Origin of the sequence: Maledivibacter halophilus (genome assembly GCF_900167445.1) — a bacterium.
GTDB classification, from domain to species: Bacteria; Bacillota; Clostridia; order Peptostreptococcales; family Caminicellaceae; genus Maledivibacter; species Maledivibacter halophilus.
Genome location: NZ_FUZT01000010.1, coordinates 1 through 115,343 on the forward strand (window position 1 = coordinate 1; position 115,343 = coordinate 115,343).

Sequence of the window (115,343 nt, forward strand, 5' to 3'; positions counted from 1 at the left end):
CTAATTTTTCAAAAAAGGCTTTACTAAAGTATCCAAGGTCTGTAATAAGCAATTCATTTTTATCAATTAATGTAAGTAGTTTATCTGTATAAGTTGTATCAGGCCCAGGAGCTTTTGTTAATTCTATGCTCCCAAATAAACTGGATACTAAACTATATACACCTTGAATTTTTAAAGCAGATTTAGCATTGCTTCCACCTAGACCAGGCCATATATTTGATAATTTATCGGGCAAAGTAATTTTTGTGCTATCACATATTTTTACATCTTTAAACTGTGAAAAGATTTTAGTTGTTTTTGCTGTAAGCATGTTATTTATTGTAAGATGCATAGTCTCTTTAAATACTTCTTCCAAAAGTTTAGATGTTTTCTTTAATCTTTTATGGATTGCTACTTTACTAATTTGCAAACCAGGTTGTAGTGCTTCACACTTTGATGCAATTTCATTTAACGAAGGATTTGCTATATTTATTAAACCAAAAGTAAAAACTTTAACAAGAGTTTCTGGCATAAGCATTGTTCTACGCTTTGTAAAACCAATATTTTTAGCAATTTCCATTATTTTTATATGGTTTAAAAATCGAATTACGTTTATAATAAGTGATGAAGATATCTTCATGGGAATCTCTCCTTTGTGATTTGGTCGTCACTTAGAGATTCCCATTTTTGTTGTCTTTTTGCAAATGTAATTTTTACCTTGGTATAACTTGGCTTAAGTTAACGCCTATGATATAGTAGTTAGTTTTTTAAGAAGGTAATTATGCAATTTGCTCGATTGAAAGATTTTGGTCTAATCTTTTGGGACTTTTTAAAAGCCACTAGGAACTAGCTTCTAATGTTACGGTGGTGGCCACTGAGAATCCTTTTGGCTCATGTAAAAATAAGTTTTAGATTAAATAACCAAAAAGGATAAACAGGTTTATAAAAATCGCTCAAAAGGAAACCTCAGAGGCCACTTCCTTTCTTAAGTCTTATTGCCGTACATCTCATAGAAAAGAACAATTTAAAACCTTTTTAAAATAGGAAAATTCTTTCAGATTGCTAGAAAATATATATTTATTAATTTCTATTTATTAATTTCTTCCAGTGTATTTAATCTGCTTTCTAATTCATTTATTTTATCGGTGATACTATTCTTGTCTTCTAATCCATTATTTCCATAGGCAATATAATTGGTATCAGCGTCTATCATTGTAGGGGTTATAAGGTTTGGAGTAAAATCATTCCCTATTATAATTAATTCACTAACGCTATATGTTTCTAGTCCATAGGTTTGGGTCTTAGAATCAAGATCTATATCTACTGACTGGTTTCCAGATACTATTACTTTACTGGTATATGCCACCAAGATACCACTTTCAAAGTATCCATTATCTAATCTGCCATTACTATGAAATACGTTGTTTGTAATGTTATACTGTTTTCCGCCAATACATTTTATGCCATTTTCACCATTAAGACAAACTTGATTTGCATTTATATTAAGTCTTGATGAATTTTGGGCATGTATTCCTATCTTGTCATTAGAAACTATTATAGAGTCAAGTATATTAAGACAACTACAGTCAGTTAAGTGTATACCATGGCCCTCATTAAACTCAATATTACATGCAGATACACTATGGTCATGGGTATCATTTATTTCTAATCCACTACCATCATTTTGATGAATGTAACAATTGTCAATATTTATTTCATCTGTTCCTTCCCAAGTTTCATTGGTTACTCCTGTAAGTCTAAGGCCATAATTCTTGCAAAAGCATATTTCTGCCTTTGAAATAATAGAAAACTCACTTCTTTCAATATATACACCGCCATGGGGGTTAGTTTGATTATCTCTGTTTCCGTTAATGCTTATGTTTTCAAGTATAAATCTTGGGCTGTTGATTATATTTAAAACATTTGAATCTGAACCATCCATCAATTTAAGCTGACTACCCCATCCATCACCAAACATACGAAATTTTTCTACATCCTGTATCGTAAGACCTCTAACTAAATATATGCCCTTTGGGAAATATATAGATTCACCATTTTCCAATGTGTCTAATAAATTTTGAATTGCATCTGTGTCATCGGTTATTCCATCGCCCTTAGCACCATATTGTTTTACTCCTAGTATTTTTTCTGTTTTTGTATTTAAATCAATAATTTGAGATTCAACTGTCTCCGTTCTTATCCCAATATTTTGTGTAACTTTATCAAGCTCTTCTATCTCTTTTGTATTTTGATACAAAGAGGCTGTTAACTCAGTCATTCCTTCAGATAAATTTTCTATATCCTCAGCATTTTTCTTAACAGTTTCTGCAGTTCTTCCTACTCCTGCCAAGGAATCAATATCTATTTGTTCTGCTTTTTTATTTATTTCAGCATCAATAATGTCCATATTTTCATTAATATCCTGTATATTTATTTTATCTGTAGGCTTTGGCTTCTTTAGATTATAATTAGGAGTATTTTCCATGATATCACCTCACTTAAATATTTTCCAGCTGCTGCCATGTATGATTAGATGCCTTTTCCCAGGTAAGCTGAGTCACATCATCCCAGGTATTATGGGTATTTTTAGTATCAAGGGTCAATAAATTTACATCATGGTTAAAGTTATTTCCGCCTACTAGATTTACCTTGAAGGATATTTTTAAATCTGGATTCTTGCCTTCTATTTTCCAATTGGATAGTGACTGAATCATTGGATGACTTGTTAGGGCCTGAGATATTTCCCTTTTAACCTCTGCTTCTACAAAGGTATGGGGAAAATTATTTCCTATTATCAGGTCTTCTAAAATCACACCATATTCGTTTTTATCTTCTCTTTCATATACCTTGTATCTGTATTTTTCAGTTCTCAATGTTTTTTCTATCCATACCATTAAAGCTTGGATGCCAGTTACTTCTATCAGTCTTCCATCCTTTAAAGGAAAATCCCCTTTTTTAAAGTCAAATAGAAAGGATTTACCTATCCTTGGTAAATCCTTTTTATCATCGGTTTTAAATTGTAGTTTTGTTATTTTAGGAAGCATTTTAGCTTCACCACCTTTTGATATTTTGTTTACTTTTAATGTTAATTTCTTTTCATTGTATTTGTTTATAGATGTACGCCCTTAAAAGTTTAATTTCCGGTCGTGGCCACTGAGAATCCTTTTGGCTCATGTAATAAACCTGTTTTAAATTAAATAATCAAAAGGATAAACAGGTTTATAAAAATCGCTCAAAAGGAAACCTCAGAGGCCACTTCCTTTCTTAAGTTTTATTGGTGTATATCTATATAGATTTCTAATAATAAAGATTAATAAAAAGAAAAGAAAATGACTTCAATAATTTAGTAAGAAAACTATCTGAAAGATTTTGATTAATTCTTGTCGGATTGCACGTTCTTTTTATTAATTTTTATACTTCGATACCTACATACAACCAAATGTTATAATATAAATACAATCATTTGGTTGTACATGACTATTTATATATGTCATTCTTTTAAGCTTTAGGGGGAGTTTCAATGAAAAATTACAATGACATCATAAGAAAGTTAAGGGAAGATAATGACTTAACTCAAGTTCAAGTTGCCAAGGTCTTAGGTACTTCTCAGCAAATATATTCACGTTATGAATTAGGTATTAGAGAATTACCTATCAAGCATCTTATTAAGCTTTGTAAATATTATGGTGTTAGTGCTGATTATGTTTTGGGGTTGAAAGATAAAAAGGAATAAGTATTGTTCCTTTCCCTTTGTTCCCATCATCATATTCTTTTGTATTTATTATTTATTTTTAAGTAAGGGGCTACTTTTTCATACATACAACTTTGCTTTAAATAAAAATGAATTTTCTTATATTCATTATTTATTTTTAAATATGTTTTTGAATCTTCTTCGTACTCTATTGTGATATTGTAAGCATAATAGTAATCGTAGCCTCCTTTGTATACGGTTCCTTTGTAGCGGTATACTCTGGTGTCGCTTGCTGGTCGGGTTACTGTGCCAGTGTAAGTACCGGAACATGCTAAAGATACTGTAAATATTTCCCCTATTTCTTTAGTTGGTAATATTGCATCAATCTTATCTAACAGTCTAAACATTATATCAGAAGTAACTTCAATTGTTGCTGTCAATGTTCCAATATATCCATTTCTATCATACTTCTTAGTATTTGTTAAGTTATAAGAGACTTGAACACTTTTATCTTCAGCTACTTTTTTTTCTTTAGCTGTTATATATACAATCCCATCTTCACTTACTGACTTACTATGCCCCGGCGTATAACTTCCACTATACAAATACCTACTCAATGTCCCAGTATATCCATCTTTATTATAATTGGAAGAGGTTTGTCCTGATACATACTTACTGTACTTCTTTGAATCATATACCCGTCTTACATAATTACCGCCAGAAGCATTTATTTTTACTTGCTGATTGTCAATCAACTCATATGTTACATTTCCAGTATCTGCGGTAATATTTTTAATCTTTCCTAGATTTGGAATCGTTATTGTTTTGCTTTGGGATGAGCTTGAGGAATCTCCACTTGCTGGTAGTCTAATGCTTAATATTTGCATTAATTATCACTCTCCTATATAGATTACTAAAGTTCCATTGGGCTCACCATCTTCGTTGTTAATTTCAGTTGATTGTATTTTAACTTTAGCAATTCCACCTTGGGATGTTAACTCAAACATTTTTAAATCCAGGTTTGAAATATCATCGGCATTTTTCTTCACTGTTTCGGTTGTTCTTCCTTCTCCAGCCAAGGAATCAATAGCTCCTTCTTGGATACCATCTAGTTTTTCCTTATCCTCTTTAGACATTCTACCATCTTGTGTACTACTGGCTTTTTTAACTATTTCTGTATCAATTATATCCATATTTCTATTTTGGATATCTATATTAAAGTATTCATTTGCTAATGGTTTTTCTAAATTAATATTAGTTGTATAATCTGGCATTATCTCACCTCTCTCAGTTCAGTATATCTATACTTGTTCAACTTATTATCAGTATGGATAGATAACTTTTCTTTTCATTAATAAATAGGTAAAACTTAAATAAAGGTTAAACATTCTTGTTTTACCTTTTTCAAAAGAATGACAGAAAACTGCTTTTCTGTCATTTTATACTCTGTTAACTATATCTTAAGTCTACATAATATACTTTTGTCGTTACATATTTTTTATTATTTTTATCTTTTTTTGATTTATATAGCCAATAGATTTTATTATACTATGGTAAATAACCGCATATGCTAAAACATTTTTGTTTTTATATAAATGCCTTGGTTAGTAACTGTTAAATAATTTCTTGTACTGCATTTTGATACTCAGCAACTTTTATATCTTCAACCTTAAAAGCTTCGCCAGTATTAGGATTTATTTCTTGATTTTTTATTTTTCTGACCAACATATCAACAATGATTTGCTTAATCACCTATATTACCCCCTCTGAAGAAAGTATGTAGTTTTCAAGTTGTGATACTTTTTCTTCTAATAATTCTTCTTTAGTTTTTGGAATATCTACATATTTATAATATAAACCATTAACTTTATCATAATATAATACTGCTTTTTTACCTTCTTGTTGCTGTGGCTGGGGAATGTCTAGAACCTCTATTCCTCGACTTCTTCTTTCTTTACTTAATTTTTCAGGCTTTTTATGAATTAAACCTACTTTTCCTTTTTCATCATAAAATACTATAGCCATTTTATTACCTCCTATTATTTAATTACCATTTTTCAGAAAAAACACCATATAAACCTGGTGTTGTCTTTACACAATTTATTCTATTATTCCTTGGTAAACTAGATATTAAAATTTTGTTTTTATCTAATTCATATAAAATATTATCATCTCCTCCAAAATATATACTACCAGATGAATTTACTGAAACACCTCTATTTCCACCAGATGTTGAATAAGTCCATATTTCATTCCCATCTTTATTAATTTTTTTAAGACCATAAGGACCATTTACAATACAAGCATAAATATTTTCATTATTATCAATATCAATTCTATATGGACTATTATCAAGAGGTACTTCCCATTCTTCTACTCCATCAGTATTTATTTTAGATAATGAACCAATTTGACTAGCACTGTATATCGTTCCTGTAGGTGTTACTGCTAAATCATAAATACTATCTGATTGTTTCCTAACTCTCCATATTAAATTTCCATTATTATCAAATTTTGTAATGTAATCATCATTGTCACCGACATAAATATACCCTTTATTATCAATAGAAACACATGAAAGTTGTGTTGAACCTCCTATAAAATATCTCCATATTTCACTACCATCATCTTTATTAACTTTATAAAGTATCCCATCTCTATCTGCAGCATAAATTTGGCTTTCGCTATCTATAGCTACCCCTCTAATATAATCAATATCTACAATAGGAGAAGTCCAGATCGCATTTCCATTTGTATCATATTTTATTAATTTTTGATACCCACCTACAACAATAAATTCATTAGGGTCTGTAATTATAGTATGAATATTAGCACCTGATAAAGCCCATTCTTCTGTGTAATCTGGATATAATTTTCTAATCTTATCATCAAGTAAATAAACAATAAAATCTGATTTTGAAAAATTAACCCACTCAATACCATTCCAGTAATGAGCAACTTCAAACACCCACTTACTTTTTATAGTATCCCAATATTTAAAGCTTCCTAATTTAGAATAAATTTTTAACCAAGCATTTTCCCATATTTTTAAGTAGTCTGTGGAAATAGTATCTAATTTTTTAATATCATGATATACTATTAACATCTCTGTTTCACTTCTACCTATAAACTGCATACCTTCTGTAACATCTACTTTTAATTCTATCTTAGGGTTTATACTCACCCACCCATACAAATCATTTTCAGCAGGTGGATTATCTGGTTCTCTGAAAAATATTTCTCCTATACTTTTGTCAGTTTCTATCCATATATCACCTACATTTTCAGCAGTGGGGTTTTCTAATTGTGTAAATACTTTAATTACCTTTTTACCTTTAGGTATGCAATCAATGCCAATACCCAAATCTTTAAATATATCTATATTTTTTTCTATACTCATTAACTCACCACCCAGTTTCTAGTAGTAACCAAACCATCTTCATTATAAGTAAGTGTCCATATTACTGTTTTTAAAAGTGTTGTACCATCATCCTCATAATATTTTTCTTCTATTCTTTGATAAAAACCATTAGCATCTGGGTTACTTGCATCTACTTGTAAATATAAGGAGGCATCTTGTTTTGTGTATTGAGTTTGGATTGGTCTCCCTTCTGTATCTGTACAAGTAACATTAAAGTTATAATTCGCCGTTAACTCAGCCAACCCTGTATTAACTTCCTTCTCCAACTCACCTATTCCCACATCAATCCTTCTAAGCTCCCCATCCAAAATATCCATATTCTCATTCTGATCATTTACGCTATATTTTTCCTTTATATTTGGTTTCTTAAGATTATAGTTGTCTGTATAATCTGCCATTTGTTATCACCTCACTATTTTTTCATTATCTATACTAATGAGCATGTAGAATAACCTCTAATCTTTCATGGCTAAAATTAGCCATTCTTTCATGGAAAATTCCTTCGTCTTCATTGGGCAGCTTGACTGTTCTTAGTTCTTTGTTGGTAAAGGCACTGAGCCATCCAAGATGATAGCTATGCAAATAACTATTAGTATTGTAGGTGAACTCAAGGTCAAATGCTAGATGAGCTGGTTTTATCTCCTCTATTGTTGCTTTTAAATCCTCTAGGTTTGGGGGGAGTCCCTTTGTTCCTACAAATTTTATTTTGAAGCTGTAGTCTGGATTATTCTCTATTACTTCAACTTCTCCATTGGAGTAGCTTTCTGCTGTGTTTTTAATTAAATTTACTGTAACTGTTCCATGGCCCCTTAGCTTAGATTTTATTATGCTTCGCCTGTGTTCCTTCAGTTTGCTGTTATTTATAGGCAAGCCCAATTCCTTTTCCCATCTTTCCAGTGTGAAATCCGATTTGTCTATAAAAAACTCGTTTAGAGTCTTTACTATTTGATCACTGAATTCTTTAAGCTCTAGGTCTTGGGTATTTGTTACGTCGGTAATTACCTTACTCGTGGCATAATAATTGGGTAGATAGCTCATCAGTTTATTCGACATTTGTTATCACCCCTAATACTGGTACATCAGTATTACTTAATACTATGTTTGAGTTTCCATCATTTAAAGTTAAATTAGAATAATCCATTACTCCCTTGCTTTGAAAAATCAAGCTTCCTATTTGGGCATAGCTAACATAATCTTCTACAAAGGCTATTTCTTTTAAATATTTTCTTATGCTCTCTTCTATATTTTCTAATACCTGGTCCATGGTGTAGTTGTTTGTGTCAATGGTTAATCTTACTTTAATATCTATAGACAATTCTGAGGCACTTTCCACTGTTACATCGGCTCCTATTGGTCTATTTTCTTCTATATGTTTTTTCACCTCGGCTACAAGCTCCGGCTCTGCACCTGTTTTTTCTGAATCTATTATTACTACCTTTACTGTTCCATTATTTCCATCCCAAAGGGGAAGGACTCTAGCATCACCTACACCGGGGACTTCTAATGCCCAGTTTTTGTAATGGTTCTTATTCCCCGAGGTTGCCGGTGTTCTTACTTTGTTATAGTATCTACTTCTAAGCTTCTCATCGCTTTCTCCATTGTATCCATTTGTCACTGGATTTGGATTTGTTACGCTAGTTAGTCCTGATATTGTAACGGGAAAATATTTAATAGCTCCCACCGGTACATTTCCTATTGCTCCAGCTTCTTCACATTCTACTGGAACATTGGCTTCCTTTGAAGAATCTATTGTTTTACTTTCTGTTATTATATAGCTTGCAGCATCACTTGCCACTTTAGTTCCCTTTTCAATAGTTACTCCCTCTAAGCCGTGTATTGTTACTATTGTCTTTGCCTTTGTAGGAGGATTTCTACTTATCCCCTGCTCTGCTGCCTTTCTATCAAGGTTTTCTCCTGTGGCGGTTTCTACAAAGCCCTGATCCAGTATCTTATTTTGATTCATATATGCCTTTTCCAACTCTATTGCCAGGGCATTTATTACATCATGAAAAAAGCTGCCCTGGGATTTGTCGTATTCATCACTTATCTGGGACAGCATTCGATTTTTTATTTCTTCCCTTGTCACAGTCTCACCACCTTGTCTATAACATAATATTGCTGTTCATTGGTTGTTGGTATGAGCAGCACTTCATCTTCTACTTTTAAGGAATCTATCCATTTTATTTTTCCTGTGGTTTTTTGCTGGGTATTAATATTTAAGCTTGCCAAGCTATGGTCGTGGGAGCCGTGGTCTCCAACGGAAGCACTATTAGTTTGACCTGCATTACTCTGGGAAAGCTGTATTTGACCTTCCAGAGAAAATTCCCTCTCATAATCCTTTAAAATATGGCTTGCAAATATCAGATGGTCTTTTCCAAGTATTATCTTTTCCCCTAGGGCAATTTTGATTTCAGGTAATGGACTTATTACCTTCCCTATCTGGGGCCCTAGGTAATATTTATTGTCTCTTTCCTTAAAGAGCATTGCCAATTCACTTATGCCACTCATTATTTCACCTCCAAGGTCAGCTGCATACGATGTATGCCGTTTTTCAATGTATGGTTTGCACTTTTAATTAGATATTGTCCCGTGATACCGGTTATTGGCTCCTCTATCTCAATAATTCTCTCTGCTCTTACATTGTCATTCCCTATCATTTCCAAGGAGTTGTCCTCAAATATTTTTCCTAATTCCTCAAGCTTTTTCTTTGCTATATTTTTTGCCTGGGCTTTATCCTTTTTATCTACAGTTTTGACCTCCTGTAATAGTCCATATTTATCTATCAAGTCATTTTTCTTTTCCTGGGCTATTACCTTATTATCAAATACCAGCTTGATACTGTTTTTCATATTCTCTATGGTTCTTTTTCTACTTGGGTTTGATATAGAGCTTAAGATATCATAGGGCTGAATATTGTCGGCCAGCTTGAAGGCTGCCTTTATTATTAAATCTTCCTGCTTTGATATATATAGTTTCCCTTGTTTCATTTCCAATCTGTATTTGATTCCCTGTTCGTCCTCTGCGATGGTAATGATCTCTTTTATAATGTCGCTGATTAATCTTTCATTGAATATCTTATTTATTATTGTTGGAATCTCTGTAATACTACCAATGGGAACTTCAAAGTCCTTTAGTATTGTTTCTATTGCCTTTTTTGCCGGTACCCTATTGAATTGATAAATTCCACTGCTTTTGTTTAGATAAAAGGCATAATCGAAGGAGGTATAGCTTACTGCTCCCCTGCCATTTCTCTGCTCCGACACTACTATGCCTCTAAAGATTTCTTCTTCATTTGTAAGGGATATTATATTTCCTATATCTACGGGATTCATGGGAAAGTATCTGTCATCATTAAATGCTATATTAAAGTCCAACTGCTCTCCCAGCTCATTTATATCACTTCTCCACTGTATATCTCCAAGCATGGGGGTAATATTTGTTTGCAGATTGTTAGATATATTAAAAAGTTGATGCATATTATATCCCCCTTTGGTCAAGCTCTATAAATTTGAACTCACTTAGTGTAATAGTATAATATATATCTCCTGTTCCATCCTGCAGTCCATATTCAAAGGATTCTATACTGCAGGGCATATTGATAATATCCCTTGAAGCTTCGGATATGATTAGTCTTATGGGAACCCTTTCTTCCTTCCACTTTTCTATTGCTTCAACATACTCCCATCCCTTGTATTCCTTATTTCTTAAGAAGGAATAGTCCCTATTGGGGAAAAAGGATTGAAGGGATATTGATTTTAATGTAGGCATTCCTATTAGTTTTATTTCCCCCTGACTTATTACATCATAGGTTTCATTCTTCATTCCCGATTGTATTTTGAACTCTGCTGGAAGGACGGGAAGCTTTATTACCTGCTGCCTATTGTTTATTGATAAAAATATATCCATTTTCCAGCCCTCCTTTATGCCACACTTATATTTTTCATTCTAAGCTTTATTTGTGGAACTAGTTCGTCCATGATTTCTTCTGTTGTTTTATTCATTCCACTTATGTTTATTGTGAAGTTATTTTTTGTTGAGTTGTCTATTGGGCTGCCCTGTAGTTTTGTTTGAACTACTTCGCCGTTATGCTGTATTTGGGCCTGCATATCCTTTGAAGGTAAAGGGGTTTTTCTGTATATATCTTTTGTGTTTTTGTGGCTTGGCTTTTTAAATATGTTTTTGATTGTGTCTCCTAATAATTTTCCTGCTTCCTTTGCTCTTTGTATTGGTTTTTTATAGATATCTGTATAGCTTTTCAGTGCTTTTTTTATTGGAGCTGGTGTTTTTTCCTTAGCTAGATTCATGCCGGATTTTATTCCTTTTTTCATGAATCCCCATGTATTCTTTCCTGCCTTTGATACTGAGCTGCCTATAAATCCAGCTGCTTCACCTACCCAGTCAGCTCCTTTACCTACCAATTCAATTCCTTTGCCTGCTCCTTTATCCAGCCCATCTGTAAAAGGTTTACCCCAGCTCTTATCCTTTAAGAAATCATAGGCAGCTCCTCCTACAAAGCTTATGGCCGATGTAACTGGTGCAATGGGAGTAAAATCACCTGCAAAATCCAATGCAGCCATGGTTTTTTTAAAATCACTTTCATCGGTCATCATGGTATGGACATTCATTGCTGCACCTACTGGAGAAAATGCTTTGGTAAGGCCCTTGACAAATTTGTTGCCACCTATATTCTTTATTTTCCCAAGGATTTTACTGTCAGATATTTTATCCATAATTCCAGCAGCCTTTGGATTATTAATTTTTTTCATACCCTTACCCATCAGTTCACTGCCCTTTTTAGTTATATCATCTAAGGAGTATTTATCTATATTTTTTGTTACTTTTTTTGTTGTATCTTTAAATTTAACAGCCTTGTTATACATGGCTTGAGCCAGTGGATTACTACTTAACTTTTTCATTTGTTTGGGACCAGCTTTTCCTAAAAATAGATTTTTGGTTCCAGTCTCTACCACATGTTTTGTGGCATTTGCATATTTCGTTAAATCCTTTTTTACTGCCTTTCCAGCAAAATTAACCATATTTTCAACCACTTTTCCTGCTTTAGGGGCAAATTTATTGTTAATAAGATTTGAAGCCTTGGTAGATTTTTTTAATGTAGGACTTATATATTTTTGCATATCATCAACATATCCCAATGTATTTTCTACAGTCTTTTTTGTCTTTTTAAGTTTTCCAATGAAATTTAAAAATAGATTTTCACTTTCATTGGCTTCCTTTTTGTTATCATTATTTTTTAATTTTTTTCCTTGTATTATATCGGTCATAGATTTTGCTAAATCTAGCTTTCTCTTTGCTCCAGAATCCCAATCCTTCATCTTTGTATTTATTTCTTCTAATTTATTCATAGATTCCTTAAATCTATTGGATTTAAATATACCTGTTAGTACTGTCATCTTTTCACCACCTTTTGAATGAAAATAAAAATTACCACGGGAACGCCTGAGTGGTTCCCATGGTTTGTATATTGGGGTTATTGGCTAAACTTCATCATCTTTTCTCTTTCTTTTATTTCTTCCTCATAAAAAGCCATTATTGTTAATAGCTCGCCCTTTGGCATATTGTATAGAACAGAGGGTCTTATTCCCTTTTCCTTCCAGTAGTAGTACATCATTTGGGTAAGTCCATCTGTTCTTATGAGTTTTTTATTTCTTCAACGGCTCCTCCATCAAATCCGCTTAAGTCTCCTATTATGTTGTATAGGGTTATTATTTCACCGGGAAGGAGTATTTTTCTAATTAAATCCTTTGGAGTATATACCTTGAATTTATCCATTAGCTCCTTGGATTTAAACTTTGGATCTTTAACTCCTTCTAAAATCGTCATGAGCTGAAGCTCAGAAATATTTATATTGTCCATATCTTCATCCATGGACATTTCCTGGATTTCTTCCATTTTATCCGGGGATAATGCCTCCACCTTGAAAATCACCTTTTCTCCTGTCAGCCCTGATAATCTCTTCATTTCAACTTCCTTTGAAGGCTTTTTAAGCTTGCTTTCATCTAGCTGAAGGAGCAAATCTAATGTACTCATTTATATTCCTCCTATTCCGGTTGAATTAAATCCATAAAATCATAGTCTGTAAATGTAAAGGGGCATTCTACCTTTCCCAATGCCTTTGTTTCAAAGTTCATCAGTGTTAAATCGTCAAAGCTTACATCCTTTAATACTATTCTTTCAGCCTGGGCATCTACCGTATCGGGATCGGCCAATTTGGCAAGGACAGTAAATCTTACGTCCTTACCCTTTTTGATGCTTTCTCCAAGCTTTATCATCATTCTTGAATTTACCTTATGGATTTTTAGGGTTCCCTTTCCTTCCCAGCCAGTTACCTTTGTATCCTTGGCCAGTACACCACACATATTTACATCTTCTTTTTTTAGGGTAATCTTGGCTTCAAGTCCTGTTAATTCACTGATTTTATCTCCATCAAGCCAGATTTCTCCCCATGTACCGTTTACCACTCTATTTCCAGATATTTTATTTACCATATTTCTCTACCTCCTACATATATATTTCCATTTGTAAATCTTCCATAGCGTCTAAAAACTTCACCTTAGCAGTTGCAAACACTTTGCTTCCAGTGTTGTATTCCTTAATTTCCTGGGGCTTTAATGAATCTACGTCTACGCCCCTAGACAATAGATATGTTCTTTGTGTCTGTATATCTATTTGGGCCTTGTTGTCATAGGCACTATCTAATACTTCTAATCTTTCTAACTCTTCAAAATATGCATTCACAGCAGATAAAAATAATACCTTGTGGTCATAGGAGTTGGTGATTTTACCAACATAGGAGCCATCAAAGGTATTTCTAATATCATCCCTCATTAAATCTACTGCATCTACAATCTTGATCTTCTTAAATTCTTCTCCCTTTGCTCCATCTAGACTAGTAAGGGAGTTAACACCTCTACCTATTTTGATTTTTGTTCCATCATTTACGAGGATCAATTTACCACCATCTATATCAGCATCGGGGTCTGTAGATGCGGTTACAGCTTCTACTTCACTTAATTGGTAATAGGTAGCACTTCTTGTAAAGGGGAGCCCTGCTAATATACCTGCTATTCTACCGGTATACTGGCCTGCACTATAAATTTTATCTTTAACCTTTATACTCTCTGTTGTAAAGTTAATAATTCCTTCATGATCCCCGGCAGCATTTGGAAGTACAGCCTTGTATGTCTTCTTGTTTGTATCTCTCTCTGTTTTAATCCAAGATACAATATTTTCTGTATTTCCTTCTTCAATTCCTGGGACTGCTAGATAGTTCCACTTCTTATTTTTTAGTCTAGCTAAAGCCTTTGAGTAATCGGTGTCGGCCTTTGCTATTCTCTCTACGATCACCTCTCTAGGTGTTCCCATAAAGGTTTTTTCAATATAGTCCTTGTTTTCTTCTGTCCAGTCTTCAGAGTCCACTTCCTGTACTGATTTGTATAGCTTTGTGTCAAAATCCTTTGTATCGTCCTTTAAAATCAATGCCACAATACCCCTTGCACTACGGTCAATAGCAGTTGTTCCCTGTGTTTTAAAGTTTATAAGTATCTCTGGTAATCCCATTAAAATTCCTCCTTCATTTGTAATTCTTCCATTAACTGATAATCTTCATAATCATATGCCTCTGTTTCATCTATGCTGTCTGTGAAATCAATGTTAAAGCAGAATGTTAAAATTCCATCTATTATCATGGTTTGAATAATCCCCACTGTAAGCTTTCTATTGTTCACAATCATAACTGAATCAAATATTTCATAGATTTTATCTGCACATTCAAGCTCCTCTTGATTCGTTCCCTTTAAGGAATAGAAGCTTATTTCTACATTGATAGATTTTCTTCTATGGTATTTATTTTCCATGGACATAGAAGTAGGATATACCTTGACTAATAAAGCAGGCTTTGAAAATCCTGATTCATCTTTTTCACCATAGATGTTGTAGCTCAAAAAGCCATTTGTCAGCTTTTGAATAATTGTATCCTTTATTTCTACCAGCTTAACTTTCACCACTTCCTTCCAATATAAAAAGCACCCGATTATCGAGTGCTTTTCATATATCTTAGTATTCAATTGAATGCTTCTATAATTAGCTAAATTTAAAACTAAGCGCCTAGTTTGAGAAGCTTCTTAAACAATTTGTTCAATTTATGAATATTCATGTGCAAGTTATATAACTTTACAATACAATATTACCACAGTTATATAGTAAAAAAAAGGAACAAAACGGGAAGTAAATCGGAGGTTAAAAATATTAAGTCATATTTTTTTAAGGAAACTGCATAGTAAAATTTAGAAAAAATAATAGTATGAGACTAGATAGACTGGTACAAAACGTACTGGTCTATTTTTGCAGTTCTCTAACATAAGTATAATCCCATGAGTAGATTACTAAATCATCATACAATTCAGTAAAATTAAAGATATGTTACAAATTACATTTTTGTCATATTATGACAAATAAATTATATTTGATATGATATAATTCATAATAATTAATTAAGAAAGGAGAGATTTAGCATTGAATAAAATAAGACCTCCAAATGAAAAAATCACTTTCTATTAAAAAACCTAAATATGTTTTTCAATAGAAAATGACAAACTATTAGTAATTTAATTATACCATAAAAACAAAAAATATCTAACTTTGTACATAATAGTTTAGATAAAAATAATCATGAACTATATCAGATTATAAAAATAAATTTATAGGAGGAATATAGAATGTTAAAATCTAAAAAAATAGTTTCAATGGTTTTAGTAGTAGCTATGATAATGGCTATAAGTATAAGTGCATTTGCAAATGAATCATCAGTAAAGGTGAATAGTAGCAAAATATTTGCTTTCAATGACTCAGATGTTGAAAGTTATGATGAAAAAATACCACAAGTAAATTATCGAAATGACATTAATGGATATGACAAATTTGTTTTTAAAAAGGGTTTAAGTACAAGAACTACTGAAGAACCATCATCAGAGTGGGATTGGTCTGAAGGTGCCTATTCAGTTAATGGTAGTTCAAACTCAGCAACATTATACACAAATTACTATTTTACAGGCGTAGTTGGAAGAACTTTTGATTTCACAGCAGGTTCATCCAACAGAATTACAGTTGATTTAGTTCATAAAGGATGGATTTTCCAAACAGTTGTTAGCACATGGACTATTGATGCAGGTGAAAGTAAAAGTGTAGAAATTAAAGAGTCAGACCTTGATGGGGAATCAAAAGATGGAAAGTATTATTTTAGATTTAACTCCAACCCTCTTGGTAATTCTTATTCAGTAACAGGAACATTTGAATAATAGCATAATTGACCATATATATAATAATATTTAAAAATAATTATTTAGAACTACTGCCTGTTTTCCTAATAGGCAGTAGTATTATCTTTTATGATTGGAGTTTAATATGAAAAGTGAGATTAGTTCAAAAAGAGCGATTAATAGCTTTCAGTTAAAAATTTTAGGCCTCCTTTTTATGACATTTGACCATATTGCAGCATACACATTTAATCTTTCAATTGGTTATAATAAAATTAGAATAATAGGACGTGTTGCTGCTCCACTTTTTTTATATGTAATTATAAATAGTTTCCACAATACTAGAAATAAGTTGAAATATGCATTTCGCTTGTATATTGCTCATGTATCAATTTGTTTAACAACTTTACTCTTAACTACTAAAGGCAAGAAATGGTTTGGAATTCATGATCAATTTAGTATTCTTTCTACTTTTGTATACACTGTATTGTTTATTTGGCTGATAGAAAATATCATTGAAGCTATAAAGGAAAATAAAAAAAGAACAGTTCTTTCTTATTCTTTATTAGGAGTTGGAATTGTCGTATTACCAGTTATACTATTGATTTTGTTTTCACAATATGAGGAGCTATTAACTATTATATTTCCAAATGTTTTAACAGTGCCATATTCGCCTATTTTTGTAATAATGGGTATTTGCTGGTATTTTATTAAAAATAGAAAGTGGCAAGGAATTACATTGATTATTTTTTCATGCTTTGCTGCAATAGGGGGACACATAATTAGTAGAGTGGGAATTTGGATGTTTATGAATTTTTTCAATTCTAATCAATTTTGGATGATTCTTTTTCTTCCATTCATGTTTTTGTATAATGGTGAAAAAGGAAAGTCTTTTAAATATTTTTTCTATATCTATTATCCACTCCATGTTTTTTTACTAATGTTTATTGGACAACAATTGAATTTTTAAAAGAATGTTTTATTAAATTTTTTTCGATTAATATTATTATAAAACCATTCAGATTATAGATCAGAATTTTATATCATATATTACTGGTCTATTTTCTATTTGACAAACATTGGGACGATTCTAATGTTAGGCTGCCGTCCACTTGCTTTATGAATTACATAAACACTAATACCTGTAATTCTTGATATTTCTCTTACCTTTTATCATGCCCTTCCTGGCATTTTATTTTACTCTTTCTTTTTTTATTCCATTTTAAAAAAATGTTCATTTATTAACACATCCCTAGGGGTTAAAAGAGAACAAAAGCGATAAAAATTATTAATGCTATTATTTGAGCAAATTGCATAATTACCTTCCCAAAAGATTATCTACTACATATAGTTTTGAAATCTTCAAAGCCATACCACCGAAATATATTTAATTCTAAATAATTAACTTAAGGATAATATTCGCATATGCAACCCAGCCAAATTAGAGTTATGCAATTTCCTCATTTAATAACTATTATAGTAACTTATAGAAGAATTAAAATCATAAAAAATTTCAATTGGTAAAGGTTTGTCAATGTATATATAATAAGAATGGCGTAGAAAACCACAAGGAGACATGCAGTCAATCTGAAAAATGGATAGTATTAGGGTATACCGTTATATATAGCTTAAGTAGAATAGTTAGAACATTTACAAAACCAAATGACAAAATAGTAATACAAATACCAGTGTATCCCCCCTTTTATAATATTATGAAAAAAGTAACCGTAAAGCCATATATAATCTATTAAAATTTTATGGAAAAATTTTCTACGCCTAAGCTTTGCATGTGCTAGCTATGTTAAACTGTAATGAAATTTAAGGAGGAAATGATAATGAAATTTAAAAATAGTTTATTAACTATATTAATTATGGTCTTAGTAGCATCAATGATATTTAGCGGATGTCAAAATCAATCAGCAGCAAAAAAGTCAGATGAAAAAAGAACCATTATTGTTGGAACTTCCGCTTCATACTATCCATGGGCATTTAAAAAAGATGACGTAGTACAAGGCTTTGAAGTAGATGTATGGAATGAAATAGCTAAAAGAAATGGATATAATTTAGAGTTTAAACTAGCTAAATTTAGTGGTTTAGTTGGTATGTTGGACGCTAAGAAAATCGATACAATAGCCCATCAAATGTCAATTACAAAAGAAAGATTAGAAAAATATGACTTTACCGAGCCATATGCATATAGTTATTATGATTTTGCAGTAAAAACAAATAGCGAATTTAAAACTTTGGAAGATTTAGAGGGTAAAAAAGTTGGATGTTGGCTTGGTGGAAATGGAGAAAAGTCTTTAAGAGAGCTTAATGAAAAAAATAATCTAAACTTAAAAATCGAAACATATGATGGTGCTCCCATTGAAAAAGAGGTTGAATTAGGAAGAATAGATGCAAGCTGGCAAGGTGAAATTAAAACACTATCAACTATAAAACAGGCAAATATGGATTTAAGAATGATAGGTGCTAGACCTTTTTATGAAATTAATGCCTATCCATTCTTAAAAAGTGAAAAAAATAAAGCTTTAACACAAGAAATAACTGACACAATCAAGGAAATGCGTGAAGATGGAACCTTAACAGAACTTTCTCAGAAATGGTTTGAACTAGATACCACAGTTAAACCACAAGAATAAATAATATACGGTGGTGACACTATGGATTTTTTTGATGTAGAATTTGCACTACATATCTTACCAGTGATTCTTAAATATGTAAAAGTAACTCTTTCTTTATCCCTGTTATCCATGCTCTTTGGTTTAACACTTGCATTTATTATTTCACTCATAATAGATGCAAAGATCCCTATTATTTATAGAATATTAAAAACTTATGTTTCTTTTTTTAGGGGAACACCATTATTGGTGCAATTATTTTTAGTTTATTTTGGTCTTGCCCATGTTTTTACTAGCATGGCAAGCCTCTCTTCCTTTGGAGCAGCATGTATTGTCATGAGCCTTAACTCATCTGCATATATGTCTGAATCTATAAGAGGAGCTATTTTAGCTATTGACAAAGGACAAATGGAAGCTTCTCTATCGGTGGGAATGACATATTTTCAAGCTATGAGAAGAATTATTCTTCCACAAGCGTTTAAAGTAGCTATTCCTGCTTTATCTAACACCTTTATAAATTTAATTAAAAATTCATCTTTGGCATTCACTATAGGTGTGGTAGAAATAACTGCTTCGGCACAGCTAGAAGCAACTTCAAGCTATAAGTATTTAGAAGCATATTTTGATATACTTATTATATATTGGATAATAACAAGTGCACTAACATATTTACAAAAAAAATTAGAAGAAAGACTTAGTCACAGTTAAAGGTGGTATAATGATTAAATTAGAAAATATACATAAAAAATTTGGAGATTTAGAAGTCTTAAAGGGTATAGATATTGAAGTAAAACAAGGAGAAGTTGTAGCTATAATAGGTCCTTCTGGAACGGGTAAATCAACATTACTGAGATGTATAAACTTTTTAGAAAAGGCCGATGAAGGAAATATTGAAATAGACGATTTAAAAATAAACGTTAAAAATGCCTCAAATAGCGATATATTGAAAATGAGAAAATCTACTGCAATGGTCTTTCAAAGCTTTAACTTGTTTAAAAATAAAACAGTTTTACAAAATATAACAGAGTCTCTTATTGTAGTAAAAAAAATAGATATAGATGAAGCTAAAAAAACAGGTATGGAAGTCCTCAAGCAAGTAGGCCTAGAAGATAAATGGAATAATTACCCATCAACTCTTTCTGGTGGACAGCAGCAAAGAGTTGCAATAGGTAGAGCTATGGCATTGAATCCAAAGGTAATCCTTTTCGATGAGCCCACTTCAGCCCTTGATCCGGAATTAGTTGGTGAAGTCCTTGACCTTATTAAACAGCTTGCTAAAAAACATATGACAATGATGATAGTAACCCACGAAATGAACTTTGCAAGGGAAGTGGCCGATAAAATTATATTTATGACTGATGGAAAAATATGCGAAAGCGGAAAACCTAAGGAGCTATTTAGAAATCCACAAAAATATGAAACTAGTAAATTCCTTAAAAGATTTAGGGTGAGTTAGGTCTATAAAAATATGGAATCATTAGAAATCACAGTATTCTTTCAAAATTATTAAGGGTATAAACAGTCATATTTGAATATACAACTGTTTACACCCTTTTTTAATATACTATTTACAATCTTATTCATATTCTAGAAATATTAACTAATTTCCACTTCCATAATTGTAGAGTTTATATCCACTTCTTCTTTATAGCACTGCATAGACTTCACTTTTTCCATATTAGTTATAACCACTGGAATAATAGAAGACTGAGCTTTTTCTTCTATGAGATCTATATCAAAGGTCATAAGAAGATCCCCAGCATTAACTTTTTGATTTTCCTCTATATGAGAAGTAAAACCTTCTCCTTTCATGCCTACGGTATCTATTCCTATATGGATTAATATTTCTATTCCCCCTTGGGTTTCCATACCAATAGCATGCTTAGTTGGAAATACATTAACTATTTTTCCATCAACGGGAGAATATAATTTCCCTTCACTAGGAATTAGTGCAATTCCGTCTCCAACCATTTTTGTTGAAAAAACTTCATCGGGTACTTCTGTAATATCAATACTTTTCCCTACAACAGGTGATTTTAATACAAGCTTTTTTTTCTTTTTAAAAAATCCTAGCATCTTTATACCTCCAATAAATTCTAATTTTAGTTAGTCTTATGGATAACGAACTCCAAAACATGATAAATTCCAGAGAGAAATATATATGTATAGATTTCCCATAGCAAAACTTAATTTATACATATCAAAATATCTGATATCTCTCGGGGGTTTTAGACATGTATAAGCTAAAGTCTTTACTTAAATCCCTACACATATAGACTGCTATTAATGTTGTCTGAAAATTGAAAATTATTCGGAACAAAAAAGAGCTGGAAGAAATTCCTTCAGCTCTTGCCCTCCTTGGTCACACGCTAATACGATATTTGAATCATTATATTTAAGTTGATTTTACTATATGTTTCTTTAAAAGTCAATATATTATACATTATCATATACTCATTTTAAGTGATGAAACTAAATAATTAAATTAACAAGTTAATAATTAGATTTGGTATAAGCAAAGCAACTGCCATTGCATAAAAAAGGTCCAACCAAGCGACAGAGCCCAATGCCCCCAGATATATAAGTCCTACTATAGGAGTTCCAATAATTTTAGCAAAAATATTAGTTTCTTTACTTTTAATGGCTTCCCAAATACTTTTTGCATCACCTGTACTTGGAAATGAATGCATAGCTATAGATACTCCAAGCCATATAAATATATAATCTAATGGACCACCAGTATGAAATCTAAATACTGGAAAGGAGGCTGACATTGCTATGAGGGCACCAATCAATGTATTTAGGATAAATGGTCCAATTCCAATCAAAATATGTTGAGATATCTTTCTTGGTTTTTCATGTATAACATATCCCGATGGATTACCTACTCTAAAATAACATACATCTAATACTGCTACATTGGCCAGCCTGCAAAATAACTGATGGGCAACTTCATGTATAATAACCCCGGGAAAAGTTGCAATTGTAATCAATTGACCAGGTATAATCATTTTTTATCTCCCCTATCTCTACTGAATTTCTCCACTGATTAGTTCATTTAAAAACTGCAATTGACTATCTTGATGCTTAGGATGCTGCTTAATTTTTTCTAATGCCCAGTCTCTTTTCTCTTCTATTCCATTATAGTGATACACTATTACCATTGTATCAAGTACATTGATATCTTCTTCATCTAGCTCATAAGCCTTTTCAACATATTCAAGGGCTTTCTCATAATTAGATTGATTGAGCTCAATCATAGACATAGCATTATATGCCAATGGATTTTCTATATTTTTATTTAAAGCATATTTACAATAAGTAAGTGCATTGTCATAATTTCCTTGATCTCTTTCGATGGCTGCCATATATAAATCGAGGGATACACTATCTGGATATATTTGTCTTAAATAATTAATCATTGTTTTACTTTCATTAAATTGTCCTAATTCGTAAAATATATCGGCCAAATAATATTTTGCAGCTATGTCCTCAGGATTTTCTGTCATATATTCCGTTAACATTTGTTTCACTGCTTCAAGATCATTATCTTTACTTTTATTTAAAACTTCAATTAATTTTTCACTGGGATAATATAATAATAGTTCATCATTGATTTTGCTTAATTCTTCATATAAATCTTCATTTTTTATGTCTATGTCATAAATTTTATCAAACAAATCATATAGTTCTGCTATTTTTCCATTTCTATATTTTGAAATAATTAATTTTCCTATAAGGTCTTGTGAGTCGGGATAGTTTTTGTAGGCTATTTCATATTGCTCCATAGCTGTTATATATTTTCTTTCAGCTTCGGCTCTTTTACCTCTTTCATAGGCTATTCCTCCCTTTAGGGTATGGGGAAACCTTATTAAAGAAAAAATTACAATCCCAACAATAAGAATAAAAAAGATTTTTATTCCAATAGGAAAAGGTCTTTTTACTAATTTGTGTCTACATTCTTCGCACAGGGGATAATCATACTCCTTTTCTACAACAGATACCCCACAATTCTGGCACACATTTCTATCATAGGCTGTGCCATTGGAATTACTTGCTTCTTGGTTCAACTTTAATCCTCTCCTTCAATGTCTATCCATTTTTTGTCTATATTATCAACCAATGCTATATTTTATACTAAGCTCTAATAAATTACAATAAGCTTGTTTAAAGCTCTATTTGAATCATGAAATATAATACTATTTAACTATTTTTTCACTTGGAAATACGGGACTAATTAACTAATATAGAAAGGTTTTGTTAATACCTGAGGAAATTCCATAGTTCTAACTTGGACAGACTACATATGTTAATATTATCTTAATTTAATTGAGGAAATTGCATAACTCTAATTTTTTGGCTGAGATGTGTAATACATATGGTGTAGCTTTAGACATTTTAAAACAATATGCAGTAGTTGGATTTTTGAAAAAAGGTAATTATTAAATTTGCTCATTTATTTAAAAAGGTAAAAAAGCATTATTAAATGCCTTTTTACCTTTTTGTTACAATTTAAGCATATGTTGTTATATTTTGAGCATTTTTATTTTTTATTAAGAGGTTTTAGCTTTTAAAGCAGTATATTTTAGCAAATGATATCCTAAAAAAATATAAACAGCTGCACCTATTATTGTTGATAAGTAAAAGCTTGTAAATGGAAATAGCAAAATAAAGACCTTGCAAAACAAACCATAGGGGGCCCATTTTATATCCTTAGATATTAACACCATAAAAAAACCTAAGAAAAATCCATAGTAACCAATTGTACTTAGGATATTGAAAATTGAAAAATAATCAAATAGAAATATCAATTCATACAATAAAGAACAACCTAAGGCTCCAAGCATAATATATAGTCTATATGGCATAAGCTTATTGATTACCGAAAAAGACATTAACCATATTCTTAATTCTTCTAGAACATTATCAAATTGCTCCATGAATTTTCCTCCTCTATTTATCTATTGACTCACCACAATTACAGCAAAATTTTGCATTTTCTTCATTTTCCGTCTGGCATTTATTACACTTTACTGTAATTTCCGATGGCTTTTCTTGGGATTCTAAATTATTTTCTTCTTCAATTACTTCAAGCTTATTGCCGCAGGAAGGACAATATTTTACATCTAACTTTACTGTATTGCCACACTTAGGACAGTTTTTTTCATTTTTTAGTTTTCTAATTTCAAGTTCCAATTCCTTATTTTTTTCTTGTTTAGATAAACAAGCATTGCATGATTCAATAATGCCTTCTGGCAATTCCTCAGTATTTCCCTCCTTGAATAGTTCAAATACAGTCTCACCAATTTTTCTAAACTCTTCATCAATTTCTTTCTGGTTTTGGGAAATTTGAATTTTAAATTTATTGATTTCAATCATTAACTTTGCTTTTTCACTGGCTTCCGCTGCTCCCTTTTTAATATCCTTAAATAATTTCATAAAATATCCCCTCTCCTCAATATTTTTTAGATGATAAAGAATTAATAGCTTTTAACTAAGTTGATATTGAAATTTGTAAAATTTTAATTTATTTACTAATTATTTCATTTATTCATCCCCTATAGAAGTTATATGAAATTTTTAAAAACCCTTTGACTAGTTTTGTCGAATATTTTTTAGACTACATTTTCAACTAAATTCACCCTATATGATCTTTTTATTTTATATAGCAATTTTTCTATCTTTAATATAAAATATATCATCCTATATGAGTAATTACAATATATCCTGAAGTATATACTTTTTCAAACTTATGTTGAAAAATGTTCCCATGGTTATCAACGGTTATTTAATGTAAATAAAATATACATGTAAACTTTGTATTCATTGTTCCATGTAAATTATTTATATAAAATCCTTTAATGATAAGATGCATCATTGAGAAGAGTTAAGAAAATTAATGTTTCAAGGGATTATTAATAATTAGGGGAAAAATGTTTAATAAGTTTACAATATTTTTTATAATTCTATAAGTATAAAAAAAGATAGTATTAATTATTAAGTAAATATTCTAATCTTAATAATTGATTTATAAAAAATTACAAATCAATTTAGAAATAAGTGATCTTGTCAAACTACTGATATAAAGGGTTCTAGTAAAATTTATTGGAATAATATTCCCTCTATAAATTATCAATGTCCAAAAGATTTTTAAAAAGTAATTATATTTTATAATTTGGCACAAGCCTTGCAATTATCTTTTGTATAAGACAAAAATATGGTCAAGGTAAAGAAACTGAAAATATAGTTTATAGAAATCTATTGTTAAAAGCATAAAGTATTATACTATAATTACATCAATAGATTTTTATTTGTAATCCAATACTAAATTTTACAAAGGGGGAAGAAAATTGTCATACTTTTTAACCAGCGATAATGTAAAACTTTATTATGAGGAACATGGAGAAGGTAAGCCTTTAATACTTATACACGGATGGTCATGCAGCCATAGGTTTTTTAAGTTTCAAATTGCTGAATTAGCTAAATATTATAGGGTTATTGCTTATGATTTGAGAGGACATGGTATATCTGAAGTTCCTGAGTTTGGTATTAATATTCCAAGATATGCTGAAGATTTAAAGGATTTAATTACACACCTTTCCCTTAAGGATGTTTCCCTTGTGGGATGGTCCATGGGAACAACCATAATCTTTGAATATATAAAACAATTTGGTTGTGACAACCTTAGTAAATTATGTTTTATCGATATGACCCCTAAATTGATAACCGATGAATCTTGGACCTATGGTCTTTATGGTGACTTTAGTCAAGGATTAAACCATGAAACATTGGATATTATGAATAAATCTTGGTCTGAATTTTGCAAAGGATTTATTCCTGCTATATTTGCTACATCAGGGTGTAAAGATAAAGAATTATTAGATTGGGCATTTAAAGAAGCCTTAAAAAATTCTGAAAATATTATGGTTAGAATGTGGATCTCTATGAGTTATGAAAACTATTTGGACCTTTTACCAAAGATTTCTGTACCTGTTCTTATAACCTATGGTGCAGAAAGTGCCCTATATTCTCCAGAAAATAGTGAATACATGGGAAAAAAAATACCAAACTCAAAGGTTTTACCTTTCCCAGTATGTGGTCATTGTCTTCATTTAGAAAAACCAGAAATGTTTAATGAAGAGCTTTTGAAATTTCTAAAATAGGTTTTTATTTGAATAAATGAGGAAATTGCATAATACATGTTAATTATGCAATTTCCTCATTTAATACTAAAGTATATTAAAGATAAACAACTTTAAGATTTAATAAATCTCAAATATAAAAAGGGAAGAAAGTTTATTTACCTAGATATCCCATACTCTAACCCACTACTATAGTAATATATCCTATTCAGAACCCTTTCCTTTTCTTCTCCTTCTAAAATAACAGGCTGATAGTTATTAACATGTTTAACTGAAGATACAGAGCAGGGAATTATATTTCCCTGTATATTTGTAATCTTTTTATTATCTATAGCAAACTCAGCTTGAAAAATAAAGGTATCCTTGTCCTTTGGATTTCTATTGCCTCCAAAGCAAAAATTAGCCAGACTATATACTATGTATTTGTCCTTGTACTTTTCTATTCCCTGTATCACATGGGGATGATGGCCTACTACAACATCGGCACCTTCATCAATTGCAAATCTTCCTAGGGTTTTTTGAACATCATTTGGATAATATTTATTTTCATCTCCCCAGTGGAAGGAAACTAAAACTATATCAGCCTTTTCTTTAGCTTCTTTTATATCTTTTTTAAGGTGGGTCTTAATATAAGTTCCCCATCCACGATAGCCTATGCTTGCAATTGTCATATCCTTTACATTGTAATATGCTATATGACCTTCACCAGAATAATATATATCTGATTTTTTCAGGTTCTCTATTGTATCTAAAAACCCTTTTTGGGAATAATCATATATGTGATTGTTAGATATATTAACCATCTCAATACTACCAGCCTTCAAAATATTTACAAAGGACGGATCTCCTTTAAAGGCAAATTCCTTATCATCCTTTTCAGTACTATTAGTAAGGGGAGTTTCTAAATTTACCAATGTCAAATCATCATTTTGAAAAACTGGTCTGACTTTTTTAAAGAAGTATGCATAGTCATTGCTCTGCTCCTCTAAAACATGGAGAAAGGAATATGCATAGGCTGAACCATCATAATTACCTAAAGTGCAGTCTCCTGCAAAGGAAATTTTTATGGTATTGTCTTTTTCCTTTTCATCTACATTCTCTTCTATATTTTCTATGTTCTCATCCTTTTTTATATCTTCTATATTTTCATTGTTCTTCTCATATTCCATATTTTCGTCTAAGACTATAGGGTCATGGAATTCTTTACCATCATAAAATATTGCTAATAGCGCCCCTGCAAATACAAAAACAAAGAAGATAAAGAAAATTACAAATATTTTTAGAAAGTCTTTCATTAGGATCACCTTCTCTAGCTTTAGCTAATATAATAAGCATAACTACCTATAGTATATATATGGTAGTTATGCTGTTTAATGTCCATTTTATATTATAGCATTTTAGATATATTGTCTACAGTAATCTTTAGTTTTATTTTAAGACAAAAACTTAATTTACTAGTACAAAGAGTTAAATTATATTGCCTCTAAAAACTTGCTTTCTATAAGGGCTTCCTTTCCATATAGAACTAATGTCAGCTTATTTATAGCTGTATTTCTTATTTTTTTACACCATTTTTCGCTGTAGTTTTCTTCATGGGCCACTATATACCATTGATTCCCCTGTATATATTTAGATTCTATTATTTTCTGCTCCTTTTCCTCTAGAGAATTAATGGCTTCTTCTATTTTGCTTATCTTATATTCATACAATTCTATTTGCTTTAAAACTAAATCCTTTCTTGTTATATTACTTATTGCAGTGTCTTCCACCACTTTTTCTATTTTATTTGTTGGACTAGTTTTACTCGATAAATAATTTATTGCTTTTATCCCATCCTCCATATCAATTTCTTTTAATTCTCTTTTTAATTCTTCAACATGAGCAACAACCAGATTATAGCTCTTTAAGCATTCTTCGGCCATTTTATAATATTCTTTTTTAGCTTTAATCATTTATTTCACCTCATTTGTTTAATTTTGTCATAAATATAGTGAAACAATATCAATCTTCAATTGCTTCCCTATAAAAAAATCCCAGAGCAAATTATTTTTTGCTCTGGGACGCTTGGTCCGCTTCTTTTACTTCTATGTAATTTATATGTCCACATTTTCTACATTTGATTCTTACCTTGCTGTCTACCTCGCAAAGTAATCTTCCACATTTTTCACATCTAACCTTCGTCATAAGTCTTTCCCCCATTAAGCTGTTAATTTCTCATACTCTTAAGTAAAATTTTAGCTCAATAAAATTCTTTACATCACCCCAATATGACTTTAAGGAACACCAGTTATATATACAATATAAAAGGTATATTAATATTGTATATATATATTGTACTAGATATTTAAATAAATTTACACCTTGATATAGAACATTTGTTCGTGTATAATTTATGTATAATTTATAAATTGATACAAAATAAGGAAGTGGTGTTTTGAAGTTAAATGATTGTCATGTTAATTTATATAAAGCTATAAAGGAATATCATACAGATAATGGATATTCTCCAACGGTTAGAGAGCTTAAAGATATGTGTAATTATAAGTCTACAAGTACTGTTCACGGTCATTTAAAGGTTCTTGAAAAAGCTGGGTATATTGAAATTGGAAAAAGAAAATCAAGGTCTATAAAGTTGTTGTAGTAATATTAAAATGCTCAACTTCTGTATATATTTCCTTGTAATAACCTTGTTTTTGGAATATAATCCATATATAAACTTCTAATATTTGTAAGGAGACGATGGTATGCCTGATTTTTGGATTCATACTCTTGCCGGGGAATTGGTTCTAAAAAGTTTAAAGAATTGTGACTTGAAAAAGCTCCTTGAAGAAAACAGAAAAATCTTTAATCTGGGTTGTCAGGGCCCTGATCTGTTTTTCTATAATGATTTCCTGCCCTGGATTAAAAATAAACGTGGTCCTAAAATAGGAACAATGATGCACCAAAATCATACAAAGACTTTATTTCTAGAAAGTATTGATTATCTGAGGGAAATGCAAAATAGAGAGGGTTTTAATAAATTAGCAAGCTATTTTTTAGGCTTTACAATTCATTATGCAATAGATAAAAATGAACACCCTTTTATCAATGCAAGAACAAAGAACTTTAATGAACATAAGCTCTTTGAAATGAATCTGGATACATATTTTATAAAAAAATACTGGAATAAAAGAGTCCATCTTTTATCTCCATCATCTAAGATAAATATAGGTGAAAAGCTTCCTTCATCTATAGTAGATTATTATAAAAATATAGTGCCTAAAATTTTCAATATTCCTATAAAGACAGCTACAGTTAATGATTCTTATAGAGACTATAAAAGGGTATTCGACATCTTTTATTCTCCTAAGAAATATAAAAGATTCTGCCTTAATATGCTTAATCTCATTATGCCAATAGATATTTCCATATGTCTTTATCCTACTAATGTCCACAATGAAGTTTTGACTAAGGAAGAATTTTTAGAATTTGAAAATATATTATTAAAAGGGGTTAATGAAGGAGTTAAGCTTATAGAATTGATTAGCTCCTACTTTAAGGAAAATATAGGAAAAAGCCCTGTGGAAAATGCTTTTGATGATATTTCATTTTCTGGAAAACCTAATTTTTAGTTAGCTTTACATATTCTTTTATTGACTTATGCTTCTATAAATACTATCATATAAATACTATACATCTATGGATAATTAACATTAAAACTGAATATAAATTTCACAGTAACTATTTTGGGGGTATATTATGTATAAAAAACTAAAAATAATTGAAAATACAATATTTATTGCTGCTGTATCTCTAGGTATCTATGCCTTGGGAAGTACCTATTTAAAAAATAAAGATCTACCACCGGGTGTGTGCCCTATTGATAATAATAAAGACCTTATTTATATTTCTATCGGGCTTTTGATATTTTCTATTGCTTTTCCCTATATTGTTAATATGATTATTAAGCTAAGGGGAAACAAAAGCTAAAGCAATCAATTTCACATTAAAAAAAGACCTATGATCAAGCCTCCACCTTGTTCATAGGTCTTTTTTATAAAGCAATCTCTTAATTAAAAAGAAAATAAATCTTTTTTAGGAAACAATCCGTACAATCCACCAGTATGTATGAATAGTATATTATTATTATCTTTAAATCTTCCTTTTTTAATCTCATTTATCAATCCATACATACCCTTGCCAGTATAAACAGGATCTAAAATAACACCTTCTAGCTTAGCCAGCTTATGAATAAATTCTATTTCTTCAGGACGACTCAAGGCATATCCTTTACCTACATATCCATCTAAAATATTAATTTCGTCTTTTGACAATTCCACATCTTCATCAATATATTCAAGACTTTCTCTTATTACTTTATCAATTTGATTTTTAAAGTATTCTTCGTCATCACATACATTTACACCATAAATTTTTGCTCCATGGTTCATAATCTTATTCGCTAAAAATAATCCTCCATATGTTCCTCCTGATCCAGTAGCTATAACTACAGCATCAAATTTAATTCCCATTTCCTTTTCTTGCTGGGCAATTTCCTTCATAGCATTAAAATATCCAAAGGTTCCTATTCCATTGGAAGCTCCTTCTGGAATAATATATGGCTTATAGCCTTCTTTAGATAACTGCTCCTTTAAATCTTCCATAATTTCCATTCTACTTTCTTTATATTCTCTGGAAGTTATAAATTTGATTTTTGCTCCCAATACTTTATCCAGAAAATAGTTGCCATCTATCTTTTCTTCTTCCTTATCACTTCTAAGAACTAGGCATGAAGCTAAGCCTAATTTTGCTACAACAGCAGCAGTGGCCCTTGCATGATTAGATTGAATTCCTCCACAGGTAATGAGGAGATTACAACCTTGATCTAAGGCTTCTTTTACTGAAAACTCTAGCTTTCTAATCTTATTTCCTGAAATCTCTGAGCCCGTTTGGTCATCTCTTTTTATAAATATATTAGGCCCACCTAATTCTTCCGTTAATCTTTCAAGTTTTTCAATCTTAGTAGGTAAATTGGCCAGTTCAATTCTGCCAGGAATATTTACCATTTAAACTCCCCCTTAATAACTATTTTTTATTGCTATATATAATATAACATTCTTTACTGGCTGAGAATGTAAAGAAATGAAAGTAGACTCTCAAAACAGAAGATATATTAAGAAAAATAAGGTAATAGTATTTCTTATGCAATGAAACCTATAATAACGTATAATACAAAGGCTATAACTCCTGATACCATGGCATAGGGTATCTGGGTTTTCACATGGTCAATATGGTCTGAAGCCGAGGCCATAGATGCCATAATAGTTGTATCGGATATTGGAGAACAGTGATCTCCCATTATCCCCCCGGATACTACCGCTGCCACACTTGCATATATACTTGCATCCATAGCAACAGCCATTTGCATAGCTATAGGCATGAGTATGGCAAAGGTTCCCCAGCTAGTTCCCGTTGAAAAAGCAATAATAGATCCAAGAATAAAAATTATTCCAGGCCCCAATGCTCCACTAACTCTTCCCTGAACAAGACTGGCTAGATACTCTCCCGTTCCCAATGCAGAAATTGAATTCCCTATTGCAAAGGCAAATATCAAAATAGAAGCAACTGGCACCATTCCACCGACACCTTTATATAAATAATCCATATATTCCTGTAGATTCATTATTCCTTTGACCATATAGTATATTCCTGAAAAGGCCAAAGAAGCCAATACTGCCCAAAATACCGCTGTAGAACCTGAACCCTGCATCATGCTCCCTTCTCCAGTAATATACAATCCTATAGGCATCATACCAATAAGAACAATAAGAGGCAAAAGCATATTCCATTTATCAGGCTTTACACCTTCTTTTACTTCAACTTCAGTGGCTTCAGTTGAAACCAGAGGAGTTGAGCCCGGTCTTAGAACCTCTCCAGTCTTCAGGGCTCTTTCTTCAGCCTTCTTCATAGGTCCCCAGTCTTTTCCCGTTATGATATAATATAGAACTGTCAACACTGCCACAAATGAATAAAATTGAAAGGGAATACTTTTCACTAAAATTTCTACAGGATTTCCTGAAATGACCCCCGAGCTTATTTGAACTCCAAGTATTCCAATAATTGTAGCTCCCCATCCATTCAGAGGAATCAATCCACAAATTGGAGCCGCCGTAGAATCACATATATAGGCAAGCTTTTCCCTTGAAATTTTATATCTATCTGTTAAGGGTCTTGCTACAACCCCTGAAACCAGTATTGTTATAGAAGATTCTATAAATATTATTACTCCTATTATATAAGCTAGAAGCATAGCTCCTCTTCTGCTTTTTATAGTCTGGGTTTTTTCAGTTAGATACTCAATAAATCCGGCAACCCCACCTGAGGCTTGAATTAAAGTTATAATTGCACCTACTAGAAACGAAAAGATTATAGTTTTTGTTATCCATCCCTCTGTAAAAATATTGACTATTCCATTTAAAGAATTATTTAATGCCCCAATTATATTCCATTTAACCATAATCAGCTCTGCCACAAAGATTCCTGCAAACAGAGAAATAAAAACCTGCTTTGATCGAATCGCAAGTACAATTGCAATTATCGGTGGTATTATTGTTAAAATACCATATTCCATAAATTCCTCCCCTTTATATTTAATTATTCACGAAAAATAGCCTTTATCCTACCCTCCTTTTTATTTTATTCACTATTATAAATATTCCTCAACAGCTTTTCTAATTCTTATTAATCCTTATTCTAATTATCTCTTCTTTAACCTCTTCATTCTTTCCTTTATCTTTTTTTCCTGACCATTGTCACTTATTTCATAATAGATAGTTCCCTTTAGCTTATCGGGCATATACTGCTGATCTACATAATTATTAGGATAATCATGGGGATACAAATACCCTAAGCCATGCTTTAATTTTTTTGCCCCTTTATAGCTTTGGTCTCTTAAATGTATTGGCACTCCACCTATATCTTTATTTTTTATATCGCTAAGGGCTTTATTTATCCCTACATAACTTCCATTGCTCTTTGGTGATACGGCTACATAGGTTGCTGCCTGTGCAAGTATTATCCTAGCCTCGGGCATACCGATAAACTGAACTGCCTGAGCGGCATTATTGGCAACTACCAGGGCATGGGGATTTGCATTTCCTACATCCTCTGATGCTGCTATGAGTATTCTTCTTGCAATAAATACAGGGTCTTCTCCGGAGTAAAGCATCCTTGCAAGATAATGTAATGCAGCATCGGGATCAGAGCCTCTCATGCTTTTAATAAATGCTGAAACCACATCATAATGATAATCTCCATCCTTATCATAGTTAATTGATTTTTTCTGCATACATTCCTTTATAATATCTATACTTATATCTATATTTCCATTTTCATCTTTCTCTGTTGTTAAAGCCCCAAGTTCTAATGTATTTAATGCTCTCCTTGCATCTCCACCGGCTCTCTGAGCAAGGAATTCCTTTGCCTCATTATGTAGATTTATATTATATAAACCAAGGCCCTTATCCTCATCTTCTATGGCTCTTTCAATTATCTTCTTTATATGTTCTTCTCTTAAGGGCTCCAGTTTAAATAGCATAGACCTTGAAATCAAGGCATTATTAACCTGGAAAAAGGGATTTTCAGTTGTGGCACCAATGAGTATGAGGGTACCATCTTCTACACTAGGTAATAATCCATCCTGCTGAGCCTTATTAAACCTATGTATTTCATCTAAAAAGAGTATAGTCTTTTTATTATACATCCCAAGCTGATCCTTTGCTTCCTTTATTACTTCTTTTAAATCCTTTATCCCCGAGGTAACTGCATTAAGCTTTACGAAATTGGCCTCAGTGGTATTTGCTATAACCCTTGCAAGGCTAGTCTTCCCAGTCCCAGGAGGTCCATATAGTATTATCGAAGTAATCCTGTCGGCCTTGATTGCCCTCCAAAGAAGCTTTCCCGGAGCCAGGATATGTTCTTGTCCCACATATTCCTCTAGTCTATCTGGTTTTAAACGTTGAGCAAGGGGAGAATCCTTTTTAAGCTGCTCTTTTCTTTGCAATTCAAATAAGTCCATTATAATCACCTTTTTTATTTATTGAGGAAATTGCATAATTCCAATTTGGCAAAATTGCATAATATATATGGTGTAGCTTTGGAGATTTCAAAACAATATGTCGGAGTTAGTTTTTTGAAGAAGTAATTATGCAATTTGCTCTATTACTAAATTTATTTTATTTATCTTATTGTATCAAATTTTTTCATAAATGTTTTATAAAAAAGTATTTTATATAGGGATTTAAATAAAGACTTTAATTTGTAATGCTTTAGAGTTGGCTATATCTATAGAATCTATATATTGCAATCAGATTAATTTTTACAAAAAATGAAGGAATTTGAAATTATTTCACGAAACATACTGATAATGAATAATATGTTTATATTTGTATTTTAAAACAAAATCTGGGAGGGTATTAAAATGAAAAAGATAATTATTTTATCATTTGTTTTGGTTTTAGTATTAAGCTTAAATGTATTTGCAGAAGGTAATTACAAATTTGACGAAGAAGGAAAACTTATAAAGGTTGATGAAAACTTTGATAATACCGTAGATGTAAAGGTTGATGGAGTTAAAATTAAATTCAAGGATGCTAAACCCTTTATAAACAAGGAAGATAGAACAGTGGTTCCAGTTAGATTTATAGCAGAAGCCCTAGGAGCAAAGGTTGACTGGAACGGAGAAACAAGGACAGTGCTTATAGACCAAAATGAAAGGCATATTGAGCTTAAAGTAGGTGCTATGGAAGCCACAGTTAACTTAGAAACAATAAAGTTTGATACAAAGGCTGAGATTTACTTTGATAGAACCTTTGTACCTTTAAGATTTGTGTCTGAAGCTCTAGGGGCTGTTGTGGGGTGGAATGGAGAGGCTAGGACGGTTACTATTGATACGAAAGTTAAAGAAAAAGAAGAAGGTTTAGAAAGCGTTGAAGAAATGATTTCAAGACTTAAGGATGATGAATTGAAAAAAGTTTTCAAGGTATCTCCAAATAATTTTGTCGGCCATAGTGGGGTCGTTTATAGTATTGATGGTGGAAGAGATATAGATTCAATAGGTATAATTGTTAATGGAGCAACAGAAAATGATCCTACATCTTTAATTACAGTGTATCCAGAAATCTACAACAAAGATTATTCAGTTCTTAAGAATATGCTTAAAGTTTATTATCCAACAAAATATGAAACTGTTTATAATTATGTAAGCAATGTAATAGATAATGAAAAACCAACAACAAAAAAATCAAAGCAATTTTTTTATGATGGAAGAACCTTTAGTAGTAAAAAAATTGAAGGTGCAGTAAGCATATATATAGGAGGAAAGGATAATGAATAAAGCAATCTCAAGGATATTAATATTCTTAGTATTGATATCTTCTATTATTCTTCCTATAACATCAACAGCCCAGGAAAAGGATTTAGTAGCTTATGTATCTCATTATAGGCTAGTGCAAAAAGGAATCTTAGTATACAAAGATCAAGATGGAAATTGGGTTAATGGAGAACTAGGGGAAAAAAACGATGTAGTGCAGGAAATAGACCTTAAGGAATTTGAGGATCAGGAAACTATAGACAAAATTCTAAATGTAATAGCTTACCCCTATGATTTAGGATTTATGTTCTCTACAGAAGATTTTTCAAGGAGTATAAATAAATTTTCTCAGACTAAGGATGACTTTATTAAGAATTATTATAATCATGGCACCGATAAAATTGAAATAAATGAAAGGTATTTGACCGATGGAGTTGTTAAGCTTAAGTACAATGCAGAGCTTACACCCCAAGTTGAGCCCTTGAAGGTTTCCGATTATACTGACGAGGATATATACATATTATTAGGACAAAACCCTAACAATCCCAATCCAGAGACTAAAGAGGATTTAGAAGCTGTCAGAAAGCTCCAGCCAATTGGAAATTCAGATATTCCTGAAGAAACCTCGAAAGGTAAATTGAATGAGGAAGGTAAGAAAAAGGGTTTTGCAGTATACGGAAGTCCTGAAGATGTTTCTGGAAATGATTATAAAAATAAGCAAGGGAAAATAGTTTCTAAAGATTATAAGGAGGCTATTCCAAGATATTTAGGCTATGACCTTAATGGAAATCCCTTTACAAATGAAGCGTTTCCACCGGATGTTGAAACTGGACTTGAACCTTGGGAAAAAATTTGGATTGATTTTCCTTGGAAAAAAGATATAAATAATCAAAAGCAACCTAAAAAGTCTAAATATAACGAAATAGACCCTTATAGAGCCGAAGCTATCTCATGGCTCAACCAACTAGACTGGGCAGGTAAAAACGGCTGGACAGGAGAAAAGCTCATAGATCATTTTATGATTCAATCACCCCAAGCCGACTATACACAAGGCTCAGCTGTTGGCTGGCATGAATATATTGATGAAAATGGTAATAAAAGAATTTTATATCAAACCTTCACTATACCACCAAAGGAGAAAATAGACTTTAGTAAATTAAATGAAGTAGAAGCCTACATAATATTCATCCCACTAATAATCGAATATTGGGTAGAAGCCAAAACCGACAATCTAGCCATAAAGGATATTAGAAATGAAACAAGTGAAATAGAGTACGACGAGATGTATGATTTAAAATTCGATGTATATAATATGTGTCTTAAAGATGCCTATGATGTTACAGTAGATTACTATTTACAGTATCCTAATGAGCTGAAATATATGTTTACTGATGAAGGGAATACAGTAGAATCCCTAGGCGTATCTACAGGAGAACTAAATTATAATATCCCCGAAGACTACAAAAGGGACACCTTTGAGCTTGTGGCCAAATTAAATATGAACGAAAAACATCCTGCAAAGTTCGAAGATGGTACAATCATAGAAGAAAGTACAATGGCCGACAATGAAGTATCTATTCTTATACCAATAAAGGATAAGGAATCCTTCGACCTTGAGGTAGTGGATATTAAATATAAGGAATATATGGCAGGATCCTATTCACCGGTTATAGTTACGGTTAGAAATAATGGAACAACTAATTTAGTAACAAATTTAAAGCTAGATGTAGAAGGAAACACAATAACCAGGGATAAGGTTTTTATACCGGCAGGTAAAACAGGAAATGTAACCTTTGGACTTCAAACTCCAAATGTAGAAACTAGATTTAAAATGACAGCAAAGGTTGATTATAACAATAAAATTAAAGAAACTAATGAAAACAATAATACAAAAACCATAAATTCAAGGACCATAAGAAAGCAGGAGAAAATATGCAGTCCTTCATATGTTACCTGGACAGAATATAGAGATAAGGGAGAATATAAATCAGGGGACAGAATAAAAACTTGGACCCATACTGAAGAGCGTTGCAGTGGATCAGGAGAAAATAGAACATGCAGAACAATAACAGTAGTTGATGGCTATACAGTTAGATTTTATGCAAAGCTTAGAAATGTTAAGGTGGAGGTTGATTGGAGAAACAAGGATCAGGGCTTTATAAAATCTGGCTATGGTATAGAAGTAAAGGCGAAGGCTGATATAGTATCAAATTACGATAAGCAGAGCCAAATAAAGAATATACAAAGGGCCTATTTATACACCCCAAGTGAAATAATAGAGATGGAAGGGTCCAATGGAAGATTTGAGCTTCCAGTAAACCCCAAAAGTGTAATAGAAAGCAAGGTTCATTACATACCGGTACATACCCTCGATGGAGATTATAAAATAATGGTGGCACTGGGTGGAGCATCTACTCCTGGTGGAATACTAAATATATGTGAAGATGTAACAATCAAGATAAAGGGAGATATGTATGAGGATGATAATACCTATTAAATAAATCATAACTTTGACCTTTTATTTTCGACAGGATTCGGATGGTACCCGGTACCTTTAAGCCGCTTGACAAAGAACCGTCCCCTGTCATAGATTCATCTTCGCTTTTCTTTTTTAAGGGGCACAACATCTGAGGTTTCAATCATAAATTTAAATAATCTATCCTTTAATATTTGTATTTCATTTTCATATTTTCTATTTTGGATAAGATTTTCTTTTTCATGTGGGTCTTTTTCTAAGTTGTAAAATTCATCATTTTCTTCTAATCTATAAACATATTTATACTTATGATTTCTTATCATTACAGCTTTTTTGTGCTCTGGCCCATCACTTGCTTGAATACTTAATCTTGGCCAATACAGTGATGTTTCCTTATGTCCAAGCTCCATACATTGAGGTTCTCCATCTATTCTTCCACCTTCACAAAATACATAGTCCTTGTGAATCTCCTCGCCCTTTAACACAGGCACTAATGATTTTCCATAATGATTATAATCTAAATTTACATCTGCTATTTCAGAAATAGTTGCCGGTATATCCACAAGCTCTGCTAAAGCCTCGGTAGTTCTAGGCTTACAGTCAAGATTTGATGGTGGTTTTATAATTAGTGGTATATTGGTCAAGCAATCCTCAAAGGTATTTTGGGTTTTTTCAACCAGTCCGTAGTCACCAGTAAAGTCACCATGGTCACTGAAAACAAAAATAGCAGTTTCATCATATATTCCGGCTTCTTTTAAAGCATTGACTATTAGACCAAATTGATAGTCTATCCTTGCACACATTCCTAAATAAGTAGATTTTAACTCTACAAAATCCTCTGATGACCAGTTTTTTAGATCTTGCCTATCATATATTCCCTTTAGTATACTTGGTTTTAATGTCCAATCCTCAAAGGGCTCTATACATTTTGAAACTTTATTTCTATCTATCATACTATAAAAAGGCTCTTCCACGGCATAGGGAGGATGGGGATATAATAATGGAAGATATATACACAGTGGCTTATCTTCCTTGTAGCTTTTTATTTTTTCTACAGCTGCATTTACATAGAGCCAATCATGCTTTACAAAGGAGCTTTCTTCCTTCTCTGTTTTTCCAGCATAAAAGGAATAATAATTATTGCCCTTAAATTCCCCCCTCCATTTAGACTGCCATTTATAATCGGATTCAACTTTATTTGGATCAATTTCTGAAGGTGTGAATTTTTCATTACAATAGGGTTTTATGTCTTTATCAGCAGCTATAAGATCATTTTTTCCTCCCCACCAAACATAATATCCATTATCCTTTAATATCTTTAAAAGAACGGGTTCATCTTTTTGCATCATAAAATGCATACTCCTATGTCCCCTTACATGGGGATACCATCCACTCATAAAGCTGCATCTGCTTGGGGTGCAAACTGGATTTTGACAAAAGGCTTGACTAAAGGATACTCCTTCTTTTGCCAGCCTATCTAAATTAGGAGTTACAGCTGCTTCATTACCCAAATGTTGCATTGAATCTGCCCTCATTTGATCTGGGTTAAATATTAATATATGAGGCTTCTTCATACAAATCCTCCTTCAATATTTATTGCTATTATCTTATGAAAATTGGAGAAGACCATGCCATTTGTCCATTTTTTTGATATACACGTACCCTGTAATTATCTTTACAATCTTTTCTATATGGAATTTTGTATTTAAATCCAGTTTTATATCCTTCGTAGGGTATACCTTGATAAACTTTGAATTTATATGCATTATGCCAAAAAGGATCGTCACGATAATAATCCTTAAAGCCCCATCTTTTATCTGTCAGTTCTTTGACCTCATCCCTTAAATGAAATAATTGGGTTGTAGATAATATATCCTTAATGGGTAATGAGTACATCTTTTTATCCACTATTAATTCCACAGCAGATTCTACTGGAGCTTCTATTTCAAATATAAGTGACTCATTTTCCACGGGAGAAGGCCCCATCCATTTACCTGTTGCAGAGCTTTTATAGGAGGTTAATTTAAAATCACATTGATCCTTTGAAGTATTTAATATTTCCTGCCCATAATTAGTCCAGCATTTTTCTACTGATATTATTTCTCCTTTAACTTTTAAGCTGCAGTCCCATATTTTTTTGTATATATCCTCATAAATTCTTCTATCGGGACCCCATCCAAATTCTACTCTAAATTTAAATCTTACTTTTTGGGGCAGTTCTTTTTCTTCCCAGCTTCCTGAATTTGTATGAACATAAGCTAAAACATTATTTCTTAAAAGCTCTATCCTATCGATAGCATGGGAGCCTACAGCATTTACCTGGGCCTGTAACTCCTCTGAATTTTTTACAATGCTTCCCATAGGAGAATTATTTATTTCAAAATCCAGCTTTATTCTATCTCCAGTCACTCCATAAACTCTACGATTCAAAAATGCATCCCATAAAGCTTCCTTTGTACATTCTGTGGCCATGCAAGCCATCAGACCGTGTCCATATACTCCTGGAACAGAATGATTGTCACCTGAGGCAATTATCCCAAATATATTTCCTTTATTCAGACCATCCTCTACGGTGCAGCCTCCTGTTCTAGGACCCATGTGTATATGTCTGTTCATATGAAGGTGGGTCATATCACTTTCTGAGCTTCCATGGGAGGAATAAATCTCAACAAAGGGTGAGTATTCATCGTTGTGGGTGGCCCAGTTCTTTCCCCTTTTCCCTATTTGATAGGCTAAATGATGTGGTATTGCAATAGCCTCTCCCCTAGGTAGTTTTTGAATCAATTCTTCATATCTAAGGGGGCTGTATAGCTGTTCATTATTATTTAAATAAAATACATTATGATCACCGTCTAATCCACTTCCCTGCCATTCATATCCCATAAACACGGGAAAATCATCTGAGCTATTTGACTCTACAAAATCCTTTAATGTCTTCCAGTCATTTTCTACAACATCCTTGGGATATATGTCTTCTACTCCCAGTCCAGTGTCATCCTTACGCATATAATATGGATAATAAGCTATAGGCCAAAAATCAAAAAGTTTTTTAGCTTGGTCATACCATTGCTTTAAATCCTTCATTTGATTAGAATGAATATTAGAGTGCATATCTGTCCAGTAAATATTGTATCTTGCCATATGCTCATCTCCTTTGTAATATAATTATCTTACTTAACCGATGGTAAAATTCTTGCTTCCTTTGTAACTTTAAATCTTTCCTCTTCCTCAGGCATTAAGGCCTGACCATATTTTTTTAATATCCCATGACTTTTACATCTTTTTATATGTCTGTCCAAAATTTTCTTTGGTTTCCAATCCTTAATTAATTTTTCCTTTAAATCCTTTGCCTTTTCTGAATTATCTTTAATAATATTTTTATCTTCCATGGGATTTTCCTTTATATTAAACATCAAATCTTCGTCATCATATCCATAAAAATGAATATATTTATAATCATTTTCATAGATCATTCTTCCTACATAATTCGTGTTTTTGTTTTCTGACAAAATATGTTCGCTAATTACATTTCTATTTATATAATCCATATTATTTGTTAATTCATTTAATAGGCTTCTTCCGTCGGTTTCCGGTAAGGGATAAGCATTTGCTATTTCTATAACTGTAGGCGCTATATCCATAATACTGACAGCACCCTTTTTTACATCTCCCCTGTTAATCCCATCCCCTTCAATAATTAACGGTATTCTGGCAGAATCCTCATAAAAGGTTTGTTTTCCAAAAAGATTTCTTTCTCCTATTTGATCTCCATGATCGGACATGTATATAAAAACGCCTTGACGCTTATTATTTTCTAAATATTTCTTCCAGGCAGATCTTACTTCTCCTATTTGCCTATCAAGATTTTCAACCATTCCATAGTATGCAGCTCTGATACCCTTCAATTCATCTAATGCAATATCTTTTTCCATATGATTAAATGCTCTGTGTTTAGAGCTCGTCTTTGTATTCCAGGTTATTGGAAGGGGCAGTATATCCTTATACTTGCAATATTCTTTCTCCGGTGATACATAGGAAAAATGGGGGGCATAGGTTCCTACAACAATACACTGGGGTTTATCATGCTCCTCTTTCAAATAATTAACAGCTGCCTCTATAACTGCTCTATCATATTCTAAAACTGGAGAATTTCCTCCTCCTATAACATTTAGACAGCCCTTCATACTCGTTGTTCCTATAAAGGGACCAAAGTCCTTTCGATTTTTTCCTCCTGTACCCCAATAGAGGCTTGTGATATCTCCCATTATTCTCTTGGTAAAACCATGTCTTTGGTTTGCCCCTTTGAAATGCATCCTACCGCAAAGTACAGTTTCATAGCCTTCTATTGCTAATGAATGTAAAAAGGTTGCCTGGTCCTCATAAAGGGTTTCTTCATTGTTAAAAATATTTAGTTTTGATGGTAATTGCCCTGTTAAAAAGGACATTCTAGCCGGTACACATAGGGGACATGAAGTATAAGCCCTTTCAAAAAGGGTTCCATCCTCTGCCAGCTCATTTAAATTCGGGGTATCAACAAATTCATTTCCATAGGCTCCTATTACATTTGGAGTATGTTGGTCTGTGAAAAATATTAATATATCTTTCTTTCTCATTTTATCCCCCTTATGCCTTTGACTTTTTAACACGTCCTATATTGTCTGAACCCGCCTTTACAGCGATATCTGATAATTCTTTAATATTATTGCATGTGTCTTTCATTGAAAGCACCTCTAAAAGCATTGGCATATTAACACCATAAACAAATTCTACATTTTCTCTATTTCCTAAGGCCATAATCGATGCGTTCATTGGTGTTCCACCAAAAACATCAAGTAAAACCAAACATCCATTTTCAGTTTCCATTTTATTTACTTCGTCAATGATCCTATTTTTCAATATATCCAGACCTTCACCATGAACAAAGGAAATAGCCTTTAGATTTTCTGAATCTCCATATATCATCTTTGATGTTTCAATAAGTGCACTCCCAAGCTCACTATGAGCTACAATAAGTATTCCTACCATAATATCCTCCTATTTTGAAATATCTATATCCACAGGCCCTTAGTTTTCAATATGAAATTTCATATCATACTATCTTTTTGCTTAAATTCTTTAATAAGGGCCTATGAATAATTTGACATGCTGTGATAGTTAATTTACATAATTCCTATTACAACCATAACTGAAACAAATGCTAATAATGATAGAATAACTTTATTAACCGACCAGCCCTTCTTGTCAATTAAATAATACACAGTCAATACTAATATAAGGGGTAATACTTTAGGCATAATCTTGTCAAAAATTGATTGTAGTGATATGGCCATTTCTCCAGAGTTATAAGTAAAGCTAACAGGTACTTTAACAAAATTGGCACTAACTCCACCTATGGTTATGAGTCCAACAACATTAAGTCCCTGGGTTACTTTAGAAGTCAATCCTTCCTGTAATACGTTTTTAGCTGCACTGAGGCCAAGATTGTACCCCTTCATAAATAGCCAGTAACGCATTAACACCATTGATCCTAGCCACGTGGCTATATAGAATATTGCACCAATAGGTGAGCCACCCTCGGATAATCCCAATGCAATACTTAATAAAATAGGCATATATGTACCTATAAGAATGGAATCTCCAAGGCCGGCAAAGGGTCCCATAAGTGCGTTTTTGGTACTGACAATCAAATCATTAGAAACCGGCTTTCCATTTGCTTTTTGCTCCTCTAAAGCAATTACTATTCCCGGTATAAGGGTTCCAAGGTTGGGTTCTGTATTGAAAAACTGCATATGTCTTTTTAAACCTTGTTTATATTCTTCAGGGTCTTTATATAAAAACTTCAGTATAGGCACCATCATATGGGTGAATGCAAGACCCATCATTCTTTCAAAGTTTTGAGCACAGTGGGAAAAGAATATAAATCTCCAACAAGCCTTTCTTACTTCTTTTTTTGGTATTTTAATTGTCTGAGCATCCTTGTTCTTCTCCATATTATGCAGCCTCCTTTCTATACATAGTATCTAATACAGCTATACAGCTTGCTAAAACTGCAAGGGAAAGAATTGTAATATTAAATGATGCAACTATTACAAAACCCGCTAAAAAGAATATTATCATCTTTTTATCACTTAAGGTTTGTCGTAATAATAATGCAAATCCAATGGCTGGCAGCATTCTACCTAGAACAATAAAGATTCTTCCTACAACCTCTGGCATTGCATTAGTTAATGTTTGGGCTGCAGATGCACCAAAATAACATGCTAAGAAAATTGTTGTAAATCGAATTAAGAAAGTGGGAACTGTTCCTAATATATTCATACGAATAATTCCTTCTCCATTACCTTCTTCAGCATACTTATCTCCTTTGTGAACAAATGTTGCATTAAAGCTCATTAAAAAGTTAAAAACTACGATTCCAAAAAAGCTCAATGGTACAGCCAATGCCACTGCATACTCTGGGCCGCCCCCACTTACTAGGGCCAGTGGAATCCCAATGTATGCTGCAAAGTTAATATCAGCTGGAAGTGATCCTCCCGGTGTAACAAGTCCTATATACATGGCCTGAACTGCTGCACCAGCTAAAATTCCTGATTTTACATCACCTAAAATAATTCCAATTATCAGTCCTGCAACTAATGGTCTCCCTATGGTATTCCAACCACCGGTTACACCAAAAAACCACGGAGTTCTTTTTGCTCCAAGATAACCAAATAGGCCTATTAATATAGCTTGCCATAATTCCATACTGCTTTTCCTCCTCTTTATATTATTTTTTCAATATCGTTCCACTCTAGCTTTTCAGCATCTGGAACGGTTTGAACAAAGACATTTATTCCTTTTTGATGAATATTTCTTAATGCCTGGATTTCATCATCCAATAAATAGCAAAATGAAGCTAATTTTGTAGTTTTTGGCTTATTACTCATAGGGCCAATATTATATCCCAAATCAGAAACAAATCCATTATTGATAACCTTTTCCATAATTAGAGGAGAACGATTTAAAATTAAGGTGCTTTCTTCTTGTCCTTCTATCTTCTCCTTAACTTTTTCTCCATCATTAACCTTTGCGATGATTAATTCAACCCCACTTGGACACGCTAGCTCAAAAATATTGGTAAGCATGCTATCATCAGCAATTTCATCATCAAAAATAACTATGTTTTTGATTTTTAGATGATTAACCCAGCGAACCATAACTTGACCGTGAATCAATCTATCGTCTGTTCTCATTAATTTTACTTCCATCTTAAAAACCTCCCTAAAAGTATTATAATTTATGACACTTATTATAAATGCAATCTTCGTGCCAAACACTAATGTGAAAACAAGGTGCTTTTAAAAATTTTTCTTCTATTTTTTAAACACTAAGATTTTCTTTTCAAACACTATTTTACCTTAGTGTTTATATTGCAAAAAACATTAAACAGTTTTATAATAAATTTAATATAATTTTCTAAAGGTGATGATACTTATGTCGAGAAAGGATACAGTTTTAAATTGCTTAAAAGAGGCTTGTAATCAACTTCTTAATATCAAAACAGAAAGTTACAATTCCTTTGGCTTCACTGCAAATGAAATATCTCAACGCTTAAAAATCTCTAGGGCCAATGCAAGCAATCATCTTAACTCATTGGTTAAAGAAAATAAAATAATAAAAATCGATGGAAGACCTGTGAAATTTTTGGATAATCGTTGGTATTTTGATGAGAGTGGTTCTATTTTCCTGGATGAAAAAAAGATACAACCCATAGATTTAGAAGATGAAGACCCTTTTAATTCCCTTGTTGGCTCAAATGGAAGCCTAAAAAGCTTATGTGAGCTTGCAAAGGCCGCTATACTTTATCCTCCAAATGGATTGCACACTTTAATCTTAGGACAATCGGGAACAGGTAAAAGCTTAATAGCCAGTCTTATGTATGATTTTGCCCTTTATTCAAATAAGCTGTCTAAAAAGAATTCTTTTATAGTTTTGAATTGTGCCGACTATTCAAATAATCCACATCTTTTGGTATCTTTGCTCTTCGGCCATGTAAAAGGAGCCTTTACCGGTGCAGATGCCGATAAAGAAGGGTTGGTAAATCAAGCAGAACATGGAATTTTATTTTTAGATGAAATTCACAGACTACCTCCGGCTGGTCAAGAAATGCTTTTTTCTATTATAGACAAAGGGGTATATAGAAAGGTTGGAAGTGATAAAGAAGAAAAGATCCAGGATATTTTAATAATTGGTGCGACAACTGAAGACCCTAATAAAACACTTTTGACTACTTTTTTAAGAAGAATACCAATTATTTTAAATGTTCCTCCATTAAATGATAGACCAATAAAAGAACGGGTGGAGCTAATAAAAACTTTGTTTAAAAAGGAAGCCAATAAAATAAACATTCCTATTCAAATTACTGCACCGGTTATTAAAATTTTACTCACAAGGATTAATGAAGGAAATATCGGAAAACTGAAAAGCATTATTCAATATTCATGTGCTAAGGGCTTTTTAAATCACACAATAATAGATGAGAAGGATTTAATTATTACCCAGCAATGTTTACCAGAGGACATTGGCCTGACTGCCTTTACTGAACAAAATTATAAAATTAAAACAGCTAACCTTTATATTTTACCTGAAAAAATAGAAGCACCGACTATTAATAAAAAGGTTACTCCATCAAAATGGTATAAAAAATTAAATGAAGATATTAATGAACTCATGAATCTAGGTTATACTAAAGATCAAGCTATATTAACACTGGGAGAAAAACTTGATCTTAACTTTAACTATAACTCTGCCCATATATATAAGGAACAGTTTAAGAAGCTTTATTCCATTATACCTCAGAATGTAATTAATATTGTTGAGGGGCTCATTAAAATTATCAAATTGGAAAGCAATATACCTATTACAACCCAGTTAGTAAGCTCTCTTAGTTTATTTGTCGGTCAAATCTTAAATAATAATCAAAATGAAAGTAGACATTTAGATTTTAATTACAATATTTCTAAGATAACAAAGGAAGAAAAAACCCTTGCTATAAGAATTACTGATGAAATATCTAAAATTACTGGCCTGAAAATTCCTAAGGCTGACATAAACTTTTTATCAAGCTTGATTCATTCTATTAATATTTTAGAACAAAACAATAATCGTATACCTATTATCATATTATCCCATGGTGAAAATACTGCCACCAGTATAGCTAATGTTGTTAATTCCATCTTTGGAGAAAAGCTCATATATGGATTTGATCTTTCCCTTGAAGGAAATTTCGATGAATTTTTCAATAGAGTGGCTCAATTTTGTATAAGGATCAACCAGGAACAGGGTATACTATTTTTAGTTGATATGGGATCTCTAGTTAATGTAGGTAAGAAAATTACAAAATTAACGGGAATTGAAACAGCCACTATTGACTGTGTTAGCACCCCCATAGTATTGGAAGCCGTAAATAAGCATTTTATTATTAATGATTTGGAAAAACTAGTTTCCAGTATTTTAGAGGACTTTAAATATAAAAACTTCTCTTATATAAATAATATTGACAACACAAAGGAAATCAGCTCAAATACCCTCAATTTAAGCTTAACTTTACCAAAATTATTAAGCTATTATGTGGATTATCTGGATATTGATGAGATAACAAATCAATTAAACAAATGTATTTACAGACTTCAAAAAGCTTTAGGGGAGCCTTTACCAGACAATGCTATTTTAATTTTTATTGCTCATTTGACCCGTCTTATAGAAAAAATTATTATACATGACGATTTTTCTCAAGAAACAACCTCATTACCTTTAAAGCCTGAAAAGAAAGAATATTCTTTTATAGTAAAAAAATCATTATCGGATTTAGAAGCCTACTATCAAATAACTATACCTGACCATGAAATAAGTTTTCTTACAGAAATATTATTTAGTTCTAAATAGGTTTTTATAAAAAATAAAACTGGTTTATAGATAGAGATAAAGAAAATCTCTTTACACTCCTTCTATAAACCTCTTTTTATTCTAGTCAATAAGATTTTGAAAGAATCGATATTATAAACTTTTAATTATTCTTTAATCCAATCCATCATACTTCTAAGCTTCTTACCAACTTCTACTATTGGATGCTGAAGTTCTTTTTCTTTGATTGCATTGAACATAGGTCTATTCATATTATTTTCTGACAACCAATCCTTAGCAAACTTTCCAGTTTGAATTTCATTTAGAACCTTTTTCATTTCCTTTCTTGTTTCTTCATTTATGATTCTTCTGCCAACCATGTAATCTCCATATTCAGCAGTATCACTAACACTATATCTCATTTTTTCAAATCCACCCTCATAAAGCAAGTCTACTATGAGCTTCATTTCATGTAAACATTCAAAGTATGCTATTTCCGGCTGATATCCTGCCTCAACCAATGTATCAAATCCAGCCTTTATAAGCTCTGTTACTCCTCCACATAAAACAGATTGCTCTCCAAATAGATCTGTTTCTGTTTCTTCCTTAAAGGTTGTTTCTAATACTCCTGCCCTTGCTGCACCTATTCCTTTTGCATAGGCAAGGGCTATATCTTTGGCTTTACCTGTGTAATCCTGGTAAATTGCCACAAGTGCAGGTACTCCCTTTCCTTCCTCATAAACTCTCCTTACCAAATGTCCAGGGCCTTTGGGTGCAACCATGAAAATATCTACATATTCCGGTGGCACTATCTGTGAAAAATGTATATTAAAACCATGGGCAAAGGCTAATGCATCTCCTTCTTCCAGATAGGGCTTTATATTTTCTATATATATGCTTCTCTGCTTTTCATCAGGTACTAAAATCATTACTACATTACTTACTTTAGCAGCCTCGGCAACTTCCATAACCTCAAGTCCACTTGCCTTAACCTTTTCCCAGGACCTGCTTCCTTTATATAGTCCTACTACAACGTCTACTCCACTTTCCTTTAAGTTCAATGCATGGGCATGACCCTGACTACCAAATCCAATAACTGCAACTTTTTTATCCTTGAATATTTCCAAATTCCCATCTTTTTCATAATACATTTTTGCCATAATTAAAATCCTCCTTATATTTCCATTTTTCTACGAAGCCTTTTCTTCTTTATCTTTACCATATATTTCATATGACATTTTATTTACAGCACTTATATATGCCTTTATGCTAGCTTCTACCACATCCGTACTGAGGCCTCTACCCCTATACATCTTTCCATCATATTTGATTTTCACAATTGCTTCTCCCTGGGCATCCTTACCTTCTGTTACTGAATGTAATTTATAGTCCTCTAGTATAATATCCATTCCTACAATTTTCTCAATAGCTTTAAATGCTGCATCTACTGGTCCATCTCCAACCATAGCTTCTTCTATTAGTTTATCTTTAACCCTAAGGGCTATTGAAGCTGTTGTTGAGATTACATTTCCGCTATTAATTACAAATCTTTCAAGTTTATAGGTTTGTGGGATTTCAATAATCTCTTCTGAAACTATTGCTTCTATATCTCTATTGTAAACGACCTTCTTTTTATCGGCTAAATCTTTGAATTGTTTAAAGGCCTTACTTAGGTCTTCATCTGATAGATTATACCCAAGGCTCTTAAGTCTTTCATTAAATGCATGTCTTCCAGAATGTTTTCCAAGAACCATTTTGTTAGTAGTAAGTCCTATAGATTCTGGAGTCATTATTTCATATGTGCTTCTCTCCTCCAGTACTCCATGTTGATGGATGCCTGATTCATGAGCAAAGGCATTGGCTCCTACTATGGCCTTATTAGGTTGAACCTGAACACCGGTTATAGTACTTAAAAGCCTGCTGGAACGCATAATTTGAGTTGTATCAATATTACACTCTAATCCTAGTACATCCTTTCTTGTATTAATGGCCATTACTATTTCTTCTAATGCTGCATTTCCTGCCCTTTCACCTATACCATTAATGGTACATTCAAATTGGGTGGCTCCAGCCTTTGCCGCTGCCAATGTGTTGGCAACAGCCAATCCTAAGTCATTATGACAATGGACGGATATTTCTGCTTTATGAATATTTGAAGTGTTTTCTTTGATTTTAGTTATAAATTCATAGTATTCTTCAGGTGTTGTATATCCTACTGTATCAGGAATATTAATTACAGTTGCTCCTGCCTCTATTACCTTTTCATATATTTGAGCCAAAAACTTTGGATCACTTCTAGTTCCATCTTCAGCAGAAAATTCAATATCTTCACAGTATTTTTTTGCATACTTAACCATTGCTACTGCCCTTTCAATTACTTCCTCAGGCTTCATTTTCAGCTTATGTTTCATATGAATATCTGAAGTCGCTATAAAGGTGTGTATTCTTGGTCTAACAGCATACTTTACTGCCTCCCATGCATAATCTATATCCTTAGGCAGGGCCCTAGCTAAGCTTGCCACTGTAGAATTCTTTATAATCTGAGCCACCTCTTTAACTGAATTAAAATCACCCTGAGAGGCTATGGCAAATCCTGCTTCAATTACATCTACCTTTAATAATTCCAGCTGTTTAGCCACCTTAATTTTTTCCTGAAGGTTCATGCTGCACCCAGGTGACTGTTCTCCATCTCTTAACGTAGTATCAAATATCTTAATATTTTTCCCCATTTCAATCCTCCCCTTCCTTTTAACAGTTTTAAATGATAGGTTTTAAGGTGTAAAATTCAAGTCATTCTTTAAGGTTTTAAAAAATCTTAAATAACAATATATTAAATTAATTTGTTGCACTAGTTCTTATATTAAGTTTTTTAATTTTTCCGGAAAAATTATTTAATAAAAAAACCTCGTCCATAAATATATACTATTTAAGGACGAGGCATAGCTCCCCGTGGTACCACCTTATTTGTTTTTGCAAATGCAAAAACCACTCACTTTGAGGTAAATTGAACCCTAGCCTATAATGGGGCTAACCATCTATCTCCTACTTGTAGTATTATAACAATAAAATATTTAAAGTCATATTTCCACGTTTTCAAAGATGCAGCTCGGGAGTGAGTAATATTTTGATGCAGTATCGGCTCTCAGCAATTACCGACTCTCTTAAACTACTTTTCTAAAATATGCTCTCCTTCATTGCTTTTGGAATTTTATTTTTTGAATTTTTTTAAAGTATTGTATTGAATCTTAACAAATATTATATTAAAAGTCAACTGCTTTTTTGAAATTTTATCAATTGTTTTTCATGTTTATACATTTTTAATTTTATAAAAATTCAATCAGAGTATTTATAGATGTATAACTAAGAAACTAAAGAAACGGAAGTAGACTCTGAGATTTCTTTGCAGGCGATTTTTATAAACCAGTTTATCCTTTTCCTTTAATTTAAATAAAAACTGGTTTATAGACAGAGATAAAAAGGATTCTCAGTGGCTACTGAAGCAAATTAAATTTCTTAATCACATATCTATATACTCAAAATTTTTCCAGCAAGTTTTTATTTTTATAGTACAATTCACAAAATTTTAAAAATATTTAGTTGACTTAAAGATTTAATCTTGTTAAAATACTTGTTAATTATCTTAAATAACAATTCGGTGTAATAATTCGATGCTAATTACAGTTTATAACTTGGAAATTCCGATCTTTTAAGTCATTCTTTGGGGTTTTAATTTTATTATAATGCAAAAATATTAAAAACTAATTTTGAAAAAATAGTTATAATTAAGCAAAATTGATTTAATATTATGAATTAAAATATTTGGTAAAGAAGGGATTAATATGAAAGTTTCAAATGCTATTATAAAATGTCTTGAAAATGAAGGTATAGATATTGTCTTCGGTTATCCCGGAGGAGCAGTGGTTCCTATATATGAATCCTTAAGAAATTCTAGTATAAAACATATTTTAGTTAGACAGGAACAGGCAGCAGCCCACTGTGCAAGCGGCTTTGCAAGGGCAGGTAATAAAACTGGTGTATGCATTGCCACTTCCGGCCCAGGAGCAACTAATCTCATAACTGGAATTGCCACTGCTTATATGGATTCTATTCCTCTTGTAGTAATAACAGGACAAGTAAACTCAACTTCAATAGGCAAGGATGTTTTTCAGGAAGCTGATATAGTAGGAGCAACTGAACCTTTTACTAAGCATAATTATCTTGTGAAAAATCCTAAGGATATTCCAAGAATTTTTAAAGAGGCCTTTTATATTGCTTCAACAGGTAGGCCCGGTCCAATTCTAATAGATATACCTCTTGATATTCAAAAGGAAAGTATAGATTTTGCTTATCCTAAAGCCGTGAATATAGTTGGTTATAAACCTACTTATGTAGGACACTCAGGTCAAATCAAAAGGGCTTTAAAAAAGCTAAGGGACAGTAAAAACCCTCTGATCTGTGCTGGAGGCGGAATATTATGCTCAGGTGCATCTAAAGAATTAAAGATTTTTTCTGAAAAAGCAAAAATACCTGTTGTTCATACTTTAATGGGTATTGGGGCACTTCCTTCGGATTCCGATTATTATGTTGGAATGGTAGGTTCCCATGGTCATTCCTTTTCGAATAAAATTGTACAGCAGGCAGATTTATTGATGATTATAGGTGCTAGAGTAGGAGATCGTGCCACTGCAGGCTTTAAGCTAATGAACGAAAAAATTGATATTATTCATATTGACATTGATCCTGCCGAGGTGGGAAAAAATATAGATACTACAATTCCAGTAGTTGGAGATGCCAAAAATATTTTAAATCAATTTATTGAAAAAATTCAGCCCCTTGATACTGATGACTGGATGAAAAGAATTAATTTATTGAAAGAAAACTCAGTAATTGAATATACCGGCGGTGATGCCTTTGTCAATCCCAAAAAAGCATTAAAAACATTATCAAGTATTGCCCCCAATGATACTATATTTACAGCAGATGTAGGTCAAAACCAAATTTGGGCTGCCAGGAATCTAGATATAAATCATAATAGGAAATTCTTTACATCAGGGGGGTTAGGAACTATGGGCTATAGCCTACCTGCAGCTATAGGAGCCAAGGTAGCTAAGCCTGATAAATCAGTTGTGTGTATTTTAGGTGATGGAAGCTTTCAAATGTCTTTAGGTGAACTGGCAACACTATGTGAAACAAGGGAAAAGATTATAATATTACTCTTTAATAATAATAGACTTGGAATGGTCAGAGAGCTACAGGACCTTAAGGTTGGAAAAGGCAAATATTTTGGAGTAGATTTTACTGCAAATCCTGATTTTATGAAAATAGCTGATGCCTATGGTCTAAAAAGTCTTAGAGTATCCTCAGATGAAGATCTCAAAACAGCTTTCATTACTGCACTAGACAGTAAAAACAGCTATATTATTGAATGTACAATAGACCCAGGTATCTTTAGTGTTTTGTAAAGGAGTGATTCATATTAATAAGCATGTATTATCGGTTTTAGTGGAGAATCATTTTGGAGTACTAAGTAGAATAGCAGGTTTGTTTAGCCGTAGAGGCTATAATATTGACAGTCTTTCAGTAGGTATAACAGAAAATCCCAATATCTCTAGAATGACCATCACCGTTACAGGAGATGATTATATACTTGAGCAAATAACAAAACAATTAAACAAGGTGATTGATGTTATAAAGGTTGTGGAGCTCAAGCCAGGACAGTCTGTTCATAGAGATCTTGTACTTATTAAGATTAAGGCCGGAGCAGGTGATAGAACTGCTATTAACGAAGCAGTTAATATCTTTAGAGCTAATATAGTAGATATTTCTACTGAAACTCTAACTGTAGAATTAACCGGTGATGAAGGAAAAATATCGGCCTTTGTAGACATTGTAAAACCCTATGGAATAATGGAACTAGTTCGTACCGGTTTTACTGGTATTCAAAGAGGTAAATCAAAAATAACTGATTAAGAGAGCTTCATAATTAACTTTATATGGATTAATCAAAGGAGATACAGCTCCTTTGATTAATCCTTTAATTCTATTGTCCTTTTACAGCCTGGGCACCTCTTTTTAATGCTTCTTCATTCATTGGCATAAAGGATTCCGTTGATGGTCCAAAAACTTTTCTAAGTGCTTTAGTAACACTTTCTGTTCTTACTGTCTTAGTAATTTCTAAATATGCACCAAGCATAACTAAATTTGCAACCTTTCCACTTCCAATTTCCATGGCGATTTCATTAACTGGTATATAATAGGCATTTATATCTTCTCTTTGAACTTTTTTATCTATAAGGGAGCTGTTTACAAGTAAATACCCTCCCTTTACAACCTCCGATTCAAATTTTCTCAAGGATGGTAAATTCATAACTACAGCCGTAGTGGCATCCTTAGCAATGATTGGAGCTCCAATAAGTCTGTCTGAAACTATTACACTACAATTGGCAGTGCCTCCACGCATTTCTACTCCATAGGAAGGAAGCCATGAAACCTTCTTTTCTTCTAACATTCCTGCATATGCAATAAGCATTCCCATTGACATAACCCCTTGACCACCAAAACCGGCACAAATTACTTTTTCACTTAACATTTATTCCACCTCCTCTAGTTTTTTATAAATTCCTAGGGGATAATATGGAATCATATTGTCTTCTAACCATTTCAATGACTGGGTAGGATTCATACCCCAATTGGTTGGACAAGTAGATAATACTTCTATAAGTGAAAATCCCTTACCTGAAAGCTGATATTCAAATGCTTTTTTTATGGCCTTTTTGGCCTTTCTTATATTTGCAGGGTCATGTACCGATACCCGTTCAATATAGGAGGCCCCTGGAATTGTGGCAAGCATTTCAGATATTTTCAAAGGCATCCCACAATGCTTAGGATCTCTACCATTTGGTGCCGTAGTGGCTTTTTGCCCTGGCAATGTAGTAGGAGCCATTTGTCCACCTGTCATACCATATATTGCATTATTTACAAATATTGTAGTTATATTTTCGCTTCTATGGGCTGCATGGACTACTTCAGCAGTTCCTATGGAAGCCAGGTCTCCATCTCCCTGATAGGTGAATACAATTTTACTAGGATCTACTCTTTTAATTCCCGTTGCAACGGCTGGTGCACGGCCATGGGAGGCCTCCTGCATATCCACATTAAAATATTTATAGGCTAAAACAGAACATCCAACAGGGGCAACGCCAATTGTTTTTCCTATTACTCCTAATTCCTCTAATACTTCTCCAACTAATCTATGTATGATCCCATGGGTACATCCGGGACAATAATGAAATTGTTGATCTGTTAGAGCTTTTGTTTTTTGAAATATTATTGCCACTATTTAACACCCCCTAAGATTTCCTTTGCTTTGTTAACAATTTCCTGTGGAGTAGGCACCATGCCTCCGGATCTACCGTAAAATCCAACTGTCCATCTACCATTAGAAGCAATTTTAACATCATCCACCATTTGTCCGCAGCTCATTTCAACACTAATTATTCCTTTAGCTGTAGTGGGGACTTTATCAAATGCTTCATGGGGAAAAGGCCATAATGTTATAGGTCTTATAAGTCCTGCCTTTATTCCTTCTTTCTGTAAAATATCTATTGCATTTTTCACAATCCTTGAAGTAGTTCCATATGCACAAAAAACAATCTCTGATTCTTTCAAACTATAGGCTTCATATCTTGCTTCATTTTCCTCAATCTTTTTATATTTTTTCTGTAATTTTATATTAAGGTCTTCAAGCTCTTCTGGAGCTAAGAAAAGAGAATTTATAATATTAGGATTTCTCTTGCATTCTGTTCCTGTTGTTGCCCAGTCTTTAGGTGATAAATTCCTCTTTGGTATTTCCTTAAATTCAATTGGCTCCATCATCTGTCCAATCATACCATCACCCATTACCATAACCGGATTTCTATAATAGTCTGCTACTTCAAAGGCCTCCTGTACTAAATCAATCATTTCTTGTAGATTTGCTGGTGCATAAACTATTAATTTATAATCTCCATTCCCCCCACCTCTAGTTGCTTGGTAATAATCGGATTGAGCTGGCTGAATGCCTCCAAGCCCAGGACCTCCTCTAACTATATTAACTATAACGCATGGAAGCTCACAGGCTGCTATATAAGTAATACCTTCTTGTTTTAAAGCAATCCCCGGCGATGACGAAGACGTCATAACTCTTGCTCCTGCACCTGCTGCACCGTATACCATATTTATTGAAGCTATTTCACTTTCCCCCTGTAAAAATACTCCTCCATTTTTAGGTAATTCCCTTGACATATATTCCGGAAGCTCATTTTGCGGTGTTATAGGATAGCCGAAAAAACATTTGCACCCAGCCTTTATAGCTGCTGCACCAATAGCCTCATTACCTTTCATCAGTATTTTACCCATTACGCTTACTCTCCCTTATGATTTTTTAACGAAACTTTTCTATCTTTCAACGGTTATTACAACATCGGGACAAATAGTTGCACAATTCCCGCAGCCTAGGCATTTATCCATTTCTTTAACCCATGCTGGATGATAGCCTTTGGAATTAATCCTTGATGTATCCATTTTTATAATATTTACCGGGCATACACTAATACATAATTCACAACCCTTGCATATATCTTCATTGAAGGTTACTTTAGCCATCTTTACCTCTCCTTTATATAACTCCCTTATCTTTAAGATTCTTAAGTTCTTCTTTTTCTAATCCAAGGAAAGAACAATAAACTTCTTCATTAAATTGACCTAAACTTGGTGCATGACTTCTAATTGTAGGTTTAGTAGTCATCAGTTTGATTGGACATCCATTAAGACGCATATTTCCAATAATGGGATGAATATTATCCACAAACATCTCTCTAGCATCGGCAATATGAGGATCCTTTGTTACCCGCTCCAGATCAAGAATTGGTGCAGCAGGTACACCTGCTCCCAAAATTAATTCTACCGCTTCATCTATCGTATAATTCTCTGACCATTTTTCTATTTCAACTTTAAGTGCTTTATGATTGGTACATCTAAGATCATTCGTCTTAAATCTTTCATCAGATATTAAATCTTCTCGTTTCAATACCTTTTTACATAGGTTTTGATAAAGTTTTTGATTGGCACAACCAATAACAAATTGTCCATCCTTTGCTTTAAAGGAATCATATGGATATGCAGCAGCATAGCGGTTACCCATGAGTCTTGGTTTCTCTCCGCTGGCAAAGTATCTTTGTGTGCCTGTTTCAAGGGCTGCCACTACAGAATCTACAAGGGATATGTCTACACGCTGGCCTTTACCAATTATTTGCCTTGCATTAAGGGCTGCTAAAACCCCTATCATTAAATTGAGTCCTCCAAGAACATCTCCCATAGCATTACCCACCCTCGTTGGGTTTCCTCCTTCTTCACCGGTTATACTCATTAATCCACCCATGGCCTGGGCTATGATATCGTATCCTGGTCGTTTAAAATAAGGTCCATAACTACCAAAACCTGAGACAGCTGCATAGATAATCTGGTCATTTACTTCTTTAAGGACATCGTAACCAACTCCCAATTTGTCCATGACTCCCGGTCTAAAATTTTCTACAACAACATCTGCCTTTTTTACCATTTCAAGAAACAATTTTTTTCCTTCAGGTGATTTTAGATTAAGTGTAATACCCTTCTTGTTTCTATTAATATTTGCATAATACATGCTTTCACCATTTTTAAATGGTCCTAACTGTCTAGTATCATCACCTTTTCCGGGTATTTCAATTTTTATAACCTCTGCTCCCATATCTGCAAGCATCATTGTACAATATGGTCCAGCAAGTACCCTTGTTAAATCAATTACCCTAATATTTTCTAAAGCACCCTTCATCATTAGAATAAGCCTCCTATTATTTGTTTATTGCTCCTTACATAAACTTGCCATATGACTTACTATTGGGGATTTAACTTTTTCTCTTATTAAATCTATTACTTCCCCAGTTTTATTTAAATCTATATCTGTTTCAATTGACATTGAGTGAAGCATATTTACTAAATCTTCAGTTGCTATATTCCCTGCAGCTCCAGGGGCAAAGGGACATCCTCCCAATCCTCCTACAGCCGATTCAAAGTAAGTGATATTTTCATTTAACGCCACCAAAGTATTAGCTAAACCCATTCCTCTAGTATCATGGAAATGGGTAACAAAATGCTCTGGACTCATTTCCTTTGTAATTTCACTAATTATATTTTTTACCTTTAATGGACTGGCACTTCCTATGGTATCTGCCAATAGAATCTTATCAGCTCCCATACTTAATCCCCTTTTAGCCATTTCTATAATCCTACTTGTTGGTACCTTTTCATTAAATGGACAACCAAAGGTCGTTGCAAGAGCTAACCTAAATTTAACATCACCAAGCTCTTTTTGAATGTCCTCCAATTCTTTAAAGGATTCTTCAATTGTTCTGTTTACGTTTGCTTTATTATGGGCCTCACTTGCTGAAATAACATAAGTTATTGTGTGGGCTCCTGCTTCTTTTGCCTTCAATGCACCATATTTATTTGGTACAAGGGCAATCAGCTCCACCTCCCTGTCCCCTATACAATCCTTAACTTCCTCAAGAACCTCCTTTGCGTCCTTCATTTGAGGTACCCATTTTGGATGAACAAAGGATGTTATCTCTATATGCTTAGCTCCTGCATCTACCATTTTTTTAATAATCTCAATTTTATCCTTTGTTTCAATAAAATCCTTTACATTTTGAAATCCATCTCTGGGTCCAACTTCAACAATTTTGACTTTCTTTGGTAAATTCACAATTACACCTTCTTCTCTTAAATTATTTAACAATTTATATGACCCCATTTATACAGAAAATAAGTTCATTGTAATTAAATAAAGTATAAATGGAAATACAACTAAACAAATTAACTTAACCCAAAATCCTGTTTTCACAAGGTCTTTTATATCAATATAACCTGTACCATATGCAATGGCATTTGGTGGTGTTGCTGGAGGAAGCATAAAGGCAAAGCTTGCAGAAATTGTAGCTGTTAACATTAACAATAAGGGAGGTATTCCTGCACTTTCGGCTATACCAACCAACATTGGTAAAAAGGCCGCAACCACTACCATATTGGTAGTTACCTCGGTTAAGAAGGCAACTACTATGGCCACAAAGAGAACTATACCAATAGTTGGAACATTACTTAAAAATCCTAATCCACCGGCAACCCAAGTTGCACATCCTGCATTTGAAAAAGCAACGCCAATCGTAAGAGCTCCTCCTATAAGAAGCAAAGTTCCCCAGGAAACCTTTTCCACAGCTGTTTTAATATCCAGTACAAACTCACCCTCTTTATAATCAACTGGAGTTACAAAAAGTGCTATGGCTGCAAGAATAGCAATTGTTTCATCTCCAATCATTGGAAATAATGGTTTATAAAGACTTTTTGTAAGCCAAAGTATAACAGCACAAATAAAAATTATAACTGTAAGGGTTTCTCCCCTGCTCATTTTTCCTAATTTCTTAATTTCATCGCTAACAACTGTTGTAGACAATTGTTTCCCACTATTAATTTTGTAATATTTTGTCATAAACAACCACATTAGTGGTATTATTATTACTGCAAAGGGAAGACCTATCTTAAGCATCCAGTCAAAAAAAGAAATCTCTATTCCAACGGTATCTTTAATAAGTGCAACACCTGTCATATTGGTACCTGTTCCAATTATAGTTGCAACTCCCCCTATGGTAGCCGAAAATGGAATTCCCAGCATCAGACATTTTCCAAAGGAATCTTTATGGGAAGCTCCTATTTGCATAAGTAATGACATGGCAACGGGCATCATCATCGCTGTTGCTGTTGTATTGGACATCCACATGGAAATAAAGGCTGTGGCCAGCATAAATCCAAGAACTATTCTACTTGGCTTATTACCCATAATTTTTATAATATAAAGTGCAATTCTTTTATGAAGATTCCATTTAACAATAGCAGCAGATAATATAAATACACCTAAAACAAGATAAACTACCCAATGGGCATAAAGCGGTAACATGCTTATGCCAGTATTGGCCTTTGCTCCACTAATATTTAAAATTGGGAATAATCCTATTGGTAACAATGATGTTATAGGTATAGGAATTGCTTCAGTACCCCACCAAGTTGCCATTAGTAGAGCAACCGCAAGAACTCTTTTCCCTATTGGCTCTAGTCCCTGGGGTGTTGGCATTATTAATATAAATAGAAAAAGTCCTAATCCTACAAAAAAGCCTATCTTCTTAGATAATTTGCCTTCTGTAGCCACTTTTGTTGTTTCGGTTTTCTTCTTTAAACTCATCCTAAATCCTCCTTAATGTAAAATCTCATTTTTAACGCCATCTTGAACAATATTAAATACTAAACTAAAAAATCCTAAAATATTTTTTTCTTTACCTCCCTTCAACTCCTATATTGATAACCTTTTCCCTTGGCTGCCAAAGCATATTAAACTTATTACGCAAATGCCATACCAATTGTATTATTATTGAATTTCCTTCTTTACAGCCTTCACACTCTATGGGGCTTGAAACTTTTTGTTTCAATAACGTTTTATTTCGTTTCATACGTTTCAATATTTATAAATGTGTGACTGAGAAACTAAAGAAACGGAAGTAGACTCTGAGGTTTCCTTGCAGGCGATTTTTATAAACCAGTTTATCCTTTTCCTTTAATTTAAATAAAAACTGGTTTATAGACAGAGATAAAAAGGATTCTCAGTGGATACTGAAGTAAATTAAATTTCTTAATCACATATCTATAAGTTATAGACATAAAAAAACTACCTTTGACTATTTTTATAAAAATTCAAAGGTAATTTTTAATAAATTTCCCTAAAAGAATTTAGAAACATTCATTGTTTTACTCTATTTTGTATTCCTTTATCTTTCTCCACAATGTGGTTCTGCCCATTCCCAATTCTTTAGCTGCCTTTGTTTTAGACCAATTTGAATCTTCTAGAGCCCTTATAATTCTTTGTTTTTCATTGGAAGTATATTTATTTTCAATGGACATATTTTCAATTTCAAGGTTCAATACTTTTGTTAAAAGATCTTTATAATTGCAGAAAGTATATATTTTTTCTTTTAATATAACCATTGTTCTTTCTAATACATTCTCTAACTCTCTTATATTTCCATACCAATCATAATCCTTCAATAATTTGAAAATTTCATCCCATTTTTCCTTATTTTCACTATACAATTTGTAATCTTTTCTTTTTATAAAATGAACACCTATTTTCTTAATATCTTCTCTTCTTTTTCTCAGAGAAGGTAAAGTCAGTCTTAAAATATTTATTCTATAAAATAAATCCTTTCTAAATCTGCCTTTTTTAACTTCCATAGCCAAATTTGCATTGGTGGCAGCAACAACTCTCACATCTACAGGTATTATTTTGTCACTTCCCAATCTTCGTATTTCCTTTTCCTGTAAGACTCTAAGGAGCTGTGCCTGAAGAGGCAGTGGAATTTCAGCAATTTCATCTAAGAAAATAGTTCCTTCATGGGCCAATTCAAAAAGTCCAATTTTACCTCCTTTTTTTCCTCCTGTAAAGGTTCCTCCTTCATATCCAAATAGTTCAGATTCCAATATGCTTTCTGGAAGTGCCGCACAATTTATAGCAACAAAGGGTCTTGAATTTCTTAAGCTGTAATTATGTATGCTTTGTGCAAATAACTCCTTACCTGTTCCCGTTTCTCCATATATTAGTATGGTTGAAGATGTTTTCGCATAGCCCTTAGCAATATCAATAGTTTCCTTCATTGATTGACTGTCACTTATAATATCCTTAAAGGAATATTTAGCAAATAGACCTTTTTTAGCTAGTTTCCTTCTTATTTCCCTTTCATTCTCCTGAATTATTTTTATATCCTGAAATGTAGATACAGCCCCTCTAATTTCATTGTCAATAGAAATAGGAACTCTATTTATTGTTATATGCCTATTATTTATTTTTGTTATTTTATTAATTTCCTTTACACCGGTTTTTAATATATCTACTAATTTTAAATTGGGTATAAGATTATTAACATCTTTTCCTATGGCTTCTTCATAGGAAATATTCATTAATTTTTCTGCACAGGGATTAAATACATTTATCTTGTAATTTTCGTCAATTCCTATAATTCCATCATAGGAAAAATTCAAAACAGTTTTATATTTTTCCATTTGAACTTTATATTCATCGGATTTTCTTTTTTCTTCTTTTTGAATTTTGTAGACTTCTTTTGCAGTATTGATGGCGTTGACAATTGAATCCTTTGAAGAATTTATCCTTATATAATCAATATTATTTTTTTTACAATAAAACTCTGTTAATATCCCACCAATTCCCAATACAATGCCATCCTTTAATGCTTTTTTTACTAATTCTTCAGCCTCCATTTCATCTCTAAATATGTATTGTTTAATGGAAACGCTAATTAATTCACTGACAGTATCTATATCTTCAAATCTTTTGTTATAACAAAATACCCCTATCTTCTCTTTTATTTCCTTTGCTTTTTTTAAGGCATCCAGATAATCTCCCAAATTGTGGACTATATCTACTACAGGTAATTTTATTCTTTTTTGAATATATTTAGTATTGCCTCCTCTGCTTATAAAAACCTTATCCTCGTTTTCTCCAAGTTTTTTACATAAACTTACTGCTTCATCGAAGAATCCCGTGTAAACATCTATCTCCTCCTTCATTTCTTCAACAATAGCTTTTACTTTTTCAGTAAGTTCATTATAGGGAGAGATAACTACAATATTACTGGTCATAAAATTCACCTCTAATAGAAAATATTTGTAATTGAGCAAATTACATAATTTCTCAATTTTATACTTATATCATAATTCTAAAAATTCTAAATTGAAAAATCAAGTCTATAAACATTGAAAAAGGCAGAATTTTGTCAAATTATATTATTTTTTTCTTCTTAAAAAATTTTGCTTATTTTTTAAATCTTCAAATTTCTTCTTGACAATAAAAAATACTGTTGCTATAATCTTGTATAATTAAACAAAAAATTGATAATTCTTAATGTTATGACGGAGACCGGTATTTTATTTTATAGTCTCAGAGAATCGGTGGCTGGTGAAAACCGACACTATAATAATATACGTCTCACTCCCGAGCAGTGTCCTTGAACAGTTGATTTCTTATTAGAGGACAACGCCTGGCCCCGTTAAAGGCCTTAGCTTATTTTATCTTGGAAAGAGGTGTCCTTATTTTAGGATACAATTAAGGTGGTACCGCGGGTGTTTTCTCGTCCTTGAATATTTATTCAAGGGCGTTTTTTTAATACATTTTTAAAAGGAGGTCATTTATATGGGTATGACTATGACACAAAAAATACTAGCAGATCATGCCGGATTAAAGAGTGTAAAAGCAGGAGAATTTATTGAGGCAAATTTAGATTTGGTTTTAGGTAATGATATTACTACCCCTGTTGCAATTACTGAATTTAATAAAATGAGTTTTGATAAGGTTTTTGATAAGAAAAAAATTGCAATTGTTCCCGATCATTTTACTCCAAGTAAAGATATTAAGTCGGCACAACAATGTAAATGTGTAAGAGAATTTGCATATGATAAGAAAATTGAAAATTACTTTGAAATTGGAGAAATGGGCATTGAACATGCCTTGATCCCGGAAAAAGGTCTTGTTGTTCCAGGAGATGTGGTCATTGGAGCCGATTCCCATACTTGTACCTACGGTGCACTAGGGGCTTTTTCCACTGGAATTGGAAGTACTGATATGGCTGCAGGTATGGCCACCGGTAAATGTTGGTTTAAGGTTCCCGGGGCTTTAAAATTTGTTTTATCAGGAAAATTAAATAAATGGGTCAGTGGAAAGGATGTTATTCTCCATATCATTGGTATGATAGGAGTTGACGGAGCCCTTTATAAATCTATGGAATTTGTGGGAGAAGGATTAAAGAATTTATCTATAGATGACAGATTTACCATTGCCAATATGGCTATAGAAGCTGGAGGGAAAAATGGAATTTTCATGGTTGATGATATTACTTTAGATTATGTCAAGGAGCATTCCACTAAGGAGTATAAAATATACGCTCCAGATGAGGACGCCCAGTACGATGAGGTTTATGAAATAGACCTGTCTTCTATTCGTCCTACAGTTTCTTTCCCTCATCTGCCTGATAATACTCGCACTATCGATGAGGTGGGAGATGTGAAAATAGATCAAGTAGTTATAGGCTCATGTACAAATGGCCGCATAAGTGATTTAAGAAAAGCTGCTAAGATTTTAAAGGGGAAAAAAGTAAATAAAAAGGTTAGAACTATAATTTTTCCTGCCACTCAAAAAATTTATTTGCAAGCCCTTAGGGAAGGGCTTATCGAAGATTTCATAGAAGCTGGAGCTGTTGTAAGCACTCCTACATGTGGCCCCTGCCTGGGAGGACATATGGGAATCCTGGCAGAAGGTGAAAGAGCCGTAGCAACAACAAATCGTAATTTCGTTGGAAGAATGGGACATCCTAAATCTGAAGTATATTTAGCTAGTCCTCAGGTGGCAGCGGCCTCTGCTTTAACAGGTAAAATAACTAATCCAGAGGAAATAGAATAGGAGGATTAATATGAAGAAAAAAGGTAAAGTTTTTAAGTTTGGTGACAATGTAGATACTGACGTTATTATCCCTGCAAGATATTTAAATACTTCTGATCCTAAAGAATTGGCAGCCCACTGCATGGAAGATATAGATGGCACTTTTGCTTCTAAGGTTAAAAAAGACGATATAATCGTCGCCCATAAAAACTTTGGATGTGGTTCTTCAAGGGAGCATGCTCCCATATCCATTAAAGCATCAGGTATATCCTGTGTTATTGCAGCCACATTTGCCAGAATTTTTTATAGAAATTCCTTTAACATAGGCCTTCCCATACTGGAATGTGAGGAAGCCGCTTATGATATCGAAGGTGGTGACGAGGTTGAAGTAAACTTTAGCAGTGGTGAAATATTTAATTTAACTAAAAATAAAATTTATAAGGCTGAACCATTGCCAAGCTTTATGCAGGAAATCATAAATAAGGATGGATTGCTTAATTATATTTCACAGACTAAAGACATCTAGGACCTCTTTGAGGTTTCAAGTTGCAAGCTCCAAGTTGCAAGTTTTTTGGTCATTCTGTTAAGCAAAATAATATAAGTATGTTGCTAAGAAAATTAATAAATTATATTTACTATTACTTTACTATTACACAATTATAGGAGGTTGAATATATGAATTTTAATGTGGCTGTCATTCCCGGTGATGGCATTGGACCAGAGGTTACTGAGCAGGCCGTCCTTGTTCTAGAAAAGATTGGAGAGTTATATAATCACAGCTTTAATTTTACAGAGGTTTTAGCTGGAGGATCTGCTTATGATCTTAAGGGTACACCACTGCCACAGGAAACTATAGACATTTGTAAAAATAGTGATGCAGTTTTACTAGGAGCTGTTGGAGGGCCTAAATGGGATAATCTTCCTGGAAACTTAAGACCTGAAAAGGGACTATTGCAAATAAGAAAAGAACTTGGACTCTATGCAAACATACGTCCCGCAGTGCTTTTTGATCCATTAAAGGAAGCCTGCCCGTTAAAGCCAGAGCTTATTGAAGGCGGCTTTGACATATGTGTTGTTCGTGAATTAACTGGCGGTATGTATTTTGGAGAAAAGGGACGTAAAGAAACGGATATGGGCATGGCTGCATACGACACTGAGCTTTATAGCGAGCCCGAAGTAGATAGAATAGTTAGAAAAGCCTTTGAAATTGCAAGAAAAAGAAATAATAAGGTTACTAATATTGATAAGATGAATGTTCTTGAAAGCTCAAGACTTTGGAGGGAAGTAGTAAATAAAACCTACGAAGAATACTCAGATGTTACTTTAAATCATCTATTGGTAGATAATGCAGCTATGCAGCTTATACGTGACCCTAAACAATTTGATGTAATTGTAACTACTAATATGTTCGGCGACATATTGTCCGATGAAGCTAGTATGCTTACTGGTTCTATAGGTATGCTTCCATCTGCAAGTCTTGGAGAAGGCAAGTTTGGATTATATGAACCTATCCATGGCTCAGCTCCTGATATAGCTGGTCAGGATAAGGCAAATCCCCTTGCTACAATTCTTTCTACTGCCATGATGCTTAGATTCTCATTTGATCTAGAAAAAGAAGCTAAGGCAATAGAAGATGCAGTATTAAAAGTTCTTTCAGAGGGTTATAGGACTAAAGACATATATAGCAAAGGAACTAACTTAGTTGGATTAAAGGAAATGGGAAGACTAGTAGTTAGTTTTTGTAAATAGTAAAGATGAATTTATACATGTGAAAATTCTAAGATTATATTTTTTTATTTATTCAAAAACTTTACTTATTTTAGAATTTTTTAAATTTTTTATTGACAATCTATAATTACCCTGTTATAATTTTGGATAATTATAATAAAATGCTCATATTTAAAAGCTATGACGGAGACGGTGTTTTATATATCGTAGTTTTAGAGAGTCGGTGTCTGCTGAAAGCCGATACTACCTAATAAAGCACATATCACTCCCGAGCATTATCTTTGAAAACCTATATTGATGATGGTTAAACAAATTTACTTTTCAATTTGTTTCACTATATAGTAGAAGATGACGACTAGCCCCGTTAAAGGCTTAGGTTTGATGGAACTGAAAGAGAGGTGTCTAATTATAATTATTTAGATGCAATTAAGGTGGTATCGCGGGTATATACTCGTCCTTGAATTTTTTATTCAAGGACGTTTTTTTATTTTTAAACAATCTTTGAGAGGAGGCTTAAAATTGAACAAAAATATAAAAATATTTGACTCTACCCTAAGAGACGGTGCTCAAGGGGAAGGAATATCTTTTTCGGTAAGTGATAAGTTGAAAATTGTTAAAGCTTTAGATAATCTTGGTGTTACTTATATTGAAGCAGGTAATCCAGGATCAAATATAAAGGACCTGGAATTCTTTGAAAAATTAAAATCTATTAAACTAGAAACTTCTAAAATTGTTGCCTTTGGAAGTACAAGGAGAAAGAATATATCCACTCAAGAAGATACAAACATAACTTCATTACTTGAAGCAGAAACACCTACAATCGCAATATTCGGTAAATCATGGGATTTTCATGTAACAGATATTATAAAAACCAGCTTAAATGAAAATTTGAAAATGATTAATGACACCATTACCTTTTTTAAAGAAAAAGGTAAAGAGGTAATATTTGATGCTGAACACTTTTTTGACGGATATAAGTCAAATCCTGATTATGCATTAAAAGCACTAGCTTCAGCAGTAGATGCTGGGGCTGACGCTATTGTTTTATGTGATACAAATGGAGGTGTATTTCCCCAGGAAATATATGAAATAACCCAAAAGGTATGTGAATTATTTAATGTTGAAGTTGGTATTCACTGTCATAATGACTGTGGAATGGCTGTTGCTAATTCAATCATGGGAGTTAAGGCAGGTGCTGTCCATGTTCAAGGAACTTATATTGGCTTTGGTGAAAGATGTGGAAATGCAAATCTTTCAACAATAATTCCAAATTTACAGCTAAAAATGAAGCTTTCCTGTATTCCCCACAAGCAAGTAAAAAATATTACTTCTACTGCAAGATATATTTCAGAAATAAGTAATTTAAAATTAATAAATGGAATGCCTTATGTAGGTAATGGAGCCTTTGCTCATAAAGGTGGAATGCATGTTGATGGAGTAGCAAAGGCTTCCCATTCCTTTGAGCATATTTCTCCTGAGATTGTTGGTAATAAAAGAAGGTTCTTGATGTCGGAAGTTTCTGGAAAAAGCACTGTACTTCCACTTATAAAAAAGGTTGACAGTACAATATCAAAGAACTCACCGGAAACGCAAAGCATAATAGATAAACTAAAGGAATTGGAGCATATGGGATACCAGTACGAAGGTGCAGAAGCTTCATTTGAACTGGTAATACGAAAGCTCCTTAACAAATATGTATCCCCCTTTAAAATAGATTCCTTTAAAACCATTGGAGAGCACTCTATAATAGGAGGAAATTTCACAGCTTCAAGTATCATAAAGGTCATTGTCGATAAAAAGGAAGAAATCACAGCAGAACAAGGAAATGGTCCAGTAAATGCTTTAAATAAATCTCTGAAAAAGGCTTTGGAAGTTTTTTATCCAGAGCTTAAAGAAGTACATTTAACTGACTATAAGGTTAGAGTTTTAGATGCTGAAAATGCCACATCAGCAAAGGTTAGAGTTTTAATAGAATCCACCGATGGCAAAAAAACATGGACCACCATAGGTGTTTCTACTGATATTATTGAAGCCAGTTTGCTTGCCTTAAAGGACTCAATTGAATATAAGCTTATGATGTAGAAAGGCTTATGTTGATCTATATATGATGGGTATAGTGAATTAAGGGGATGTTGGGAAATATTCTATTTGACTTTTATTTCCCAACATCTTATGTGTATTCTCTTAGCTTCTCTTTTCACTTATTGCCTCTAATATCTTTTCCGGTGTTGCTGGTAAAGATGTTATATTAATATTAAGTGCATTATTTATTGCATTTATTATGGCTGGAGCAGCAGCTACTGCACAAATCTCTCCAATGCTTTTAGCTCCATAGGGCCCATATTCATCTTCTTTTTCTATAAGCTCTATCCTTACATTTGGCATATCCGGTGCATTTATTACATGATATTTTGAAAAGTTTAATGACTTGACTTTTCCCTTATCATCTATTAATATTTCTTCACTTAAGGCATAGCCTATACTCATTTGGACCCCACCTTGTATTTGTCCTTCAACGAAGCTTTTATTAATTGCCTTTCCTATATCATGAGCAGCTAATAAATCTATTACTTTAACTAATCCAGTTAAAGTGTCAACTTCAACTTCAGCAAAATTTGCCCCATAAACACCGGGATTAGCTGGAGATTTGTAGGTATACGTTACATTAATATCATCTTCAAGTATATTTTGCATTTTTACTATCATTTGTCCATAGCTTACTTTTTCATTTTCATTTTCCTTATTCCATACATAGCCATTTTCCATAATGACATTTGTCTTTGAACAATTTAATATATTTGAAGAATTAGAAATAAATTTTTCCCTTGCCATTTCTGATATTTTCTTGGCACATCCACCGCATACATAGGTTACCCTACTTGCCTGGGTACCTGCAGAATCATAGGGACTCATAAAAGTATCCCCTTCTGGTGCAATCACTTTATCGGGATGAATATCCAGTGCCTCGGCCACTATTTGTTTTATAGATGTTACTGTACCACAGCCTAAATCATGTATGGCAGATTTTAAAATAACCCTATCATCATCGGTCATTCTTAGTGTCATAGTAGTAAAATCTGGATAGGCCCCATGATATCCATTTCCATGGGTTGCACAGGCCATACCAACTCCCTTTACAAACCGTCCTGTACTTTTGGGTCTATTCCATTTTTCCTTCCACCTAAATTTTTCCGCTCCTTTTTTTACACAATCTATTGCCCTGGCATTACCTAAATCCGGACCTCCAATGGGATCTCTATCATAGGGCTCAACTAAATTTCTTAATCTAATTTCTACAGGGTCCATATTTAGTCCCCTTGCAGCATTATTCATATTTATTTCACTTATTGCGTGGATTTGTGGGGACCCATATCCTCTACAGGCACCTCCTACAATTGTATTTGTATATACTGAAGTTACATTAAATCTTTGATTTTTGATTTTATACAATCTAAAGGCTTTTTTTGCCATAGCCATGGCCACAGCCGATCCATTAGTATAATATGCACCTCCATCAACTTTAACATCAATATCCCTTGCAAGTATTAATCCATCCTTATCTACTGCTGTTTTTACAACTGCTTTGGTTGCATTTCTACTTCTTGTACCTATTATAGCCTGGGTTCTATCGGTAATAAGTCTAACTGGACGACCTGTTTTCTTTGCCAAAAACCCACATATGGGCTCTAATATAGGAAGGCCCTTCCCTCCAAAAGACCCTCCCATTGGAGCTTTTATTACTCTAATCTTATGCAAGGGCATGTCTAATGCTTCAGAAGTAATGAGCTGTACTTGAAATACCACTTGACATGGTGTCCATATGGTTATGTCTCCAAAGCTATCGGCAGCTGCCAGACAAACATGGGGTTCTATGGCTGCATGATGCTGCTTTGGTGTAGAAATTTTATCTTCGAAAACATAACTTGCATTTTCAAAAACTTTATGAGAATCTCCGGATTTTATTTCTTTTCGAAATATAATATTTTCTCTATCATGGATTTTTATAGAATCTTCCTTTAAAGCTTCTTCTATGCTTGTAATAGCAGGCAGCTGTTCGTATTCAACATCTATTAAACTTATAGCCTTCTCCACGGTATACATATCCTTTGCCACAACTGCTGCTATCCTGTCACCAAAATACCTTGCCTTGTCGGATAATAATAATTCGTCTTTTGGTACCTCAATACCTTTATACCATTTATGGGAATTATAATAGTTTTTTGGTACATCTTTATAAGTGAATATTTCTACTACTCCCGGTAATTTTTTAGCTTTAGAGGTATCTATTTTTACTATATTTCCATGGGCAACATTACTTAATAGCAGTTTTGCATATAGCATGCCATCTAATCTCATATCACCGACAAATTGTATTTTTCCCGTTGCTTTTTCTTTAACATCATGTCTAGGTATGGATTTCCCAATATATTTCAATTCCTTTTTCATTATTGACTTCCTCCCAAAGCTTTATCTTCAAATAATTGCAGGTAAATATCATGGGCAACACCCTTTATGGCTTCCCTTTTATAGGGCCGAGACTTCCTGCCTTCTATGGCCATATCAACCTGTTTAGTTAGAGCATTGGAAAAATCCGTCAGCAACTGTTTTGATGGCTTTTTATTTATTAAGGCTTTTTCTGCAATTTGAGACCTGAAGGTTTTTGCTCCTAAAGCTCCTAAAAATACTCTTGCCTTTTCCACTATTTCTCTTTCATAATTAAATTTTATAACTGCAGCAGCATTAATTTTGGATATTGTAACTGCCCTTCTGCTCCCTAGCTTTGTAAAGGCTGAATTATAATTTTTCTTTATTTTAGGAACTACTATCTCAATAATAGCTTCATCTTTTTTCAAATTATTTTTACCGGAGCCAATTATAACTTCATCAAGGGTCTTTTCTTCAATATTTCCTTTGCCATTTGCTACTCTTACAAGTCCGCCCATTGCCATAAGGGGCGGAACTGTATCTGCACATGGGGAAGAATTGGCTATATTTCCAGCTATAGTTCCTCTATTTCTGATCTGGGTTGAACCAACACGACTAGCACCTCTTTGAAGGGCTGGAGCATATTTTTTCACTATTTCATTTTCACTTATTCTGGTTAATGTGGTGGCAGAGCCTATTTTTATAAATTTTTCTTCTTCTCTTATATAATCAAGTTCCTTAATTCCCATTAGGTCAATTATCACTCCGGAAAAAATATTTCTTTTCCTTAATTGAATAATTAAATCCGTTCCCCCCGATATAAGCCAGGTATCTTCATGAATATCCTTTAGACAGTTGATTAATTCCTGTAAATTTTCAGGAGTCTTAACTGACATTTCATTCATTTTTCTCCTCCTATCATAATTGCAAATTACATTTTCCTATATGTTATAAAAACCCTTGGAAAGGAAATTTCATAGGATAATTATTTAAGTTTGATTTCCGCCTATATATCCATCACTGCATTTACAATCTTTGTGTAACCGGTACACCTACATAGATTTCCTTCTATGGCTCTTTTGATTTCTTCTTCCGTTGGATTTGGATTTTTCATTAGTAATGCTTTACATGACATAAGCATTCCTGGAGTACAGTAGCCACATTGTATAGCACCATTTCTCATGAAAGATTTTTGCAGCTCATCAAGCTCTCCATTTTTTTCTAAGCCTTCTGTAGTAATTATTTCTTTACCTCTAGCTTGTATTGCTAATACGGTGCAGGAGGTTACCGCTTCTTTATCCATTATTACAGTACATGCACCACATTCACCCTCTGAACATCCTTCTTTTACACTAGTTAATCCTAAATCGTCTCTGAGTACATCTAAAAGTCTAGCTCTAGGCTCTATTTCCAGTATTTCCTTTGACCCATTTACTATAAATTCTAGCTTCATACTATGCCTCCTTACTTTTAAAGCCCTTATCTCTTTTTATTTAATAAATTAACTCGTTGTGCTGGTTATCAGTTGTATTTAAAATAAATTATATATAGATGTACACCAATAAAATTTAAAGAAGAAAGCTGCATCTAAGTTTTCCTGCTATGAGATTTTGGAGTACATCTACATAATTTTTACCTTTAAGCTTCTAAGCTAGATATTTTTTCCTTCTCATCCATAGGTTTATCTATTTTTTCAATTGTCCATCCAGTATAGCCTAAAATTATTGCAACTATGGGGTTCACTAAATTTAATATGGCATAGGGGGCATATGCCATAGGTCCAACTCCTAAGGCTCCTATTAAGAAAGCTGCATCAGTACTCCATGGAACAAGGGGTGCCACCAATGTCCCTGAATCTTCCAATGTTCTTGATAGATTTTTAGGATGGAGCCCTCTTTCTACATAAACATCCTTATACATCCTTCCAGGCAAAACTAAGGCAACATATTGAACTCCTGTAGTAAAATTAGTAAAAATACATGTGAAGATTGTTGCTGTTATTAATGAACCATCACTCTTTGCAGCTTTAAGTATTTTTTCAGCCACTATACTTATCATTCCCGTTTTTTCCACTATACCTGCAAAGGAAAGGGCAATTAATACTAAAGAAACTGTCCACATCATACTTTGAATACCACCACGATTTATAAGCTTATCTACTGTTTCAACACCAGTATTAGCTGAATATCCGCCATTAACAACGGCAATGATTTGAGATAATCCCGCTCCCTGGAATACAGCTGCACATATAGCCCCTAATAAAGAGCTTCCAATTAAACCGGGCATTGCAGGAATCTTCTTTATTACCATAATAATAACTAAAACCGGTGGAATTAATAAAATCGGAGTGATTGTAAATTGTTTTTCAAAGGTATTAAGCAATAAGTCAATAGAATTTGCATCAATATTTTTTCCTGCAAATTTTATTCCCAAAAGTCCATATATTATTAAAGTAATGGCATAGCTGGGGCCAGTTGTGTAAATCATATGCTTTATATGATCGAAAATATCAGCACCTGCCATTGCCGGAGCCAAATTTGTTGTATCAGATAATGGTGACATTTTGTCGCCAAAATATGATCCGGAAATAATTGCACCTGCCACTATTCCCGGTGATATACCTAATCCCATTCCAACTCCCATAAGGGCTATACCAACGGTTCCTGCTGTAGACCAGGAACTGCCTGTGGCAAGGGCAATAATAGAACATATCAGGCATGTTGCTATTAAAAATATTCCCGGTGATAATATCCTTAATCCATAGTAAATCATAGTAGGTACAATACCGCCTAATATCCATGTTCCTATTATAGTACCTATAATTAGCAAAATAAGTATAGCCTGGGTAGACATTTTTATTGTCTCAGCTATTCCCTCTTCAATAAATTCCCATTTATAACCGGACTTTACTGCAATAACTGCTGCCACTATAGCTGCAGCCAATATTGGTACATGGGGTGCTCCTTTAAATATCACAATAGTAGTTATTAAGGAAATAATTAAAAATAGAAAAACAAATACAGCCTGTGAGAATGTCACCTTTCTCGCAGATTCACTCAAAATAAAAACCTCCTTTAATTTTATTTTTTATAAAGATAAGCAGCAGGTGCATTATCTAAATGGTGCACTATTTACAAATTAAATGTGCACCATTAGTTAGTATTTAAAGCAAAGTTCCTATTTTCTCTTCTACCTTTTCAAGAATTGCACCGGTTTTTGCAAACTCAATTGCCGGCTGAGATAAAGATGGCATATATGTGTCATCATTCTTAAAGGGTATTGCTTCACTTAACATTTCATATGCAATTCGAGTACCCTCACCTAGTTTAAATTGTCCTAAATCATTTTCTGTAATAAAAATTGCCCTAGCAGCCAATAAATATTCAATACCAAGTATCTTAGGTAAATTTTCTATTATTTGCCTTGCTTTTCTACAGGCCCAGGGAGCCATGCTAACATGATCCTCCTGATTACTTTTAGTAGGAATTGTATCTACGCTTGCAGGGAAGCATAATGTTTTATTTTCAGAGGCCACTGCTGCTGCTGCACAAGAAATTACTGGGTAGCCACAGTTAAGTCCAACAGGATCTCCTACTAGCATAGGTGGTAATCCATAGTTAAGGGTAGAATCACAAAGACTAAAGATTCTTCTTTCTGAAATATTTCCGATTTCAGCCAGAGACATAGATAAAATATCCATTGCAAATGCAATAGGCTCTCCATGGAAATTACCTCCACTTAAAAACTCCAGTTCACCTTTTTCATTCCAAAATACTAATGGATTATCGGTGGCCGCATTGATTTCTCTTTCTAAAATTTCTTTAATATAAGCCATATTGTCTCTACATGCACCCTGAACCTGAGCCATGCAGCGTAAAGAATACAAGTCTTGAACCCTTGGCTGGTAATTTGGATGTAAAACATCATATTTTAAATGCACCTTTCTAGCTTCTTCTGTTACACGCTGGCTATCTTTAACAATTTTACGAACATTCTGGGCACATTTGATTTGGCCTTTTTGTCTTCTTACAAGGTGAATTCTTTCATCAAAGGCTGCCATTTCACCGCGCATAGCTTCTAGACTCAATGCTCCACTGATTTCGGCTTCTCTTATTATTTTTTCTGCATCATAATAATTTAAAGCCGCCATACCAGCAAACATTGTTGTTCCATTTATAAGGGCTAAGCAATCCTTGGCCTTCAATTGAAACTCAATTGGAGTAATGCCTGCTCTTTTTAATGCTTCCTTTGCAGAAATTCTTTCTCCATTATAAAAGGCCTCTGCTTCTTCATATCCTATTAATACAGAAGTCATATGGGCTAAGGGTGCCAGATCTCCACATGCTCCTACAGAGCCTTGAATTGGAATTACAGGATGAACACCTTTATTTAACATCTCTAATAATCTGTCTATAACCTCTATTCGTAGCCCCGATACTCCTTGACAAAAAGCATTGAGTCTTACAAGCATTGTGGCCCTAACTATTTCCTGGGAAGCTGGCTCTCCAACTCCTCCACAATGGGACATTACAATATTGTTCTGGAAGATATCGTTTTCTTCCATGCTGATATTATAGTCTTTTAGCTTACCAACACCAGTATTAAATCCATAAATAGGTGGTGCATCGCTTCTCATCCAGTTCTTTTCAATATATTCCCTTACTTTTATAATTTCATCTCTACATTTCTTTGCAATTTCCACTTGTATATTTTTTCTGGCAACATTAACAACATCTTCTATTGTTAAATTCTGGCCATCTAATATTAATTTATCCATCATCATTCCTCCTAGTTTTCTTTTGTTTTAATGTTAACATCCATAAATCAAATTTCTGCCAAAATAAATAACGCTATCTTGATTAGATAGCGTCTAAGCTCCGTCAAAAACGTTAATTATGCAAGTTTCTCACTTAAGCATATTCTTCCAATTCCTTTAATATATTGGAATCTATTGGACTCTCAACATATTTTAAATATTCTAAGGCCTTATTACAATAATATGATAAGGGCTTAGATAAGTAATCTTTAAAAACCTCATTTGCCTTTATATTTTTATTTATTTCATATCTGATTTTGGCCATTATACGGTAGACCACACCTATTTCATAGGGACTTTTTAATTTTTTAGCAAATCTATAAGCCTTTTTCAAATGAACAATTGAAAGCTTAAACTCCTCTTTATGAAATAATAATAATGCATAATAACTGTGGGCCAACGACCTTAACCATAGGGCATCGATTTGATCGAAACAACTTATAGCAGCAGATAAATATTTTTCTGCTTTTTCATAATACCTAGCATCATAGGCAGCTTGACCTGCATTGGTATTAAATACCGATAGTCCTTCTACTAAACCTTTCTTTTCATATACATTTATTGCTTTTTCATAATATTTTAATGCTCCATTATAATCCTGTCTATGTCTTTTGCTTTCTCCAATCCAATTGTAGGATGCTGCAAGATTGGACAGATATTTTTCTTTTTCCTCTGAAGCCATGAAAACATCAATAGATTTTTGCAGTAGGTCTTCCCCTTCTTTAAATTTACCCTCCATTATCTTGAGAAGTCCTTCCAGTCTCCACCAAATAGCAATTTCTTCCAGGCAATTAAATTTTTTCACCTTTTCAAGGGCTTTTTGAATTGTTTCATCCATTTCATTAGTTTTATAAGTATTAATATAATAGCACATCAATTGCCTGTATCCTCTTATTTCATCCATAGTAGAGTTATATTTTATACCAATATCAATTAAATCATTAATATATTTAAGGCCCTTTTCATATTCTCCCTGACGAATATAAAATCTTCCCATCATATGAAGGTACTGTGAAATTAAATTTATATTTTCATCTGTAGAATTATTTTCTTTTACTTCATTAATCAGCTCTTCCATTTTTTTTAAATCATTTTGAACTTGTTCGTGGGTATAACTATTTTTAAGAACCAATTGTTTTTCACCATTACTAAAATATAATAGGGGAAAACTCTCCTGTTTTAGTTGTAAATATTCATATAAATATTTAATATTGTATTTTAAGGCTTTATATTTTTTACCACATCTTTCAAAATGATAAATTAGTTTAGAATATAGTAAAACATCTCGCTTATTGTTTTTAAGACATTCCTCAAGTACTTCTGCAGCACGATTGTGTAAAACTCTCTTTTTAGAAAGTGACATGGTGGCATAAACATAATCTCTAACTTTTTGATGGTTAAATACATAATGAAATTCTTCTAGGCTGCCTTTTTCTAATATTAGATTTTTTTTACACAGCTCATCAATTATATCTACTAATTCAAAACCATCTATTAATGATATTTTTTCAAGCATTTCAAAGCTTACTTTATCAAAGAATATAGAAATAATATCTAAAATTTTCTTTCCCTTTGTGGAAATTGCCATAATCCTATTTTTTAAAATATCTTGAATTTTAGGAGGTATATCCTTCAAATCTCTATTTTCTTTAATATTGTTCAATACTTCAACAAGAAAAAGAGGATTTCCCTCGGTTTCTTTATATATCATTTTCTTGAATTTCGCAGGTAATTTATAGTCTGGCAAAACTTTTTTTACAAATTCAATTGTCTCTCTATTATTAAATCTTTCAAGAAAAATCTTATCTATGACTTCATATTTATACATTTCCAATAGGAATGATTCTACTTTTTTACGATAAACAGTTCTACAGGCTATAATAAAAAATATTGACTTATTTTTATCATTTATCATTATGTTTCTAACTAAAGATATACTTATATCATCGGCCCACTGAAAATCATCTATATAAATAATTATTCTTTTTTTACATGAAATAATATCTAGTAAATCTATGATAGCTCTTTCGATAGCCTGATATTTAATAAAATCAAATTTTTCAATATAATGTGTTGATGGGATATTCTCTTCTATATTAAAATCAGGAAAAATAGACGTAATAATATTAGTTATTTTTCTAGGAATCTTTATGTTTTCAATTCTAATAATTTTGGATATCTGCTCGAATATTTTATACCAGGGTTTAAATATATATTGTTCCTCTGCCCTGTAACACTGGGTAAACAATTTGTATTCCTTAGAAGTATTATTTATTTTAATTAAAAATTCATCTACTGTTTTGCTTTTACCAATACCCTCTTCACCCATCAATAAAATTGATTTTGACCAATTTTTATTATGAAAATTTCTATAATTTAAAATCATTTTATTTAGTTCTTCTTCTCGGCCATAAAAAATATTTCCTCCGTTACATCCTTTCTCTTTTACATTCTTTTCTTTTTTTTCTTTGATGCTTTGTCTATTTTTTTTCAGTTTTACTTCTTCAATTTCTTTATCTCTCATTACTTTTACTTCATTAATTAATACTTCTGTTGTTTTATCCGGTGATATTAGAAGCTCATTATGTAATAGAGCTTCTAACTGCTGATACAAGGACATGCATTTACTATATGCCCCTTGTCTTTTATATATTTCTATTAACAGCCTATAGGCCCTTTCATCAAATTCATCTTTCTTGATTAATATTTTACAATATTTTTTAGCTGAAAAATATTCTTCTCTTTCAATATATTCTTCAATTACTTTAATTAGTTTATCTGCAAAAATATCTTTATATTCTTGCCTCTTAAATTCAACCCATTCTTCAAATTGACTGCTGTCTTTAATATTAAAACCTTGTAGAAAATCTCCTTTGTAAAAATTTAGTATCTGATAATTTTGAGTATTTAAGAATCTATTTAGATCAGTGTCTCCTAGATATGAAGAATTAATTTCAATAATATCTTTTCCCTTCGATAATATAAAATCCTTTCCAAATATTTTTCTAATAATATAAATGGCATTTCTAAGATTCTTTTTAATAAGTATTTCATCATTAATATTCCCCCAAAATAAATTTCCAAGATAATCTCTATTGGATATTTTATTAACTATAAGGTAATAAAGTAACCCTTCAGATTTTTTATAGGGAAAATAAATCTCTTCCTTTTCAATTAATATCTTTGGTTTTCCAAACAGGGTGATCTTTAGTGCTTTTTTATAATTATTATCACTCACATACTATCCCCCTCACAGTAGAAAAGATTTTACTTATATCTTATAGATATTCCAGTAAAACAATTAAGTTTTACTATGGGAAATCTATATAACTAGTTTATTCTAAAAAATCATAATTTTCAATACACACTTGATTTAATTAGATTTATTTTATTAAATTCTATTGGCGTATATCATCTATAGATATTCCAGTAAAACAGTTAATTTATACATCTCAAAAATCCTTAGAAACACTGGATATTTTGATACGTATAAATTAAGTTTTTCTATGGGAAATCTATATAGATATTCCAGTAAAACAGTTAATTGAGCAAATTGCATAATTACCTTCAGTAAAAACTATCTACTACATATAGTTTAAAAATCTCCAAAGACATACCATATATATTATGCAACCCAGCTAAGTTAGAATTATGCAATTTCCTCAATTTATATTTTTGTCTAAATATTGACTCAAAGCCCATCTATAAATTGACCCATATTTGACGGTGTAATGATATAAATTTAAATAACAGAATTTTATTTTTATTGCGACAATTATTAGGAGGTGAATTAGCTTTAGACAAACTTCAAAAATGAAAGGAGGAAGAAATCTGGAGTTATGTAGTTTTTAAATCAAGTACTATATGCTTTATGTCTTCTAATACATTAAATTAAGGTGGGATAAATCATGGTAATTGCTAATGTTTTAGAAAAAATAGTTGGTATATTATGGGGAACACCTCTATTAGTGGCTCTAGTGTCTATAGGTTTATTCTTAACAATTAAAAGTGGATTTTGGCAGTTCAGATATTTTAAGCATGCATGGAAATATACCTATTCTATTTTAAAAAATAACAAATCCGATGATAAGGATCAAAGCGGTATTTTAAGCTCCTATCAAGCCATAGCCACGGCATTGGGTTCAGCGGTGGGAATAGGAAATATAGCTGGTGTGGCCAGTGCCATTGCTTTAGGAGGCCCAGGAGCTTTATTCTGGATGTGGGTTTGTGCATTGATTGGAATGGTAACAAAAATGGCTGAAATAACTTTAGCTCTCCATTATCGTACAAATGACCCTAATAAAGAAGCCTATGGAGGGCCAACCTATTATATTGAAAAAGGATTTAAGGAAAAGGGATATTTCGGATGGAAACCACTTGCTTTCTTATTCGGTATTGGTATAATGAGCGATTATTTCCTCGGAATGTCAGCCTACACAATTTCAGAAGCTGTAAGTGTAACCTTTAATATAAATCAAATTGTGGTAGGTATTGGTTTTGCAATTTTATTGTATGCAGTAATTTTAGGGGGTATACAAAGACTAGGTCGTGTTTTATCTTTAGTAGTACCTTTTATGGCTTTATTCTATATATTAGCTGGTTTATTAATTATACTTAAAGATATATCATCATTACCTGGAACCTTTGCATTGATATTCAAATCTGCCTTTGTTCCTATGGCCCCTGTTGGCGGCTTTGCAGGAGCAAGTATATCCCTTGCCCTAAGAACTGGAATAGCAAGGGGTGTTTATAGTAATGAAGCCGGCTGGGGAACTGCTGCTATGATTCATTCAACAGCTAAAGTTGACCATCCTGTGAAACAAGGACTACTGGGAATTGTTGAAGTTTTTATTGATACAATGATTGTTTGCAGTATTACAGGTCTAGTAATCATTAATACTGGCGTGTGGAGCTCTGGTCTTTCAAGCTCAGCACTGGCATTAAAAGCTTTTGAAAAGGGTCTTGGAACCTGGGGCTCAATAATACTTACATTAGGTATATTTTTACTTGGCTGGACTTCAGTAACTGCTAAGTATACTAATTATGAAATTATTTTAAGACATGTATTCGGTTTGAATAAAAAAGTCAGAACAACTGTAATTAAAATAATGAGATATGGTGTTCCTCTTCCCGGCCTATTCTTAACCATATACGCAGTTAAAAACGGAATCCCATCATCAATTGTTTGGCTATTTGCCGACATGGTTACAGGAATTCCAACCTTCGTCAATATTATTGCATTATTCCTTTTAAGTGGAAAATTCTTTGAACTATTAAAAAATTATACTCAGAAATATATTCTTAAGACCTCAGATAATAAGGAAAATACAAAACTATTTTATAATGAGTAAACTGGAGTGAAGGATATAATGGACTATAATTTTGATAAAATTGTCAATCGTAAAAATACTAATTCATTTAAATGGGATAAACTAGCAGCTCGATTTGGAAGAGACGATATTATTCCCATGTGGATTGCCGATATGGAATTTGAAACACCTATTGAAGTGTCAAAGATCATAAAAGAAAGAGCTAATCATGGTGTATACGGTTATACTTTTAGGTCAGAAGGATATCATGATGCAATAAAAAACTGGGTCAAAAAAAGACATGACTGGGATATAGACAGCAAATGGATTACTTTTAGCCCGGGAATTGTACCTGCTTTAAGCATGTGTGTAAATACCTTTACAAAACCTGGTGATAAAATTATTACCCAAACCCCTGTATATCCTCCTTTTTATTCGGTTATAAAGCAGAATGGACGTATAGTGATAGAAAATGAGCTTAAATTTAATAATGGAAGGTATACTATAGATTTTGAGGATCTACTATGTAAAATCAATTTAAAACGAAATTATTTTACCAGTAATTTGATGAATAATGAATTTAAATTTGACCCAAGCATTAAAATGCTCTTTTTATGTAATCCCCATAATCCAAGTGGACGGGTTTGGACAAAGGATGAGCTGTTAAGGATTGGAGAGATATGTCTTAAAAATAATATTCTCATTGCTTCAGATGATATTCATTGTGATATTGTTTATAAGAATAATAAATACTTACCCATAGCTTCATTATCCAAGGAACTTGAAAATATTTCGATTACATGTATTTCACCGGGGAAAACCTTTAGTTTAACGGGAATGGCTACATCTGCCATAATAATACCAAATGAAAAATTAAGGGAAGAATATAATAAAACCCTTGAAACTCTAGAACTGGATGGCGGAAATATATTTGGAGCCCTTGCCACAGAAGCTGCTTATAAATACGGAGAAAAGTGGCTTGAGGAGCTTTTAAAATATCTTGAAGACAATTTGAATTTTGCAGTAAATTATTTTGAAACCAATATCCCTCAGATAAAGCCAGTTAGGCCCCAGGGAACCTACCTTTTATGGTTGGATTGTAGTGATTTAGGACTAAAGGGCATAGATTTATCGGACTTTTTCGTTAATCAAGCTAAAATTGCCGTTAATCCCGGCGCTTCTTTTGGAAAGAATTCTAAAGAATTTGTAAGAATGAATATTGCTTGTTCAAGAAAAGTTTTGGAAAAAGCTCTTTATCAAATTGAAGAGGCTGTAAAAGCTAAATAATTATATAGCCCTTAAAATCTTTAAAAATATTTTTAGGGATTTTAAGGGCTCTTTTTATGGACCTATACAGATTTTATATTTCCTATTTTATTATCCCCTTTAAAAATGCCTCCATAAATTTCTCCACATTAAGCTCCTTATCACTATGATATGTCTTCATAAATTCTTTTTCAAAGGCAAATTGATTAACTCCACCAATAAAGAATAATGAGGTTAAGAAAGTGTCAACAGGTTTAAAAATTTTTAACTCAATACCTTCTTGAAAAATTTTTTCAATTATTGTCTGATGATTCCTTTTAACTTCTAAAAAATATTTCTTTAGTTCTTCTTGGAGACCACTTTTAATAGCTTCAATTTGAATTATTTGAGCTATTTTACCATGCTTTTCCATTAATGTCATTTGAAGCTGTATTAATTTTTTAAGCTTAGTAACAGGGTCACCATTCTCTTGTGAAATTTTTTCAACCATTTTCACATAACTATCCAGCATGTCTTTAACCATTTGACAAAATAAATCTCTCTTGCTGCTAAAATATTCATATATGGTACCTTTTCCTACATTGGCACCCTTAGCAATTTCTTCTACCTTAGCCTTATAAAATCCATCCCGTTCAAATATTTTTACAGCTGAACCAATAATCACTTCTCTTTTGCTTTTTCGACCTTCCATTTTTACTTACCTCCGAATCTATGTGGCACAAAAATATAAAAGTAGGGACGGCTTTTTGTCACATCATGGACAGTTGCAACATGCAGCCGTAATCCCCTTTATAATTTGTATTTTTATATTTTACTGGTCTTTCTTCTAAAGACTTTTCTTTTTAAGAAACCATTAAAATCGTCAAATATTGTATATAGTACCGGTATAAATACAAGGGTCAATACTGTAGATAAAATCAATCCACCTATAACTACAGTAGCCATTGGTGCTTGAGTCTCTGCACCTTCTCCTATCCCCAATGCAAGAGGTATAAGTCCCAATGCAGTGGTAAGGGTAGTCATAAGTATTGGTCTTAATCTTATGGGCCCTGCATTTATAATAGCATCTTTTCTATCTTCGCCATTTGATCTTCGAGTATTTATATAGTCAACCAGTACTATAGCATTATTTACTACTATACCAGCTAGCATAATAACCCCTATAAAACCTGGCACACTTAGCGGTCTTGATGTAATAAACAATCCAAACATACCACCAGATACGGCCAATGGAACGGAGAACATAATTGTAAATGGATGTATTAAAGATTCAAATTGTGAGGCAATAATCATGTAAACTAAGACTATAGCAAGTAAAAGGGCCTTAAATAGGTCTGCAAAAGCCTCCTGCATATCTTCGTTTTGCCCACTTATGTCATAATAATATCCTTCAGGCATTGGATAATCAGAAAGTACTTTGTCAATGTCCCTTGTAATACTGCTTAAGTCTCTACCCATTATTTGACTGGTAACACTAATAACCCTCACTTGGTCATTTCTATTTATTGTAACAGGTCCTCTATCTACAGAAATATCTGCTATTTGATCTAATGGAATATCCATCCCCATAGGTGATTGTATAGACACTTGCCCTAAATTAGATATGCTTTCTTTAAAGATAGAGTCTCCTTTTATAATTACATCTATTTCTTCACCCTGGAACTTATATTTTGTGGCATTTTGGCCTAAAACAGTTCCCTTTACAGATGAAGCAATTTGTGATGCTGTAAGTCCATATCTTGAAGCACTTTTTCTATCTATTTTAATCTGAACCTCTGGAATACCTTCACCATAACTACTTTTTACTTCCCTTGTTCCTTCTACTGTTTCAATATTGTCTTTAAAATCTTCTCCAATTTGTTTCAGTACATCCAGATCATCACCTTTTATATCAATAGATATAGGGGCACCTCCACCACCGCCCATACCACTTGAAGATATACTTACTCCAAATTCTGCTCCTGGAATATCCTTTACTATACCTCTAACTTGATCAGCAACTTCCTTAGTACTTCTTTTTCTTTCTTCTAGATCCTTAAGAACTACATGTACAGAACCTATATTTGGACTGCTGCCTGATCCAAATGAGTTTGCAGTAGATCCAGAAATAGAAAATACAGTTTCTATTTCTTCAATATTTCTTAGATTTTCTTCTACTTCTAATACTATAGCTTTAGTATTTTTAAGGTCTGAGCCCTCGGGCAAGGATATATTAACAGTAAATTGTCCTTCATCAGTTTCTGGGAAAAACTCTGCACCTACCATTGCCACCGATGCCATACTTACTACAAATATTAGAACAGCTATGGTAACTGTAGATTTTCTATGGCCTAAGGCCCACTTTAGAATCTTGCTATATCTGGATTCAATTCTAGCAAACACCTTATCAAAGGAATCATATAGAAAATCAAACAACCTAAATCTACCTTTATGTTTTTTCCCCTGCATTCTGTCAACTTTTAAGAATTTAGAGCAAAGCATTGGTATAAGAGTAAGGGATACTACCAAAGAAGCTCCCAATGACATTGCCACCGTCAAAGAAAATTCCTTAAATATAGCTGATGTAATTCCTTCTACAAATACCATAGGTAAAAATACCGCTATAGTAGTAAGGGTAGAAGCTGTAACTGCCATCCCCACTTCCTGGGCACCCTTCACCGCTGCTTCTTTCCTTGAGTAACCTTCCTGTCTAAATCTATATATGTTTTCTAAAACAACTATTGCATTATCAACAAGCATACCAACCCCTAGGGCAAGACCTCCCAGAGTCATCATATTTAAGGTTATGCCATTAAAATAAATCAATATAAATGTTGCAATAATAGAAATTGGTATTGCTGTTCCTATGATAAAGGTTGTTCTTATATTTCTTAAGAACAGGTAAAGTATAAATACAGCCAACACTGCTCCTACTATAGCATTTTTAACAACGTTATTAATAGAATCTTTTATAAATTCTGACTGGTCCATAACCACGCTTATATTTATATCGGGAAATTCACTTTTAATTTTTTCCAATTCCTTATTTACTGTATTGGCAACTGATACTGTATTGCTGTCAGATTGCTTTTGAATTGAAATATTTATACTATCCTTCCCATCTGTCTTTACTACAACATCTAAATCCTTATAGCCCATAGTAACGTCTGCTATATCAGATAAGTAAACACTTCCACCGGATGGAAGGGTTATCGGAAGGCTTTCTATTTCCTCAAGGGATTTAAATTCTCCCATTGTTCTAATTGTTAATTCCTGTTTCCCTTTTTTTACTGCTCCACCTGGCAGATTAAGGTTTTCTGCCCTTAATATTTGAGCAATTCTATCTATGGTTAAACCATAGCCCCTTAATTTTTCACTATTAAATACTACTTCTACTTGCTTCTCATATCCTCCGGAAACATCTACAGAAGCTACACCAGATAATCTTTCAAGGTCTGGCTTAATTATATCTTCTCCAATTGTTTGAAGCTTAGCTAAATCTCCACCATTGGATAAGGATAAATAGATAATTGGCATAGCATTTGGGTCAATTTTTAATACCATTGGGTTACTTGCATCCTCTGGTAAAAAACCCTTCACCATATCTACTTTCTCTCTAATATCCAATGATGCAAAATCCATATCCGTTCCAAATGAAAACTCAGCAATAACAACAGAACTTCCTTCAGAAGATATGGAGCTCACATTTTCTATATCACTGACTGTTGCAATGGCCTCTTCAATGGGTTTACTTATAAGCTCTTCAATTTCCTGGGATCCTACACCACTATATGAAGTTGATACAATTGCCACCGGCACTTCAATCTCTGGAAATAAATCAATAGGTAATTTAGTTAAAGATACAAATCCCAGAATAAGTACAATAAAGGTAACCATGGCAATAGTAACAGGTCTTCTTACAGCTATTTTTGATAGATTCATTATTTATCACCTCTAACTACCTTTACTATAGATCCATTTTCGACATAATTTTGACCTTTCGTTATTATTGTTTCACCTTTGTTTATACCTTCAACTATCTCTATAAGGTTTCCTGTATCCAATCCTATTTTAACTTCTCTTTCTACAGCTTTATTGTCCTCTACTAGATATACAACAATTTTACCTTCTTTTTGTAATACAGATTCACTTTTTACAGCTATAACATTTTCCCTTACTTCTGTATTTAATTTAATTTTTGAAAACATACCTGGCTTTATCTTATGTTCTTTATTTTCTATATAAACCCTTACAGAATACAGCTGTGTTCTAGGATCAGCAGCTGGACTTAGTCTATCTATTTTTCCTGTAATAGTTTCATCATATGCTGATGGTATTTCCACAACCACCTCTTGCCCTAAATACAAATCATTTATAATATTTTCTGCAATGTCCAGTTCAACATATACCTTATCCATATCTATTATTGTCATTGCAGGCTGGGCATTTGATGCCATTTCTCCTTCTTCAATATTAACCACTGATACAATTCCATCTATAGGTGATTTTACTGATGTATCCTTAAGACTATCCAAGGCTTGGTTTAAAGCAATTTCAGCCTGTTCATACTGTGCTCTTACTGCAGCTAAAGATGAATCTGAAGCTGCAAGCTCAGCTTGCTCATATTGGGACTTTGAAACTGCCCCCTGCTCATAGAGCTCCTTTGTCCTTTCAAAGTTGGCCTTTGCATTTTCAATACTTTCTTTAGTTTTAATATAATTGGCTTTAGCAGCATCCACAGTCTTTCTCGCCTTTTCAACTTGCTTTTGTACATCATCTTTATCTAATGTGAAAAGTACTGAATCCTTTTGCACTTTGGCCCCAACATTATTTTTAATGGAAGCTATCTTCCCTGGTATTTTAGGTACAACCATAACTTCCTTATTGGCATGCACCTTACCACTAAATGTTATCTCCTTAGATATAGTTTTTTCCTGTACTTCTTCAACAGCCACAGGAACATATTGTTCTTGCTTAACTGCTTTCTCATTTGAGTTAACAGATTTTTTGCTTCCACAAGCAGTAACTACACTCATTATTAGCGTTATTACTAAGAATAGAACTATTATTTTCTTCTTCATATTTTTCCCTCCATACTAAACATATTTCACACAACACAATAAAAAATCACAGAAGCATCGATATTTTATGATGTATAAATAGATTAAATTTTGACATTATTCAACTGAGCAAATTGCATAATTAGTTTCTCAAAAAACTAACTACTATATATTTTTTTAAAATCTTATAAGCTATACCCTATGTATTATGCAATTTTGCCAAAATCGAATTATGCAATTTCCTCAACTACTCAACTATAGATGAAATGCCAGATATAACACTTTTTCTCAGCTCTAGGTTCAAATATGTAACTTATAGCAAGTGGAAAAGCCTAGAACTGACCAGTCAGTATCTTTACATTATAATAGCTAATTTCTTAAAAGTCAAATAGTATATTTAAAGGAATATTTTATACATTGAGCTTACAATATATACCTTTGAGATAAGTATAGCATTATTTTGTTACACAAATTTTAATTTTTTCTTAATTTTTATTGGCGCATATATATATGCATATATAGAGAGATGTACGCCTTTAAAAGTTTAATTTGCGGTCGTAGCCACTGAGAATCCTTTTGGCTCATGTTTTAGATTGAATAACCAAAAAAGGATAAACAGGTTTATAAAAAAGTGAAACAAATTAAAAGATATTTTTTTAAATTATTTAACTATATATCATCATTTTATTCTATAATTGAAATAGAACAGCATATTCATTTATATATCTTAAAAATATCAATATAGATATTCCAGTAAAATAGTTAATTTATACATCTCAAAAATCCTTAGAAACACTGGATATTTTGATACGTATAAATTAAGTTTTACTATGGGAAATCTATACTTCTGTGATTTTTTTTATGCATAAATTTACTTTTAAATTCAAATCATTAAAAATATATATTTTAAATATGAAAGAGAGGTTGAGAATGAATTTTTTAAATTTATTAAAAAAACGTGAAAGCATCAGAAAATATTTAGATAAAAAGGTAGAACGTGAAAAAATCGAGGCTTGTCTTGAAGCTGCGAGACTTGCACCCTCAGCATGTAATTCACAGCCCTGGAGATTTATAATAGTTGATGACGATGATCTAACAAAGAAAGTTGGGAAAGCCACCTACAGTAAGTTTATTCCTTTTAACAGATTTGCCGATGCTGTTCCTGCCTTTGCCGTCATAGTAGCACAAAATAGAAACCTGAGTTCAAAATTTGGTGGAATGGTTAAGGATATACCCTATCATTTCATTGATATAGGAATAGCTGCAGAGCATTTTTGTCTTCAAGCTGTGGAAGAAGGTTTAGGCACTTGTATGATGGGATGGTTTAATGAAAAAGAAATAAAAAAACTTTTAGAAATTCCCCAAAAAGAAAGAATTGCATTAATAATTGCTATGGGATATCATGAAAATCAAGGACCTAGAGAAAAAATCAGAAAAGATATAAATAGCATCAGAAGTTATAATAAATACTAACAAAGGCGTATAACAACGCTTTATTGGTTTAAAGTTCTAGCTTCTAAGCTTGAAAATCAATTTTTAAAAATTAAAAATATCGAAGGAGATTACTATGAAGATTCTTGTTGATGCTGATGGTTGTCCAGTTAAAGATATTATAGTAAAAATTGCTAAAAACAACAATCTCCCTGTGATAATGTTTACCGATACCAGTCATATAATCGATGATGAATATTCCCAGGTTAAAATTGTTTCAAAGGGCTGTGATTCAGTTGATTTTGCTTTAATTAATGATGTGGTCAAGGGAGATATTGTTGTTACACAGGATTACGGTGTTGCCACAATGGCTTTATCTAAAAAAGCCCATGCATTAAATCAAAACGGTTTAATATACACTAACAAGAATATCGACAGTCTATTATTCCAAAGACATTTATCTAAAAAAATCAGAAAATCTGGAGGTAAAACTCCCAATCCTAAAAAAAGAAAAAAGGAAAACGATGAAAAATTTGAAATAGCTTTGAAACAGCTTATTGAATATTATAGCTAATAACTGATGATTTATGACTATAAGACTTTAAAGCAAAGCTTTTGTCTTATCATCAAAAAACGACAGCTGCTCCATCTCATGATCAGAAAAATTTGATACTGTAAGTCCTATAAGCCTTATTTCATCCTTCATATCTATTTCATCTAAAATATCTAAAGCAATATTATAAATTTCCCTATAAGAATTTATGTATTCATGGATTGTTTTGCTTTTTGTATGACTTTCAAAGTCTGAAGTTTTAGTCTTTACCGTAATGGTTTTGGCTAAAACTTCCTTGCCTTCTAATGAGCTTGAAATATCCTTTGCAAATTCCAATAAATATTTTTCAAGATATTTTTTATCCTTTGTATCTTCCCTAAGGGTTACTTCACGTCCTATGGATTTTCTTTCTCTACTGGGCTTTACCTGTCTATTATCTGTTCCACGAATTCTATCATATATTTCATTTCCGTATTTGCCAAAAAAATCTACAAGATATTCTTTAGGTAATTTTAGCAAATCTTCTATAGTAAAAATTCCAATATTATTTAATCTCTTTTCAGATTTTTTACCTATTCCATATACTTTTTTTATAGATAATGGCTTTAAAATATCTGGGATCATATCCTTAGTTATGAGTTTTATCCCATTGGGCTTATTCCAATCAGAAGCTAATTTTGCCAAAAATTTATTATAGGAAATCCCTATAGATATAGTTAAACCTGTTTTTTTTCTAACTTCATTCTTTATCCAATAGGCTATTTGAATAGGTTCTTTATCCATATTCGTAACATCAAGATATGCTTCATCTATGGACAAAGGTTCCACTAGGTTTGTCAACTGGTAAAATATTTTGAAAACATCTCTAGAAACCTCTCTATATCTCCAATGTCTTACAGGAACAAAAATTCCATGGGGACATTTCTTTTTAGCCATAAATCCAGGCATTGCTGAATGAACGCCAAATCGCCTAGCTTCATAAGAGCATGTACATACAACTCCTCTATTAGTCCCTCCACCTACAATTACCGGCTTTCCCTTAAGACTTGGGTTGTCTTTTTGCTCTACAGAAGCAAAAAAAGCATCTAAATCCACATGAATAATTTTTCTATCCATATATAAAACCTCCTATAACAATTCTATCAAACATTTGTTCCCTTTTGCAACTGTTATTTTCCTATATAATTTACATAAATATAATACTTAGTAAATGGAATTTAGAGAATTTTTATATATTCTTATTTTTTTATTTAGTACCTTGCATAACAAGATAGCTTTTTGTATAATGTAATTACATGGATTAATTGAATTGCTATAAATCTGTTTTTTTTATATAACTTAAAAAGATAGAAATCAACTTTTGAAAAGGAAGGTAAAATCATGAATATACAGTTTAAAAAAGGAGTACTGGAATTATGTGTATTATCTATACTTACTAGAAAGGACTGCTATGGCTATGAGCTTGTAAATGACATATCTAAAAATATAGCAATTTCCGAGGGCACTATATATCCTCTATTGAGAAGATTGACAAAGGAGGGTCTCTTTACTACTTATCTTAAGGAATCTCAGGAAGGACCTCCAAGGAAATATTATAAATTAACGGAACGTGGAAAAGAGGTTAGAAATTCTTTAACAAAGGAATGGTTTACTTTTGTCAGGGGTGTAAATAAGATTATTGAGGGGGAAGATATAGATGAATAAAAGTGAATTTTTAAAGGAGCTAAGCACTTTACTTAGCAGTCTGCCTTCCGATGAAAGACAGGAAATATTATTTGATTATGAGGAACATTTTAGTATAGCTTCAGAAAAAGGTGAAAGTGAAGAAGAAATAATAAAAAATCTTGGAAGTCCTTCAAGTATAGCCAAGCAATATAGGGCAAATTATATGGTGAATCAAGCTGCAGTTAATCCTTCAGCTTCAAATATTCTAAGGGCTGTATTTGCCACTATTGTCCTTGGATTTTTCAATTTGGTTTTTATTCTGGGGCCTTTTCTAGGCATAGTTGGAGTATTAATAGGTCTTTTTGGAGCTTCCATAGGTATAATAGTTTCGGGGATTTTCTTATTTTTAAAAATAGCTTTTGGCCCTGTCTTAAGCACATTATATATATATGTCCCCTATGGATTAACATCCAATCCAACGGCAACCATATTTTTAGGTCTTGGATTAACCTGCCTTGGTTTGCTTTTCTTTATAGGGAATTGTTTTTTAGCAAAATGGCTATATATTGGAACTGTGAAATATTTGAAAATGAATGTGAGAATTATTAAGAAATAGGAGGTTATATAGTGATTAAGAATATAAAGAAAATTGTTCTTTGGCTATTTATAATAATGTTAGTTTCTCTTTCTATATCGGCAGTATTATTTAAAAGCTCCGGACTTACATTAAATAATTTTATAAAAAATAATGCTAATATAAAAATAAGTACAAATAATGACTTTGATTTTAATGATTTTTCTAATATGGAAAATAATAATGATTTAAAGGACAAATTTAAGAAAGTTATTAATGAAGAAAGGATTTTAGAAGCTGATAATATTGAAAGTATAAATGTAAATGCAGTTAGCTCCGATATTAAGTTTTTCTCTGAAAATCGGGATGATATTAAAGTTCACTTTGAAGGTGTTGTAAATTCAAACAATAAAATAATAGCTCCTGAGCTAATTGCTGAAAATCAAGGCAGTTCCTTATTAATTCAGATAAAATACAAAGACATAATGAATACAAGCTTTTACTCATCTACTATTAAAGTACATGTGTATATACCAAAAACTTATTCTAATGATATTGATGTGAGAACTGTTTCTGGCAATATTGATCTAGGATATATGGATAATATTGAAAAGGCAAATTTAAAATCTGTGTCTGGAGATATTAAAGCTGAAGCTCTATTTTCTAATAAAACAAATCTAAAAAGCACCTCTGGAAATATAAAAATTGAAGATTTTAATGGAGAATTAAATTCTGATACAGTTTCTGGAGATTTATATATTAATGTAAAGGAGCTTAATGACAATATAAATATTAAATCCATATCTGGAAATGCAAAAATTGATCTTTTAGAGGACACTAATTTCTACTTTAAATCCAAATCTGTTTCGGGAGATATTGATTGTGAATTTCCTATAAGTATTGAGGGGAAAATCAGTGATAGAGCTATTAATGGAAAAATCGGAAGTGGAAAAAATGAAATAGATATTACAACGGTTTCTGGGGACATAGAAGTTTCAAAGAAATAAGTATTATAGTTTAGTCTCACTTTGTGGGACTAAATTTTATATATAGACTATCTTTTAGGAAGAAACACTGTAAATATTGTACCTACTCCTTCATAGCTTTCAACTGTAATTTCACCTTTATTTCTTTTGACAATGTTTCTAACATTATTAAGTCCATAGCCGTGTGACTCTCCTTCTTTTGTGGAGAATCCTTTACTGAAAACCTTATCATAAAGCTCTGGAGAAAGGACGGGATATGAATTCCCTATTACAAAGATACACTCATTCCCCTGTTGGGTAATATCTATGGTCAAAATTTTATCGTCTTCACGACATTGTTCTAGTTCATATATGGCGTTATCAATTAAATTAAACAATATTGTGCACATGTCCACAGAGCTTATTACAATATTATCCAAAGAACATCCAACATCGAGATCAACAACGATTCCTTTGCTTTCAGCTATGGCACATTTTCTATATAGTATAGCAGCAACTTCAGTATTTCCAATATTGGAAATAGAAAACATCTTGGTAGTTTCTCCTGAAACTTTTTGTATATAATTTACTGCTTTACTAGGTTTTCCAAGCTGTATAAGTCCTGTAATTACATTAAGGTGATTATGAAAGTCATGCTTCTGACCTCTAAGGGCTTCAATAACCTCCGTTGAATGGTTAAGCTTTCTATTTGCATCCTGCTCTTTTTCAACTAATTTTACAATGTAGAAAACCCATATAACTACACTTATCCCCAGTATATTTATAAAAAGGCCTAAGGTATTTGGATAACCGTACAATATTTTTCTATCATAATTCATTACCGATAAAATAGATTGATTAGTTATTAAAGCTATAGAAAGACTCTGCAACAATATTAAAATTATTATTAAAATATAAGTTTTTCTATTAATCATCATCTTCTTCATCATTTTCAAACTTCCTCTTTTTCATTTAAATAATTTATATCTATAATTGATTTTTTATAAACATGGCCAATTATAAATACTATAATTAATGGAATATTTGTTAACATCGTTCCTAAGAATCTTATATTACCATTACTTAGCATATCTTCCATAGTTATATTAAATAATCTAAAAACATTGTACATAAATATTCCTTCTCCTAATGTTATTAGTAGGTAAGAAATTAATATAGCTATTATTGAAGTAGTAAGCTTTTGTTTTGTTAGAATCTTTAAGACAACCGTAAGAATTATAATTATAATAAAAGTATGGGTTCCTAAAGGAATTTGGTATATTTCATAAAACATTCTAATTCCATAGATTAAAAACCCAAATATTGCAGCTATTACAATTAGTTTTTGAATTTTAAGTCTTATTCCAATGATACTTAAGCCAGCCCCAGCAGTTAAAAAAGTTTCTATAAAAAGTGAAGCTAGTAAAATTAATAATTCCATATTCAACCCCCCGGAAAACTTATAATATATTAATTAATCTCTAAGCTGCTCAGGAAGTTTTGGCTGATAATTTCCACCCCAACAAGCCGCTGCTGCATTTGTAAAAGCTAAAAATGTAAGAACTGCAATAGCCATTTGTAATAATCTTCTCTTCATATTAGTCCCTCCCGTTTTTTAGTTATCTTTTGTAGAATTTTATCCATATGGTGGATCAGTGCATATCCCAAGTTTGTAAGGGAAAAGCTCTGCCACAGTAAACCTAAAGCCGATGAATAAATTAGCTTATAGCCTTTTACAAAACCAGTATACCATAATATACCTATTAAGCACCATATAAATAATGCTGAAAAAGAAAGTTTTCTTAATTTGTCTCTTTTGACCTTTGTAGTTATAGGTTTCCCGGGGGTATCTGCTGGAGCATATTTATTAATGCTCCAAAATGCAAATATTAAAATAAAAAATAAAATAATAGCAAGCAAATTTTTGTCGAGATAAGTAAACTTCACTATCATCCCTAATATACTCATTATAACAGCTCCATATGTTGCACAGCTAACCATACCTTCTGAATGGGCTCCTCCAGAAAAGGTTCTAAATATTACATTAGTTATCAATATAGTTAAAACATATGGAACTATTCCTAGCAATAATCCAGCCAATAAAGCAAATCCTATGCTGAGAATACCACTAAACACAAGGTGCATAGAATATGTTAAAATGGCTTCTTGATCTTCATCTATTTCTACATTATTTTTAAAATAATTAATTATTTTATCAATTGATTCCTCAATACCAAATTTACTCATTTTATTTTCTCCTTCAAAATAGTTTAAAAAGCTTCTTAAAATACATTAAATCTATTATTTGAGATAATCCCATAATTTAAATTTGGGACAATTGAATATGCAAATATTGTCCTTAGTCTAATTATTTAAAATAGAATATATTTTGATAGTAATCCTTTAGAGATTTTAAAACTAGCTGTAATAGGTAGTTTTTGCAAAAATAGTTATACAATTTCCTCATTTCATGAAAAATTTACAAAAACAATAAATATTGTATATTATTCTATATTTATCTGAAAATTCCTTCAAGATTCTAAAAATAATATGATTTTTATAGTTCCTTTTTCCTATTTATACAATACCACGCTCCTATATATTAGTAAAATAGTATAAATTATTATTGTTAAGAATTTGTAATTTTTAACATTTTAATTTTGAATAGTTTGACCTAATTTATCAATATACTAAATATAAGCTTCATATATTATATATAATTTGAGAAAAGTATAAAAGAGCTTTTTATATTAATTATTTTTGGAAAGGAGAATATTTATTATGGAATCAAAGAATAAATTAAACGAAGTTCCTTTAGCTAATGTAAATGATAATGAACTAAAATCCATCAAGGATCTGGAAGAAAAGATGAAAGATAAATATTATTTGATTGCCTTTGACAAAAGAAAGTAGGACTGCTTTTAAAGTAGTCCTACTTAATATAAACCCTTCTATCTTTTATTTATTATCATCTTCTACAGGTTTACCTTCTGCTCTGTCTTTATGTTTTCATAGTTTTATAGTTTAATTATATTTAAGCTTCTTTGTCTTCCTTTTTTACTATTTCTGATAATGAAGTAGCCAATCCAGCTAATCCCTGTATCTCTGATGGAACTATTATCTTAGTTGCCTTTCCATCGGCTGCCTTGGCAAAGGCTTCTAGGCTCTTGATGGATATAACTTCCTTGCTTGGATGAGCTGCATTAAGCATTTTTAAACCTTCAGCAGTTGCTTTTTGTACCTTAAGTATAGCTTCTGCCTCACCCTCTGCTTCTCTAATGGCAGCTTCCTTTGCAGCTTCAGCATTTAATATAGCTGCTTCTTTTTGTGCCTGGGCTTCTAATATTGCTGATTCTTTTTGTCCTTCTGCCCTAAGGATAGAAGATTTCTTTTCTCCCTCTGCCCTAAGGATTGCTTCTCTTCTTTCCCTTTCAGCCCTCATTTGTTTCTCCATTGCTTCCTGAATATCTTCAGGTGGAAGGATATTTTTAACTTCAACTCGATTCACCTTGATGCCCCATGGATCAGTGGCTTCATCCAGTATACTTCTCATTTTTGTATTTATAATATCCCTTGAAGTTAATGTTTCATCAAGTTCCAATTCACCAATGATATTTCTTAAGGTGGTTGCTGTAAGGTTTTCTATGGCTGCCATTGGATTATCAACTCCATAGGTATACAGCTTTGGATCTGTAATTTGAAAATAAACTACAGTATCTATCTGCATAGTAACATTATCCTTTGTAATAACTGGCTGAGGTGGAAAATCTATAACTTTTTCCTTTAAAGACACTCTTTTAGCCACCCTATCTATTAAAGGAATCTTAACATGAAGACCAACATCCCATGTGGTTTGATAAGCACCAAGTCTTTCAATTACATAACCATCGGATTGTGGTACAATTCTTATATTTGTAACGACTAATAAAATTGCAATTAAAACTAATATAATCAGAACTATCGGCATTTTATATCCTCCTTATTCATTTTCTTTTTTTATTTTTACTATTAACTTAACACCTTCAACTTTAATCACTTCAACCTGACTTCCCTCATGAATTTCTTTATTATCCTGGGATTTTGCAGTCCAGATTTGACCTGCCACCTTTACTTGTCCTGTGTTAAAACCTTCAATTTTTTTTGTTACTATTCCTATCATTCCAACTATACTGTCTACATTTGTTTTGGTGGCTCCTATTTTTAAATATTTTTTAGCTATTGGTCTTGTAAAATAGACAAGTACTGCTGAAGCTATTAAAAAAACAAATATTTGCCCAATGATATTTATACCAATTGCAGCAGCAAGCATTGCAATTAATGCTCCCAGGGCAAACCAAATCGTTGTAAGTCCTAAAGTGAGACCTTCAATTATTATAAATATTACTGCCACAGCTATCCATATTATTGGATAGGATAATTCTAAGCCAAATATTATCTCCGCCTCCCCTCACAAGAAAACAATTTATATATTTTATTTATTATGATTATACCCTTTATACATAATATATCATTATTTTTTCATATAAAAACTAATTATTTGATCTGTAATGTAAATTTAACATTAGATATACATCTTGATTAAATTTTTATTTCATTATATACTTAAACAGTGACAAAAAATAATTTTAAGATAGGGAATGAAGTTCTCCCTGGATTAATATTCCAAACCGCTGATAAGCTAATGACTTCTAAGCACCGGGTATATAAACCCATATGCTTAGAAGTTTATTTTTTTGTCCATAATAAAAAATTATAGGATACAGGAGGAATAGATATGATAAAAGGCATTGTATTAATTTTACTACTAGGAATTTTAGCAAATAAAATCTTCAATTTTATTAAACTACCGGGTTTACTGGGAATGATTTTAGTTGGTATTCTAATAGGTCCTTATGGATTTAATTTATTGGATAATTCAATTTTAAATAATTCATCGGATATTAGAATGCTTGCTTTAATCGTAATTCTGCTCAGGGCTGGCCTTGGCTTAAACAGGGAAATACTTGATAAAGTAGGGAAAATAGCCATTAAAATGAGTGCTATCCCATGTTTATTTGAAGGCTTCACAATCACATTGGTATCTTATAAGCTTTTACATCTTCCCTTTTTAGAAGCTGGTATGCTTGGCTTTATTGTGGCAGCTGTTTCTCCAGCTGTTGTAGTTCCATCGATGCTATATTTAAGGGAAAAAAGCTTTGGAATGAAAAAGGGCATACCTATTATCATTTTAGCTGGAGCTTCTGTTGATGATGTTTTTGCAATAACATTATTTACTACTTTTCTTGGACTATCATTAAATACAAAATCTACTATTTCAATGCAATTATTACAAATTCCTATACAAGTTATAGGTGGAATTTTAATTGGAATAGCTTTTGGATATATGCTATATAAGATATATAGGTATAAGAATATAAAATTAAATGATATGGAAAAACTTGCAATTTTAATCATCTCTGCCCTTATAATCGTAATAATAGGTGATATAATTAATATAGCAGGACTGCTTGGTGTTATGACACTGGGTTTTATACTTCTTGAAAAGGCAAATGACTATGCATCAAGCTTTGAAAAGGAGCTAAATAAGGTATGGTTCTTTGCACAAATTTTCCTATTTGTTCTCATTGGAGCCGAGGTTAATATCCATGTAGCCTGGAAGGCAGGATTAATAGGTGCTCTCATTATTTTTATAGGATTAATAGCACGTTCAATCGGTGTAATTATTGCACTTGGAGGCTCTAATCTGAACTTTAAAGAAAAAGTTTTTTGTACTGTGGCCTACTCTCCAAAGGCAACGGTACAGGCAGCTATAGGTGGGATTCCCCTTGCTATGGGAATTGAATCAGGAAATTTAATCCTAGCAATAGCAGTTCTTGCCGTAATTATTACCGCACCCTTAGGAGCTGTGGGTATAAAGCTTTTAGCTCCCGTTTTATTGGAAAAGGAATCTAAAGGAGGTAGCTAAAATATGATTGCCAAAAATATTATGAATAGAGATGTTGTTTCTATTGGAGAAAATGATACTTTAAAAGAAGCTGTAATTTTAATGGTAAAGCATAGGGTTAGTGGCCTTCCAGTAATAGATAAAAATAAAAATATTATCGGTATAATTAGTCAAAGTGATATTATAAAGCATGGTAAAAGGCCTCTTATTCTTGAAACTGTAGATTTACTTGAAATCTTTATCTATGAACAAGCACCAGAAGAGTATGAAGAAGAGTTGAAAAAAGCGTTGACTTTAAAGGTGAAAAATGTAATGACTGATAATATTATAACTGTATCAGAAAATACTTCTGTAGGAAGAATTGCCCACTTGATGATAAAAAATGAAATAAATAGGCTCCCTGTTATTAAAGATGGTAAATTAGTAGGTATTATTGGAAGAGAAGATATTATCAAAGCTATTGCAAATATGAGTAATAACCCTTAGAAAACATCTGCTTTAACTGTATTTAATTTATTAGAACAACAGGTTAATTTAAATTTAAATGTTGTTTATATTTGAGGAAATTGCATAACTCTAACTTGGCAAAACTGCATATGCGAATATTATCCTTAATTTAATTATTTAGAATTAAATATATTTCGATAGTATAACTCCGAAGATTTTAAAACAATATGTAGGAGTTAATTTTTTCAGAAGGTAATTATGCAATTTGCTCAATTATGCAAGTTTCTCATTTATGAAGGATTTCACATTTTAGAAATATAATATATAATTAAAGTAACTAATATTAAGGGGGAGCATTAAAGTGAGGAGAAAAAATCATCCATATAATGGGCGACGTTATCTTGTAGATATTAATCCACTATCTAAAATTATACATGATCTTGAACATGAGAAGAAAAGTTGTAATATCCATAAAATTATTAAATCCCATGTTAAAATGCTTGACAATCAATCTCAAGTAAATAAGTTTTTGCTTTTAAATAGAGATTATAATTTCTGCAAATGCTGTATGCCTGAAAAACATAGATACTACAACAAATAATAGTCGAGGTTTTTTTATCCTCGACTTAATATTTTTTAAATATAAGATTATAATATATTTAAATGAGCAAATTGCATAATTACCTTCAGCAAAAACTATCTATTTATATATAGCTTTAGAATCTGCAAATATATACCACATATATTATGCAATTTAGCCAAGTTAGAATTATCCAATTCCCTCAAATACAAAAATATATTATAATCTTATATATATTAATTTCGTTGATTAGGTGATGAATATGAATTTCCTTTATTCCATTATCATAATAGTATCTATAATAATTCTAAGCCCTACAATAGGCATTCTCCTGCCTCTTTATTTTAATACTGAAGGCACAATAGTATTGCAAATTTTTCTTACATCTTTTCTTTTATTGTCTGCTTTTTTCTTCTATCTTAAGATTATAAATAGAAATTTATCCCATTTATATAATAGAATTGATAAAACGGTTAAAAAAAATCAATATTCTCCTATGCCTAAAAAGCATAAAAATCATTTTGCAAATATATGGTACTTTTTCTATAATTTCGAAACAATTCTTCGTAATTATGAGAGACTTATAAATAGCCAAAATATATTATTAAAAAAATATGCTTTAATTAATAATAAACTTAAAAATACTAACCAGATAAAGGAAATGATGCTGGAGGTCAGTAATTCTATTATTGAAATTGATAATACTGAAAAGTTTTTTAATTTAATTCTTGAAAAATTAATAGATATTGTAGATGATGGACATAAGGGAAGCTTTTTAGTTTTAAATAAAGATAATTATCTTGAATACAAAGCATCCATTGGTTTTAATATTAATGATTTAAAAAAAATTAAAATCAAACTCGAAGAAACCTTCCTTTGGAAAAAAAGCCCCCAAAATATTTCTAAACCATGTATTATTGATGATATCCGATCCTTTAATAGTAATAGTCTCAATAAAAAAAGCTTTAATGCTCTAGATGATATAGAAGCTTTAAATATTAAAACTACATTGAGTACTCCTGTAATAATAGATGATAAGCTGTATGGCATGATTAATATAGATAGCTTAAGAAAGAATGCCTTCAATGAAGATGATCTTCTAATTGCTGAATATTTTTCTAACCAAATAAGTATTGCCATAAAAAACCATCAGTTAATAGAAAAAATACTTTATCTATCGAGATATGATAGCTTAACCAATACCTACAACAGATGCTATTTTGAAGAAATTGTAAAAAATGTTTATAGAAAAGCTATTAGATATAATGAAATGTTTTCCATAGTAATGTTCGATTTAAATAACTTAAAGAATACTAATGATACCTTTGGTCACGTTGTAGGTGATATGGTAATTTCTAGATTTTCTGAAGTCATTAAAGATAACATAAGGGAATCAGATTTATTTGCCCGATATGGAGGAGATGAATTTATTGCCATATTTTTTAATTCTAATCCTACTGATATAGAAAATAGATTATCAAATATAGTTAATTATTGTAATTATCATCCTTTAAAGGTTGAAGGCAAAGATGTATATGTAAGCTTTAGCTATGGCATTTCTCATTTTCCTGAAGAATCAGAGGATATTGATTTCTTAATAAAGCTAGCCGATAAAAGAATGTATAAATATAAAAAGGAATTTAAAGCCAAATACAATAACCTTGACTTTTAAACATAGTAATGTTATTCTTATTTTAAAAATAGAATATTTTTTCCTTCGGGGCAGGGTGTAATTCCCGACCGGCGGTATAGGCCGCGAACTGCTTTAGGCAGTTGATCTGGTGAAATTCCAGAGCCGACAGTATAGTCTGGATGGTAGAAGGAGATTCATAAAAATACATTTATATTTGGATGGTAGAAGGAGATTCATAAAAATACATTTATATTTGTATCTATTTTTGTATATCCAGCCCTGAAGTTATTTTCTTCAGGGCTTTTATTATTCCTTAAAAAAGGACGGAGGGCAAATTGTGAATATAAAATTTATGGAAAAAGCTTTGAGCTTAGCTGAAAAGGGAGCTGGATTTGTAAACCCTAATCCAATGGTTGGCTGTATTATTGTAAAAAATGGGAATATTATAGCTAAGGGTTATCATAAAACCTTTGGAGGCAATCACGCAGAAATCGAAGCTCTAAATTCTCTAACCACCGATCCAAGGGGAGCAACTATGTATGTAACCCTTGAACCCTGCTGTCATTATGGTAAAACGCCTCCCTGTGTCAATGCAATAATTGAAAGCGGTATTAAAAAAGTAGCTATAGGAATGCTTGACCCTAATCCACTGGTAGCCGGCAAAGGGGTAAAAATTTTGAGAGAAGAGGGTGTCGAAGTAATAACAAATGTTTTAGAAGAAAAAGCTAGTAAACTAAATGAAATATTTATCAAATACATTACTACTGGGTCTCCATTTTGCCTTATGAAATCTGCTATGTCTTTAGACGGAAAAATCGCCACAAAATTTTCAGATTCCAAATGGATTACCTGTGATGAATCCAGAAGGTATGTTCATAAATTAAGGCATAGATATACTTCAATAATGGTGGGAATAAATACGGTGTTGGTTGACAATCCCCTTCTTACAGTAAGAATACCCGGATTTGAAGGTGAAAATCCCATAAGAATTATAGTTGATAGTAAATGTAGAATTCCTTTAGAGGCTAATGTAGTAAAAAAATTATCCTTTGCTAGAACAATAATTGCTACTACTAATGAAAATAATAATACTGAGAAAATTAAAAGGTTAGAGGATATGGGCGTTGAGGTCTTAATATTACCTTCTAAAAATAAAAGGGTTGATTTAAATATTCTTATGAAGAAATTAGGTGAAAAAAATATTGATAGTGTTCTTTTAGAGGGAGGTGGAACTCTTAATTATTCTGCCCTAAAGAAAAATATAGTTGATAAAGTAAACTTCTTTATAGCCCCTAAAATAATCGGTGGTAGTCTTTCTAAAACTCCTGTGGAAGGAGATGGTGCTCCATTAGTTGATAACGCTTTTTTAGTAGATAATATGATTACCCATAGATTTGGACAGGATATTATGATAGAAGGTTATGTAGGCAAAAGGAGGATTGATTGATGTTTACTGGACTTGTTGAAGAAATAGGTTTAGTTCAGTCGGTTTTAAAGGGTGTTAAATCTGCCAGGATAGTTATTAAAGCTCATAAGGTTTTGAAGGATGTAAAACTAGGTGATAGTATATGCACCAATGGAGTATGCTTGACGATTACTGACTTTAAAAGCACTTCCTTCTCTGTAGATGTCATGGCAGAAACCATGAGGAAAAGTAATTTAAAGAATTTGACTCCTAACAGCAAAGTGAATCTTGAAAGAGCTTTAAGATTAGGTGACAGACTGGGAGGTCATCTTGTCAGTGGTCATATAGATGGTATAGGATCAATTTCTGACTTTGATACAGAAGATAATGCAGTGTGGATCACTATAAAAACATCTTCTGAGCTATTAAAATATATAATTCATAAAGGTTCTATTGCAATTGATGGAGTAAGCTTGACAGTGGCTTATGTAGATGAAAAGGTCTTTAAGGTATCCATAATACCCCATACTAAGGCAGTTACAACTTTACTTGAGAAATCTATTGGTGATGAAGTTAATCTGGAATGTGACATGATAGGTAAATATGTTGAAAAATTATTTGATTCAGATACAGTTTATGATGATTCTAAAAACAGTATTGATATAAACTTTTTAAAACAAAATGGATTTGCTTAAAGGAAAGGTAGTGATAAGATGTTCAAATTTAATTCTATTGAAGAAGCTATAGAGGATATAAAACAGGGAAAAATGATTATTGTTGTGGATGATGAGGACAGGGAAAATGAAGGTGATCTAATAATGGCAGCAGAAAAAGTCTCAGGTAAAGATGTAAATTTCATGGCCACCTTTGGAAAAGGTTTAATCTGTATGCCAATAGTATCTCAAAGATTAAAAGAGCTTGATATAAGACAAATGGTCAGTGAAAACACAGACAATCATGGTACTGCCTTTACAGTGTCTATTGACTCAGTAGAAACTTCAACGGGAATATCTGCCTTTGAAAGGGCTTTAACCATAGAAAAGGTATTAGATAAAAATTCAAAACCAAAGGATTTTAAAAAACCCGGTCATATATTTCCCCTCGAGGCTAAAAATGGTGGTGTACTTAAAAGGGCTGGCCATACAGAAGCTGCCGTAGACCTAGCAAAGCTTGCCGATCTTTACCCAGCTGGAGTGATCTGTGAAATCATGAAGGAAGATGGCACTATGGCAAGATTACCAGAGTTAATGGAGTTTTCCAAGAAACATAACCTTAAGCTAATCTCCATAGCAGATTTAATATCCTATAGAAGAAAAAATGAGAAATTGGTCAAAAGAATTACTACTGCCCAGCTCCCTACTAAATATGGTGATTTTAAGGTTTACGGCTATGAAGAAATCTTAAGTGGAGCACATCATGTAGCATTGGTAAAGGGAGAAGTAAATAATGATAAGCCTATTCTAGTTAGAGTCCATTCAGAATGCCTTACTGGTGATGCCTTTGGTTCAATGCGTTGTGACTGCGGCGATCAATTATCTGCAGCTCTACAAAAAATTGAAAAGGAAGGTAGAGGAATTCTTCTATATATGCGTCAAGAAGGTAGAGGGATTGGTCTGATCAATAAGCTTAAGGCCTATCATTTACAGGACAGGGGAATGGATACTGTTGAAGCAAATTTAGCCCTTGGTTTTCCTGAAGACTTAAGGGATTATGGTATTGGGGCTCAAATTCTTTCAGACCTAGGAGTAAAAAATATTATGCTTATGACTAATAACCCTAAGAAAATCTCTGGTTTATCAGGTTATGATCTCAAGGTCAAGAAAAGAGTTCCCATTGAAGTTGGACATAATAAGGTAAACGATATTTATTTAAAAACTAAAAAGGAAAAAATGGGACATATGCTAAGCTTTTAATATATAAAGGAGGAAAATATTTTGAAAATTTATGAGGGAAAGCTGATATCTAAAGATCAAAAATTTGCTATTATTGTGGGAAGGTTTAATGAATTTATTGGAAATAAGCTTCTTACAGGTGCTCTAGACGGACTAAAACGCCACGGCGTAGAAGAAGATAATATTGAAATAGCATGGGTTCCAGGTGCATTTGAAATGCCTTTGATCGCTAAAAGGATGGCTCTAACTAAAAAATACGATTCTGTCATATGCTTGGGGGCCGTAATAAGGGGTGCCACTCCTCATTTTGAATATGTATCCAATGAGGTTACAAAGGGAATAGCTTCTATATCTCTAGAAACGGGAATTCCAGTTGTGTTTGGAGTGTTAACTACGGATACTATAGAACAAGCAATAGAAAGGGCTGGAACTAAGGCTGGAAATAAGGGCTATGAAGCTGCTGTAACTGCAATTGAGATGGCAAATCTTCTAAATGAACTTTAAAAACAATGGAAAGGGTTCAAAAAAACCCTTTCCATTATTTCTCCACCGTTTTCCTATCTTATGTTTTTTCCTGCATACCTAATTGCACTGCAAGCCAACACCTTTGTAGGGTCTATGCAGATTTCTTCTATGCTAAACATTTCAAAGGCAACCGGCAATTCTGTACAGCCTAATATGAAAGCTTCTGCTCCTTGATTTTTTAGTTCTTTCAATACAGATTTAAAGTTTTTTAAATCTATATTGTCTTTTCCTTTTTTTATATCATAAATAAGCTTCATAACATATTTTTGTTTTTCAGGGTTAGGCTTTATTAATTCTAAGTTATATTCCTTAAATACTTTATCATATATACCTGCCCTACAAGTTCCTTCTGTTGCTAAAAGTCCTATTTTTCCCTTTGGATATAGATTTTTTGTTTCCTTTGCAGTTTCTACTATCATGTTAATAAAAGGTATTTTTATATATTTTATAATTTCATCATAGAAATAATGAGCCGTATTACAAGGCATTATTATGACGTCAGCTCCCATCATTTCTAATCGAATTGCAGATTTTATCATATATTTTGTTGGATCCTCGCCATCATTTATTATGTAGTCTGTTCTATCTGGAATTCTTGTATTATTTTCTACTATTATTGGAATATGCTCATTATCACTATTTGCATCAGTCATCATTATAATCTTTTTAAATAAATCAGCTGTAGCTAATGGTCCCATTCCACCTAATATTCCTATGGTCTTCATATTATTTCACCTCAACTATTATTCAAAGATATACAACTCTAAAGCATTATAGATTTCTTATTTATCCATGTATATTTAATAGCTAAGAAACTTGCATAATTAAAATTCTTCACATGTATTATGCAATTTCCTCACCTATCTACAGCTCTTATTCTATAAAAAAACTGACCTCTTTACAAGATCAGTTTAATTTTATTACTTTATTTTGAAACAGCTTTTTCAATTCTATTTAATCCTTCTTCAATGTTTTCAAGGGATGTGGCATAGGATAACCTGATATAATTATCTGTTCCAAAGCCTGCTCCCGGTATTACTGCAACTTTAGCATTGTCCAGAAGATACTGAGCAAAATCCATAGAGCCATTTATTTTTTGCCCACCTAAATCTTTACCTATAAGCTTTGATATATTAACCATTACATAGAAAGCTCCCTTAGGCATTTTACAGGATAGGTTTTTTATACTGTTAATTTTATCAACCATATATTTTCTTCTTTCATCAAATGCTTTATTCATTTGATTTATAGGCTCCTGATCTCCTTTTAAAGCTTCAATGCTGGCATATTGAGCTATTGTATTTGGATTTGATGTGGCATGACTTTGAATATTAGTAATAATTTTTGCAATTTCCTTGTCAGCAGCCAAATATCCTATTCTCCAGCCAGTCATAGCATATGCCTTTGACATACCGTTGATTACTATTGTAAGCCTTTTAATGTCTTCTCCTAAGGATGCAATGCTTACATGGTTTCCATCATAAATTAATTTTTCATAGATTTCATCGGATATTATATATATATTATTTTCAACTGCTATTTTTGCAATATCTTCAATTTCTTCTTTTGTATAAACAGTTCCAGTTGGGTTATTTGGACTATTTAAAAGTATTGCCTTTGTTTTTTCATTTACAGCTTTAAGTAGATTTTCCTTTGTATATTTGAATCCATTTTCTTCTGAGGTTTCAACAAAGATGGGCTTTGCATCGGCCATTTTTACCATTTCAGGATAGCTAACCCAATAGGGAACTGAAATAATAACTTCATCTCCTGGATTACATATAGCCTGAAGGGCATTATATATAGAATGCTTCGCTCCATTGGAAACAACAATATTTTCAGGTAAGTAGTCTAAATTATTATCTTCCTTTAGCTTATCACAAATAGCTTTTTTAAGCTGTGGCAAACCCGCTGCTGCTGTATATCCTATATTTCCTTCTTCAATTACTTTAACAGCAGCTTTTCTAATATGGTCCGGAGTTTTAAAATCCGGTTCTCCTGCTCCAAAGCTAACTATATCAATGCCATCCGCCTTCATTTTTTTTGCTTTAGCTGTAATAGCCAATGTAACAGATGGAGATATTGCACCGTTCTTTTTGGATAAATTATTATTCATAAACTTATCTCCTTTCCCTTTTAATTATACAGCGTAGGTTTTCATTTCCATATTAACACAATCACTATCTATATTATACTTCATAGCCTGCCTATATTTAAAGAAATTTGTTGCAACTTGTGGAAATAATGCATATGATAGTACATCTTCTTCTTGTTCTAAGTATTCCTTCATTTCATTTCTTATCTTACCTAATTGAGGTTCTATTAAATCCGCTGGTCTACAAGTTATTACTTCTTCATCACCAATAATTTTCTTTACTATCTCTTCTTTTATTGGAACAGTAGGTTTTCCATACATCCCCTTAACATAGGCTTTTACTTCATTTGGAATCATTTTATATCTTTCTCCAGTTATAACATTTAATACAGACTGAGTTCCTACTATCTGACTTGTTGGAGTAACCAATGGTGGATATCCTAAATCTTCTCTTACCCTAGGAACTTCTTTTAGTACATCGTCAAATTTATCAAGGGCATTTTGCATCTTTAGCTGTGATACAAGATTTGAAAGCATTCCACCGGGCACTTGATAGATCAATGTATTAATATTTACACCGAGAACCTTAGGATTTAAAAGTCCAGTTTCTATACTCTTTTCTCTTATGGGCTTAAAGTATTCAGCTATTTCGTTTAATTTATCAATGCTTAAGCCCGTATCATATTTCGAACCCTTTAAAGTAGCTACTAAAGATTCTGTAGGTGGTTGAGAGGTTCCCAGTGCAAATGGAGAGACTGCTGTATCTATTACATCTATGCCAGCTTCAATACCTTTAAGATAAGTCATACTTGCAAGTCCGCTAGTTGCATGGGAGTGAAGCTGAATTGGGATCTTAACTGCTTTTTTGAGTGCTGATATTAGTTCATAAGAATAGTATGGAGTCAAAAGCCCTGACATATCCTTTATACATATAGAATCTGCACCCATATTTTCCATTTCCTTAGCTAGTTTTACATAGGTCTGTGTTGTATGAACTGGGCTTGTTGTATATGAGATTGCTGCTTGGGCATGGGCTCCTTCTTTCTTAGTAGTATCTAAGGCAACTCTAAGGTTTCTTACATCATTTAGTGCATCAAAGATTCTTATTATATCAATTCCGTTAGCTACGGCTTTTTTTACGAATTCAATTACAACATCATCAGCATAATGTTTATATCCTAAGATATTTTGTCCCCTTAAGAGCATTTGTAAATTTGTCTTCTTAACATTTTTTCTAATAGTTCTGAGCCTTTCCCAAGGGTCTTCATCCAAGAATCGTAGGGAAGCATCAAAGGTCGCACCACCCCACATTTCTAATGAATGATATCCTACCTCATCTAATTTTTTTAAGATTGGCAGCATTTCTTCAGTCTTCATTCTAGTGGCTATTAATGATTGATGGGCATCTCTTAAAACAGTTTCCGTTATTTTTACCTTTGACATATAATATACCTCCTATATTTAATGGGAAAATATTTTCACACTAAGTTGACAGAACCATAATTTATTGTTTATACTGTCAACGATACATGGAAAATCATTCCCTTTTATTACAAGCTATGTATCCCTCTAACTAAAGTCTATCAAGGTATATCACTTATGTACAGTTTGTAATTTAAGTGTTATAATATTATTACCTTTGATTTTTAGTTATTTTTCTATTTTTCTTTATTTTTTTAGGAGGTCTCTTTATGGATTCTACTGATCTAAGAATTTTAAAAGTTTTACAGGAAGATGGAAGGATTTCAATGAAGAATTTGGGAAAAATGGTAGGTCTTACGTCACCCGCCGTGTCCGAAAGAGTTAAAAGACTAGAAGAGGATGGAGTTATTACCGGCTATAGGGCCACAGTTAATCCTGATAAACTCAACAAAAGTATAAAGGCATTTATAAGCTTAGCAATTAAAGCCCATAATTATAAAAAGTTTTTGGATTTTGCTCCTGATAACAATAGTATAATTGAATGCCATCATATAACCGGCGGTGATTGTATGATAATAAAAGTCATGGTTGAAAGCATGGAAGAACTTGAACATCTTATTGATGATATGAAGAAATTTGGAGATACTCAGACGAACCTTATTCTTTCTACTCCAGTTAAAGGTAAAATAATATTATAAAAAATAGCTAATGGTAATGGGACGTGTCTTTTGCCACGTCCCATTACCATTAGATTTCTCTTATTTCCATAACGTCATATCCTGCATCATCTACAGTCTGTCTTATTACAGATTCATCAATTTCCTTTTCCAGCTTGATAACAGCATTTTTTTTATCTACACTAACGCTTTCAACCACAACTCCATCAAGCTCACTTAAAGCTCTTTCTACTCTACCAGTGCAGTGATTACAGCTCATGCCTTCTATTACTATCATTTTTTTCATTTAATTTCCTCCTAATTAATATATTTCTACCTTCATTAATATTTAATCTTAGGTTAAGTTAGTTAATCTAAACCTTAAACCTTCTAAGCCTTAGTGCATTTGTTACTACGGATACTGAACTCATGGACATGGCAGCTGCTGCAAACATTGGGTTAAGCTTTGGTCCTCCAAAGGCATAGAACAGTCCAGCTGCTAAAGGTATTCCCGCCGTATTGTATGCAAAGGCCCAAAAGAGATTTTGCTTGATATTTTTAATAGTACTTTTGCTTAATTTTATTGCGGTAACTACATCTAAAAGATCACTTTTCATTAGGACTATATCGGCTGATTCCATTGCAACATCTGTTCCTGAGCCAATTGCTATACCAATATCAGCTATAGCTAGGGCAGGTGCATCATTTATTCCATCTCCAACCATAGCTACTTTTTTTCCTTCTTTCTGAAGCTTTTCAACTTCATTTGCCTTATCTTCAGGTAAAACTTCAGCTAAAACTATATCAATACCAACCTGCCTAGCTATTGCCTCGGCTGTTCTCTTATTATCTCCTGTAATCATGGCAACTTTTATTCCCATAGCATGCAATTTTTCTATTGCTTTTTTACTATTTTCCTTTACAACATCTGCTACTGCTATTATTCCCTCTAATCTATTATTTATTGCAATAAACATTGGTGTTTTCCCTTCATTTGCCAATCTGACTGCTTCTTCTTTTAATGTCACATCAATATTTTTATCTTTCATAAGCTTTTCATTACCAAGAAGTATTTCATTTCCTTCCAGTTTTACTTCTATTCCATGACCTGGTATTGCATAAAATTCTTCTGCTTTTAATAGGGATAATTCTCTTTGGCTGGCCTCTTTTACTATGGCCTCTCCTAGTGGATGCTCTGAGCCCTTTTCAGAAGTAGCTGCTATTTGTAAGATTTTATCTTCTTTATAATTACCAGTTGTAATTATATCGGTAACTCTAGGCTTACCTTCGGTTATGGTTCCAGTCTTATCGAATACTATTGTTTGTATTTTATAGGCGGTTTCTAAAGCCACGCCGCTTTTAATAAGAACTCCAAGCTCTGCTCCTTTACCAGTCCCAACCATTATTGCTGTAGGTGTGGCAAGACCTAGGGCACAGGGGCATGCTATTACTAGAACCGAAATAAATATTGTTAATGCAAATACTGGCTCTGAGCCGGTTATATACCATAAGAGTCCTGATATCACCGCAATAGCCATTACTATAGGTACAAAATAACCAGCTATTATATCTGCTAATTTTGCAATAGGTGCCTTACTCCCCTGTGCTTCTTCAACCAGTTTAATTATTTGTGCCAAGGCTGTATCCTTACCAACTTTAGTTGCTTTGAATTTAATAATACCATTTTTATTTATGCTTGCACCTACAACCTTGTCTCCTATATTTTTTTCTACAGGTATACTCTCTCCTGTAAGCATTGATTCATCAACTGAGCTGCGTCCCTCAACTACTTTTCCATCTACTGGTATCTTCTCTCCCGGTTTAACTAATATAATATCTCCTGCCTCAACTTCCTCTATAGGAATTGCTATTTCTTCTTCTCCCTTCACTATTGTTGCAGTCTTGGGCTGAAGACCTATTAATTTCTTTATAGCCTCAGAGGTCTTTCCCTTGGACCGAGTCTCAAGGTATTTACCAAGCATTATAAGGGCAATAATCACTCCAGCGGTTTCAAAGTACAAGTCTTTAGCATATTCATTGTGCCCACTTATGATTTTATACATTGCATAAATTCCATATATAAAGGCTGCACTTGTTCCTACGGCTATGAGTGAATCCATATTTGGACTTCTTCTTAATAGTGCTTTAAAACCTACTGTATAGAATTTATATCCTGCTATAACTATAGGAACCGTTAATATTAACTGGACTAATGCAAAGTTTAGAGGGTTATACTCCGGATTTATAAATGATGGTATTGGAAGTCCCATCATATGTCCCATAGCAATGTATAATAATGGTATAGTAAAGGAAATAGCCACTAAGAACTTAGTCCACATAGCTTTTGATTCTCTTTCCTTTTTATCCTGATCTTCGTCCTGAAAGGCTTCCTTTTCCACATTTAGTGGAGTATATCCTGCTTTTTTAATTGCTCCCTTTATATCTGACAATCTTACCTTATTAATATCATAAACTACTCCTGCTTTATTTGTGGCTATGTTTACATTTACTGATTTTATTCCATCTAATTTGTTGATACTCCTATCAACTGCACCAGCGCAGGAAGCTCATGTCATACCTTCTACCGGTATTACGACTTCTTTTAGTTCTTCATCCAACAAGGCTTCATATCCTGCTTTACTTACAGCTTCCACTATTTCATCCTGGGAAACCTCTTCTTCATTATATTTAACCATCATCTTTTCTGTGGCTAAATTTACATTAGCATCAAGTATTCCATCTTTTTTGTTAACTGCTCTTTCTACTGCTCTAACACACGCTGCACAGGTCATTCCCTTTATTTTAAAGTTTTTCTCTATAGTCATTTTTTCACTCCTTTCAAGTCAGAATTCTTTCATATAATATTATATACCCATACAGGGTATATGTAAATAAACTTTTTGATTTGGATCTCCTAAGCCTATAATCTTTAACATATTCTCTTGTTATTTATTTTACCCAAAATTCAATTATTTAAGATGAATTTAAATTTATATGATATAATATTCTTAAATTATAGGATAAAAACACAGTTCTGGTTGGTAGTCCAGACGTATCTCAAACATATATAGAAAAATATATGCCAATAAAACTTTAAAAATGAAGGTAGCCTCTTAAGGTTCTTTTAGCTCCCTTTATAAGAGGAGCGTAAAAGGATTCTCAGTGGCTACCTGAGTAAATGAGACTTTTTATGGCATATATCTATAGAGATACCAGTAACCTTCCCCCTTCGGGTCGTCCATTCCTAGTAAACATATTATTTAAGAAGGGGAGAGTTTTATGAAATGCATCAATACTTCATGTACCATTCTTTTTGAAAGTCCCTATTGGGTAGGAATTTTTGAAAGAAAGGATGATGAAGAGTATTCTGTTTCTAAATTCGTATTTGGAAAAGAGCCTACGGCTCCTGAGCTCTACAATTTTATTTTAAAATCTTATCCAAATAAATTAAGGTACATTAAGACAGAAAATAATACGGATGAAATAATTAGAAAAAAGATTAATCCTAAGAAAAGACAAAGAGAAGCCGCTAAAGCTATGGATGAAAAAGGGATTTCTACAAAGGCACAGCAGACTTTAAAGATTCAATACGAAAAGAATAAGAAACAGAAGAAAAAAATTTCTAAGGTGAAAAAACAAGAGCTTGAAAAGAAAAAATTTGAATTAAAACAAGAAAAAAAGAAGCAGAAAAAGCGAGGACATTAATAATAATTTCATGACAAGGGGATGTTTCATCTGCCATATATTGTTTATGTGACAGCTGACACATCCCCTTGTCAGTAGTCATTATTTTTGAAAATATATAACATAAATGCTAACACATACTATAGCTTTATTAAACAAGTATAATAGGGGTATGCCTATATAAAAACTTTTGTGCTGGGTTTTATGTCTAGCCATCATCATACTTAAAAGTATTCCTATAGCCCCCCCAATAAATGCTACGATAAAGAAATTCATTTCTTTAATTCTCCATTTGTTTTTCTTCGCTTTGTACTTATCTATAATTACAATGGCAAATCCATATATATTAATTATGAGAATGTAGAGTGCAAAATAAAATTCTTTATGTTTTAATATTTCCATTTTATTATCTCCTTTGTAGTATGTAATCTATATTAATTATACACTAGCTTTTAAATATATAACAAAAAAACTAAAAAATCCAGTGCAAAAAGAAATATTAATTCCTTTTTTGCACTAGATTTTATATTTCTCCATAAATCGAATCTACTTCATCCCAAAATCCATTAAATTCATGAACTATTTTTCTTTGTACTCTGCTGCGACCTTCATTTATCTCATCATAATTAGACTTTAAGATAGACAATATGTCTCCATCTATTTCATTTCTTTTAGCCATTCCATCTAACACCTTTAGTGCTTTCTTTTTTTCCATACCTTTGCGATAAGGTCTATCCTCTGAAATAGCAGTAAAAATATCGGATACTGCCATAATTCTTGAACCAAATGATAGCTGTGATGCTGTTTTTTTAAAGGGATAGCCCTTGCCATTTAACCTTTCATGATGGAGTCCAGCCCATTCGTATATTTCTCCAATTCCTCTTATTTTTTTTAGAATTATATATGTATAGTAAACATGCTTTTTAACTATCTCAAATTCATTTCTAGAAAGACTAGCTGGTTTTTCCAATAATTCCTTGGGAACTGCCAATTTCCCCAAATCGTGAAGATTTCCAGCAATTTTCATCATTTTTATCTGAGTATCTTCCATTTTAGAAAGCTTTGCAAGCTTACAGGCAGTATATGCAACCCCACTAGAATGTGTGGCTGTAAATCTACTCCTAAAGTCAATGATCCTTTCAAAAATCTTCCCTATATCCAATAGCTCATCTATATCTAATAATTTACCTTCTAGCCAACTATAAAATACAGCCTTAATATTTTCAGAATCTAGGGCTTGTAAAATAGTTTTAAATTCACCGGGCTCTATAAAGGCATCAACAATATCAGGATTAAATTTTTTACCTCTGTCTCTACTAATTTGTTTAGCTATGTAATCAATCTGACTATAAGGATTTCTTCCCCAATTCATCAAAACATCTACCCTATCAATTAGATAAATAATTTGACTGCCTAAAGGAATCTCAACATTTTTCTTTTTGAAATTGTCCATTTCATCCCATCTAACATGATGACACCTAATTATATTTGAAATTTGATTAAAGGGTTTATACACTTTAATCAAATTATACCCTACAACAGAGTGAAAATGGGGATCCTTTAAATCAAATTCAAGGCTGTCCAGTCTTTCCTTTAAAGATAATGCCCCTGAATCATGGAGTAATGCAGCATAGATTAAATCTTGTATATCCTTTTTCTCCATTTCCAGCTTTACACCTAGCTTTAGTGACATAAATGCCACCCTTACATGGTGCCCTACTATAGAAGAGCTAATGAGATCCAGACTTTCTGATAAAGCTAAAATCAAATCGGTTTGAGGTATTTTTATTTCCTCCATAAAATCCCTCCTATTAATCCCTATAATACACTAATTATTTATGTTTATAAAGATAAATAATTTGAAAAATCAATAAAAATAAAAACTAAAGAAAATTTATTGTTTTGCTAGAAATTTATATTAACATAAATTAAGACCTTTTTCTTTATATTTTTACATTTTATCTTAAGAGTTTTTTCTGGTAACAGTATGAATTTACTTTGTTTAAAAGCTATTCTTCATGGGAATTATTTAAGTTTTTAGACAAATAAAAGTGCTTGAATATTATAATATTCAAGCACTTTTATTAAAATCAATATGTTTTAGGACTTTTTTCTTATTTTTTACCAATGCATACCAGGTCCAAATCCTCCTAGTCCTCTTCTAGCCCCTCTACCAAAGCCCCCACATCCTCCTTGAAAGCCAAATCCATTTTCATTATGGTATTTTTCCATATAATCTATTCTGTCATTCCAGTATTTTGCTTGTTCTTCTGTAACCAACCCACTTTTTACTGACTCTTCTACCTTATCTTTTCTCCATTTAATCATATCATTGTACCAGTCTGGAACCTCATTATTACTGTCTGCAAAAGCTATCACCCCAAGGGATAAGATTAATACAGCTGCTAAAGCAAGCATTACTATTTTTTTCATTTTCATTCTCCTTTCTTGTTTTCCTTTTTTCTTTAAAGTCATTATAAATCTTAATTGTGAAGATAATATGAAGATATAAAGATTTTTTTCTTCATATTATCTTCACAAGTTTTGGGTATTATATTTATAACATGAAGTAAAAGTAAACATTAAATTTGTTTATCTTTATAATATTTGAGGAAATTGCATAATACATATAAAGATTTCCAAAATACAAAATGTAGTAGAAAGAGTCAAGTAAGTCGCCTAGATATTGTATTTTAAAATTAATAATGTCAATTATGCAAGTTTCTAATTTAAGAAAGTAGAAGGGAGATGAAAACTATGATGCACCATTGGATGGGATTTAATAGATTTGGATGGATGGGAGGTTTTATGATGATTTTATGGCCTTTACTAATAGGAGTTGTTTTTTACCTAATTCTTAAATCCTCAAGAAATCATTCTTCTTTCAATAAT

110 protein-coding genes, 2 riboswitches and 3 other annotated features (1 of these 115 running past the window's edge) are annotated in these 115,343 nt (G+C 32.4%); of the genes, 38 read left to right on the plus strand and 72 right to left on the minus strand.

Annotated elements, in window-relative coordinates; translation table 11 throughout:
* The 3 genes from B5X81_RS18165 to B5X81_RS18175 form a co-directional block, all read right to left on the minus strand.
* Window positions 1–619: IS4 family transposase (locus B5X81_RS18165; protein ID WP_139380389.1), on the minus strand; the 619-nt coding region annotated here is incomplete at its 3' end.
* 447 nt (window positions 620–1,066) lie between these two features.
* A complete protein-coding gene (locus B5X81_RS18170) occupies window positions 1,067–2,464 on the minus strand; it encodes a right-handed parallel beta-helix repeat-containing protein (RefSeq protein WP_079493714.1) in 1,398 nt (465 codons plus the stop codon).
* 13 nt (window positions 2,465–2,477) lie between these two features.
* Window positions 2,478–3,023 (minus strand): DUF2634 domain-containing protein, encoded by a 546-nt coding sequence (locus tag B5X81_RS18175; RefSeq protein WP_079493716.1) that lies wholly within the window; start codon window positions 3,021–3,023, stop codon window positions 2,478–2,480.
* A 476-nt stretch (window positions 3,024–3,499) separates the two neighbouring features.
* Between B5X81_RS18175 and B5X81_RS18180 the strand changes: the two genes are divergently transcribed.
* Window positions 3,500–3,712, plus strand: coding sequence for a helix-turn-helix domain-containing protein (locus B5X81_RS18180; protein ID WP_079493717.1), 213 nt, complete (start codon window positions 3,500–3,502; stop codon window positions 3,710–3,712).
* Between the two features lie 29 nt (window positions 3,713–3,741).
* Here B5X81_RS18180 and B5X81_RS18185 read toward each other — a convergent pair whose 3' ends face one another.
* The 17 genes from B5X81_RS18185 to B5X81_RS18255 form a co-directional block, all read right to left on the minus strand.
* Window positions 3,742–4,557: a hypothetical protein gene (locus B5X81_RS18185; RefSeq protein WP_079493719.1), complete on the minus strand. Its 816-nt coding sequence runs from the start codon at window positions 4,555–4,557 to the stop codon at window positions 3,742–3,744.
* 6 nt (window positions 4,558–4,563) lie between these two features.
* The gene (locus B5X81_RS28190; protein ID WP_079493721.1) at window positions 4,564–4,944 is read right to left on the minus strand and encodes a hypothetical protein; all 381 of its coding nucleotides are present in this window, start codon (window positions 4,942–4,944) and stop codon (window positions 4,564–4,566) included.
* 340 nt (window positions 4,945–5,284) lie between these two features.
* Entirely contained in the window at window positions 5,285–5,422 is a 138-nt protein-coding gene (locus B5X81_RS27580; protein WP_170917489.1) for a hypothetical protein, read from the minus strand.
* Window positions 5,423–5,695, minus strand: coding sequence for a hypothetical protein (locus B5X81_RS18195; RefSeq protein WP_079493724.1), 273 nt, complete (start codon window positions 5,693–5,695; stop codon window positions 5,423–5,425).
* A gap of 22 nt (window positions 5,696–5,717) precedes the next feature.
* Window positions 5,718–7,070 (minus strand): outer membrane protein assembly factor BamB family protein, encoded by a 1,353-nt coding sequence (locus B5X81_RS18200; RefSeq protein WP_079493726.1) that lies wholly within the window; start codon window positions 7,068–7,070, stop codon window positions 5,718–5,720.
* On the minus strand, window positions 7,070–7,489 hold the full coding sequence (locus tag B5X81_RS18205; protein ID WP_079493728.1) for a hypothetical protein: 420 nt from the start codon (window positions 7,487–7,489) through the stop codon (window positions 7,070–7,072). The genes B5X81_RS18200 and B5X81_RS18205 overlap by 1 nt, the downstream gene beginning before the upstream one ends.
* Before the next feature lie 34 nt (window positions 7,490–7,523).
* Complete coding sequence (locus B5X81_RS18210; RefSeq protein WP_079493730.1) at window positions 7,524–8,144, minus strand: putative phage tail protein; 621 nt, start codon at window positions 8,142–8,144, stop codon at window positions 7,524–7,526.
* Window positions 8,134–9,177: a baseplate J/gp47 family protein gene (locus B5X81_RS18215; protein ID WP_208985090.1), complete on the minus strand. Its 1,044-nt coding sequence runs from the start codon at window positions 9,175–9,177 to the stop codon at window positions 8,134–8,136. Before B5X81_RS18215 ends, B5X81_RS18210 begins: the two co-directional genes overlap by 11 nt.
* The gene (locus B5X81_RS18220; RefSeq protein WP_079493733.1) at window positions 9,174–9,599 is read right to left on the minus strand and encodes a DUF2577 domain-containing protein; all 426 of its coding nucleotides are present in this window, start codon (window positions 9,597–9,599) and stop codon (window positions 9,174–9,176) included. The genes B5X81_RS18215 and B5X81_RS18220 overlap by 4 nt, the downstream gene beginning before the upstream one ends.
* Entirely contained in the window at window positions 9,599–10,567 is a 969-nt protein-coding gene (locus tag B5X81_RS18225; RefSeq protein WP_079493735.1) for an XkdQ/YqbQ family protein, read from the minus strand. The genes B5X81_RS18220 and B5X81_RS18225 overlap by 1 nt, the downstream gene beginning before the upstream one ends.
* 1 nt (window position 10,568) lies before the next feature.
* Window positions 10,569–10,997, minus strand: a complete 429-nt coding sequence (locus tag B5X81_RS18230; protein WP_079493737.1) for a hypothetical protein — start codon at window positions 10,995–10,997, stop codon at window positions 10,569–10,571.
* A 14-nt stretch (window positions 10,998–11,011) separates the two neighbouring features.
* Entirely contained in the window at window positions 11,012–12,502 is a 1,491-nt protein-coding gene (locus tag B5X81_RS18235) for a hypothetical protein (protein WP_079493739.1), read from the minus strand.
* 77 nt (window positions 12,503–12,579) lie between these two features.
* Window positions 12,580–12,720, minus strand: a complete 141-nt coding sequence (locus B5X81_RS27585) for a hypothetical protein (protein ID WP_170917488.1) — start codon at window positions 12,718–12,720, stop codon at window positions 12,580–12,582.
* 20 nt (window positions 12,721–12,740) lie between these two features.
* Window positions 12,741–13,139: a phage tail assembly chaperone gene (locus B5X81_RS18240; RefSeq protein WP_079493741.1), complete on the minus strand. Its 399-nt coding sequence runs from the start codon at window positions 13,137–13,139 to the stop codon at window positions 12,741–12,743.
* An 11-nt stretch (window positions 13,140–13,150) separates the two neighbouring features.
* Entirely contained in the window at window positions 13,151–13,597 is a 447-nt protein-coding gene (locus B5X81_RS18245; RefSeq protein WP_079493742.1) for a phage tail tube protein, read from the minus strand.
* A 13-nt stretch (window positions 13,598–13,610) separates the two neighbouring features.
* Window positions 13,611–14,669 carry a phage tail sheath C-terminal domain-containing protein gene (locus B5X81_RS18250; RefSeq protein ID WP_079493743.1) on the minus strand — a complete coding sequence of 353 codons (1,059 nt, stop codon included), beginning with the start codon at window positions 14,667–14,669 and terminating at the stop codon, window positions 13,611–13,613.
* Window positions 14,669–15,112, minus strand: a complete 444-nt coding sequence (locus tag B5X81_RS18255) for a phage tail terminator family protein (RefSeq protein WP_079493746.1) — start codon at window positions 15,110–15,112, stop codon at window positions 14,669–14,671. The genes B5X81_RS18250 and B5X81_RS18255 overlap by 1 nt, the downstream gene beginning before the upstream one ends.
* A gap of 741 nt (window positions 15,113–15,853) precedes the next feature.
* Here B5X81_RS18255 and B5X81_RS18260 point away from each other — a divergent pair.
* The 5 genes from B5X81_RS18260 to B5X81_RS18280 all read left to right on the plus strand — a co-directional run bounded on the left by B5X81_RS18260 (window position 15,854) and on the right by B5X81_RS18280 (window position 20,440).
* Window positions 15,854–16,405: a hypothetical protein gene (locus tag B5X81_RS18260; RefSeq protein WP_139380390.1), complete on the plus strand. Its 552-nt coding sequence runs from the start codon at window positions 15,854–15,856 to the stop codon at window positions 16,403–16,405.
* Between the two features lie 106 nt (window positions 16,406–16,511).
* Window positions 16,512–17,333, plus strand: coding sequence for a TraX family protein (locus B5X81_RS18265; RefSeq protein ID WP_079493749.1), 822 nt, complete (start codon window positions 16,512–16,514; stop codon window positions 17,331–17,333).
* A gap of 859 nt (window positions 17,334–18,192) precedes the next feature.
* Window positions 18,193–19,005: a transporter substrate-binding domain-containing protein gene (locus tag B5X81_RS18270; RefSeq protein ID WP_079493750.1), complete on the plus strand. Its 813-nt coding sequence runs from the start codon at window positions 18,193–18,195 to the stop codon at window positions 19,003–19,005.
* Window positions 19,006–19,026: 21 nt separating this feature from the next.
* The gene (locus tag B5X81_RS18275; protein ID WP_079493752.1) at window positions 19,027–19,692 is read left to right on the plus strand and encodes an amino acid ABC transporter permease; all 666 of its coding nucleotides are present in this window, start codon (window positions 19,027–19,029) and stop codon (window positions 19,690–19,692) included.
* Between the two features lie 10 nt (window positions 19,693–19,702).
* A complete protein-coding gene (locus B5X81_RS18280) occupies window positions 19,703–20,440 on the plus strand; it encodes an amino acid ABC transporter ATP-binding protein (protein ID WP_079493753.1) in 738 nt (245 codons plus the stop codon).
* Between the two features lie 140 nt (window positions 20,441–20,580).
* On the opposite strand, the gene B5X81_RS18285 is transcribed toward B5X81_RS18280, so the two are convergent.
* From B5X81_RS18285 to B5X81_RS18305, 5 genes are all read right to left on the minus strand, one after another.
* A complete protein-coding gene (locus B5X81_RS18285) occupies window positions 20,581–21,060 on the minus strand; it encodes a PTS sugar transporter subunit IIA (RefSeq protein WP_079493755.1) in 480 nt (159 codons plus the stop codon).
* 404 nt (window positions 21,061–21,464) lie between these two features.
* Window positions 21,465–21,995, minus strand: a complete 531-nt coding sequence (locus tag B5X81_RS18290) for a metalloprotease family protein (RefSeq protein ID WP_079493756.1) — start codon at window positions 21,993–21,995, stop codon at window positions 21,465–21,467.
* 18 nt (window positions 21,996–22,013) lie between these two features.
* The gene (locus B5X81_RS18295; protein ID WP_079493759.1) at window positions 22,014–23,054 is read right to left on the minus strand and encodes a tetratricopeptide repeat protein; all 1,041 of its coding nucleotides are present in this window, start codon (window positions 23,052–23,054) and stop codon (window positions 22,014–22,016) included.
* A gap of 483 nt (window positions 23,055–23,537) precedes the next feature.
* A complete protein-coding gene (locus tag B5X81_RS18300; RefSeq protein ID WP_079493761.1) occupies window positions 23,538–23,924 on the minus strand; it encodes a hypothetical protein in 387 nt (128 codons plus the stop codon).
* 13 nt (window positions 23,925–23,937) lie between these two features.
* Entirely contained in the window at window positions 23,938–24,423 is a 486-nt protein-coding gene (locus tag B5X81_RS18305) for a zinc ribbon domain-containing protein (RefSeq protein ID WP_079493764.1), read from the minus strand.
* 911 nt (window positions 24,424–25,334) lie between these two features.
* Here B5X81_RS18305 and B5X81_RS18310 point away from each other — a divergent pair.
* Window positions 25,335–26,147: an alpha/beta fold hydrolase gene (locus B5X81_RS18310; RefSeq protein ID WP_079493766.1), complete on the plus strand. Its 813-nt coding sequence runs from the start codon at window positions 25,335–25,337 to the stop codon at window positions 26,145–26,147.
* A 137-nt stretch (window positions 26,148–26,284) separates the two neighbouring features.
* Here the strand turns inward: B5X81_RS18310 and B5X81_RS18315 are convergent, their stop codons facing one another.
* The 3 genes from B5X81_RS18315 to B5X81_RS18325 form a co-directional block, all read right to left on the minus strand.
* Window positions 26,285–27,421: a CapA family protein gene (locus B5X81_RS18315; RefSeq protein WP_244282153.1), complete on the minus strand. Its 1,137-nt coding sequence runs from the start codon at window positions 27,419–27,421 to the stop codon at window positions 26,285–26,287.
* A gap of 177 nt (window positions 27,422–27,598) precedes the next feature.
* Window positions 27,599–28,078, minus strand: a complete 480-nt coding sequence (locus B5X81_RS18320) for a hypothetical protein (protein ID WP_079493768.1) — start codon at window positions 28,076–28,078, stop codon at window positions 27,599–27,601.
* 91 nt (window positions 28,079–28,169) lie between these two features.
* On the minus strand, window positions 28,170–28,310 hold the full coding sequence (locus B5X81_RS18325; protein WP_170917490.1) for a Com family DNA-binding transcriptional regulator: 141 nt from the start codon (window positions 28,308–28,310) through the stop codon (window positions 28,170–28,172).
* 250 nt (window positions 28,311–28,560) lie between these two features.
* Between B5X81_RS18325 and B5X81_RS18330 the strand changes: the two genes are divergently transcribed.
* From B5X81_RS18330 to B5X81_RS18340, 3 genes are all read left to right on the plus strand, one after another.
* Complete coding sequence (locus B5X81_RS18330) at window positions 28,561–28,767, plus strand: LexA family protein (RefSeq protein ID WP_079493773.1); 207 nt, start codon at window positions 28,561–28,563, stop codon at window positions 28,765–28,767.
* 103 nt (window positions 28,768–28,870) lie between these two features.
* Window positions 28,871–29,737 (plus strand): zinc dependent phospholipase C family protein, encoded by an 867-nt coding sequence (locus B5X81_RS18335; protein WP_079493775.1) that lies wholly within the window; start codon window positions 28,871–28,873, stop codon window positions 29,735–29,737.
* 127 nt (window positions 29,738–29,864) lie between these two features.
* Window positions 29,865–30,095 carry a hypothetical protein gene (locus B5X81_RS18340; RefSeq protein WP_079493778.1) on the plus strand — a complete coding sequence of 77 codons (231 nt, stop codon included), beginning with the start codon at window positions 29,865–29,867 and terminating at the stop codon, window positions 30,093–30,095.
* Window positions 30,096–30,178: 83 nt separating this feature from the next.
* On the opposite strand, the gene B5X81_RS18345 is transcribed toward B5X81_RS18340, so the two are convergent.
* The 3 genes from B5X81_RS18345 to B5X81_RS18355 all read right to left on the minus strand — a co-directional run bounded on the left by B5X81_RS18345 (window position 30,179) and on the right by B5X81_RS18355 (window position 34,182).
* Window positions 30,179–31,171: a D-cysteine desulfhydrase family protein gene (locus B5X81_RS18345; protein WP_079493780.1), complete on the minus strand. Its 993-nt coding sequence runs from the start codon at window positions 31,169–31,171 to the stop codon at window positions 30,179–30,181.
* A 134-nt stretch (window positions 31,172–31,305) separates the two neighbouring features.
* Window positions 31,306–32,736, minus strand: coding sequence for a Na+/H+ antiporter NhaC family protein (locus B5X81_RS18350; protein ID WP_079493782.1), 1,431 nt, complete (start codon window positions 32,734–32,736; stop codon window positions 31,306–31,308).
* Window positions 32,737–32,862: 126 nt separating this feature from the next.
* Window positions 32,863–34,182: a replication-associated recombination protein A gene (locus B5X81_RS18355; protein WP_079493783.1), complete on the minus strand. Its 1,320-nt coding sequence runs from the start codon at window positions 34,180–34,182 to the stop codon at window positions 32,863–32,865.
* 402 nt (window positions 34,183–34,584) lie between these two features.
* Between B5X81_RS18355 and B5X81_RS18360 the strand changes: the two genes are divergently transcribed.
* Both B5X81_RS18360 and B5X81_RS18365 read left to right on the plus strand, forming a co-directional pair.
* Window positions 34,585–35,499, plus strand: a complete 915-nt coding sequence (locus B5X81_RS18360) for a copper amine oxidase N-terminal domain-containing protein (RefSeq protein ID WP_079493786.1) — start codon at window positions 34,585–34,587, stop codon at window positions 35,497–35,499.
* A complete protein-coding gene (locus tag B5X81_RS18365; protein WP_079493788.1) occupies window positions 35,492–37,972 on the plus strand; it encodes an Athe_2463 domain-containing protein in 2,481 nt (826 codons plus the stop codon). Before B5X81_RS18360 ends, B5X81_RS18365 begins: the two co-directional genes overlap by 8 nt.
* A 95-nt stretch (window positions 37,973–38,067) precedes the next feature.
* Here B5X81_RS18365 and B5X81_RS18370 read toward each other — a convergent pair whose 3' ends face one another.
* The 7 genes from B5X81_RS18370 to B5X81_RS18400 form a co-directional block, all read right to left on the minus strand.
* Window positions 38,068–39,525, minus strand: coding sequence for a sulfatase-like hydrolase/transferase (locus B5X81_RS18370; RefSeq protein ID WP_079493791.1), 1,458 nt, complete (start codon window positions 39,523–39,525; stop codon window positions 38,068–38,070).
* Window positions 39,526–39,553: 28 nt separating this feature from the next.
* On the minus strand, window positions 39,554–41,092 hold the full coding sequence (locus B5X81_RS18375; RefSeq protein ID WP_208985091.1) for a PHP domain-containing protein: 1,539 nt from the start codon (window positions 41,090–41,092) through the stop codon (window positions 39,554–39,556).
* A gap of 29 nt (window positions 41,093–41,121) precedes the next feature.
* A complete protein-coding gene (locus B5X81_RS18380; protein WP_079493793.1) occupies window positions 41,122–42,564 on the minus strand; it encodes a sulfatase-like hydrolase/transferase in 1,443 nt (480 codons plus the stop codon).
* A gap of 10 nt (window positions 42,565–42,574) precedes the next feature.
* Window positions 42,575–42,976, minus strand: coding sequence for a PTS sugar transporter subunit IIA (locus B5X81_RS18385; RefSeq protein WP_079493795.1), 402 nt, complete (start codon window positions 42,974–42,976; stop codon window positions 42,575–42,577).
* A 134-nt stretch (window positions 42,977–43,110) separates the two neighbouring features.
* Window positions 43,111–43,941, minus strand: a complete 831-nt coding sequence (locus B5X81_RS18390) for a PTS system mannose/fructose/sorbose family transporter subunit IID (RefSeq protein ID WP_079493797.1) — start codon at window positions 43,939–43,941, stop codon at window positions 43,111–43,113.
* Window position 43,942: 1 nt separating this feature from the next.
* Complete coding sequence (locus B5X81_RS18395) at window positions 43,943–44,695, minus strand: PTS mannose/fructose/sorbose/N-acetylgalactosamine transporter subunit IIC (protein WP_079493800.1); 753 nt, start codon at window positions 44,693–44,695, stop codon at window positions 43,943–43,945.
* A 17-nt stretch (window positions 44,696–44,712) separates the two neighbouring features.
* On the minus strand, window positions 44,713–45,198 hold the full coding sequence (locus B5X81_RS18400) for a PTS system mannose/fructose/N-acetylgalactosamine-transporter subunit IIB (protein WP_079493801.1): 486 nt from the start codon (window positions 45,196–45,198) through the stop codon (window positions 44,713–44,715).
* A 226-nt stretch (window positions 45,199–45,424) separates the two neighbouring features.
* On the opposite strand from B5X81_RS18400, the gene B5X81_RS18405 reads away from it, so the two are divergent.
* Window positions 45,425–47,875: a sigma 54-interacting transcriptional regulator gene (locus tag B5X81_RS18405; RefSeq protein WP_170917491.1), complete on the plus strand. Its 2,451-nt coding sequence runs from the start codon at window positions 45,425–45,427 to the stop codon at window positions 47,873–47,875.
* A gap of 125 nt (window positions 47,876–48,000) precedes the next feature.
* Here B5X81_RS18405 and ilvC read toward each other — a convergent pair whose 3' ends face one another.
* Window positions 48,001–48,993 carry a ketol-acid reductoisomerase gene (gene ilvC / locus B5X81_RS18410; RefSeq protein ID WP_079493805.1) on the minus strand — a complete coding sequence of 331 codons (993 nt, stop codon included), beginning with the start codon at window positions 48,991–48,993 and terminating at the stop codon, window positions 48,001–48,003.
* 30 nt (window positions 48,994–49,023) lie between these two features.
* The gene (locus tag B5X81_RS18415; protein WP_079493808.1) at window positions 49,024–50,562 is read right to left on the minus strand and encodes a 2-isopropylmalate synthase; all 1,539 of its coding nucleotides are present in this window, start codon (window positions 50,560–50,562) and stop codon (window positions 49,024–49,026) included.
* Between the two features lie 196 nt (window positions 50,563–50,758).
* Window positions 50,759–51,037 (minus strand) — a binding site (T-box leader).
* Window positions 51,038–51,672: 635 nt separating this feature from the next.
* On the opposite strand from B5X81_RS18415, the gene ilvB reads away from it, so the two are divergent.
* Both ilvB and ilvN read left to right on the plus strand, forming a co-directional pair.
* Window positions 51,673–53,295: a biosynthetic-type acetolactate synthase large subunit gene (gene ilvB, locus B5X81_RS18420; RefSeq protein ID WP_079493809.1), complete on the plus strand. Its 1,623-nt coding sequence runs from the start codon at window positions 51,673–51,675 to the stop codon at window positions 53,293–53,295.
* 4 nt (window positions 53,296–53,299) lie between these two features.
* On the plus strand, window positions 53,300–53,803 hold the full coding sequence (gene ilvN, locus B5X81_RS18425; RefSeq protein ID WP_330397417.1) for an acetolactate synthase small subunit: 504 nt from the start codon (window positions 53,300–53,302) through the stop codon (window positions 53,801–53,803).
* A 70-nt stretch (window positions 53,804–53,873) separates the two neighbouring features.
* On the opposite strand, the gene B5X81_RS18430 is transcribed toward ilvN, so the two are convergent.
* The 8 genes from B5X81_RS18430 to B5X81_RS18465 all read right to left on the minus strand — a co-directional run bounded on the left by B5X81_RS18430 (window position 53,874) and on the right by B5X81_RS18465 (window position 62,605).
* On the minus strand, window positions 53,874–54,422 hold the full coding sequence (locus tag B5X81_RS18430) for a 2-oxoacid:acceptor oxidoreductase family protein (RefSeq protein WP_079493812.1): 549 nt from the start codon (window positions 54,420–54,422) through the stop codon (window positions 53,874–53,876).
* Window positions 54,423–55,169 carry a thiamine pyrophosphate-dependent enzyme gene (locus B5X81_RS18435; RefSeq protein WP_079493824.1) on the minus strand — a complete coding sequence of 249 codons (747 nt, stop codon included), beginning with the start codon at window positions 55,167–55,169 and terminating at the stop codon, window positions 54,423–54,425.
* Window positions 55,169–56,230 carry a 3-methyl-2-oxobutanoate dehydrogenase subunit VorB gene (locus B5X81_RS18440; protein ID WP_079493827.1) on the minus strand — a complete coding sequence of 354 codons (1,062 nt, stop codon included), beginning with the start codon at window positions 56,228–56,230 and terminating at the stop codon, window positions 55,169–55,171. Before B5X81_RS18440 ends, B5X81_RS18435 begins: the two co-directional genes overlap by 1 nt.
* A gap of 39 nt (window positions 56,231–56,269) precedes the next feature.
* Entirely contained in the window at window positions 56,270–56,476 is a 207-nt protein-coding gene (locus B5X81_RS18445) for a 4Fe-4S binding protein (protein WP_079493829.1), read from the minus strand.
* A 13-nt stretch (window positions 56,477–56,489) separates the two neighbouring features.
* Window positions 56,490–57,686: a CaiB/BaiF CoA transferase family protein gene (locus B5X81_RS18450; RefSeq protein WP_079493831.1), complete on the minus strand. Its 1,197-nt coding sequence runs from the start codon at window positions 57,684–57,686 to the stop codon at window positions 56,490–56,492.
* A 24-nt stretch (window positions 57,687–57,710) separates the two neighbouring features.
* Window positions 57,711–58,646 carry a hydroxymethylglutaryl-CoA lyase gene (locus B5X81_RS18455; RefSeq protein WP_208985092.1) on the minus strand — a complete coding sequence of 312 codons (936 nt, stop codon included), beginning with the start codon at window positions 58,644–58,646 and terminating at the stop codon, window positions 57,711–57,713.
* Window positions 58,647–58,661: 15 nt separating this feature from the next.
* Window positions 58,662–60,140: an SLC13 family permease gene (locus tag B5X81_RS18460; RefSeq protein ID WP_079493832.1), complete on the minus strand. Its 1,479-nt coding sequence runs from the start codon at window positions 60,138–60,140 to the stop codon at window positions 58,662–58,664.
* Between the two features lie 560 nt (window positions 60,141–60,700).
* Window positions 60,701–62,605, minus strand: a complete 1,905-nt coding sequence (locus B5X81_RS18465) for a sigma 54-interacting transcriptional regulator (protein ID WP_079493835.1) — start codon at window positions 62,603–62,605, stop codon at window positions 60,701–60,703.
* Between the two features lie 258 nt (window positions 62,606–62,863).
* Window positions 62,864–63,104: a binding site (T-box leader), on the plus strand.
* Window positions 63,105–63,155: 51 nt separating this feature from the next.
* Here B5X81_RS18465 and leuC point away from each other — a divergent pair.
* The 4 genes from leuC (at window position 63,156) to cimA (ending at window position 68,207) form a co-directional block, all read left to right on the plus strand.
* Window positions 63,156–64,418 carry a 3-isopropylmalate dehydratase large subunit gene (gene leuC, locus B5X81_RS18470; RefSeq protein ID WP_079493837.1) on the plus strand — a complete coding sequence of 421 codons (1,263 nt, stop codon included), beginning with the start codon at window positions 63,156–63,158 and terminating at the stop codon, window positions 64,416–64,418.
* A 10-nt stretch (window positions 64,419–64,428) separates the two neighbouring features.
* Window positions 64,429–64,923, plus strand: coding sequence for a 3-isopropylmalate dehydratase small subunit (gene leuD / locus B5X81_RS18475; RefSeq protein ID WP_079493839.1), 495 nt, complete (start codon window positions 64,429–64,431; stop codon window positions 64,921–64,923).
* Window positions 64,924–65,072: 149 nt separating this feature from the next.
* Entirely contained in the window at window positions 65,073–66,146 is a 1,074-nt protein-coding gene (gene leuB, locus B5X81_RS18480; protein WP_079493840.1) for a 3-isopropylmalate dehydrogenase, read from the plus strand.
* Window positions 66,147–66,296: 150 nt separating this feature from the next.
* Window positions 66,297–66,587, plus strand: a binding site (T-box leader).
* Between the two features lie 57 nt (window positions 66,588–66,644).
* Window positions 66,645–68,207, plus strand: coding sequence for a citramalate synthase (gene cimA / locus B5X81_RS18485; protein ID WP_244282154.1), 1,563 nt, complete (start codon window positions 66,645–66,647; stop codon window positions 68,205–68,207).
* Window positions 68,208–68,309: 102 nt separating this feature from the next.
* On the opposite strand, the gene B5X81_RS18490 is transcribed toward cimA, so the two are convergent.
* The 6 genes from B5X81_RS18490 to B5X81_RS18515 all read right to left on the minus strand — a co-directional run bounded on the left by B5X81_RS18490 (window position 68,310) and on the right by B5X81_RS18515 (window position 78,604).
* Window positions 68,310–70,571: a xanthine dehydrogenase family protein molybdopterin-binding subunit gene (locus B5X81_RS18490; protein ID WP_079493844.1), complete on the minus strand. Its 2,262-nt coding sequence runs from the start codon at window positions 70,569–70,571 to the stop codon at window positions 68,310–68,312.
* Entirely contained in the window at window positions 70,571–71,455 is an 885-nt protein-coding gene (locus B5X81_RS18495; RefSeq protein WP_079493846.1) for an FAD binding domain-containing protein, read from the minus strand. The genes B5X81_RS18490 and B5X81_RS18495 overlap by 1 nt, the downstream gene beginning before the upstream one ends.
* A gap of 101 nt (window positions 71,456–71,556) precedes the next feature.
* Window positions 71,557–72,003 carry a (2Fe-2S)-binding protein gene (locus B5X81_RS18500; protein WP_079493848.1) on the minus strand — a complete coding sequence of 149 codons (447 nt, stop codon included), beginning with the start codon at window positions 72,001–72,003 and terminating at the stop codon, window positions 71,557–71,559.
* A 185-nt stretch (window positions 72,004–72,188) separates the two neighbouring features.
* The gene (gene nhaC / locus B5X81_RS18505; protein ID WP_079493851.1) at window positions 72,189–73,610 is read right to left on the minus strand and encodes a Na+/H+ antiporter NhaC; all 1,422 of its coding nucleotides are present in this window, start codon (window positions 73,608–73,610) and stop codon (window positions 72,189–72,191) included.
* 103 nt (window positions 73,611–73,713) lie between these two features.
* Window positions 73,714–75,327: an HAL/PAL/TAL family ammonia-lyase gene (locus B5X81_RS18510; protein ID WP_079493852.1), complete on the minus strand. Its 1,614-nt coding sequence runs from the start codon at window positions 75,325–75,327 to the stop codon at window positions 73,714–73,716.
* 133 nt (window positions 75,328–75,460) lie between these two features.
* Window positions 75,461–78,604 carry an AAA family ATPase gene (locus tag B5X81_RS18515; protein WP_079493854.1) on the minus strand — a complete coding sequence of 1,048 codons (3,144 nt, stop codon included), beginning with the start codon at window positions 78,602–78,604 and terminating at the stop codon, window positions 75,461–75,463.
* 670 nt (window positions 78,605–79,274) lie between these two features.
* Here B5X81_RS18515 and B5X81_RS18520 point away from each other — a divergent pair.
* Together B5X81_RS18520 and B5X81_RS18525 are read left to right on the plus strand one after the other, a co-directional pair.
* Window positions 79,275–80,717 carry an alanine/glycine:cation symporter family protein gene (locus tag B5X81_RS18520; protein WP_079493855.1) on the plus strand — a complete coding sequence of 481 codons (1,443 nt, stop codon included), beginning with the start codon at window positions 79,275–79,277 and terminating at the stop codon, window positions 80,715–80,717.
* 18 nt (window positions 80,718–80,735) lie between these two features.
* The gene (locus tag B5X81_RS18525) at window positions 80,736–81,962 is read left to right on the plus strand and encodes a MalY/PatB family protein (RefSeq protein WP_079493857.1); all 1,227 of its coding nucleotides are present in this window, start codon (window positions 80,736–80,738) and stop codon (window positions 81,960–81,962) included.
* A gap of 82 nt (window positions 81,963–82,044) precedes the next feature.
* Here the strand turns inward: B5X81_RS18525 and B5X81_RS18530 are convergent, their stop codons facing one another.
* The 3 genes from B5X81_RS18530 to B5X81_RS18540 all read right to left on the minus strand — a co-directional run bounded on the left by B5X81_RS18530 (window position 82,045) and on the right by B5X81_RS18540 (window position 87,001).
* Window positions 82,045–82,632, minus strand: a complete 588-nt coding sequence (locus B5X81_RS18530) for a TetR/AcrR family transcriptional regulator (protein WP_079493858.1) — start codon at window positions 82,630–82,632, stop codon at window positions 82,045–82,047.
* A gap of 113 nt (window positions 82,633–82,745) precedes the next feature.
* Complete coding sequence (locus B5X81_RS18535) at window positions 82,746–85,862, minus strand: efflux RND transporter permease subunit (RefSeq protein WP_079493860.1); 3,117 nt, start codon at window positions 85,860–85,862, stop codon at window positions 82,746–82,748.
* Entirely contained in the window at window positions 85,862–87,001 is a 1,140-nt protein-coding gene (locus B5X81_RS18540) for an efflux RND transporter periplasmic adaptor subunit (RefSeq protein ID WP_079493861.1), read from the minus strand. Before B5X81_RS18540 ends, B5X81_RS18535 begins: the two co-directional genes overlap by 1 nt.
* A gap of 909 nt (window positions 87,002–87,910) precedes the next feature.
* Here B5X81_RS18540 and B5X81_RS18545 point away from each other — a divergent pair.
* Window positions 87,911–88,453, plus strand: coding sequence for a nitroreductase family protein (locus tag B5X81_RS18545; protein WP_079493863.1), 543 nt, complete (start codon window positions 87,911–87,913; stop codon window positions 88,451–88,453).
* 94 nt (window positions 88,454–88,547) lie between these two features.
* The gene (locus B5X81_RS18550; RefSeq protein ID WP_079493864.1) at window positions 88,548–88,985 is read left to right on the plus strand and encodes a YaiI/YqxD family protein; all 438 of its coding nucleotides are present in this window, start codon (window positions 88,548–88,550) and stop codon (window positions 88,983–88,985) included.
* Between the two features lie 27 nt (window positions 88,986–89,012).
* Here the strand turns inward: B5X81_RS18550 and B5X81_RS18555 are convergent, their stop codons facing one another.
* Window positions 89,013–90,080 carry a DNA polymerase IV gene (locus B5X81_RS18555; protein WP_079493866.1) on the minus strand — a complete coding sequence of 356 codons (1,068 nt, stop codon included), beginning with the start codon at window positions 90,078–90,080 and terminating at the stop codon, window positions 89,013–89,015.
* A 264-nt stretch (window positions 90,081–90,344) separates the two neighbouring features.
* On the opposite strand from B5X81_RS18555, the gene B5X81_RS18560 reads away from it, so the two are divergent.
* The 3 genes from B5X81_RS18560 to B5X81_RS18570 are packed head-to-tail and all read left to right on the plus strand — an operon-like array spanning window position 90,345 to window position 92,210.
* Window positions 90,345–90,668, plus strand: a complete 324-nt coding sequence (locus B5X81_RS18560) for a PadR family transcriptional regulator (RefSeq protein ID WP_079493868.1) — start codon at window positions 90,345–90,347, stop codon at window positions 90,666–90,668.
* A complete protein-coding gene (locus B5X81_RS18565) occupies window positions 90,661–91,245 on the plus strand; it encodes an HAAS signaling domain-containing protein (protein ID WP_079493869.1) in 585 nt (194 codons plus the stop codon). The genes B5X81_RS18560 and B5X81_RS18565 overlap by 8 nt, the downstream gene beginning before the upstream one ends.
* Window positions 91,246–91,256: 11 nt before the next feature.
* Complete coding sequence (locus tag B5X81_RS18570; RefSeq protein WP_079493871.1) at window positions 91,257–92,210, plus strand: DUF4097 family beta strand repeat-containing protein; 954 nt, start codon at window positions 91,257–91,259, stop codon at window positions 92,208–92,210.
* Between the two features lie 47 nt (window positions 92,211–92,257).
* Here B5X81_RS18570 and B5X81_RS18575 read toward each other — a convergent pair whose 3' ends face one another.
* The 4 genes from B5X81_RS18575 to B5X81_RS18590 are packed head-to-tail and all read right to left on the minus strand — an operon-like array spanning window position 92,258 to window position 94,415.
* Complete coding sequence (locus tag B5X81_RS18575; protein ID WP_079493872.1) at window positions 92,258–93,118, minus strand: sensor histidine kinase; 861 nt, start codon at window positions 93,116–93,118, stop codon at window positions 92,258–92,260.
* Between the two features lie 2 nt (window positions 93,119–93,120).
* Window positions 93,121–93,609: a hypothetical protein gene (locus B5X81_RS18580; RefSeq protein WP_079493874.1), complete on the minus strand. Its 489-nt coding sequence runs from the start codon at window positions 93,607–93,609 to the stop codon at window positions 93,121–93,123.
* 33 nt (window positions 93,610–93,642) lie between these two features.
* Window positions 93,643–93,765, minus strand: a complete 123-nt coding sequence (locus B5X81_RS18585; protein ID WP_079493875.1) for a cyclic lactone autoinducer peptide — start codon at window positions 93,763–93,765, stop codon at window positions 93,643–93,645.
* Window positions 93,762–94,415, minus strand: coding sequence for an accessory gene regulator ArgB-like protein (locus B5X81_RS18590; RefSeq protein WP_079493876.1), 654 nt, complete (start codon window positions 94,413–94,415; stop codon window positions 93,762–93,764). The genes B5X81_RS18585 and B5X81_RS18590 overlap by 4 nt, the downstream gene beginning before the upstream one ends.
* 534 nt (window positions 94,416–94,949) lie before the next feature.
* Between B5X81_RS18590 and B5X81_RS28505 the strand changes: the two genes are divergently transcribed.
* Entirely contained in the window at window positions 94,950–95,081 is a 132-nt protein-coding gene (locus B5X81_RS28505; protein ID WP_280175289.1) for a hypothetical protein, read from the plus strand.
* Between the two features lie 121 nt (window positions 95,082–95,202).
* On the opposite strand, the gene B5X81_RS18595 is transcribed toward B5X81_RS28505, so the two are convergent.
* Both B5X81_RS18595 and B5X81_RS18600 read right to left on the minus strand, forming a co-directional pair.
* Window positions 95,203–96,135, minus strand: a complete 933-nt coding sequence (locus B5X81_RS18595) for an SPFH domain-containing protein (RefSeq protein ID WP_079493878.1) — start codon at window positions 96,133–96,135, stop codon at window positions 95,203–95,205.
* A 12-nt stretch (window positions 96,136–96,147) separates the two neighbouring features.
* Complete coding sequence (locus B5X81_RS18600; protein WP_244282155.1) at window positions 96,148–96,558, minus strand: NfeD family protein; 411 nt, start codon at window positions 96,556–96,558, stop codon at window positions 96,148–96,150.
* A gap of 234 nt (window positions 96,559–96,792) precedes the next feature.
* Window positions 96,793–96,866, plus strand: a riboswitch (Fluoride riboswitch).
* A 76-nt stretch (window positions 96,867–96,942) separates the two neighbouring features.
* On the opposite strand from B5X81_RS18600, the gene B5X81_RS18605 reads away from it, so the two are divergent.
* The 8 genes from B5X81_RS18605 to ribH all read left to right on the plus strand — a co-directional run bounded on the left by B5X81_RS18605 (window position 96,943) and on the right by ribH (window position 104,573).
* Complete coding sequence (locus tag B5X81_RS18605) at window positions 96,943–98,133, plus strand: cation:proton antiporter (protein ID WP_079493881.1); 1,191 nt, start codon at window positions 96,943–96,945, stop codon at window positions 98,131–98,133.
* A 3-nt stretch (window positions 98,134–98,136) separates the two neighbouring features.
* Window positions 98,137–98,598: a CBS domain-containing protein gene (locus B5X81_RS18610; RefSeq protein WP_079493882.1), complete on the plus strand. Its 462-nt coding sequence runs from the start codon at window positions 98,137–98,139 to the stop codon at window positions 98,596–98,598.
* Window positions 98,599–98,920: 322 nt separating this feature from the next.
* On the plus strand, window positions 98,921–99,160 hold the full coding sequence (locus B5X81_RS18615; RefSeq protein WP_079493884.1) for a hypothetical protein: 240 nt from the start codon (window positions 98,921–98,923) through the stop codon (window positions 99,158–99,160).
* A 475-nt stretch (window positions 99,161–99,635) separates the two neighbouring features.
* Window positions 99,636–100,811: a sensor domain-containing diguanylate cyclase gene (locus B5X81_RS18620; RefSeq protein ID WP_208985093.1), complete on the plus strand. Its 1,176-nt coding sequence runs from the start codon at window positions 99,636–99,638 to the stop codon at window positions 100,809–100,811.
* A gap of 37 nt (window positions 100,812–100,848) precedes the next feature.
* Window positions 100,849–100,967: riboswitch (FMN riboswitch) on the plus strand.
* Window positions 100,968–101,109: 142 nt separating this feature from the next.
* Entirely contained in the window at window positions 101,110–102,219 is a 1,110-nt protein-coding gene (gene ribD, locus B5X81_RS18625) for a bifunctional diaminohydroxyphosphoribosylaminopyrimidine deaminase/5-amino-6-(5-phosphoribosylamino)uracil reductase RibD (RefSeq protein WP_208985094.1), read from the plus strand.
* A complete protein-coding gene (locus B5X81_RS18630; RefSeq protein ID WP_079493887.1) occupies window positions 102,219–102,872 on the plus strand; it encodes a riboflavin synthase in 654 nt (217 codons plus the stop codon). Before ribD ends, B5X81_RS18630 begins: the two co-directional genes overlap by 1 nt.
* Window positions 102,873–102,890: 18 nt before the next feature.
* A complete protein-coding gene (locus tag B5X81_RS18635) occupies window positions 102,891–104,090 on the plus strand; it encodes a bifunctional 3,4-dihydroxy-2-butanone-4-phosphate synthase/GTP cyclohydrolase II (RefSeq protein WP_079493888.1) in 1,200 nt (399 codons plus the stop codon).
* A gap of 21 nt (window positions 104,091–104,111) precedes the next feature.
* Window positions 104,112–104,573: a 6,7-dimethyl-8-ribityllumazine synthase gene (gene ribH / locus B5X81_RS18640; protein WP_079493890.1), complete on the plus strand. Its 462-nt coding sequence runs from the start codon at window positions 104,112–104,114 to the stop codon at window positions 104,571–104,573.
* A 53-nt stretch (window positions 104,574–104,626) separates the two neighbouring features.
* Here ribH and cuyB read toward each other — a convergent pair whose 3' ends face one another.
* The 3 genes from cuyB to B5X81_RS18655 all read right to left on the minus strand — a co-directional run bounded on the left by cuyB (window position 104,627) and on the right by B5X81_RS18655 (window position 108,132).
* On the minus strand, window positions 104,627–105,319 hold the full coding sequence (gene cuyB / locus B5X81_RS18645; RefSeq protein ID WP_079493891.1) for a cysteate racemase: 693 nt from the start codon (window positions 105,317–105,319) through the stop codon (window positions 104,627–104,629).
* Window positions 105,320–105,519: 200 nt separating this feature from the next.
* Window positions 105,520–106,710 carry a pyridoxal phosphate-dependent aminotransferase gene (locus B5X81_RS18650; protein WP_079493893.1) on the minus strand — a complete coding sequence of 397 codons (1,191 nt, stop codon included), beginning with the start codon at window positions 106,708–106,710 and terminating at the stop codon, window positions 105,520–105,522.
* Between the two features lie 24 nt (window positions 106,711–106,734).
* The gene (locus B5X81_RS18655; RefSeq protein ID WP_079493894.1) at window positions 106,735–108,132 is read right to left on the minus strand and encodes an oxaloacetate decarboxylase subunit alpha; all 1,398 of its coding nucleotides are present in this window, start codon (window positions 108,130–108,132) and stop codon (window positions 106,735–106,737) included.
* Window positions 108,133–108,380: 248 nt separating this feature from the next.
* Between B5X81_RS18655 and B5X81_RS18660 the strand changes: the two genes are divergently transcribed.
* Window positions 108,381–108,809, plus strand: a complete 429-nt coding sequence (locus B5X81_RS18660; protein WP_079493896.1) for an Lrp/AsnC family transcriptional regulator — start codon at window positions 108,381–108,383, stop codon at window positions 108,807–108,809.
* A gap of 49 nt (window positions 108,810–108,858) precedes the next feature.
* Here the strand turns inward: B5X81_RS18660 and B5X81_RS18665 are convergent, their stop codons facing one another.
* Together B5X81_RS18665 and B5X81_RS18670 are read right to left on the minus strand one after the other, a co-directional pair.
* Window positions 108,859–109,074, minus strand: a complete 216-nt coding sequence (locus B5X81_RS18665; protein ID WP_079493897.1) for a heavy-metal-associated domain-containing protein — start codon at window positions 109,072–109,074, stop codon at window positions 108,859–108,861.
* Between the two features lie 67 nt (window positions 109,075–109,141).
* Window positions 109,142–111,592 (minus strand): heavy metal translocating P-type ATPase, encoded by a 2,451-nt coding sequence (locus B5X81_RS18670; protein WP_079493899.1) that lies wholly within the window; start codon window positions 111,590–111,592, stop codon window positions 109,142–109,144.
* Window positions 111,593–112,046: 454 nt separating this feature from the next.
* On the opposite strand from B5X81_RS18670, the gene B5X81_RS18675 reads away from it, so the two are divergent.
* Window positions 112,047–112,472, plus strand: coding sequence for a YjdF family protein (locus B5X81_RS18675; protein ID WP_244282156.1), 426 nt, complete (start codon window positions 112,047–112,049; stop codon window positions 112,470–112,472).
* A gap of 81 nt (window positions 112,473–112,553) precedes the next feature.
* Here B5X81_RS18675 and B5X81_RS18680 read toward each other — a convergent pair whose 3' ends face one another.
* From B5X81_RS18680 to B5X81_RS18690, 3 genes are all read right to left on the minus strand, one after another.
* Window positions 112,554–112,853, minus strand: a complete 300-nt coding sequence (locus B5X81_RS18680) for a DUF1294 domain-containing protein (RefSeq protein ID WP_079493900.1) — start codon at window positions 112,851–112,853, stop codon at window positions 112,554–112,556.
* A 121-nt stretch (window positions 112,854–112,974) separates the two neighbouring features.
* Window positions 112,975–114,249 carry an HD-GYP domain-containing protein gene (locus tag B5X81_RS18685; RefSeq protein WP_079493902.1) on the minus strand — a complete coding sequence of 425 codons (1,275 nt, stop codon included), beginning with the start codon at window positions 114,247–114,249 and terminating at the stop codon, window positions 112,975–112,977.
* Window positions 114,250–114,572: 323 nt separating this feature from the next.
* A complete protein-coding gene (locus tag B5X81_RS18690; RefSeq protein ID WP_170917493.1) occupies window positions 114,573–114,884 on the minus strand; it encodes a DUF2680 domain-containing protein in 312 nt (103 codons plus the stop codon).
* A gap of 324 nt (window positions 114,885–115,208) precedes the next feature.
* Between B5X81_RS18690 and B5X81_RS18695 the strand changes: the two genes are divergently transcribed.
* Window positions 115,209–115,343: the 5' portion of an SHOCT domain-containing protein gene (locus B5X81_RS18695; RefSeq protein ID WP_208985095.1), read on the plus strand. Its footprint extends 102 nt past the window's final position; 135 of the gene's 237 nt are visible here — the first part of the coding sequence; its start codon is at window positions 115,209–115,211; its stop codon lies beyond the right edge, outside the window.

Bases quoted from the DNA above. Each gene is read 5' to 3' on its own strand.
- B5X81_RS18315 (WP_244282153.1), bottom strand. From the start codon at position 27,421: ATGAAAGACTTTCTAAAAATATTTGTAATTTTCTTTATCTTCTTTGTT.
- B5X81_RS18275 (WP_079493752.1), top strand. From the start codon at position 19,027: ATGGATTTTTTTGATGTAGAATTTGCACTACATATCTTACCAGTGATT.
- B5X81_RS18385 (WP_079493795.1), bottom strand. From the start codon at position 42,976: ATGGTAGGAATACTTATTGTAGCTCATAGTGAGCTTGGGAGTGCACTT.
- B5X81_RS18450 (WP_079493831.1), bottom strand. From the start codon at position 57,686: ATGATGAAGGGTGCTTTAGAAAATATTAGGGTAATTGATTTAACAAGG.
- B5X81_RS18290 (WP_079493756.1), bottom strand. From the start codon at position 21,995: ATGATTATACCTGGTCAATTGATTACAATTGCAACTTTTCCCGGGGTT.
- B5X81_RS18235 (WP_079493739.1), bottom strand. From the start codon at position 12,502: ATGACAGTACTAACAGGTATATTTAAATCCAATAGATTTAAGGAATCT.
- B5X81_RS18430 (WP_079493812.1), bottom strand. From the start codon at position 54,422: ATGTTAAGTGAAAAAGTAATTTGTGCCGGTTTTGGTGGTCAAGGGGTT.
- B5X81_RS28190 (WP_079493721.1), bottom strand. From the start codon at position 4,944: ATGCCAGATTATACAACTAATATTAATTTAGAAAAACCATTAGCAAAT.
- B5X81_RS18350 (WP_079493782.1), bottom strand. From the start codon at position 32,736: ATGGAATATGGTATTTTAACAATAATACCACCGATAATTGCAATTGTA.
- B5X81_RS18660 (WP_079493896.1), top strand. From the start codon at position 108,381: ATGGATTCTACTGATCTAAGAATTTTAAAAGTTTTACAGGAAGATGGA.
- B5X81_RS18545 (WP_079493863.1), top strand. From the start codon at position 87,911: ATGAATTTTTTAAATTTATTAAAAAAACGTGAAAGCATCAGAAAATAT.
- B5X81_RS18400 (WP_079493801.1), bottom strand. From the start codon at position 45,198: ATGGAAGTAAAATTAATGAGAACAGACGATAGATTGATTCACGGTCAA.
- B5X81_RS18370 (WP_079493791.1), bottom strand. From the start codon at position 39,525: ATGAAGAAGCCTCATATATTAATATTTAACCCAGATCAAATGAGGGCA.
- B5X81_RS18565 (WP_079493869.1), top strand. From the start codon at position 90,661: ATGAATAAAAGTGAATTTTTAAAGGAGCTAAGCACTTTACTTAGCAGT.
- B5X81_RS18630 (WP_079493887.1), top strand. From the start codon at position 102,219: ATGTTTACTGGACTTGTTGAAGAAATAGGTTTAGTTCAGTCGGTTTTA.
- B5X81_RS18405 (WP_170917491.1), top strand. From the start codon at position 45,425: ATGTCGAGAAAGGATACAGTTTTAAATTGCTTAAAAGAGGCTTGTAAT.
- B5X81_RS18560 (WP_079493868.1), top strand. From the start codon at position 90,345: ATGAATATACAGTTTAAAAAAGGAGTACTGGAATTATGTGTATTATCT.
- B5X81_RS18445 (WP_079493829.1), bottom strand. From the start codon at position 56,476: ATGGCTAAAGTAACCTTCAATGAAGATATATGCAAGGGTTGTGAATTA.
- B5X81_RS18245 (WP_079493742.1), bottom strand. From the start codon at position 13,597: ATGGTAAATAAAATATCTGGAAATAGAGTGGTAAACGGTACATGGGGA.
- B5X81_RS18655 (WP_079493894.1), bottom strand. From the start codon at position 108,132: ATGTCAAAGGTAAAAATAACGGAAACTGTTTTAAGAGATGCCCATCAA.
- B5X81_RS18320 (WP_079493768.1), bottom strand. From the start codon at position 28,078: ATGATTAAAGCTAAAAAAGAATATTATAAAATGGCCGAAGAATGCTTA.
- B5X81_RS18635 (WP_079493888.1), top strand. From the start codon at position 102,891: ATGTTCAAATTTAATTCTATTGAAGAAGCTATAGAGGATATAAAACAG.
- leuB (WP_079493840.1), top strand. From the start codon at position 65,073: ATGAATTTTAATGTGGCTGTCATTCCCGGTGATGGCATTGGACCAGAG.
- B5X81_RS18325 (WP_170917490.1), bottom strand. From the start codon at position 28,310: ATGACGAAGGTTAGATGTGAAAAATGTGGAAGATTACTTTGCGAGGTA.
- B5X81_RS18180 (WP_079493717.1), top strand. From the start codon at position 3,500: ATGAAAAATTACAATGACATCATAAGAAAGTTAAGGGAAGATAATGAC.
- B5X81_RS18460 (WP_079493832.1), bottom strand. From the start codon at position 60,140: ATGAGTTTAAAGAAGAAAACCGAAACAACAAAAGTGGCTACAGAAGGC.
- B5X81_RS18680 (WP_079493900.1), bottom strand. From the start codon at position 112,853: ATGGAAATATTAAAACATAAAGAATTTTATTTTGCACTCTACATTCTC.
- B5X81_RS18610 (WP_079493882.1), top strand. From the start codon at position 98,137: ATGATTGCCAAAAATATTATGAATAGAGATGTTGTTTCTATTGGAGAA.
- B5X81_RS18605 (WP_079493881.1), top strand. From the start codon at position 96,943: ATGATAAAAGGCATTGTATTAATTTTACTACTAGGAATTTTAGCAAAT.
- B5X81_RS18525 (WP_079493857.1), top strand. From the start codon at position 80,736: ATGGACTATAATTTTGATAAAATTGTCAATCGTAAAAATACTAATTCA.
- B5X81_RS18220 (WP_079493733.1), bottom strand. From the start codon at position 9,599: ATGAGTGGCATAAGTGAATTGGCAATGCTCTTTAAGGAAAGAGACAAT.
- B5X81_RS18345 (WP_079493780.1), bottom strand. From the start codon at position 31,171: ATGGTAAATATTCCTGGCAGAATTGAACTGGCCAATTTACCTACTAAG.
- B5X81_RS18270 (WP_079493750.1), top strand. From the start codon at position 18,193: ATGATAATGAAATTTAAAAATAGTTTATTAACTATATTAATTATGGTC.
- B5X81_RS27585 (WP_170917488.1), bottom strand. From the start codon at position 12,720: ATGATGTACTACTACTGGAAGGAAAAGGGAATAAGACCCTCTGTTCTA.
- B5X81_RS18530 (WP_079493858.1), bottom strand. From the start codon at position 82,632: ATGGAAGGTCGAAAAAGCAAAAGAGAAGTGATTATTGGTTCAGCTGTA.
- B5X81_RS18440 (WP_079493827.1), bottom strand. From the start codon at position 56,230: ATGGGTAAAATACTGATGAAAGGTAATGAGGCTATTGGTGCAGCAGCT.
- B5X81_RS18550 (WP_079493864.1), top strand. From the start codon at position 88,548: ATGAAGATTCTTGTTGATGCTGATGGTTGTCCAGTTAAAGATATTATA.
- B5X81_RS18240 (WP_079493741.1), bottom strand. From the start codon at position 13,139: ATGAGTACATTAGATTTGCTCCTTCAGCTAGATGAAAGCAAGCTTAAA.
- B5X81_RS18595 (WP_079493878.1), bottom strand. From the start codon at position 96,135: ATGCCGATAGTTCTGATTATATTAGTTTTAATTGCAATTTTATTAGTC.
- B5X81_RS18285 (WP_079493755.1), bottom strand. From the start codon at position 21,060: ATGCTAGGATTTTTTAAAAAGAAAAAAAAGCTTGTATTAAAATCACCT.
- B5X81_RS18580 (WP_079493874.1), bottom strand. From the start codon at position 93,609: ATGGAATTATTAATTTTACTAGCTTCACTTTTTATAGAAACTTTTTTA.
- B5X81_RS18230 (WP_079493737.1), bottom strand. From the start codon at position 10,997: ATGGATATATTTTTATCAATAAACAATAGGCAGCAGGTAATAAAGCTT.
- B5X81_RS18495 (WP_079493846.1), bottom strand. From the start codon at position 71,455: ATGAATGAAATGTCAGTTAAGACTCCTGAAAATTTACAGGAATTAATC.
- B5X81_RS18585 (WP_079493875.1), bottom strand. From the start codon at position 93,765: ATGAAGAGAAGATTATTACAAATGGCTATTGCAGTTCTTACATTTTTA.
- B5X81_RS28505 (WP_280175289.1), top strand. From the start codon at position 94,950: ATGGAATCAAAGAATAAATTAAACGAAGTTCCTTTAGCTAATGTAAAT.
- B5X81_RS18300 (WP_079493761.1), bottom strand. From the start codon at position 23,924: ATGGAGCAATTTGATAATGTTCTAGAAGAATTAAGAATATGGTTAATG.
- B5X81_RS18175 (WP_079493716.1), bottom strand. From the start codon at position 3,023: ATGCTTCCTAAAATAACAAAACTACAATTTAAAACCGATGATAAAAAG.
- B5X81_RS18490 (WP_079493844.1), bottom strand. From the start codon at position 70,571: ATGAAAAAGGAATTGAAATATATTGGGAAATCCATACCTAGACATGAT.
- B5X81_RS18650 (WP_079493893.1), bottom strand. From the start codon at position 106,710: ATGAATAATAATTTATCCAAAAAGAACGGTGCAATATCTCCATCTGTT.
- B5X81_RS18185 (WP_079493719.1), bottom strand. From the start codon at position 4,557: ATGCAAATATTAAGCATTAGACTACCAGCAAGTGGAGATTCCTCAAGC.
- B5X81_RS18360 (WP_079493786.1), top strand. From the start codon at position 34,585: ATGAAAAAGATAATTATTTTATCATTTGTTTTGGTTTTAGTATTAAGC.
- B5X81_RS18500 (WP_079493848.1), bottom strand. From the start codon at position 72,003: ATGAAGCTAGAATTTATAGTAAATGGGTCAAAGGAAATACTGGAAATA.
- B5X81_RS18510 (WP_079493852.1), bottom strand. From the start codon at position 75,327: ATGGATAAATTAATATTAGATGGCCAGAATTTAACAATAGAAGATGTT.
- B5X81_RS18250 (WP_079493743.1), bottom strand. From the start codon at position 14,669: ATGGGATTACCAGAGATACTTATAAACTTTAAAACACAGGGAACAACT.
- B5X81_RS18375 (WP_208985091.1), bottom strand. From the start codon at position 41,092: ATGGCAAGATACAATATTTACTGGACAGATATGCACTCTAATATTCAT.
- B5X81_RS18685 (WP_079493902.1), bottom strand. From the start codon at position 114,249: ATGGAGGAAATAAAAATACCTCAAACCGATTTGATTTTAGCTTTATCA.
- B5X81_RS18170 (WP_079493714.1), bottom strand. From the start codon at position 2,464: ATGGAAAATACTCCTAATTATAATCTAAAGAAGCCAAAGCCTACAGAT.
- B5X81_RS18340 (WP_079493778.1), top strand. From the start codon at position 29,865: ATGTATAAAAAACTAAAAATAATTGAAAATACAATATTTATTGCTGCT.
- B5X81_RS18265 (WP_079493749.1), top strand. From the start codon at position 16,512: ATGAAAAGTGAGATTAGTTCAAAAAGAGCGATTAATAGCTTTCAGTTA.
- B5X81_RS18260 (WP_139380390.1), top strand. From the start codon at position 15,854: ATGGTTTTAGTAGTAGCTATGATAATGGCTATAAGTATAAGTGCATTT.
- ilvB (WP_079493809.1), top strand. From the start codon at position 51,673: ATGAAAGTTTCAAATGCTATTATAAAATGTCTTGAAAATGAAGGTATA.
- B5X81_RS18665 (WP_079493897.1), bottom strand. From the start codon at position 109,074: ATGAAAAAAATGATAGTAATAGAAGGCATGAGCTGTAATCACTGCACT.
- B5X81_RS18675 (WP_244282156.1), top strand. From the start codon at position 112,047: ATGAAATGCATCAATACTTCATGTACCATTCTTTTTGAAAGTCCCTAT.
- B5X81_RS18465 (WP_079493835.1), bottom strand. From the start codon at position 62,605: ATGACCAGTAATATTGTAGTTATCTCTCCCTATAATGAACTTACTGAA.
- B5X81_RS18365 (WP_079493788.1), top strand. From the start codon at position 35,492: ATGAATAAAGCAATCTCAAGGATATTAATATTCTTAGTATTGATATCT.
- B5X81_RS18555 (WP_079493866.1), bottom strand. From the start codon at position 90,080: ATGGATAGAAAAATTATTCATGTGGATTTAGATGCTTTTTTTGCTTCT.
- B5X81_RS18390 (WP_079493797.1), bottom strand. From the start codon at position 43,941: ATGGAGAAGAACAAGGATGCTCAGACAATTAAAATACCAAAAAAAGAA.
- B5X81_RS18540 (WP_079493861.1), bottom strand. From the start codon at position 87,001: ATGAAGAAGAAAATAATAGTTCTATTCTTAGTAATAACGCTAATAATG.
- ilvC (WP_079493805.1), bottom strand. From the start codon at position 48,993: ATGGCAAAAATGTATTATGAAAAAGATGGGAATTTGGAAATATTCAAG.
- B5X81_RS18690 (WP_170917493.1), bottom strand. From the start codon at position 114,884: ATGAAAAAAATAGTAATGCTTGCTTTAGCAGCTGTATTAATCTTATCC.
- B5X81_RS18520 (WP_079493855.1), top strand. From the start codon at position 79,275: ATGGTAATTGCTAATGTTTTAGAAAAAATAGTTGGTATATTATGGGGA.
- leuD (WP_079493839.1), top strand. From the start codon at position 64,429: ATGAAGAAAAAAGGTAAAGTTTTTAAGTTTGGTGACAATGTAGATACT.
- B5X81_RS18355 (WP_079493783.1), bottom strand. From the start codon at position 34,182: ATGGACTTATTTGAATTGCAAAGAAAAGAGCAGCTTAAAAAGGATTCT.
- B5X81_RS18305 (WP_079493764.1), bottom strand. From the start codon at position 24,423: ATGAAATTATTTAAGGATATTAAAAAGGGAGCAGCGGAAGCCAGTGAA.
- B5X81_RS18335 (WP_079493775.1), top strand. From the start codon at position 28,871: ATGCCTGATTTTTGGATTCATACTCTTGCCGGGGAATTGGTTCTAAAA.
- B5X81_RS18380 (WP_079493793.1), bottom strand. From the start codon at position 42,564: ATGAGAAAGAAAGATATATTAATATTTTTCACAGACCAACATACTCCA.
- B5X81_RS18590 (WP_079493876.1), bottom strand. From the start codon at position 94,415: ATGAGTAAATTTGGTATTGAGGAATCAATTGATAAAATAATTAATTAT.
- B5X81_RS18535 (WP_079493860.1), bottom strand. From the start codon at position 85,862: ATGAATCTATCAAAAATAGCTGTAAGAAGACCTGTTACTATTGCCATG.
- leuC (WP_079493837.1), top strand. From the start codon at position 63,156: ATGGGTATGACTATGACACAAAAAATACTAGCAGATCATGCCGGATTA.
- B5X81_RS18280 (WP_079493753.1), top strand. From the start codon at position 19,703: ATGATTAAATTAGAAAATATACATAAAAAATTTGGAGATTTAGAAGTC.
- B5X81_RS18415 (WP_079493808.1), bottom strand. From the start codon at position 50,562: ATGGGGAAAAATATTAAGATATTTGATACTACGTTAAGAGATGGAGAA.
- B5X81_RS18210 (WP_079493730.1), bottom strand. From the start codon at position 8,144: ATGTCGAATAAACTGATGAGCTATCTACCCAATTATTATGCCACGAGT.
- B5X81_RS18225 (WP_079493735.1), bottom strand. From the start codon at position 10,567: ATGCATCAACTTTTTAATATATCTAACAATCTGCAAACAAATATTACC.
- B5X81_RS18205 (WP_079493728.1), bottom strand. From the start codon at position 7,489: ATGGCAGATTATACAGACAACTATAATCTTAAGAAACCAAATATAAAG.
- B5X81_RS18575 (WP_079493872.1), bottom strand. From the start codon at position 93,118: ATGATGAAGAAGATGATGATTAATAGAAAAACTTATATTTTAATAATA.
- B5X81_RS18620 (WP_208985093.1), top strand. From the start codon at position 99,636: ATGCCTAAAAAGCATAAAAATCATTTTGCAAATATATGGTACTTTTTC.
- B5X81_RS18195 (WP_079493724.1), bottom strand. From the start codon at position 5,695: ATGGCTATAGTATTTTATGATGAAAAAGGAAAAGTAGGTTTAATTCAT.
- B5X81_RS18200 (WP_079493726.1), bottom strand. From the start codon at position 7,070: ATGAGTATAGAAAAAAATATAGATATATTTAAAGATTTGGGTATTGGC.
- cuyB (WP_079493891.1), bottom strand. From the start codon at position 105,319: ATGAAGACCATAGGAATATTAGGTGGAATGGGACCATTAGCTACAGCT.
- B5X81_RS18395 (WP_079493800.1), bottom strand. From the start codon at position 44,695: ATGGAATTATGGCAAGCTATATTAATAGGCCTATTTGGTTATCTTGGA.